The following is a 115,343-nucleotide window of genomic DNA, read 5'->3' on the forward strand; positions in this document are numbered from 1 at the left end:
GGTCCGGGAGCAGCGGTGACGCGGCGCGCTGGGCCGTCGTCATGAACGGGTTCTCGGCCGGATCACGCCAGACGACACACCGCAGCGCGCCCTCGTCCCTGACAGCGCGCCGGAGGTTGGCGAAGGCCCGGACGGGATCGAGGAAGAACATGACACCGAACCGCGAGATGACGGCGTCGAAGGCGCCGGATTCAAAGGCGTGGTCCTGTGCGTCGGCGCAGACGAACGATGCCGGTACGTCCTCCTGTTCGGCGTCCTCCCGGGCCGTGCTGATCATCGGTTCGGAGATGTCGACGCCGACACAGCGACCCCCCGGACCCAGCCGTCGCGCCACGGCCAGCGTGAGGCCGCCCGTACCGCAGCCGACGTCGAGCACATGCCGAGCCTTCGCGGCGGCGACGGCATCGACGAGAAGCTCCTCGATGGGCCTGAACATCTCCTCCAGTACTCCCTTCAGCTCGCCCCACGCCTGACCGACGGGGCCATTCCAACGGGCTGCCTGCTCGTCATCGGCCCCACGGGCAGAATCCATCGCATTCTCTCCTTCTGGTTGCATTCGCCATGCCGGGATGACAGGCGTTCTACTTCACGCCGACTTGAGGTCAAGCAAAATGGCAGAAGTCGACATCACCGATGTGCCGCACCCCACCGGGATCCCGGCATCGACCCTGCACTACGACGCGGTGCAGCAGTACTTCGCCACGCACCCCTCCAGCCCCATCCCGCAACAACAGATCGGCGGGACCATAACCCGCTTCCATGCGGTGCAGCGCCACGTCGGCCCAGCCGGCGCGGGCCGACTGCTCCAGCGGGACGAGCAAGCCAGGATCCACCGCATCAACCCAGCTCTAGTGGCCGGACTCCACGGCGTCTTCCTGCTCCGATCTGCTCCTCGCGCGGAGAGCACGGGTAGATGGGGACGGTCCGCTCCCCCACCGGCAGATCACCTCCGCTCGCGCGAAGAGCACGGGTGCGAGGAGCGCACTCGGCGACCTGCAGCGGATCACCTCCGCTCGCGCGGAGAGCACAGCGACGGGCCCAGCAGCGCGACGGTGAGCATCGGATCACCTCCGCTCGCTCGGAGAGCACGGCTTCCTCCCCGGCGCGGCGCTCCGATTCCGCGGACCACCTCCGCTCGCGCGGAGAGCACGCCTCACGAACTCCTCGGCCTTCGTAGTCTGATGGATCACCTCCGCTCGCGCGGAGAGCACACCCAGTGGCAGGCCGCCGAATCCGGGACGTTCGGATCACCTCCGCTCGCGCGGAGAGCAGGCGGCGTCGGTGAACGACGGTGGTGACGTGATCGGTTCACCTCCGCTCGCGCGGAGAGCAGCACTGGTGGGCGCGGCACAGCAGCGCGGCCGTCGGTTTACCTCCGCTCGCGCGGAGAGCAGTTGCCGACCAGGGTGGCGATGTCGGTGACGAACGGTTCACCTCCGCTCGCGCGGAGAGCAGCGGGCACCGAGCAGGGCCCGGATGCTGTCGGCCGGTTCACCTCCGCTCGCGCGGAGAGCAGGAGGTCTCGCCGGGCGCGTAGCGCAACCCGTTCGGTTCACCTCCGCTCGCGCGGAGAACAGTGGAGAACAAGAGGACCGACCCGCCCCCGGATCGGTTCACCTCCGCTCGCGCGGAGAGCAGAGCCGTACGAGCCACCGCATGAGGGCGAGCGGCGGTTCACCTCCGCTCGCGCGGAGAGCAGTCCCAGCTGTAATCCAGCAGCGCCGAAGGATCCGGTTCACCTCCGCTCGCGCGGAGAGCAGCACCCGCCCGACCGCACCGCCCCGTAGGAGTTCGGTTCACCTCCGCTCGCGCGGAGAGCAGCACCCGCCCGACCGCACCGCCCCGTAGGAGTTCGGTTCACCTCCGCTCGCGCGGAGAGCAGAAGCGTGGCCTCGTCCGAGCGCCGGATCGCGGCGGTTCACCTCCGCTCGCGCGGAGAGCAGTCGAACTGATCAAGACTCTCGGTGGGGATGGACGGTTCACCTCCGCTCGCGCGGAGAGCAGAGCAACACGGCCGTCACCGCGACCAGTGAGATCGGTTCACCTCCGCTCGCGCGGAGAGCAGCGCTGCTCTGCGGGTGGTCAGTGCCGACGAGTCGGTTCACCTCCGCTCGCGCGGAGAGCAGGAACAACCGGACCGACGTTGGTGTCAAAGCGAAGGTTCACCTCCGCTCGCGCGGAGAGCAGCGAGGGTGGCGACGTACGCGGCACCTGGGGTGGGGTTCACCTCCGCTCGCGCGGAGAGCAGGTCACGTCGTCCATGGCGGCGACCTGGCGGCGCGGTTCACCTCCGCTCGCGCGGAGAGCAGCCCCACCGTGCCTTCACGTAGTGCCCGAACTTCGGTTCACCTCCGCTCGCGCGGAGAGCAGGTCGGCGGCCGCCGCGGAGTCGGCGCCCCCCACGGTTCACCTCCGCTCGCGCGGAGAGCAGGGTGAGCGTCACCTTACCGGCCCCTGCAGCCCCGGTTCACCTCCGCTCGCGCGGAGAGCAGCCAAGGCGCAGGACAAGCTCGCCGCGTTCCGCCGGTTCACCTCCGCTCGCGCGGAGAGCAGGTCAGCGTGCCCGGCGCCTACCCGGCGCTGGCCGGTTCACCTCCGCTCGCGCGGAGAGCAGTTCGCCCAGCTCGGCGAGTTCACGGTGCAGGGCGGTTCACCTCCGCTCGCGCGGAGAGCAGGTCACCGGAGGTACCCACTACGGCGACATCACCGGTTCACCTCCGCTCGCGCGGAGAGCAGGCTTGCTGACCTGGGCTTCTTGAGGCACTTTGCAAGTTCTTTGCGGTGTGTGGATCGGTTCGCTCCGAATCGGCGAGATATCGCGTCAACTGTGGCCCCATGGTGTGGAGTTTACGGTCCCGTGCCGGTTGTGGTCTGGTCTTCGCGCAGGTGAGGGCGCATTGTCAGTGGGGCCTGCTATCCGTTGCCGTCATGATGAAGCGTGAGTCCGCCCCTCCCGGGGATCCCCCGATCGACATCCGGTTGTGGGGCAAGGAACATGGCCTTCCGCGTCCGTACCCAGTGGTCTGCCATCTGCTCGACGCCGCAGCGGTGTTCGGCGCACTGTGGGATGCGCTGCTGAGTGATCAGGTGCGCGAGAAGGTTACGCAGGCGCTGGGGCTGACGATGGCCGAGACCCGGCAGGTGCTGGCGTTCTGGGCGGGGCTGCATGATCTGGGGAAGATCACTCCTCCGTTCCAGGCTCAGGTTCCGGAGGCGTTCGCGGCGGTTCGGAGCGAGTCGGCGTTCGGGTATGCGCCCGGTGCGGAGCGGGAGCGGGCGTTTCGCCATCAGATGGCCACGCACTGGGCGTTGACGCTCCTGTTCGACGAGGCAGGCTATCCGGGCAACAGCCGGCTGATGCGGGCAGCGGTGAGCCATCAGGTCGCGCAACTGCTCGGTGGCCACCATGGATGCTTTGGCGCGGTCCTGCGAGCCAAAGAGGTGGCCCACGGGAGTGCCTACCAGGCGGGCCTGGGTGGCGAGGGCTGGGCAGTCCAACGGCGGGCGCATTTCGTGGAGTTGCGGCGGGTCACCGGTGGGTGGGCTGTGCCGGAGCGGGGGCTGCCGGCCGAGTTGGCAGTCATCGTCACCGGACTGGTCGTCGTGGCGGACTGGCTGGCCAGCCAGACGGAGGCGATCGTCCCACTGCTGCCGTCGGCCGGTTGGCGGGGGACGCCGGAGGAGATCGACGAGCACTGGGAGCGTACGCAGAAGGCGGCCCCGAGGCTGGTAGCGGGCGCGCAGCTGGGGCGGGCCCGGTTCACTGCCGAGCGGTTCGAGGACATGTTCCCCTTCCCGCCCAACCTCCTCCAGGCCGATCTTGTGTCACACCTGCCGGGGGTGGTACATGGGAAGGGTGCGGGGCTGCTGCTAGTCACGGCGCCGACGGGGGACGGGAAGACAGAGGCGGCCTTGTACGCGGCGTCGGTGCTGGGGCATGCGGCGGGGGCGCGGGGGCTGTTCTTCGCGCTGCCGACGATGGCCACCGCCGACGCCATGTACCCGCGGGTCAGTGCGTTTGCCGAGCACGCCTTGAGCGGTGAGCGGGCCTTGACGCTGCTGCACTCGATGGCCTGGCTCAGTCCCGCCTACGTGACGGCCGGGCAGCTAGGCGGGGTGGCAGCGGCAGCGGGCGAGGTGAGCGCCGATGCGGCCACCGCGACTGCGGCCGGGATGTGGTTGCGCGGGCGGTTGCGAGGGCTGCTGGCCCCGCTGGGTGCGGGCACCATCGATCAGGCGCTGAGCGCGGTGTTGCCGATCACCCACAATGCGCTGCGGCTGTTCGGGCTGTCCGACAAGGTGTTCGTGGTCGACGAGGCGCACGCCTATGGGCCGTGGATGCACCAGCTGCTGACCCGTCTGCTGGAGTGGCTGGGCGCCTTCGGTGCTCCGGTGGTCCTGCTGTCGGCGACGCTGTCGGGGCGTACGGCCTCGTCCCTGGTGGACGCTTACCGGCGCGGGGCCGGGTTTCTCGAACCGTCCGCCGTCCAGCCGTGCTACCCAGGATGGGTGTTCACCGACGCCGCCACCGGCGAGGTGAGCACGCCGCACGAGGTCGGCAGCGAACGCGAACGCACCCTGGACGTTCATTTGCAGCCCGTCATATGGGACACCGCGGACCCGGCCGGCAGCCCGCTGCAGGGCGGAGGGCGCCGCGAGGCCCTGCGTGAAGCGTTGGAGCCGGTCACTTCAGCCGGTGGAACCGCGCTGGTGTGCTGCACCACGGTGGCCGAGGCCCAGCAGACCGTCCGCGACCTGCGCGCCGCCTTTCCCCAACTCGTCCAAAGTGACGGAGGGTTGCGGCTGCTGCACTCGCGCTACCCGGCGAACACCCGCCAGCGCATCACCGGCGAGTGCGAGACGGCCTACGGCAAACCCCGCTCGGCCACGGACATCGCCCGCCCTCGCCCGGCCTCCATCCTTGTCGCCACCCAGGTGGTGGAGCAGTCACTGGACTTCGACTTCGACCTGATCGTCAGCGACCTCGCCCCGCTAGCCCAGCTCCTGCAGCGCGCCGGGCGCGGACGCCGCCACGCACGCGGCTCCAACGGGCGCCCGCATTGGGCACTGCCGGAGGACACGCCGCGCCTTGTCGTCCTGGAACCTGTCGACGCCAACGGCACCACCCTGGTGCCGCGTACCTGGGGATTGGTGTACGACGCCGGACTGCTCCAGCGCACGGCACACCTTCTCCGTGAGCGGGCAGAAGCTGGCATCGCGGTGCCGGGGCACGTGCAGGAGCTGGTGGACGCCGTGTACGCGGAGGACTTCGTCGACCACCTCGACGGCTCCGCCCAGCGCGAGTTGCGGCGTATGGACGCCGAACGGCAGGCCGACGAGGCAGCCCAGGCCCACCTGGCCGACATGGTCACCATCTGCGCCCCCGCCGACGTGGCCGGCGACCTCTACAAGCTCAGCCGCCGAGAAGCCGGCGTCACCGAGGAACTGCTGACCACCCGGCTCGGCGCCGACACCGGACGCGTGCTGTGCCTGTACGAGCAGCCCGACGGCAGCCTGGCCCTCGACGAGGCGGGAACGCTTCCTTTGCCCACCGGTGACCGGCAGGGACTCCCTCATGCTGGGTTGGTCCAGGTCATGGCCCGTGTGGCGCCGGTTCCGGGCCGTTGGCTGCGGGGAGCCGAGGGTCACCCGGCGCCCAAGAGCTGGGCCAAGCACCCGGTGCTTTGCGACCTGGTTCTGCTCGTGATGCGGCCTGTCAGCCCCGCAAGCAACGGGTCCGGCTCGGCGTGGAGCTGTCGGCACGGCACCCGGACGATCCAGATCTCCGACGTGGGCCTGGAAGCCGATTAATCCATTCGGGTGACACGCGGCCCTTATAGCCCCAAGGGGCGGCCCACTTACCTAGCGTCGCCAACAGCCGTCCCGGCAATGGCAGTTCTTCTCCTACGCCACTGTCGGTCGGCGTCCACCCGCTGGCGCGGGCAGGGGGTGAGAGATCCACATCGCCCCAGGGGCAGCCCATGGTTCACCTCCGCCCTTGCGGAGACCCCACCCCATTGTGACCGGCAACCCGGCGACAGGAGTCCGATGCCGACCAGCGTTTACAACTTGTTCGACGAACCCTGGATCCCAGTCCGATGGGCTCCCCACGTACTGGAGGACCGTGCCGAGCGCGTCGGCCTGCGCGACCTGCTCCTCCGCAGTGAAGACATCGCCACCCTCGCGATCGCCGATCCGCCCGCGCACTCCGCGCTGCTGCGCATCCTGTACGCCCTGACCTCGCGGGTGACCGAACTGGACGAGGCGGGGCCCGGTGACTGGGGGATGCGGCGTCTGAACATCGTGGAGGGCGGGCAACTGCCCCGCGAGGGGATCGACACCTACATCGCCAAGTACCGGCAGCGGTTCTTCGTGTACGACCCCGTGAGCGGGCGGCCGTGGATGCAGGATGCGCGGCTGGCTCAGCAGTGCGACGCGGACAGGACCGCGGGGGTGAACAAGCTGATCGTGACGCGCCCGGCGGGCAACACACACGCCTGGTTCCGGCACGGCAGTGACGCTCGGCCCGATCTGCCCACCGCACCAGAAGCGGTACTGAACCTGCTGGTGTGGCATTACTACGGGCCCTCGGGACGCTGTTCGGCCCGCGAGGTCAACGGGGTCAAGTCCGCAAGCGCAACCGCCGGCCCCCTGCGCACCGCGCTGTCTTACCACCCTGTAGGGGAGACCCTTTTCGAGACGCTGCTGGCGGGCCTGGTCCAGCCGGAGCGGACCGTGCGGCGCAACGAAGACCCGTGCCCGTGGGAGCGGGAGGAACTACCCGACCCCGATCAGGCACCGCTCGTTCCGAAGGGGCCGTGTGCGCGGCTGACCGCGTGCTCCCAGCACGCCCTGCTCCTGGTCCCCGATGAGAACAACCCGGAGCTGGTGCGGGACGCGTACATCACCTGGGCGTACCGCGCTGGCCGTATCCCGCGCGACGACAACTATCTGATCTGGCAGATCAGCCAGCAGAACAACCGCTACCCCCGCCCGGCCGATTCCCGGCGCGCACTGTGGCGGGACCTCGACGCTTTGCTGCTCAAGGAACCGCCCGGTACGGCCCAGCCGAAGCGTCCCAGGGTGTTCGAATATGCGAGCGAGGTCTCGGAGGAGTTGCGGGTGCGGGCGCTCGGCTTCGATCAGGAAGGGCAGGCCAAGGACACTCAGTTCGTGGACGCTGCCACGCCGCCCGTCCTCGGTTTCGCCGAGGAGGAGGCGCCGGCGACTGCGCCGGCGGTGGCACGGATGCGTCAGCTCGGGGAGATGTACGGGCGCCGCCTGGAGCGTGCGGTCAAGCGCGCCTGGGCCGAGTACACGAACGATTCGAAGGCGAACGGTGACACCTGGGCAGCGGAGGCCGCCGCCCGTTACTGGCCGCTCGCCGAAGCCGAGTTCTGGAGCCGCTTCCGTCTCCTCGACCGCACCGGCCAGGTGCCGAACGTCGGCTTCGACCAGGCTGCCGCCCGTATCGCGTTCCTGACTCTTGCCCGCGACGCCTACGAGACGGTGACCGCCTCCATCACCCGTACCCAGCGCGGCGCGAAAGCCGTCTCCAACGCCCGCACCGAACTGTTCGGGGGCATCCGCAAGAAGACGGCGACCCCCCAGGCCGGATGACCGAAATGCCCCGTCCATCGCCACAGCAGGGGAAGGCAACCCATGACCACCCAGACCGTCACAGACGACCGAACTAACACCCCGCGACAGCGGCTTGTCGCCTTCACCCGGTGGATCGAGGAATTGTGCCGGGACGATCCCGGCGCGCGGACCGCGCTGCGCAGCGGCCTGCGCCGGGGACTCGACGACGTGCCCCGCATGCACCGCTTCGTCTCCCCCTGGCTGCCCCGCAACGGTCAGGTGCCCCAGTCCGAGCAGCGGGCGTACTACGCGGTGGCCGCGATGATCGCCGCGCAGCCCCGCACAAGCTACGCCACCCCCGACACCGACACCGACACCGCCACCGCCACCGACTCCGCCCCCGTCTCGGACCCGGGATCGGGGTCGGAGGCGGCGGCCTCGGAGAGGGCGCCCGCCCCGCGATACGGGCAGAGCCTGGGCCACGCGTTCGCGCTCGCCGTGACCGAAAGCCCGGGCCGGGAGCGGGAGATGCGGGAATCCACCGCCGAGACACGGCTGAATCTACTGACCCGGCAGAGTCTCAACGGTCTGCACCGGCATCTGCCCGCCGCGGTCGGCTACCTGCGCGAGACCGGCGTGCACATCGACTGGGCGCAGATGCTGTCCGACCTCGCCGCCTGGCCCGCCCACTCCAAAACGATCTCCCGACGCTGGCTGCAGCACTACTACATGCAGCGCACCAAGGCCCTGCGCGAGCACGCAGACCGCGCCGACCAGACGGAAACCGAGGCGGACAACCCCACCGGGTGACCGGACAACCGGTCGACCCGTCCCTCACCTGCACATCCCCGAGAAACGAGAAACCCGCCATGAACGCACCGGCCCGCTTCATCGACATCCACGTCCTGCAGTCCGTCCCGTTCGCCAACCTCAACCGGGACGACACCAACTCCGTCAAGACCGTCCAGTACGGCAACACACTGCGGACCCGTGTCAGCAGCCAGTCCTGGAAGCGCGCCATCCGCAGCGTGTTCGAAGACCACATCGGCGACGCCGCGCTGCGCACCCGCCGCATCGGTGAACGCGTCAGCCGCGACCTGTCACTGCGTGGCTGGCCCACCGAGCTGGCCCAGCGGGCAGGCGGCCACGTCGCGGCGGCCAGCGGCATCAAGTTCGAACTCGCCAAGGCCCCAGGCGAAGGCAAGCAGGCCGTGCCCAACAAGGTGCTGACCAACGCCATGGTGTACGTGCCGGAGGCCGCCGTCGCCGAGCTGGCCGACCTCGCCGAACGCCACCGCGCGGCTCTGGAGCAGGCCAAGGACATCAAGAAGCCCGCAGACAAGAGCGTCCTGCCCACCGCGGAGGTGGAGAGCGTGCTGCGGTCCCGCAACGGGGTCATCAACCTTTTCGGACGGATGCTCGCCGAGATCGACGACGCCGGGGTGGACGGCGCCGTGCAGGTCGCCCACGCCCTGACCACTCACGAGACCGACGTCGAACTCGACTACTTCTCCGCCGTGGACGACATCACCGCCTTGTGGAACGACGCCAGCGGCAGCGGTCACATGGGACACGCCGAATTCAGCGCCGGCACCTTCTACCGCTATGCCACCCTCGATCTGCGCGACCTGACGGCCAACATCGGCGACGAGCCCGCAGCCGCCCGCGACCTGACCGCCGCTTTCCTGACGTCCTTCATCACGTCCTTGCCCCAGGCCAAGAAGAACTCCACCGCCCCCCACACCATCCCCGACCTCGTCCACGTCAGTGTCCGCGCCGACCGGCCCCTGTCCTACGCCGCCGCCTTCGAAAAGCCCGTCCAGGCAAGTCCCCAGGGCGGCTTCGCCGACCTCTCCCGCACCCGGCTCTCCCACTACGCCCAGGCCGCCAACACCCTGCTCGGCACACGCGCCCTCCTCGCCTCCGGCTGGGCCGGCCTCGACAGCGACGACCTGGCAGGACTCGGCGAGCGCCGCGACTCCTTCGACGACCTGATCACCACCGCCCTGGACGCTGCCCTCACCCCCGCGACGGCCGAGGCGACCGCGTGAGCGCCACCACCGAGACGGGGCTCCTGCTGCGCCTGGCGGGCCCGCTGCAGTCCTGGGGCGAGCGCAGTCACTTCAACGATCGCGACACCGCCCGCTTCCCCACCCGCTCCGGCGTCATCGGCCTGATCGCCGCCGCCCTCGGCCGCCATCGGGGCGCTGGAATCGACGACCTCACCGGCCTGTCGATCACCATCCGCACGGACCGGCCCGGAATCATCCTGCGGGATCTGCACACCGTCGGCGGCGGCCTGCCCGCGAAGGCCACGGTCACGACCGCTGAGGGCAAGAAGCGCCCCGGTGACACCGGAACGCTGCTGACCCACCGCAGCTACCTGGCCGACGCCGCCTTCACCCTCGCCCTCACCGCAGGCGGCGACACCGATCTCCTCCACCGAGTCGCGACGGCCCTCGCCGCCCCGCGCTGGCCTCCATACCTGGGCCGCCGCTCCTGTCCACCCGAAGGCCCTCTCCTCCTTGGCCAGTTCGACGACGTACTGCACCACCTCGTCCACCTGCCACTGGCCGCTCTTGCGCCCCGAGGCGACACGGGCGCGATCGAGTTCCTCTCCGACCACCCCCTCGACCACCTGCCCGCACCCCAAACGAGTACCCGGCCGTCCACCGACACCGGGACGCATCCGGCCGGTGAGATCAACGACCAGCCCCTCACCTTCCACACACGCCACCGCGCCTACCGCTCCCGGCCCCTGTACCGGCGCACCCTCCACCTGCCCGCCAACCGGCACACCGGCCTGGGCACCGACCATTTGCGCACCCTCACCGCCTACCTCAACCACCCCGAAGGGAGCCCACGTTGAGCATCTGGCTGACCCGCATCGTCCCTAACCCCCGCTCCGCAGAGGCCCGCCGCGACCTGGTCGGCAACACAGCAGCCATGAGCCTGCACCGACGCCTGATGTCCCTCTATCCGGACCAGGCCGGACCCGACCCCCGCGCCCGGTTCGGCGTCCTGTTCCGCATCGACGACACCCCCGCCGGACCGCACATCCTTCTGCAAAGCACCCACCAGCCCGACCTCACCCACCTCCCCGACGACTACGGCACCACCCAGAGCCGCCCCCTCGGCACCCTCCTCGACGCTCTCAAACCAGGCCTGACCATCCGCTACCGCTGCGCCGCCAGCCCCGTACGCAAACCCGGCGCCACCACCCGCGCCCTCTACAACCTCCCCGCCGTCGTCCCCCTCACCGGCGCCCACGCCGACGAATGGTGGACCCGCCAGGCCGACACCGCCGGCCTGAAACCCCTCACCCTCCACTCCCACCCCCTCGACACCGCCCACGCCACCCGCACCCCCAACTCAGGCCCCGCACAACGCATCCGGCACGCCCGCACCCGCTTCGACGGATCAGCCACCATCACCGACCCCGACCTCCTCCGCCAAAAGATCACCGAAGGCATCGGCCGCGGCAAGGCATACGGCTGCGGCCTTCTCAGCATCGCCCCCGCAAGGGACACCACCCCATGACCCACCCCACCGCCCCACCCGGCACCAAACACACCGCCAGCCAGGCACGACGCAGGCTCGCGGCCCCGACTGTCGCGATGCTCCCTCGCATCGCCGACTCCCTGTCCTTCCTGTACCTCGACATCGTGCGCATCCAGCAGGACGACACCGGCGTCCGCGCCGAAGTCACCAGCGAACAACGCGGCACCGAGACCGTCTACCTACCAACCGCCGCCCTCAGCTGCGTTCTCCTCGGCCCGGGCACGTCCATCACCGCTCGCGCACTGGCCACCTTTGCCCGCCACGGCACCACCGTCGTCATTGCCGGCTCCGGCGGAGTCCGGATGTACGCCGCAGCCCTCCCCGATTCACTCACTACCACCTGGCTCGAACGCCAGACCAAGGCCTGGGCCGACGACGCCCGGCGCCTGGCCGTAGCGACAGCGATGTACGAGAAGCGATTCGGAGCGGGCACCGTCACGTCGGGCACGAGCCTCGCCCGACTCCGCGGACTCGAAGGCCAGCGCGTCAAAGCCCATTACCGCCTCCTGGCCCAGCAGTACCGCATCGGCCGATTCCGCCGCGCCTACGATCCCGATTCCTGGGACACCCAGGATCCGGTCAACCTTGCCCTCTCCTCCGCCAACACCTGCCTCTACGGCATCGTCCACGCCGCGATCCTCGCCCTCGGCTGCTCACCAGCCCTCGGATACGTCCACAGCGGCAACCAACAGGCGTTCGTCTACGACATCGCCGACCTCTACAAAGCTGACCTGACGATCCCCCTGGCCTTCTCCCTCCACAACTCCACCAACCCCGAAGCCGAAGCCCGGCGCTCCTTCCGCAATGGCCTGCGCCTGTTCAAGCTCCTCCCCCGCATCGTCACCGACATCCAGGACCTCCTCGATCCCGGATCCAGCCGGGACGTCCCCGATCCCGAGGAGCAACTCGTCGACCTGTGGGACCCGGTCACCGGCCCCGTGCCCGGCGGCGCCAACCACGCCGCCGACACCTGACCACCCATACTCGTGCGAAGAGGAAGAGCACACCGCCATGGCCTCCATGATCGCCATCTCCGCCACCGCGGTCCCAGACCACCTCCGCGGCGCCCTCACCCGCTGGCTCCTCGAAGTAACACCCGAGCTGTACGTAGGCACTGTCTCGGCCCGCGTACGCGACGAACTCTGGACTTCCGTGACCGCATGCACAGGTGACGGAGTGTCCGTCCTGGTTTACCCCAGTGACAACGAGCAAGGCTTCGAACTCCGCACCGCAGGAACCCACCGACGCCACCCACTCGACTTCGATGGCATGACCCTGGTCGCATTCCTGGCGGAAGGTAAAGAAACCGCAAAGCCACTCTAGCGGTGCAGGTCAGTAAAGGTGCTCTCCGCGCGAGCGGAGGTGATCCGCCCGCCAGCAGTGGACCTGAGCCAGGGGAACAGTGCTCTCCGCGCGAGCGGAGGTGATCCGCCCCTCGTCTACGACGAGAACGTCGCCATGCAGTGCTCTCCGCGCGAGCGGAGGTGATCCGCGGTTCGGACAGGTTCTCTACGAGAAGCTGGGGTGCTCTCCGCGCGAGCGGAGGTGATCCGCTGACCGCCGGGCCGAGTACGAGAGCGAGATGGTGCTCTCCGCGCGAGCGGAGGTGATCCGCTCGCCCACCGCACCATCGGCGCTGTCATCGCGTGCTCTCCGCGCGAGCGGAGGTGATCCGTCCTTGCGGCCCTTGGTGTTCTCGTCGACCCGGTGCTCTCCGCGCGAGCGGAGGTGATCCGCTGTGTTCTTCCTCGGTGAGCCGCCGTGGCATGTGCTCTCCGCGCGAGCGGAGGTGATCCGCAGGCGCCATGCGGTGCCCACGATCAGCACGGGTGCTCTCCGCGCGAGCGGAGGTGATCCGAACTCGCCACCAAGCACAACCTGATCGGCCGCGTGCTCTCCGCGCGAGCGGAGGTGATCCGCGGCCGGCGGGAGCCTGAAGGAGAAGATCCTTGTGCTCTCCGCGCGAGCGGAGGTGATCCGCTCAAGCGGCTGATGACGGTCGGTCCGGCCATGTGCTCTCCGCGCGAGCGGAGGTGATCCGTCGTTGCACGAGAACTCGGGCTTGCGGAGGCCGTGCTCTCCGCGCGAGCGGAGGTGATCCGGCGTTCGCGTCGGCCATCCGGTCGCAGGGCACGTGCTCTCCGCGCGAGCGGAGGTGATCCGTTGAAGCGGGCCGGTGACGGGGGCCCACGGCCGCGTGCTCTCCGCGCGAGCGGAGGTATATCCGTACCTCCGGTTCCAGATCGGCGGCCGGGTGATGTGCTCTCCGCGCGAGCGGAGGTGATCCGTGGCAGCAGTGGCTCAAGGAGATGGGACGCCTGTGCTCTCCGCGCGAGCGGAGGTGATCCGCCATGACTTCCCCTTGGTCGCGTGCTCGTACTGTGCTCTCCGCGCGAGCGGAGGTGATCCGGCGCGAGGAGACAGCATCCGGCGCAGTCGCGAGGCAGTCGTGCTCTCCGCGCGAGCGGAGGTGATCCGCCCCAAGTGGGGCACCACGACCCTCCTCATCGGTGCTCTCCGCGCGAGCGGAGGTGATCCGCGGATCGCGCCGGCGGACTCGGAGCGGATACCGTGCTCTCCGCGCGAGCGGAGGTGATCCGCCGAGTGGGTCCGTCTCGCAAGGACGAAGGGCGTGCTCTCCGCGCTGGCTCGGCGGGGCCCAGGCCGGTCGGTGATCCTGGTGCGCCGATTCGGCGAGCGCGTCACGGCTGACCGGCGCCAGGTATGTTGGGGTGCCAGTAGGAATGCTGTCACCAGCCGCAGGTCGGGCGGATTTCGCCACCGGCGCTGGGAACGGACACCCGTATCGGGTTGTTCGCCCTCACCGCCGGGCCCTGTTGTGGAACGCTGATCACCCACCACCTGCGACTCAGGGGCGTGTCCTGTAGCCGCCTCAACCGCAATCGGTGCCCGTGCCGTCGGGACGCTGCGGAGTGGCCCGAGTTCGACGACATGCCAGCCCCTGTGGCCGCCTGCTGGTCGCACCTCACCGACTCTGAACGTGAGCAGTGCACGGCCGCTCGGAGCCGCCGGAACAAGGAACACCTCGATAGGTGCACCTGGTTGGAGCAGACGATCGCGGCGGCCCGCGGCGGCGCCGAGCCGCAGCAGGAATTCGAGGACGCGATGCTTTGCACCGGCCGGTGCATCACGAAGGCTGATCTGCGAGACCGTGAGAATCCCGGCGAGTACTACGACCATAGCGACAGCGAGATCACTGCCTGCGCGCACTGCGACGAGACCGTGTGCTTCCTCTGCCGGGACCGCAACCACGCCATGCACACTCCTTGCACGAGCCCGAGCGCCATCGCGGATGATGTGCTGGCGTGGGCCGACACCGGGGACATCGACCACGGCCCGGACCCTCGGGGGTACCTGAACGGCCTCGTCGTACGACTTGCCCGGGTGACTGGTGAGGGACACGCCACGATCAATTCCCGGATCAATCGGGCCATCGGGGTGGCCAGCCGGGTCGGTGCCGAGGAGTCCGTGATCCGCCGTGCGGCCGCCGTGGCCCGTGATTGGCTGGCGGCCGAGGAGAAGGGCGCCCCGTCGAGTAGGGCATAGCGGCCATCCGGAGCCCAGTAGGCTGCGCCGGGTGAAGAGTGAACCCTGTCACGTCAACAGTTTCCGCCTCATCGTCACGGGAGGAGGCACCGGCGGCCACACTTACCCGGCGCTCACTGCGATCCGCACGCTGCAGAATCGACTGGCGGCCGAGGGGAGGGCCCTGGAGGTGCTGTGGATCGGCACTGCCGATGGCCTGGAGGCGCGTGTCGCGCCCGCTGAAGGGATCGCGTTCGCCACCGTGGCCACGGGGAAGATTCGCCGCTCAAGCAACCCCCTCATGATGATGTCGGCGGCGAACATGCGGGACATGGCGCGGGTGCCGCTCGGCGTGGCCCAGGCAAGGAAGCTGGTCGCGGACTTCCGGCCGGACGTGGTACTCGCCACCGGCGGCTACGTCGCCGTCCCCGCTGGGCTGGCCGCGCGAATGTGCCGGCGTCCGCTGGTGCTGCACGAGCAGACGGTGCGCCTGGGTCTGGCCAACCGGAAGCTGGCCGGTTCGGCGACGCGGATTGCCGTGTCCTCCGAGTCGACGTTGCCCCTTCTGCCGGAGGCAGTACGGGGCGCTGCGGTCGTCACCGGCAACCCGATCCGGCCGGAGGTGCTGGCCGGGCACCCGGACAAGGCGGTGAGCGCCCTGGGCCTGCACGGTTTCGACCGGCGGCTGCCGACCGTGTACGTCACCGGCGGCGCGCAGGGTTCCCAGCAGATCAACGGTGTCGTGCGGGATGCTCTGCCCTGGCTGCTGGAACGGGCGAATGTGATCCACCAGTGCGGTCCGGACAACGTCGAGGAGCTGCGGCAGTACGCGGCAACCCTGCCGGCCCTGCTGGCTGGCCGGTACTACCTGGCTGGGTTCGTCGGCCCGGAGCTGCCCGACGTCCTCGCGCTCGCGGACGTCGTGGTGTCGAGGAGTGGGGCCGGGACCCTGGCCGAGCTCACCGCGCTCGGCAAGCCGGCCGTGTTCATCCCGCTTGCCTCCTCGGCGGGGAACGAGCAGGCGCACAACGCCCGCCACCTGGAGGAGGCCGGGGCCGCCGTCGCCCTGCTGGGTGACGTCACAGCCGACCGGCTCAAGGAGGCGGTCGGCCCGCTGCTCACCGACCCCGCGCGGCGGGTGTCGATGGCGGAGCGAGCCCGGGCACACGGGAGGCCGGATGCGGCGGACAGGCTCGTGGACGTGATCCTGTCCGCCGCATCCGGCTGACTGGCGCGGGGAGTTACGGGAGTCGCCGGCCGATGTGCAGGGCCGTGCCGAGAGCGGAGGCCACGTGCTCGACGTCCGTCTCGGTGAGGTGCTGGTGGAAGGGCAGGCTCAGGATTTCCACCCCGGTCTGCTCGGTGGCCGGCAGCGTGCGACGCCAGGCCGCAAAGGCGGGCTGGAGGTGGTTGGGCGGGTAGTGGACGCCCACACCGATGCCCCGGGCGCGCAGCTCGGCGAACACCTGGTCCCGGTGTGGCAGGCGGACTTGGCACAGGTGCGGCACCGTGTGGTCGACGTCGACGTCGACGAGCGTCACGCCGTCGAGCGGGGCGAGGGCCTCGCGGTAGGTGCGCCACAGGCTGCGGCGGGTGTCCTCTGTGGTGGCGAAGCGGTCGAGCTGGGCTAGGCCGATGGCCGCGTTGATACCCGAGAGCTGGTAGCGCAGGCCGAAGGAGTCCACGCGGTAGGTGGTGGTGTTGGCGCGCTCGCTCTGGGACTGGGCGACGCCCAGGAGCCGGAGCCGCCGGAGCGTGTCGGCTTCCGCAGGTGTGCGGGGGATGACCATGCCGCCCTGGCCGCAGGTGAGGTTCTTGATCGGACCGAACGAGAAGCAGGTCAGGGCCCCGGTCGCGCCCACGCGCCGTGCGCCGTTGCGGGAGCCGAAAGCGTGCGCGGCGTCCTCGATGACGACGACTCCCCGCTCGTCCAGCTCCCCCTGGACGGGGGTGAGGTCGACTGCCCGGCCCCCGAACAGGACCGGAACGACGGCGGCGGTGGTGTCACTGACCGCCTCCATGACGAGCTGGTCGTTCACGCACATCGTGGCGGGGTCGATGTCGACGAAGCGCACGGTGGCGCCGACGGCCAGGATCGCCTGGACGGTCGCGCAGAACGTCATGGACGGCACGATCACCTCGTTGCCGGGGCCGACGCCGGCGGCGAGCAGGGCGGCGTGGAGGGCCGCGGTACCTGAGGCTACGGCCACGGCGTCGGGAACGCCGAGGAAGTCGGCGATGCGGTGCTCGAACTCCTCAGTGACACTGCTGTGTCCGTACTGCCCGGCCTCCAGCACCCGGGCCACTGCCGCGGCCTCCTGCCCGTACAGGTACGGACTGGCGTTGCGCCGGGCATCCGGCTTCGGCGGGGTGGTCACGACTCCCCCTTCGTTGCGGGCCTGGGCGCGATCACTTCGCCCCCTTGATCGGCCGGATGATCGGCCCAATCAGCGCGCTGGCTTTCTCCAGGGATGCGGACGCGTCCTCGGCCGACGAGGCAGCGGCGACGAGAAGGCCGATCTTGTGGGCGGACTGGCTGTGCGGCCGTACGGAGTCGCCCGGCTGGGCCTGAAGGTCGAGATCGGTGATCCCGGGAACGGCACGGGCCTCGGCGACACCCTCCCACCTGATCAGCTCACCATCCACATTGAGTGGTGAGCTGATCACCTCCACTGCTGCATGCGCGGTGCGCGTCGGCTTCAGGTGGACATCGAACGGCTCGCCGAGCGCAAGCGAGATGAGCGCACGCACGTTGTCCACGCCGTAGGCGGCGGCAATCAGTTTCGTGATGCCGTCGCCTCCGACACGCGGGTTGGCCTCGATGACGCGTTCTCGGCCGTCTGTGCCAAGGATGACGTCGAAGTCTGCTGGGCCATCGGTGACGCCGAGCGCCAGACACAGGCGTTCGGCGGTTGCCTCCAGCCGGTCGCGCACGGCCAAGGGCAACTGTGCCGGAGAGCGCAGCCGTTTGATCGCAAAACTCGTGGCGGAGAACTCCACGTCGTGGATACAGGTGAGCTTCGATCGGCCCCCTTTCATGAAGATGTCGATGACCAGTGGACGACCCTGGCAGAACTCCTCGGCGATCACAGCCTGAGATGAACCGCCCCGGCTTTGATCGAGACTCTAGGTTGCGGCTGTGGGCTGGGACTTCGTGGTTTCGCGGTAGTGGTTGGTCTCGTATTCGGCGGGTGGGATGTGCCCGATCTCACCGTGGAGTCGGCGGTGGCAGTACCAGTCGATCCACTCGGCGGTGGCCAGCTCGACCTCGGAGAGTGCCTTCCAAGGCCTGCGGGGCTTGATCAACTCGGTCTTGAACAAGCCGATCGTAGACTCCATCAGGGCATTGTCGTAGGCGTCGCCGACCGATCCGATGGACGCGGCGATGCCTGCCCGGTCGAGGTGCTCGGCGAGTGCGAACGAGGTGTATTGCGACCCGGCGTCGCTGTGGTGGATCAACTCTCCTTTCATATAGGGGTGTTGGTCGCGGTCGCGTTGCCACAGGGCCATCTCGAGGGCGTCCAGGACGAGCCGGGTCTCCTTCGAAGTGGCTGCCGACCAGCCGACGATGCGGCGGGAAAAGGTGTCCACGACGAAGGCGACGTAGACGACACCGGCGAACGTGGTGACGTGGGTGAAGTCGGCGACCCAGCAGCGGTTCGGGCTCGGGGCGACGAAGTCACGGTCCACCAGGTCGGGGGCACGTTCCGCACGTGGATCGGGGATCGTGGTGATGACCTTCCTGCCGCGGACCGCGCCGCTGATGCCGAGGTCACGCATCAGGCGTTCGACGGTGCAGCGGGCCACCGCGACACCCTGCCGGTTCAGGTGCCTCCAGATCTTCCGGGCGCCGTAGACACGGTAGTTGGCCTCGTACGCCTGGATGATCAGAGCTTTCAGCTCGGCGTCGCGAAGCGTGCGGGCAGCCGGCCGGGCCTGCCGCTTGTGGTGGGCGTAGTAGGTGGAGGGGGCGATCCTGCAGTCGTGTGCGGTCAGCACGCGGCAGATCGGCTCGACACCGCCGAAGCGGTCCTTGTACTCGTCGATGAACGCTACGAGCGTGTGTGTGGCCGGTCGAGCTCGGCCGCGAAGAAAGACGCCGCGGCCTTCAGGATCTCGTTGGCCCGCTTGAGCTCGGCGTTCTCCTTCTTCAGCGCCTTCATCGCCGCGGATTCCTCCGTGGTCGTCCCCGGACGCTGTCCGGAGTCGATCTCGTCCCGCCTGATCCAGTTCCGCAGCGTCTCGGCGGAGCCGATGCCGAGTTTCTGCGCGACCGCCCGCAACGCGGCCGACTCGTTCGGATAGTCACCGCGGACTTCGGCGACCATACGGACCGCTCGTTTGCGCAGCTCAGCAGGGTAGGAGGAGGGACGTGCCATGACTCGATCCTTTCACGGAATCGAGTCTCCACCGAACCCGGAACGGTTCAAGAGGCGGAGAAGCTGCGGGCGTGGGCAACAGCGGCGGACAGGTCATCAGGCCGGGTGACGCGGACGACGCCCTTGCTGCCCGAACCGTCCACAGGCTTGACCGCGAGCGGGAAGCGCAGCTCCGCCGCCGCCTTCGCGACGATCTCGTCCGGGTCGTCCGACGCGACCCACCTGTATCCGGCGACGCCGCAGGACGCGGCGATCTCATGGAAGGCGGCCTTGTCACCAGCGGCGAGTGCGCTCTTGGGGTACACGTAAGGGAAGCCGTATCGGCGGCCCAGGGTGTGCCAACTGGGCAGTGCGGCGTCGCTCGCGCCGCATACGATCCCGGCGGGGCGTGTGTCACCAAGCGCGCTGGCGATGGCGTCGGCGTCCCGGGTGGAGACCTCCAGGGCCGCGTTGGCGAGCCGAAACGCGGGAGCATCCGGCCGCATGTCCACCCCGATGGTCGGAATTCCGCGACGCTGTGCCTCCCGGTAGAGCGGGATCTGTTCCTCTGACGCTCCCAGTACGACCAGCGCGTTCTGTGGCCATGGGATGCGGCACGGGGGCATCTGGTCAGTGGGCATGAGCTTCCTCCTTGGCGGGTGTGAGGGCGACCGTGGTGTGGGCCGCGTGAGGGTTGCGCATCAGCGGCGCCCAACGGTCGGGGTTGCGCCGGTACCAGTCGACGGTCTCGGCGAGACCTTCCTCGAAGTCGCGCACCGGCCGGTAGCCGAGGTCGGCGAGCTTGTCCCAGGTCACGGAGTAGCGGACGTCGTTCGAGCGCCGGTCGGGCACGTAGACGACCGAGTCCCAGTCGGCGCCGCACAGGCGCAGGAGGTGGCTGGTCAGCTCCTTGCTTGTGAAGTCGGTGCCGCCGCCGATGTTGTAGACCTCGCCCGGCGTGCCGCCGCGCAGGACAAGCTCGACGCCGGCGCAGTTGTCCTCGACGTGCAGCCAGTTCCGCAGGTGCTGGCCCCGGTCGTGGAGGGTGACCTGCTGGCCTCGCAGGAGCCGGGTCGCGAACAGGGGGATGATCTTCTCGGGGTGCTGGTAGGGGCCGTAGTTGTTCGAGCTGCGCGTCACACACACCGGGACGCCGTAAGTGTGGTGGTAGCTCAGCGCGACCAGGTCGCTGGCCGCCTTCGACGCGGCGTACGGGACCGTCGGGCGCAGCGGGTCTGCCTCGGTGGCGGAGCCCTGCGGCAGGGGCCCGTAGACCTCGTCCGTCGAGACGTGCACGAACTTGTCGATGCCGTGCCGCATCGCCGCATCTGCGAGGGTCTGAGTGCCGAGCAGGTTCGTCAACAGGAAGGGGCCGGCGTCGTCGAACGAACGGTCGACGTGGGACTCGGCGGCGAAGTGAACGATCGCCGTGTGCTGGCGTACGAGAGTGTCGACCAGGTCGGCATCGAGGATGTTGCCGTGGACGAACGTCAGCTTGGGGCTGAGGAACGCTTCGCCGAGGTTCTCGATGTGCCCCGCGTACGTGAGGGCGTCGAGGACCGTCACATGGCCAATGTCGTCGGCCCGCAGCATGCGCTTGACGAAGTGCGAGCCGATGAACCCGGCCCCACCCGTGACAAGCAGTTTGTCCATCGAAGCCTCCGGAGAGTGTGCGTCGCTTTGTGTGCGAGAGGTGCCCGGATGTGCGTCGAACGCTTCCGGGGATGAACGATTACAGCCCAACTGCCTTTCATCGAACAGGCGTTGGGCGTTGTCCCGGGGTTGTCCCGGGCGTCCACTCGCTACCCTCGGGGTAGCTGTCGATGATGGGGTGGATTCCGTGGACGAACCGATCCGGCATCCCCTCGCGTACGCGCGCTTCCTACGCGGCTGGTCTCAAAGCAATCTGGTGGCCCGGATGCACAGGGCCGCGCGGATGCGCCCGGAGGGACTGCGGTGCGGCGCGGATAAGGCCGCCGTCAGCCGGTGGGAGCACGGCCGGAAGAAACCCGATGCCGATTCGCAGCTCCTCATCGCTGACGCGTTCGACGTGCCGGTCTCCGACCTTGAGCGCTATCCGTGGCCTCACTGGTTACCCGGCCGCGAGGAGCCGGTGCCACTCGGGCCGGCGTACACCGTCCACGCCCTTCGAGATGCACAGAGAGCTGTGATGGACCGCGAACGCCGAACTTTCCTGACCTACAGTGCGCTCGCTCTGGCGGGGCTCGCCTCGCAGTGGGCCGAACTGGAACCCGACCGCCTCACAGCTGCCGCCGACGGCACTCACGTTGACGAGGAGCTGATGTGCTGGCTCGAGGAGACCGGCACGAAGCTGTCGGCACTGCCGACGGAGAAACGCCAGTACATGATCAAGATGGCCCAGGCGCACCTGGACACGGTCACGGACCTGTTGGAAGGCGGCCGTTTCAGCGAACCAACGGGGCACCGTCTGCATCTGCTGGCATCGTCGCTGGCGAGCACCTGCGGCTGGTACCGGTTCGACCAGGGCCAGCACTACGCGGCCGGGAAGCTGTGGAACGCGGCGCTGTCCAATGCGCACACCGCCCGGGACCGGGATCAAGGCGCGGGGGTCCTGTCGGACTTCGCGTACCAGGCGATCTGGCTTGGGAAGCCGGAGTCGGCCGTCGAGCCGCTGAGCCAGGCCCTCATCCACACCCGGCACCCCACGGCGCGGTCCGCGCTCCATCTGCGCCGGGCCCGCGCACACGCAGCGATGGGAAACGCCGGTGCATGCCACCAGGACTTGAGCGCGGCCGAGGCGGCGCTCCTGACGGATACCCCAGACCCGGCGCCGTCCTGGTGCCGGTGGATGAGCACCGCAGATCTGGCCGTGGACTCCGGTCAGTGCATGCTCGATCTCGGCCGGACGCAAGAGGCACGGGCTCGGATCGAAGAGGGGCTGTCGCTGCTCCCGCGCTCGCGGGACAAGACACGGGGAGTGTTCCGCACGTACGAGGCACGGTCCCTGCTTCAGGCCCGGGAGGTCGAACAGGCCCTCGTGGTCTCCAACGAGTCACTGGACGTGGCACAACGGATCGGTGCTGACCGATGCGTGAAGCTGGTGCTGGACCTGGGACCGGCGTTCCGGCCGTACAAGTCGGTCGACGGGGTGCCGGAGTTCCTGGAACGTCTGCGGTCCTGCTGAGCGCCGTCTCACCCGTCCGCCACTGTTCCGTTTACTGATCTCGGCTCGTTAGGGTGATGTTTGCTGAACCTGCTGATGTGGGTGTGGTGTTGTCGGTAGTCCGTGGGGTGTGAGATACGCGGATGGGGGCGGGCTGACGCCTGCGGCACGGCGGCGCCGGAAAGCGGTGCGGATGCAGGCGGCGGAGCTGTTCGCTCAGCAGGTCAAACCGCCCGAGGTGGCCCGGCAGCTGCGTGTGAGTCTGAAGTCGGCTTATCAGTGGCAGCAGTTGTGGCGGCGAGGCGGTGCCGAGGAGTTGCTTTCGCGAGGACCGGGTGGGGGCCGGTGTCGTCTGTCGCCGCGCTGTCTGGAAAAGCTCGCCAGGTATCTCGAGCAGGGTCCGGCCGCGCATGGCTGGGTGGAGGACCAGGTGTGGACCGCGGCGAGGGTGGCCACGCTGATCGGAAGGAAGTTCCACGTCTCCTACAGCGTCTCCGGGGCGACGAGGCTGATGCACCGGCTCGGCTTCAGCCCGCAGGTCCCTGCGCGGCGGGTCGCCGAGCGCGACGAGCAGGCCGTCACCGCGTGGAAGGAGGTGACCTGGGCGGAGGTAAAAGAGTCCGGGCGGCCTGTGGGGGCTACATCTGCTTCGAGGACGAGGCAGGCTTCACCCGCCGGCCGCCCAGGGGACGCACCTGGGGCCGGCGGGGCCACACCCCGCAGGTGACGGTGAGCGGGCGACGCTCGGGACGCCTGTCGGTGGCCGGGATGATCGCCATACGGCCCGGCTCCCGGACCCGGCTGTGCCATCGCCTGCGCACCCACCGAGCGGGCAAGGGCAAACGTCGCAGCATGGGCGAGCGGGACTTCATCGCGCTGATCGACGGTGTCCACCAGCTCGTCAAGGCGCCCATCGTGCTGGTGTGGGACCGTCTGAACACCCATGTCTCCCGTGCCATGGGCGAGCTGATCGCCGAGCGTGAGTGGCTGACGGTGTTCCTGCTGCCCGCCTACTCACCCGACCTCAACCCGGTCGAGTGGGTATGGGCGCACGTCAAGCGCAGCCTGGCCAACCTCGCCGTCGTCGCCCTTGACCGACTCGAGGCCCTCGTCCGCAATCGGCTCAAGCGCCTTCAGTACCGCTCCGGCATCCTCGACGGCTTCATAGCCGGCACCGGCCTGACCCTCGACGATCCACATTCACCCTGACGAGCCGAAGTCAGTAATGCCGATTGTCAAGCGGCCATGGCTGTGGGAGGCACGGCCTCGTAGGGCCGTCCGTCGCGTAGGAGGGCCCAGAGGACGTTACTGACAGTGAGAATGTGACTGGTGGTTCTGCTGGTGAGCCTGACTCACTTACTGACAGCGAGCAAGCGCAGGGCAGAGCTGGACACGTCTACGCCGGACGGGTAGGCAGGCATACGAAGCCTCTGGTGGAGACGGTTCTCCTGGTCGAATACCAGGGACTTCATCCGTCCGTCAGGCCAACTGCCCATCCAGCAGATGAGATTGGCAACGGCTCACTGTACGGCTGGCCGCTGTCCCGCCCCGGCAGTGAACCTACGTATTCGAATACGTAGTTCTACTGGCGCCTCGGGAAGGCGGCGTTGGGAGACTCGCCCCATGAGCTTCCTGACGGAGCCGTGGTGTCACGCCGGGGAGCTTGCTGTCTCCCTACTGGGCAACCGCCGTCACCTGTCCAACGGGTTGCGAACGCTGTCTGGTCGATAGAGCCCGGCTGAACATTGGAGAGTCCTCCGTTGGTTTCCAAGATTCGTGTCCTTCTGGGCATGCTCGTGCTCCTGGCGCTGGCCCTCGGCGCCATCGCCCTGCTCGCGGCCATGAAAGCCGATGCCACCTGGTTCACGATCGTTCCTCTCGGCATCCTCGTTATCGGCGCGTCCGTCGTCCAGTCGCTCGGATGGTTCAACAAAAAGGGCCGGTGAGCGGAAGTGGGAGACCAATGACGTGCTGGACCTGGCGTTCGAGCTGTAGCTGGGTCCCGAACAGCCCGCGAGCCCCGGACCGTGTGCCAGAGGTCGCGGGCCCAACGACACTCCTGACCAGCGTTTCGGCAGTTCAGCGGACGTGAAGGCGGCCTTCGTCTGATCCTGTGCTCCGTCACAGAGTTACCGGTAGTTCGTTAAATCCGGCCGGTGGTGGGGATTGACGACGGGTCGGGTTGGTCGTAGGCCGGTGGTAGGAGTCAACTGCCTTGGTGGGGGCTGAAGATGACTGCTCGCCGTCCGTGTCCGCCCGCGCCGGGACCGTTGGAGGAGTACGCGGCCCGGTTCGACGACCTCTTCTTCAGCCTGGCCCAGCGGCGGGGTTTTCGTGAGTATCTGACCGGGCTGCTGGCGCCGCGGGAGCGGAACAAGACGATCACCTGCCTGGCCGGGGCGGAGCCGGTGGCCGGTGCGGGGAAGCCGGGGGTGCAGCGGCTGCAGTTCTTCCTGTCCGAGTCGCCCTGGGAGGCCGAGCAGATCAACGACCGGCGGCTTGAACTGCTGCGCGAGGAGCCGGCGACCGCTCCGCACGACGGCGGGGTCATCGTGATCGACGACTCCGGGGACCGCAAGGACGGCACCGCGACCGCGCACGTGGGCCGGCAGTGGCTGGGCCGGTACGGCAAGACCGACAACGGCATCGTCACGGTGACCACGGCGTGGACCGACGGCCGCGTCTACTACCCGCTGCACACGCACCCCTACACCCCCGCCCACCACTTCCCCCTCGGCCGGGCCGATCCCGCCTTCCGCACGAAACCGCAACTGTCCGCTGCCCTCGCGACCCGCGGGAAGGAGGCGGGCTTCGCCTGCCGGGCCGTGGTCGCCGACTGCGCCTACTCCGTCAGCGACACCTGGTGTCTGGCACTGCGCGAGGCCGGCCTGGCCTACGTGGTCGCGCTCAAGCCGCACCGCGGCACCTCGGCCCCGGCCGACCAGCCGCACCCCCCACCGAAGCGGCCCATACCCTGACCTGGCGCGATGCCAAACGTCCCGGCGACTGGACGCCCGTGGAGCGTCACTTCCGCGATGGGCACACCGAGACCTGGTGGGCCGCCGATGCCCGACTGGGCGGCTACGGTCTCGACTCGCCCTGCCGTCTGGTCGTGGCCACCACCGACCCAGCCCGGCTGCCGGAGATGGCCGCCTGGTACCTGGCCACCAACCTGCCCCACCCCGACGCACCCCACGCCGCCACTGGCCCGCACCCGCCGGCCGACCTCGCCGAGATCGTCCGCCTCTACGGCCTCCGGCCCTGGATCGAGCAGAGCTACAAACAGATCAAGGACGAACTCGGCTGGGCCGACTTCCAGGTCCGCTCCGACCGCGCCATCCGCCGCCACCAGACCCTGGTCAACTGCGCCTTCTCCTTCTGCTGGGACCAGTGGTTCGCCCTAACCGGACCCCTGGATGCCACAGCGCCGGACCCCTGCCCCGACGAGGGGCCAGAGAAGGGGGACCGGTCCCGTCCCACCAGCACCAACAGCCCTGCTGGCCCAAGGCATTACGTTCTGTCCGCGCCTGGCTCACCCCTGCCACCACCCTGAACCGATGGTGGCGATCCTGGACGGACAGAGACCCAACCCCCGACCTCCAGGCCCTGATCGACGCGGTCACCACCGGACACGGCATTGACCTCTACCTCCGGATTTAGCGAACTACCGGTAACGATCAACGGCGGCCTCACCTGCCCGGAGCCCACCGGAACCAGTAGGCGACTCCCTCGGCCCGGTAGCGAGCGCGGGCGTCGAACCGCAACTCGCCTATAAACCGCCGCGCATCGTCCGGCGCCTCACGGTGCGGTGCGAGCAGCAAGTCCAGTTCGTCGTAGCGGGGGTTGACTCCACCCTGACCGGGCTGTGTGCCCAATGCGTCGGTTCCTGCTTCGTTTCGCGCGTACCACTTGGCGAAGATCGCCCATTGCTCCCGCTCCAGTGCGAGAACGGCCTCATCCGCAGGCCACACTCGGTACTCGTCACCCGCATCGGAGGGGGCAAAGTCGTGATTGAGAAAGTAGTGCGGGACCCCGCCTACGTCGGCGATCCCCTCCCGAGGGCCGTCATACCATGCCAATTCGACATGGACGCGCTCGAATCCGTCCGCTACCAGCTGCTGTTCATCCCAGATCTCAGCCACGCACGCAGGCTACTGGCAAGTGGCCTCCGCACACATGATCACGATCTACGGCTGTACTGCTACTGCAGTCGCAGTTCGCTCCGTGTCGTGTGGTCAGGGCGAGCACCCGGACTTCGGGGTGGGCGGCGCGGATGGCAGCGGTCGCCGTGGTGCCGTCCGTGCCGGGCATCTGCAGGTCCATCAGCACCACGTCGGGTGCCAGTGAGGCGGTCTGGCGCACTTGCTTCGGGCCCGGTCTCGCATACGACGACGTGGAGCCCGGCGCGCGCAGACCTCCGCGATGTCGCTGCCCATGAGTCCGGCTCCGACGACGCCCACGCAACGGATGTCCCCAGGAGTACTGCGCTTGGGGGTGGCGGGCGAACGGGACGGCGCTGACTCGGTCACGGACGGGAAGGGGTTCGGTTCCAGACGCAGGAAGGCCGCTCGCCGTGTCCGGAACCGGGCACGGGCCGGTCAGCGGTAGGCCGCCTGGCCGGTCAGGGCCTGTCCGATGACCAGGGTGTGGATCTCGCTGGTGCCCTCGTAGGTGAGCACCGATTCCAGGTTGTTGGCATGGCGCAGGGGCGAGTACTCCAGGGAAATGCCGTTGGCGCCCAGGACGGTACGGCATTCGCGGGCGATGGCGAGGGCTTCGCGGACGTTGTTGAGTTTGCCGACGCTGATCTGCTCAGGGCGGATGCGGCCCTGGTCCTTCAGGCGCCCCAAGTGCAGGGCGAGCAGTGCGGCGCCGCCCAGGGAGACGCTCATGTCGGCGAGCTTCTTCTGGGTGAGCTGGAAGCCGCTGATGGGCCTGTGGAACTGCACGCGCGCGTCGGCGTAGTCGAGCGCCGTCTGGAGGGAGTCACGGGCGGCACCCACAGCCCCGAAGAGGATGCCAAAGCGAGCCTCGTTCAAGCAGGACAGTGGTCCGCGCAGGCCCTCAGCGAGCGGCAGCCTGGCCGACTCGGGCAACCGTACGTTGTCGAAATACAGCTCCGAGGTGACCGACGCGCGCAGCGACATCTTGTGCTTGATGTTCTGGGTGGTGAAACCGGGCGTTCCGCGCGGCACGAGGAAGCCGCGGATGCCGTCCTCGGTCTGCGCCCAGACCGTGGCCACGTCCGCAATGCCGCCGTTGGTGATCCACATCTTCGAGCCGTTGAGGACCCAGTCGTCGCCGTCGCGGACGGCCTTGGTCCGCATGTCCGAGGGGTTGCTGCCGAAGTCGGGTTCGGTCAGTCCGAAGCAGCCGATCGCCTCACCGGCGGCGAGCCGGGGCAGCCATTCCTGCTTCTGCTCCTCCGAGCCCCACTTCCAGATGGAGAACATCGACAGCGAGCCCTGGACGGAGACGAAGCTGCGAAAGCCGGAGTCGGCCGCCTCCAGCTCCAGGCAGGCCAGACCGTACGAGACGGCGCTGGTGCCGGCGCAGCCATACCCTTCGAGGTGCATGCCGAGCACGCCCAACTTGCCTAGCTCTGGGGTGAGTTCGCGGGCGAAGTGGGCGTTCTCGAACCACTCCCCGATGTGCGGGCGCACCCGGTCGGCGAGGAACTTGGCGACGGTCGCCTGGATCTCACGCTCTTCGTCCGTGAGGACGGCGGAGAGGTCGATTAGGTCGAGGGGGTCCTTCATCGGCTTGGCGCCGCTCATCGTGTGCTCCTGGGGGGCGGTGGTGGTCGGTCGGGGATGACGGGGAGGCCGGGTCATGACTCCAGCCAGGCGGTGATGTCCTCGGTGTGCTCGCCGAGCCGGGGCGGGCGGCGTTCGTAGCGGGGCGGGGTGTTGGATAGACCAATCGGGTTGGCCACCAGGTCGATCGGCCCGCCGTCCGGTCCGGTCACGGTGGCGCGCGGGCCGAGCCCCAGGCGTTCGGCCAGGTCGAACGCCTGGGCTAGGTCGTTCACGGGGCCGCAGGGCACACCCAGCGGGCTGAGGCGGTCGAACCAGTCGGTCGCGGTCCGCGCCAACAGCGACTGCCCCAGTGCCCGGGCGAGTTCGTCCACGTGTGCCACCCGGTCGGTGTTGGTGGCGAAGCGGGGATCGTCGGCCAGGGCCGGTGTCTGAAGCCCCTGGCACAGCGCGCGGAACTGCCGGTCGTTGCCGACGGCCACGACCATCGGCCGGTCCTTGGTCGGGAAGACCTCGTACGGCGCGATCGAGGGATGGCGGTTGCCCAGGATGCCCGGCACCTGACCGGCCAGGATGTAGCCACCGGACTGGTTGACCAGGCTGGACAGCAGGCAAGACAGGAGATCGACCTCGACGTGCTGTCCTTCCCCGGTGGCCTCGCGGTGGCGTAGGGCCGCCAGGACGCCGATCGTCGCGTGCAGTCCGGTGAGGACGTCCACGAGAGCCACGCCCGTCTTCACCGGCTGCCCGGGGGCCGGCCCGGTGACGCTCATCAGGCCGCCGACCGCCTGGATCAGCAGGTCGTATCCGGGCAGGGCGGCCCCCGCGCCGGTGCCGAAGCCGGTGACCGAGCAGTACACGAGGCCGGGGTTGAGTTCGCGGGCCCGGTCGTGGCCGAGCCCGTACTTGTCCATGGTCCCGGGCCGGAAGTTCTCGAACAGGACGTCGGCACGGCGTATCAACTCGGTCGCCCTGCGCAGGTCCCGCTCGTCGCGCAGGTCGAGCGCGAGGGAGCGCTTGTTGCGGTTCACCGACAGGTAGTACGTGGCTTCGCCCTGGGCGTGGGGCGGACCCCAGCCCCGCGTGTCGTCCCCGGTGACCGGATGTTCGACCTTGATCACATCGGCGCCGAGGTCGGCCAGGAGCATCGTGGCATACGGGGCGGCCAGGACCCGCCCGAAGTCGGCGATCAGCACACCGGACAGAGGCCCGCCGCTTGCCGCGGTCACTGTTCCTTCCGCTCCGACGGGCGTACGTACACCGTCTTGGTCCGGGTGAAGAACTCGCGTGCCGCGCGCCCTTGTTCCTTGGGGCCGTACGCGCTCTGCTTCGCTCCGCCGAAGGGGACGTGTGGATCGGCCCCCGATGTCTCGGAGTTGATGTGGAGTACGCCGACGTCCACCTGTTCCGTGGCGTCGGCCACGGCCCGGAGGTCGTCGGTGAAGACGGCCGCGGACAACCCGAAGTCACTGTCGTTGGCTAGGGAGAATGCCTCTTGGATGTCGCGAGCCCGGCGCACGGAGAGCACGGGGCCGAACAGTTCCTCCCGCCACAACGGGTCCTCTCCCGCCAGTTCGACCACGGTGGGCTGCAGGAAGGCCCCCGCCATACGGTCGTCGTCGTACGGTCGGCCGCCGGTCAGGAGGTCGACTCCCGCGCGGGTGGTCCCGGCGTCCAGGGCCCGCTGAATCTCGTCCCGGGACTTGAGCGAGACCACGGGCCCCATGTCCGTACCCGCCTCCAGCGGATCGCCGACGCGCAGAGCTGAGGCGCGCTTGGTGATCAGGGCCAGGAACTCCTCGGCAACCGGCTCCTCCACGACGAGCCGGGAGGTGGCGGTGCACTTCTGGCCGGTGGAATGGAAGGCTCCGGCGAGTACTTCACCCGCCGCCAGTTCCAGGGCGGCGTCGGCCAGGACGATGGCCGCGTTCTTGCCGCCCATCTCCGTCTGGACGGGGCGGGCCAGTCGGCCGCAGGCCGCGATCAAACTCCGGCCGACGGAGGTCGACCCGGTGAACGTCACCGCGTCCACCCCCGGGTGCTCGACGAGCCGGCCGCCCAGGGCGCCGTCGCCGATCAGCAGCGACAGCACTCCCTCGGGAAGTCCCGCCTGTACCAGGGCTTCGGCCAGCCGTACCGCCAGCAGCGGCACCAGGCCGGCAGGCTTCCACACCACGACGTTGCCGTAGCTCAGGGCGGGGGCGATCTTCCAGGCCGGGATCGCGACGGGGAAGTTGAAGGGGGTGACGACGGCGATGACACCCACCGGGCGGTGGATCACGTAAATCTGCTCGGCCGACCGGGGCGAGGCGAACACCTCGCCGGCCGGGCGCGACGCCTCGCTCACGTAGTAGCGCAGGATCTCCGCGGCGCGCCGCACCTCACCGATGCCCTCGGCCCGGGTCTTGCCCTCCTCCCACGACAGTTCCTCGCCCCACGCCTCGGCGTGCGCGTCGAGGATGTCGGCCGCCCGGTCCAAGACCCGGGCGCGCACGTGGTGGGGGGTCGCCGCCCAGCGGGGGAAGGCGTCCTGTGCGGCATCGACCGCCTGGTCGAGGCCGCGGTCCTGGGCGAGTCGTCCGGCTGCCACCATCTCGTGGAGACGCGCCGGGTTGACGTCGACCAGTTCGTCGCCGTCGCCGGTTCGCCACTCCCCCGCGATCAGGTGGCGCAGGGACCGCGCGGACCGGGACAGCCCGCCCGTCGTCGCGCTGCTGCCCGCATTCTGTGGCATCGGCCTTCCCTTCTCCTACGTCCGTATCCGCCGCGTGGGCGGCTCGGGCCTGTGCGGTCGTCATTCTGGGGACCGGACGGCGGCACCGCACTCGACGAGATGTCCTGTGCCCTGCACCCAGAGCACTCCGTTCCGTCCATGGCTGTGCAACTGCGGCGGTGATTGGCTCGGCGTTCCCCATCCCTGCACATCCCGGAGGACGATTCATGTCCGGTGTTTCCCAGCCGGCCGGCGGTCCCGATCTACCGCAGGTGCGACGCGTCGTGAGCGAGATCCCCGGCCCGCGTTCCCGTGAGCTGCTGGCCCGTCAGCGCGCCCTGGTGCCGGCCGGGGTCGGCGCGACCCTTCCCGTCTTCGTCGAAGCGGCCGGAGGCGGCGTGATCGTCGACGTGGACGGCAACTCATTCATCGACTTCGGCAGCGGCATCGCGGTGACCACGGTCGGCAACTCCGCCCCGGCGGTGGCGGAGCGGGCGGCCGCGCAGCTGCGCCGGTTCACGCACACCTGCTTTCTGGTCAACCCGTACGAGTCGTATCTGGACGTGTGCGAGAAGCTGAACGAGCTGGCGCCCATCCCCGGTGAGAAGCGCACGATCCTGGTGAACTCCGGCGCCGAGGCCGTGGAGAACGCCGTCAAGATCGCCCGCGCCGCCACCGGCCGCCCCGGCATCGTCGTCTTCGACCATGCCTTCCACGGGCGCACGCTGCTCACCATGAGCCTGACCGCCAAGAACAAGCCCTACAAGCAGGGCTTCGGACCGTTCGCCCCCGAGGTCCACCGCGCGCCGATGGCGTACCCGTACCGCTGGCCCACCGGTCCCGTCCGGTGTGCCGAGGAGGCGGCGGATGCGCTCGCGGATCTGCTCGACCGTCAGGTGGGTGCGGAGAACGTGGCCGCCGTCCTGGTCGAGCCCATCCAGGGCGAAGGTGGCTTCGTCGTCCCGGCTCCCGGATTCTTGAGCAGCGTCGCCAATATCTGCCGGACTCGGGGCATCCTGCTGATCGCGGACGAGATCCAGGCCGGCATCGCCCGCACCGGCCGGATGTTCGCCTGCGAGCACGAGGGCATCCAGCCGGATCTGATCACGACCGCCAAGGGACTCGCCGGTGGACTGCCGCTGGGTGCGGTGACCGGCCGCGCCGAGCTGATGGACGTGGTTCCGGCGGGCGGTCTGGGCGGGACCTTCAGCGGCAACCCGGTGGCCTGTGAGGCGGCGCTCGGTGTCTTCGAGGAGATCGAGGCGCATGACCTCCTGGCACGGGCTCGGGAGATCGGCGACACCATGCTGCAACACCTGGGCGAGCTCGCCGACGCGTACCCGGCGATCGGTGACGTCCGGGGCCGGGGTGCCATGATCGCGATCGAGCTGGTGGAGCCGGAACGTGACAGGGTGCCCGCTCCCGACCTCGCCGCCCGTGTGGCCAGGCGCTGCCACGCGGACGGGCTGCTGGTCCTGACGGCGGGCAGCTACGGCAATGTGCTGCGGTTTTTGCCGCCCCTATCGATCTCGGACGCCTTGCTGGAAGAGGGGTTGACCGTCCTGGGAGAGGCCATCGCCAAGGAGCTGGCCTCGACCGCGTGATCCTCGGTCAACCGGTGCGGTCGCTGCCGCCGGGCTCCTGCCAGGCGGACAACGCCAACAGGAGTTCGGCGCGCACGTGCGCCGAGTCGAGGTCCGCGCCGAGCAGGCCGCGCACACGCTCGATGCGGCTGCGCATGGTGTGCCGGTGCACACCGAGAGCCGCCGAGGCGGCCTCCCACTGGCCGTTGTGCTCCAGGAAGGCGCGCAGTGAGTGGATCAGGTCGGTGCCGTGTGCGGTGTCGTGCGCGGCGAGCGGAGCCAGCTGGGTCTCGGCCAGCGTCGCGAGGACATTCCTGGTCTCGGGGGTAGCGGTGAGCATGCGGCCGGCCAGGGACTCGAACGGCACCACGGCCGGGCTGCCTCGGGCCTGGGCCACCGAAGCGGCGTTCAGCGCCTCGATCAGGGCCGCGGGCCCGTCGGTCAGATCGTGGACGGCGCTCAGGCCGGCCCACAGGGGCGACCGCAGCCGCGCACGCGTGCCGTCCATTGCCGTGTGTGCCGTGGCCGCGTGACCGGCAGGCAACAACACCGCCGCGTAGCCGGCGTGCACACGGCCGAACAGGGGCAGACCGCGCTCGGCCAGCTCCTCCCCCACGATCTGCAGGGACTGGCGTGGGCTGCCGCCGCGCAGGGCGAGGACACGGATGCCGTCACGGACGGGAAAGCCCGCCTCGGTCAGATGGTCGCGAGCGAGGGGTGCGGCGACGGTGCCGTCCAGCAGCAACCGCAGGAACAGACCGTTGACGCGGTTCTGCTCGTCGCGCAGCGACAGAGGCTTCTCCGCCTCCAGTGCGACCAACGATGCCGCGTGCCCGAGCAGGAGGTGGTCGACCGGAGTGAGAGCCCGCTCGGCCGCCACGACCAGGCGGCCGTGGACACGCGGTCCCACACGGACCTGCTGCACGGCCGTCACACCGTCCTCGCTACTGCTCACCGCTGCCGTCGTCTGCCCCGCGGTGCCGAGACCTGCGAGCACGGCGGCCTCGGGTGCTGCGACGCCGGGGGGATGGACCGCGCGCACCTTGCTCTCGTGGTCCAGGAAGACGACGGATGTGCGGGTGGAGACGGCCAGTTCGCGCACCACTGCCTGGGCCCCGCCGCGAAGCGCGGCCCGGGTCATCCGCGGCTGGATGCGTGACGCCCGGACGACACCCTCGTACTGCTGGTGAGCCAGGCGTTCCATGACCACCTTGGTGACGGCCACGAACGGCGTGGGCAGCGGGACCTCCAGCAACGGCAGCCCGGCCTCCTCGGCTGCGCCGACGAGTGCCTCGGGCACCTGCTCGTGCGACAGACCGACCCCGAAGCCCAGAGCGGCCACCCCGGCTTTCGTGAGCCGGGTGACGTAGTCCGCGCAGGCTTCCGTGTCCGCCGCCAGGTGGAGCCCGGTGGTGAGCACCAGCTCACCACCGGTCAACCACGGTGCCGGGTCGACGAGTTCGATGCTGTGCGCCCAGACCACGTCCCGGTCCAGGCTGTCGCGTCCCGCCAGCACCCGCAGCCGCAAGTCCTGGCGCCGCGTCAGCCAGGCAAGCGGTACGCCCACGTACCTCACCGTCCATGACATTCAGTAATAGAGGTAAAAAAAGATTGCCTGATTCGGCCGGGTCAGCGCTTCACCGCGAACGTGAAGTCGTAGGCGCTTCCCTTGGCGTCGCGGGCGTGCAGTTGCATCTGTCCGCGTGCCGTGCGCCACTTGCCCGTTCCGCCGGTGATGGCGAGCGTGGAGTCGGCCGTGTCGTAGAACGGGCCCTGAGCGACGATCGATCCGCCGTTCAGCGTCGTCGTCCAGCTGCACTCCCATGCCGTGCCGACCTTGGTCCGCACGCAGGAGCCCTGGGAGTCGCCGGCCCTGTTCCCTGCCGTGTCATAGATGGGGTTTCCGAAGGCCAGCGTGTCCCCGATGCTGTCGCCGCGCGGTCCGAGGTCGACGACCGTGTCGGTGTCGGCGTGCTCGATCACTGTGAAGGTGGTGGCCCTTCCGTGCCGGCTGGAGGACTGTGGTTCAGCCTGTGCCACGGAGAGTCCCAGGGCGGCAAGCACGCAGACAGTGGCGACGAGTACGGCGGCGAGACGGAACTTCTTCATGGTCACCAACCTCCTTCGGCACGGCGGTCGTAGCGCAGTTCGCTGTCGCCCAGGTCGAAGACGAGCAGCTTGGACTCGGTGAAGGTGTCGAGGAACCAGCCGGAGAGTTCGCGGCCGACGCCGCTCTTGCCGGTGCCGCCGAAGGGGGCGAGCTGGTCCCAGTAGTTGCTGGTCTCGTTGATGTTGACCGTGCCGTGCTGCAGGGCCTCCCCCACGCGCCAGGCGGTGGCCAGGTCCCTGGTCCACAGGGACGCGATCAGGCCGAGGTCGGTGGAGTTGGCGATCTCCACGGCCTCCTGTACCGAGGAGACCTTGATAACGGGAGCCACCGGGCCGAAGGTCTCCTCCTGGGCGATGCGCATCTCGGTCGTGACGCCGGTGAGGATCGTGGCCGGGAAGAAGAGCCCCTCCTCCTTGCCGAACTGGACGACATCCGCGCCCTTGCTCCGGGCGTCCTCAACGTGTTCCGCGATGCGCCGCAGCGTGGCCTCGTTGCGTACGGGGCCCATGTCGGTGTCCTCCAGGGCCGGGTCACCGACGCGGAGTTGCGCGGCGCGGGCGGTCAGCTTGGCTACGAACTCGTCGTGAACGTCCTCGTGGACCAGGAGCCGTTCGGCCGAGGTGCAGACCTGGCCCGCGAAGTAGAAGCAGCCATTGATCGCCGCCTCCACCGCGGCGTCGATGTCGGCGTCGGACAGGATGATGAAGGGGCCGTCGCCCCCGAGTTCGAGCAGGTGCGGGCGCAGGGCGGCGGCGCGGGCGATGCGTTCGCCGGTGGCGGTGGAGCCGGTGAAGAACAGGCCGTCGACGTCCGGGTGTTCGACGATGGCCGCCCCGACGTCGCCGAATCCGTGCACCACGTTGATCACGCCGTCGGGCAGGCCGGCCTCGGCGAAGATCTCCGCCACGAGGTTGCAGCTGATCGGGGCGTATTCCGAGGGCTTCCAGACGGCCGTGTTTCCGGCGGCGACGATGTGCGCCAGCGCGATCGAGGAGATGTCGGTGGGGAAGTTGTACGGGGTGATGACGCCGACGACGCCAAGCGGGCGGTAGTTCATGACCAGCCGCTTGTTGTTCGTCCGCTCCTGCGTGGAGGGGAACGACATGCCCCGGTGTCGCAGCACCTCCTCACCGGCCTTCTGCCAGGCGGGGGCCGAATACTCGATGACCTCCTCACGGGCCTCCGCGACGGTCTTGCCTATTTCCAGCGTCAGCACCCGGGCGATGTCCTCGGCGCGCTCGGCGAAGAGCGCGTGGACCTGGCGCAGGATCTTGACCCGTTCGATGAGGGGCGTCGCGGCCCAGTGCGGCTGCGCCCGCCGGGCGGCCTCCACGGCGCGCTCGGCGTCCTGGGCGTCGCAGCGGGCCACCTGCGCGATGAGCTCACCGGACTGCGGGGAGTGCACCGGGAAAGTGCCCGCGCCACCGTCCAGCCATGAACCGTCGACCAGGGCCTGCGTGGGCAGGGATGTGGACATGTTGGTCTCCACCTTCGGAGGTCACCGTCGCGCAGCGCGCGACGGACGGATGGGAAGCGGGGCGCCGACGCGCCTCAGACGGAGGCGGCCGGGGAGGGCGTCTCCTGCGGGGCCGGTACGGCTAGCGCGTCTCCCGCCGGGGCGTCCCCCCGCTCGTGCGGCTTGGCGATGGCCATGTACACGGCGCCCGCGCCCACCACGACCGCGCCGCTGACCAGCACGATGTAGTTGTCGTACCAGGGTGTTCCGGGCGTGCGCGGCCAGCTCATGTTGACGATCCCGACGGCGCCGTAGACCAGGGCACCGATCGTGACCGGAAGCCCCCACCGCTCCAGCCGGTACTCGCCGGACGGCCTCCAACCCCTCAGCCGCGCCCGCAGGGACGCGAGGACGACCATCTGGAAGGCCAGGTAGATGCCGAGCGTGGAGAAGGAGATGATCTTCACTAGTGCGTCGGCGGAGTACGTGGAGGCCACGATGATCAGAGCGGGGACGACCGCCGCGAGCAGCAGGGCGTACGGAGGCACCCGCAGCCGCTCAGAGAAGGCCGACAGCACGCGGCTGCCGACGATCATCCGGTCGCGGGCGAAGGAGTAGGTGAGCCGGCTGGCTGCGGCCTGCAGACTCATCGCACAGGAGATGAAGGACAGCAGGACGACGACCAGGACGGCGCGGGCGCCGCCGCTGCCGAAGGCGTCGGTGAGCACGGTGGTCACCGGGTCGGCGTCCTTGCCCGATATCACGGCGCCGAAGTCGCTGACGGCGAGGATGAGGGCGAGGCACACCGCGGTCGCGGCAGCCCCGCCGATGTAGATGGTGCGCCGCATCGAGACCGGGATGCGCCGTCCGGGGTTGGGCACCTCCTCGGCCACGTCTCCGCACGCCTCGAAGCCGTAATACTGGAAGACGCCGATGAGCGAGGCGACCGCGAAGGCGTAGAAGTACGAGTGGCTGCCCTGGGAGCCAAAGCCGTCGAACAGCACGCCGAGACCGTGGTGGCGGTTGGCGATCAGCAGCCAGGCGCCTACCACGACGGCTCCGAGAATCTCGGCCACGAACCCGAACACGGCGACAGTGGAGAGCACCTTCGTGCCGCCAAAGTTGATGATCGTCGCAAACAAGAGCAGTCCCAGCGCGCAGAGGATCGTCGTGGTGGTGCTGGAGGCGAAGCCGAACACCGCGGCCACGTACGGTCCGGCGCCGTAGGCGACCGCCGAGATGGTGGACAGCAGCGCGAGGAGGTAGATCCAGCCGGTCATCCACCCCCACTTGCGACCCCACAGGCGCCGGGCCCACGGGTACACCCCGCCGGCCACCGGGAACTGGGCGACGACCTCGCTGAAGACCAGGGCCACCAGCAACTGGCCGACACCCGCGATCACGAAGGCCCAGATCATCGGCGGACCGCCGGCCATCAGGGAGGCGGCGAACAGGGTGTATACGCCGACCACCGGCGAGAGGTAGGTGAACCCCAGCGAGAAGTTCGCCCACAGGCTCATGTCCCGCTTGAACTCGGACTCGTACCCGAGAGCGGCAAGTCGCCGGGCGTCGGCGTCACCTTCGGCCGGGGACGGCGGGGACTGCGTGACTTCGTTCATCGACGGGCTCCTTGAGAAAACACGCTGTGAGCGGGAGGGCGGCGGGGCCGGGGCCGTGGGGGAAGCCGACGAGGACCGGCCGGTGTCCGGCGGGCCGAGTGCGCAAAACCTACTACATTGAAGTTCATAGGACAACGGTTTGACTGATAGCGTGGGAACGATCTCTCATGACGATCTGCGACTGAGGAGGGGCCGTGGCTGCAGTGGACGGCCGCTCGCCGGTGATGAGCGCCGCCTTCGCGCCTCTGAGCGACTCGGGCCGGGCGGACATGGTGGTCCGCCGGATTGCCGAAGCGGTCACAATCGGGCTGATGGCGGATGGGGAGCAGCTCCCCAGCGAAAGCGACCTCGCCTGTCAGCTCGGTGTCGCCAACGGCACGGTCCGTGAGGCACTGGCCATCCTGCGCGAGCAGGGACTCGTGGAGACGCGGCGCGGACGCAACGGCGGAAGCTTCGTGCGGAACCCGGAGGAGGGCCTGACCAGGATCCATCAGGCACGTCTCAAGCAACTCGGCATCTCGGAGCTGCGCGATCTCGGCGACGAGCAGTTCGCCGTCTCGGGCACTGCGGCCCGCTTCGCCGCCGAACGAGCCCCCTCGGACCTGGCAAAGAGCCTGGACCGCCTGGTCACGGCGCTGCGCAAGGCCGAGTCCCCCGCCGAACGGCGCAAGGCCGACGCCCGCTTCCACATAGAGGTGGCCGTCGCAGCGCAGTCCGTCCGGCTGACACGCCTGGAGGTCCGGCTACAGGCGGAGCTCGGGCCGCTGTTGTGGCTGCCGGGAGGCGACGGGCCCGACGCGTCGGCCTTCGCCGACCAGCATCACGAGATCCTGGTGGCCGTCATGGCCGGAGACGCGGCCGAGGCACGTCGCCTCGCCGAGGCACACACGATTGCCGGCACTCGCCATCTCGTACGTACGCACCTACGGTTGACCGACGCCTGACCCGGTGGCGCACGCCACGCCACCCTCCTTGACGGAGCACAGTGATGACCAGCACCCCAGCCACCGGCATCGTCCAGTGCAGCGCATCCATCCGGGACGCGGTGGAATCCGTCTTCTCGGCGCTGGCCGTCCTCGAGGCCGCAGCGCGAGAGCGCTTGAGCGCTGCCGGCCGGAAGATCAGGCATCCCGGGACGAGCGACCTCGCCGCCCTGCGACCGACCATCCAGACCCTGCTCCGCGAGCAGGGCGAGCGGTTCAACGGCACGGGCGTGGTCATGGCACCCGACGCGCTCACCGACGCTACCTTCCACCTCGAGTGGTGGCAGCGAACCGGAGACCAGGACGCCCGGCCGCTGCGGCTGAACCTGGACCCGCGAAGCGAGAGTTTCTACGACTACACGCTCAAGCCGTGGTTCGTGATTCCCCGCAACGAGGGCCACGGCACGGTCATGGGGCCGTACGTCGACCTGCACTGCGCCGGCCTGTACATCCTCACCTTCACCCGGCCGTTGACGGTTCACGGGGAGTTCGTCGGCGTCGTCGGGGCCGACGTCCCGGTGGCGGCCTTCGAGCAGATCGTCATCCGCTCCCTCAAGCACCTGGGCGGCGAAGCCGTGGTGATCACCAGCGAGGGCCGGGTCCTGGCCGCGAACACACCCACCTGGGCCGTGGGAGAGATCGCTCGCGACCTGCTCGGTCATGAGGCCGCAGCGGAGCGCGCAGCGGTGCCGGCCCCGGAGGTCGACTGGAGCGTGGTCCGCGTGGAGTCCTCGGCCGTCGGCTGAGTGAGCACACCGGACACCGCAGGTAGTTGGCCCCTCCAACAAACACCGCCGGTAAGGTCGTCGATGTGACAGGGGAAGAGGCGACATCAGGAAAGTCGGAAGCAGCGTCCGGGATGCGGCAGCGCCGGAAGCACCCCGACGATCCCGGTCGTCAGCGGGATCCAGTGGGCACCCGGCGTGCCATTCTGGCCGCGGCCGGTGCGGAGTTCGGCGCCCACGGTTTCGACGGGGCCCGTCGTCCGTATCGCGGAGGCGGCCGGTGTCAGCCATCACCTGATCACCTACTACTTCGGGGGCAAACGCGGGCTGTGCGAGGCGCTGAGCGAGCAGTGGCTCGAGGAGTCCATCCGCATCAGCCAGACCCACACCTTCGCGGAGGCCACGCGGCGTGCTCCATGGGCTGGCCTGACGGGGCGGCAGCACAAAGGGGAACTGAAACCGTCCCATTCTTGCCCGCTCCGACCCGGCAGCCCTCTACGATCCGGTCCATGCTGGATCCCGAGCTGCTGGAACACATCACCGCGCGGCGCGCGGAACTGGATGAACGCGAAGAACAGCTGGCCAGGCAGCTGGCGGAGGTGCGGGCCGAGTGAGACGAACTTGCTGTCGCGAACGGGTCCTTGAGCGAGTAAGCGAAGAGATCGCTGATGAGCGCGTCTCAGCCTCGCCGGTGCCCGCGCAGGTGGATGGGCGGGCGGTCATGCTGATCCCACACCGCACCTCCGATGTGGAGGAGAACGTGCTTCCGCCGGCCAAAGGGATAGGGGCCCCAGAGAAGCTGCTCCCCGCATGCGCGGAGATGGCCTTGGGTACGCCAGGCGGATCGTCCTCGAGGAGACCTGCTCCCCGCACACGCGGGGATGGTCCCAAGCAGGTCCGCGACTGGGCTCATGCGGTGTCCGGGCCTCCTCTGGAGGCCAGCACCACACATTGCGCCGAAGGGACGTGACGTCAGGTGCAGGTCAGGTAGTCGTAGCCGGCAATCCGCGCGTTGCCGTCGCCGTCCTCGAAGTGATACCTGCCGTCACTGTCGCGGGTGAGGGCGAGGTTGTCCCAAATGCCTCTGTACGTGTCAACGGCAGTGTCGCCGGGGTCGTAGTGATCCTCTAGATTCGTGCCGGCTTCTGCCCAGGTGTCTTTGCCGACCGAGCCGTCAGCTTCGAGGTGGTACCTGGCCTGCCAGTCCTTGGTCGCGGCCTTGGTGTTCGCTCCGAAGTGGCCGTCGATGTCCGCAGCGTCGAACGGGGTACCGTTGGTTTCGGTGGCGAGGTCGGCCCAGAGGATTTTCTGCCACAGGCAGGTGGCATTGGATGACGCGTTTGTGCTGGTCGACAGGATGCCTTCGTCGTCCCAGTCGCCGACCCAGTTGCCGGCGCCGTAGATGTAGGCGCGACCACTGTAGGTACCGCTCGCGGAAGCCGGCGAGGTGCTCAGTGTGAGTGTGGCGACGGTCAGCACGCCGACTATGCCTGCGGCCAGCTGGTTTCGTTTCGTACGTGCACTCATGAGTGTCCCTTTTCGGTCGTTGCGGATGACCGTGCGGTCGCAGGGAGTCGCCGCAGGACGGGACGCCCCCGCTCCTGGTCTGCCAGCCTCGCTCCGGTGACGGGCTGGAGCGGCTGTGCCTTGACGGTAGGGGCGGTGCCACGGCCGACGCTTCCGGCGGTGGGTGTACACCCCGCTTCACCCACCGCGGCAGCCGCGATATCGCACAAGTCCCGTTGTAATGAAAGGGATTGACGCGCCATCTGGGGTGCGGGGTCAGTCTGTGGTGATGTGCCTGAGCAGTCAAGGCCTGCGGAGCCGGTCGATTGGCCAATGATTGGGCACCCCTTCCGTATATGCGGCCGTGTCAGCAGGCTCCCGACGTAGTAGGGGCGGACGAGCCCGCGTTCGACGGCCCTGACGAGGTGGTGGGTGTGGGCGTCGAGGACGTCGTGGCCAGGAGTTCCTTGATCTGGTCGGCTCCCTGCCCGGTGAGGAGATCGGCGACGGGGGTGTCGTCGCCGGTGGTGGCCGACGGAGATGGGGCGGGACGCTCAGTCCCCTCGAACTCTCCCTTTCCGAGCGTGTCTTCGTCGAAGGGCAAGGTGGATCCGGAACCGAGGCCGACCCAGCCGGCGGCGTCGGGCTCATCGCCCTCGGAGCACCTGGCGGGCTCCCAGCGCAGGGCGATCACATAGCTGTGGCCGGGTTCGATCCGGGGCCGCTCGTGCAGCGCGTACTCGGACGGTTGGCGACTTCGCCGTCGAAAACCCAGCCGGTGGACTGTCGCGTATAGGTCTGCGGTGCCGGATGCTCGGCACCTTCGCGTGACCACAGCACCTGGTCCACGCGCATCTCGACCGAGCGGCCGATAAGGCCCTCGCCTCGGTCGATCTCGCTCTGCGTGGGAGGAACCTCCTTCTCCGACACTGCGGTGGCCACGACGACATGGTCCGCGTTGGACACCCAGTCTGCCGCCGTGGAACTGCGATAGCGGTCCTTGGGTTGTCCCCGGATGCGCCGGTCACGAACCAGCCGCCGACACACAGTAGCGACGCCCCGACGGCGCCCGCCAGGATCATGGTTGGCTTCCGCATCATGTATCCCCCTCAGTGAACCTCTTTCATCCTGGGCTGTCGGGTGAACCAGGCTGGTCAGGGGCGGTGACGTGGCGAAGCCCCTCGTCGTTGGTGTGGTGATCTCACTCAACACGCCGACGGCCGGGGGGCTTCGTTGGTTCCGTATCCTTCCACGCTCGATGTCCGGCACGAGCTGGTCGAGCATGTCTCATGGCTCATCTACGCCCGAAGGTGTGAACGCCGCACTCGCTGGCGCAAGTTGAGCTGCTTCCGTCAGGCACAACTCGCCCTTGCCCACCTGCGCAAGAACGAGACGCTCGCCCAGCTCAGCGCCGGGTTCGGCGTCTCCGAAGCGACAGCCTGGCGGTACGTGGACGAGACGGTCGACGTCCTCGCCGCCTGGGCACCCGGCCTGCGCGAGGCCCTGACCGGCCGAGGCGAGGACGACTTCGTGACCCTGGACGGCACTCTGATCCCCACCGACCGGGTCGCGGCGGACGAGCCGTACTACTCCAAGAAGCACAAGAAGCACGGCATCAACGTGCAGGTCGTCGCCGCACCCAACGGCACACCCCTGTGGTTCTCGCGGGCCTCCAAGATCATGGAGTTTTCGACGCCCCATGACCTGCCTGGAAGACCGTGCCTGCCGACGCATCATCGCCGATCCAGCCTGCCCTTGACCAGCTCAGTGAGCATCCAAAGGTGGTGCCGGGGGAAGTCCCCGGCCTTCTGCAACGTCTTGCCGAGGGGCCCGACCCGCGCGATCCGCGAGGGGTGCGGCATGCTCTGACCGCGTGCGCGGTGCTGGCCGGGGCGAACTCCCTGCTGGCGGTCGGCGAATGGATCGTCGACACCCCTCCCCAGCTACTCGAACCCCTCGGCGTGCGGCCGGACCCACTGTGCCCGAAGCGGAACCTGCCGGCGGAAACGACCGTACGCAGACTGTTGTCCCGCATCGACGGTGACGCACTTGACCAGGCCATGGCCTGCTGGCTCGCCGACCGCCGCGCCCCTACCGCACTCCCATTGCGAGGACTTGCCGTCGACGGAAAGAGCCTGCGCGGCGCCGCGAGGGCCAAGGGCCGCAGGATCCACCTGCTGGCCGCGCTGGACCACACCGCCAGTCTCGTGCTGGCTCAGCTGGACGTAGGTGAGAAGACCGGCGAGATCACCCGCTTCCAGCCGCTGCTGGAGACGGTCGCCGACCTGGCCGGCGTGGTCGTCACCAGCGACGCGCTGCACACCCAGCGTGAGCATGCCGTCTACCTCCTCGGGCGCGAGCCCACTACATCGTGATCGTCAAGGGCAATCAGAAGACGCTCCGCAAGCAGCTCAAAGCCCTTCCCTGGAAGGACATCCCGCTCCAGGGCCGCACGCGCGGCGTCGGTCACGGACGGTCCGAGATCCGCCGGATCAAGGTCGCCACCGTGAACAACCTGCTGTTCCCCGGAGCCAGCCAGGCGCTCCAGATCATCAAGCGCCGCCGCACCGACCGCAAGACGGGCAGAACAACCGTCAAAACCGTCTACGCCGTCACCAGCCTGGCCACTGAGCAGTCCACCCCTGCCCAGCTGGCCAAGCTGGTCCGGGACCACTGGAAGGTGGAGGCCCTGCACCACGTCCGCGACACGACGTTCGCCGAGGACGCCTCCCAACTGCGGACCGGCAATGCACCACGCGCGATGGCGACCTGGCGCAACTTGGCCATCGGCGCCCTCAAGCTGTCCGACACCACCAACATCGCCGCCGCACTCCGCGCCAACGCCCGCGACCCCAACCGTCCGCTCGCCCTACTCGGCCTCACATGATCACGAACCGGACGTCATGTGACTATGCCGAAGCCCTGGGCATTCGGACAGTTCCAATACCCGACTCCACCATTAGCGATCTACCCTGCCGAGACGATCGAGGCCCACAAGGCGTTCATCGCCCGCCGACGGGCCTCCCGCCCCGGCGAGGAGTAAAAGGCCCAGATGCCACGGCTCCAGGAGATCCACGCCAACCTCGTCGACCACCTCCAGGAGGCGAAGGATCAGGGCTGGCTCGGCGAGGTCGCCGCCATCGAGACCACTCTGACCCGCCGCCGCGCAGAAGCTGGAGGCCATGCACGACCGTGCAGCCCAGCCGTCCACCGTCTATCTCGGCATGCCAGACTTCCGCCGCGACGCCGGACGAACCAGCGCCGAGCCAGAACGCTGAGCGCCGACACATTCCCGATCATCAGCCAGCGAAATGCCAGGCCGCTCATGGAGTGGGGCCTGGCAGGATGCCCGGATGGAGATCCTGGAGGAAATCGCGCCGTTGCTGAGCTCACTGGCCGCATCGAGTCATGTATATGCCAGTTGGGCGCGATAGCGGAGGCCACCGTCGCGGAGGAGGTGGTCGACCTCGTCATGGTCGCGCAGGACGACTGGGCGCATCAGGCGGCCGCAGACGCGGTCGGTCCCGCATCTGCCCGAGCCATCGAGGCGGCGCTTCGACCCGTCGACGCGAAGGGAGCGATCAAGCTGGTGACGAACCTGTCGGCCTTCGACCTCGTCTACTCGCGGAGCCTTCTCCGGGATCGCGATCACGCGGAGCGGGCGCCACACGGGTGGCGAAGCTACTTGGTCGGGGCACGAGCTGGGTCACGAACACGGAGAACATAGGCAACGGCCGCGCATGGACGCCCGTCACCCGGCACGGCCTCGATGTCGTCGTTGCCGGAACCACGGCCGAGATCTTCGTGATCCTGCTCGCCTTGGGCGACGATTACTGAGGTTGAACTCGTGATGTCGTGCTGTTGGTCAGGCGGGTCTGATGGCCAGGCCGGTCTCTGCGAGGCAGCCGTCTATGAGATGGGTGCGGTACTGGATGTGCCGTAGGCCGCGTCGGATGCGCCGGACGAGGTGTTCGGGAGTACTGAAGGCAACGTTGGAGAGCCAGCCGCGCCGCAGAAGTGACCAGATCCCTTCGACGGGGTTGAGGTCGGGTGCGTAGGGCGGCAGGTAGTAGATGGTCAGCCAGTCCCGGGTTTCCGCCCATTCCCGCAGATCAGCGGCTTTGTGGACGTTGAGGTTGTCCCAGATGAGCACGATGGGGCCGCCGAGCTGCTGATGTGCGGCGATCAGCAGGTCGCGGTAGTCGCGCCAGGAGAAGCTCTTGCGGCCGTCGCGCCGGCCGTCGTCCCGGCGCGGCCGGTAGATCAGCCGGGACCGATGGCCGGACTTGTAGCAGGTCAGCGCGGCGATCGACACTCGCCTGCGGGAACGGCCCCGGACCCGCACCACGGGGGTCCGGCCGCGCTGCGACCAGGTCTTCGCCTGCGGCGGCGTCATGGAGAATCCGGCTTCGTCCTCGAAGACGATCCAGGCTCCACGGGCCGCCGCGAGTCTTCCGCGCACGGCCACACCTCCTTGACCCACCCCGCGACCGCGTCGTCGTCCCGTTCCATGGCCCGTCGGGCCGGGACCTGGCAGGACCACCCATTACGCACCAGGAGCTTGCGCACACCCTGAAGCGTGTAGGACAGGTGGAAGCGCCGGCCGATCACCGTCTTGACCCGCGCCAGCGTCCAACGCTGGTCTTCCCAGCCATGCGCGGCCGGCCCCTTGGCCAGCTCCGCCTCCAACTGTGTGAACTGCTTCTGGCTCAGCCTCGGAAGCGACGCCGGCCCCTGCGACCGCAGAGCCCGCGGACCGCCCTCGTCCCACATCTGACGCCACCGCTGTACCGACCGGACACTGACCCGCAGGTCCTTCGCGATCACCGAGCTCGCCTCACCCTGGGCGAACCTCTCGGCCGCCTTCAGCCGTAACTCCTCGCGGAACTGCTGCCGTTCGGCGGTCAGCCCGCCCCCTTGTGGATACCGCATGCCTTCGGTGATACCGCACGGGCAACGAGTCGTCAGCCCCTACGACTCCACGAGTTCAACCTCAGTAGCTTCGTTCCAGCGGATCAAGGCGTCATAGGCTCTAGGACATGCACAGCACCTTGACGGAGCACGCCCGGTGTCTCTACGGAGACGAGTTCCGACCGACGCCTGCGTGCGACCTCGACCACCAGGAGCACTACTTCGTCGAGGAACTGACTTTTGCTGACGCGGATTCGATCCTCGCCATGCTCCGTGAGCTCAGTCCGCACCTGGTCGATGGTCGTCTGCCGGTCTGGGTTCGCAACCTGTCATATCGGTTGGTGCTCCTGCAGCGACCTGATGAGCCAGCGTTGATGCGCGAGGCTGCCGAGAACTTGTGGCTGCACGGACCGGACTGGGATCTCGTCGCAGCGGACCTGACGAGGCGGGCAGACGCCCTCGAGGCCGGCTGAGTTGGGACGTGGTATCCATGACGCGCCACAGCGCGGGTCGGCTGGCGCCCCGAGCCCGGGCGGCGACTGACGGCCGTCTGCCACTGGTGGCGCACCTGGGACGATGGCCTGGGTTCACGTGCGCGGCGGCAGGACCTCGATCACGGTGGCCGTTCCGGCAACAGGTCGGGCTTCATGCATGGTGATCACATCACCGCATTTCAGATGCCTCCACTGCTCGGGGCTCAAGGGAGCCAGCCGAACGTTGGCGGTCTCGCCCGGACCGAGTTTTTGCGCATACTCCACCCAGAGCCTGGCGATGTTCAGCGCTCGCTCACCGCCGGCGGTGCAGTTGCCGATGTTCCACATCGGCCGGAGCCGTCCGTCTCCGGAAATGGCAGTCCGGCGTTGGCCCTCCTCCGCACCCACCAGGCTCAGGGTCGCTCGCACAGTGCCGTGCCGGACTTCCCAGCCCCGCCAGTCGCACCAACGACGGCTGCGGTCGAGCATCATCTGCCGAGCGGCCTCGGCGAGGAGCTCCCAGAAGTCCACGGACACGGGGTGGACATCCCCGATCTCGATGAGAACGCCGAGCACCATCTCCCACTCCTGGCGCCGAATATCCTCGCGAACATCCCCGACCGTCTGGCCGTTCTCTGCCGCTGCTTCCTCAGGCAGCAGGTCGGCGGCCTGTCGGAGGTGTGTGAACGCGTCATCCATGTGCTGCATTCTCGCCCGTCCCCGCTCCTGGGCGGCCAGACAGGAGTTGGCGGTACGACACACCCGGATACTCCCCGACGCCGAGATTGTTGCCCACTACTTCTAGCAACTCAACTGCGATCGTCCCCATCGGTCCGTGAACTGGGTAGTTCGGATAAGCTTGCGTCAGATGCTCGCTCCTCCGGCCTGACCCGGCCCAACGGGCGCGGCTTGGCGAGATCCGCGACAACTTGATCGCGCGAATCGCCGAAGCCGAGACGGAAGGCTGGCTCGGCGAGGTCGAAGTTCTCCAGGTCAGCCTGGCTGGCGCTGAGGAGAAGCTCCGTCAGCGCGATCGAGGCCACGGGCAGCATACGGCCGTGGACCTTGGCATCCCTACTACGCGTGGTCGTCGATGAACCCACGAAGGTGGACTGCCGCACGGCCCTCAACCAAGATCGAGAACAAGTTCGAAGAAGCGCGCATCAAACGCCCTTCAGAACACGATCAAGTGCCGCCCGGCCTACTGGTCCCCAGTTCGGCTTGCCGCCGGGAAGACCCCGATCTCCGTTCTGCCCCATGAACATCAGGAAGAGGCTCTTCATCACGGCCAGCCCGCGGGCGCGCCGGATCGCCGCCTCGTCCGCATGCGCGTACATGTCGAAGAACCGTGAGGCCGTCCCTGCGGGTAGCAGCACCCATGCGGCGGCGAGGTCCCAGGCCGGGTCGCCGACGCACATGGCACCGAAGTCGACGATGCCCGAGAGCGTTCCGTCCGAGACGACGACGTTCGCGGGATGCAGGTCACCGTGCACCCATACCGGCGGGCCCTCCCATTGGGGGGGCCGCAACGGCATCGTCCCAGACGGCCCGGACCTCGTCGGCAATGTCGCCGGGGACAACGGCTTCAAAGAAGTAGTCGAAACCGTCCGTGCACTTCTTGGGATGAGCGCCGAAGTCCGAGCTGATCGGCGCCTCGGCGGGCGCCTCCACGTGGAGCGCCCGAAGGAAGCCCGCCAGCGTGTCGGCCGCGTGGGCGCCGCGGCTGATCGAGCCGTGGTCCAGCGGCTCGCCGGGAACCCACGTCATCACGGTCCAGTGCTTGGGGAAGCGCTCGGACGGTTCACCGAACCGCACCGGAGTCGGCACCGGGAGCGGCAGGCGCGGAGCCAGCACGGGTAGCCACCGCCGCTCCTTGAGTTGGAGCTCTGGGGTGGGGTCCATGCGCTGCATGCGCACGGCCAACTCGTCCCCGAGACGCCACATTTGATTGCCCCAGCCGCCCGCCACCTCGCGGATGGCCAGCCCCGCAAGGTCTGGATGTTGCTCCTGTAGCAGGTCGCGAACCAGGTCTGCGGTGATCTCGATCTCGGTGTCGGTCATGCGAAGTCACAGTACTGAGGCGGCAGGCGGAGCGGCTGAGCATGTTGCTGTGATTTCTCCGGCTTCCCCGATTCAGTTTCATAGAGCTGCAGATCAGAGGCTTCGGGACGGAACGGCCCCAAAGTTCAGAGAAGTCACCAGCCCGAAATTGATCGCACCTGACCACACGGTTCGGGGCACAGCACACCTCCGCGACAACCCCGAGACCTCCAGGCTACGAGCGGCCACGCCCGGCGGCACCGCGACGGCACCGCCGGGCCGCCGACCGCCTCACCCCCGGAGACGGGGGCCTGCCGCCGCCCCGCTCTGCCCGGTTTCCGCGCCGCCGTCGGCGACCTCTTGTTCCAGGTCGGCGTACAGGCGCAGCCGTACGCCGGGCTGCCCGGGATCCGGGTCGTACGCTTTGCGGTGGCGGTCGCCCAGCGGCCGGCGAGTACGGCCTGGACAGCGAGCGCGGTCGCGTCGTCGGCGGCCGCGATGTCCACGACCACCAGGCCCGGCCGCGCCACATGTACATCCTGAATCGGCTCCATACCCAGCACGACGACCAGCACCGGCAACGAGTTCACCCAGCGCCGTGCCTTCACCCGACCGGGTACGGCCCTCCTACCGGGTTGCCGCCGGTAGTGAACAGGCGTGCGACAGCTGTGGGAACTCCGTCACCACCTCGCCCAGAGCAGGGGCGGCTCCACCAGGCGCCGCTGCCGCGTCACCGGTCGGCACACAGCCGCGCGGGCGTGGCAGGAGTACGCGGTGGAGCAGCGCTCGGAGAACCAGCCGTGCCCCGCAGCCGACAGTGCGTTGGTGCTGTCCGTGTCGGCCAGTTCCGTGACGCTGCTGAACGCTATGCCGGTCAGCGGGTCCTTCGCGCGCGCGTCGTAGCGGTCCTGCGGCCAGATGTCGGAGCGTAGCGAGGATTTCAGTAGCGCGAGATCCGGGCACTGCGGCACGTGAAATACGCAGGCTAGAGGTCGAGGACGGCGCGCAGTGCCTGGTCGACGCGGGCCATCGCCTCGGGGGCGACCTCGCCGAGAAGCTTGGCGCCGTCGAATCGGGTGGCCCGCAGCTGCTGCATGTTGACCGCGACGGCGGTGCACGGGACCGGGTCGCCGATCACGACGGACATAGCGGTGTCGGGGAATCTCCCGGAGGGGTGCAGCACGATCACGACGACCGCGCCGTAGGCCTCTTCCAGGCCGGTCAGGGAGACGATCAGGACGTTGCGCTCGTCGGGGAGGACCCAGACCTCGCCACGCTTCACAGAGTGTCTCCCTCGCCCGCGAGATCGTCTCCGAGGCCGAGGCCGGCGAGCTGGTGCGCGGCATCGAGGGTCGCGGCGCGGCGGGCGGCACGGACTATCCACGCGTTCACACTCATGTTGGCGCCCGAAGCCGCCGCCTTGATCGAGGGGGCGAGTTCATCGGGGATGCGCAGCGTCATTGTGGTGACAGACATGAATGCAGAATAGCCACCATTTCACGGTGGCGTCATCCGGTGGCATGAAGATGTGCCCGCGCGACGGCCCTACGGCGGGCAGACCGCTCCCCCGCCGGGCGGGCTGACCGCAGATGAGCCTCCGTGTCTATCGATGGCTGCGGCACACGGACCAGACCTCTTCCAAAAGTGCCGGGTAGTCCTCGCCGTAGGTGACCACGCCCGCGTACACCGCGTCCAGGGCGGCCTGGAGCGGGTCGGAGTGGGCGGCATCGGCCAGTGCGGGCACGGCCATGTGCGGCTGCGGCATCCGCAGGGACGGGTCGGGTGCCCCGAACACGAAGGCCCACGCGGCGTTCACCGACTTCCCGATTCCGGGAAGCAGCAGGTCCTACGTTCCGCGTAATTCAGCGGCATAGAGTCACGAATCTGGGGTCTGAGCTGCGCGGACATGGGTGAGGGCGCCTGAGAGGCGTTTCTCTAGGCGCTGGTGTTCGTGCTGGTCAGCGAGGTGTGGGTTCGAGGGCGATGATCTGCTTCGGTGTGGGGATGGCGAGCTTGGCCAGGAGATCGGTCTGGGGCTTGGTGAGAGTGGTGACCTGCTGGAACAGGCCGGTGGGGCCGGTGAACGTGCCGAGGTGGAGCCGGTCGAGTTCGCGGCGGACGGTCGGCCAGGTCGCGCCGGTGGTGATCTCGGTGATGCGGATCAGCAGCAGGGCGAGCCAGCAGAGGATGACATGCACGCGTATGCGTTTCTCGAGTCGGTGATAGACGGGCCGCAGGTCGATGATCTGCTTCATGTCCCGCCAGCCCCGCTCGACTTCGAGGAGCTGCTTGTAGCCGAGGGCGATGTCCTCGGCGGACAGGTGCGGGTCGGAGCATCGCAGCAGGTACTTGCCGTCGAGGTTCTCCTCGGCCTTGATCTTCGCGGTGTCGATGCGGAGCTTGCCGGCCGGGGTCGTGCGGAGGTAGCGGTTGAGGCCGGGCTTGTCGGCGATCCTCCCGCGGAGTTCGCCGCGCTTGAACTCGCTGAGCTTGTCGGTGCCGTCGATGAGGGTGGTGAGCTGGGCGACGAGCTGTTCGCGTATGTGCTGGTCACGGGTGGCGGCTTCGGGGTTGTGGCAGATCACGAACCGTTCGGTGTCGGAGATCCGCACATCCTTGACCCGCATGTTCTGGGCGATCTCGCCGTAGCGGCCCTGCCGGGACAGGGCGGCCTTCACCTCCGGGCTGCCTGAGCGGAGTTTCTCGCCGACGATGTAGGCGTTGTCGCCCTGGCGGAGGTAGCGGCGGTTGCGTTCGCTGGAGAATCCCCGGTCGGTGACCCACACGATCTTGCTGAGGGTCCAGTCGCGCATGTCGTCCTTGACCTGCCGGATCAGCTTGCTGTCACCGGTGTTGCCGGGCCAGGACCAGACGCGGACCGGGATGCCGTCCCTGGTGACGGCCATCCCGATCACGATCTGCGGCAGGTCGTCGCGGGAGTCCTTGGACTTGCCGAAGGTCCTGAACCCGGCCTGGTCCGGGGCGTCACCGCTGTCGTCGGCGTCGGCGGGAGTGTCGTCTGCGGCGGGCAGGAGGCGGCCCTTGTCGTCGCGGGCGACGGGCTCGTCGGCCTCCTCCAGTTCGAAGTAGGTGCTGGTGGTGTCGAAGAACAGCAGGTCGACCTCGAGGTTGAGAAGGTTCGCGACCTCGTCGAACACCCGTTTCTCCAGGTCGTCCTGGACTTCGTGGAGCCAGTCCATCGCCCGGTAGCAGGCGTCGTCGTCGGTGGCCGGCAGGCCGTCGACATGCACGTCGTGCGTGACCCAGTCCGCGGCGGCCAGCTTCGACGACGGGGCCAGGGCCCGGTTCGCGACCATGGAGAACAGCACCCGCTCGGTCACCGACATGTCCCGGCGCCGGCCCCGCTTGGGCTGCCCGACCTGCCCGACGATCCTGTCGATCTTCAGTCGACGCCACAGATGATCGAGGACGTAGGTGCCGCCGAACGGGACCGAGGAGACGAACTCCAGGTCACCCGCCGCGGTCGACGCCAGTGCCTCGCCCGGTTCCAGCAGCCGCGACAGAGACGCGACCAGGCGCTTCACCGCGTCCCGGTCGAGGTCGTCCTCACGGCCGAACGTGAACAGCACCTTCGGGACCGCCCGGCCCTTCACCGGATCCCACTCGTTGTGAGCCAGGTGCAGGTACCGGACCGTGCCGGACTTGTTCTCCCGCTTCGTCGTCTTCACATACACGACTCCAGACCATATGGAGCAAGACCAGTTCAGCGCAGGTTAATCCGGAAAATCGCGTCTCTAGGCGAATCCGGCCGTGTCACCAGACTCCAGCCCGCTGACCTGCACCTTCACCTCGGCGGGGACTCCAGAACCCCTGAATTGCGCGGAACGCAGGCCAGGTGGCGACCAGGCTCGGGGTTTCACTGCGGGCAAGGGGCGGCGCGCCGAAGCGCGCCAGGCAGTGCCAGACCTTCTTGAGATCCTGCGGGTCGTAGTGGCCGGAGGAGGCCGCCTCGCCGATAATGCGGGGATCGACGCTGCCGTTGGCCGCGAGCTCGGCGCCCAGGTCGACGTACTCCTGTCCGCGGTAGTCCGGGTGGCGCCGCAGATGCTCCACGGTCAGGTGGTAGCCAGGGTGCCATTCGACAGGGCACGGAAGCCGGCGGGCATCGGCTTCTACGGCTGTTCCGCGATAGCTGGGATCCAGGACAAGTGCCTCCACATCACGGTCAAGCCTGACGGTCCCGTGGATCTGTGCCTCGATGTGACCGTCCAAGGCGTCCAGCGCGTCGGCCTCGGCCAAGTCGATCAGAGCAAAACGGCTCGCGACACCGAACGCCGAAGGGCCGGTCGAGCTGTCCGGGTAGCAGAACGTCGCGCGTGCGAGGGTGTGGGCGGCGAGCCTGAAGTACGAGGAGCCAAACCGAGGCGCCCCGCCGACGGATACGTGCCGGTAGTTCAGCGCGCCGTAGACCGGCCGCTCGTCAGGTGCGGCGCAGTCATAGGCACCACCGAAGATACGGCTCTCCCAGCGCCACCGGTCCCCACCCGGATACGCAGTCAGACCGCCGTTGCTGGTGCCGGTCACGAACTGCGAGCGGTAGACGCCGTCTTCCGCCATCCTGAGAAGGATCGGACGCTCGCCCACCAAGCGGTCGGGATGGAAGTTCATCGTCAACCGCAGCCGCGAAGGGCGAGGTGGCCGAATCCCGCCAGGCGCTGCCGGCGAGTTCACGGTGGAGCGGCGGCGCCGCGCCGTCGTGGGCCCTCCGGCGCACGACCGGCAGGGACAGTGCCAGCGGCAGCAGCACCGCCGGGCCCGGCCGGGTCAGGGCCGCGTCGAGAAGCGCGAGACCGGCCTCGGGGTCGAGCGGCAGCAGGCCCGAGCGACGCATCCGGCGCAGGTCTGTCTCCGTGAGGCCGCCGGTCATGCCGCCGCCGGGTGCCCAGGGCCCCCAGGCGAGCGAGACGGCGGGCAGCCCCCGGGCGCGGCGCGCCTGCGCCAGCGCGTCGAGGAAGGCGTTGCCGGCCGCGTAACTGCCCTGGCCCGCAGCCCCGTTGATGCCGGAGACGGAGGAGAACAGCACGAACGCGGCGAGGTCGGTCCCGGCGGTCAGCTCGTGCAGGTGCCACGCCGCGTCGACCTTGGGACGCAGCACCCGGGCGAGGTCGCCGGGGTCGATGGCCTCGACGACGGAGTCGTGCAGCACCCCGGCCGTGTGCACGACCGCGGTCAACGGGTGCGCGTCCGGTATCCGGGCGAGGACGGCGGCGAGCGCGTCCCGGTCCGCCACGTCGCAGGCGGCGACCGTGACCGTGACGTCCGCATCCGCCCCGAGCCCGGCCAGAACCTCGTCGGTGTCCGGGGCGTCGCCACCCCGGCGACTGACCAGCAGCAGGTTCCGGACACCGTGCCGTGCCACCAGGTGCCGGGCGACGAGACGCCCCAGGGCGCCGGTACCGCCGGTGACGAGGACGGTGCCAGCCGGATCGAATGTCTCCGACCCGGCGCGGGCGGACCCGGCGCGGGCGGACCCGGCTGCCGCCGGGGAGGGGGAGGAGGCGGCTTCGACGGGGAGCACCGCCGGTTCCCCACGGGTGGGGGGAGACGCCGATGAGGTGCGGGCCGTCGCGGGCGTGACGGGCGCCGGCCGGACGATGCGGGGGGCGTGCAGACGGCCGCCCCGTATCGCGATCTGGGGTTCGCCGCAGGCGACCGCCGCGGGGAGGGCCTCGGCGGACCTCGCGTCGTCGTCCAGGTCCACCAGCAGGAACCGGCCGGGATGCTCGGTCTGCGCCGTACGGAACAGTCCCCACGCGGGAGCCTGCCCGGGCTCGCACGGTTCGTCGTCGACCGGGACCGCCCGCCGGGTGACGACGACCAGCCGGGTGTCGACGAGCCGGTCGTCGGCGAGCCACGCACGCGCCAGCCGGACCGCTCGATGGGCGACGGACCGGGCGGCGGCCACGGTGTCGTCGGCGGCCGGCTCCGGGGCGCCCGGGGTCCCGTCCACCGCACCGCTGCCGCAGGGGGCAACGACGTGATCCGGGAACGGGCCCGCGGCCGTGAGGGAGGCGAGGTCCCGGTGGTGCTCGGCACCCGGCAGGGCGCCGGCCGGGAGGAGTGCGGGGTCGCCGAGCAGTGCCCAGCGGGCGGGCGGTGCGTCGAGCGGCCGCTCGACGGGGCGCCAGGCGAGTTCGTACGGCGTGGCGTCGGCGGAGAGGAGGCCGGAGGCTTCGGCGGGGCTGGGCAGCGGGCGCGAGGTGAGCCTGCCGACGCTCGCGACCGGGCGCCCGGCGAGGTCCGTGATCCGGACGGCGACGCCGTCGCCGTCACCGTCGCCGTCGCCCACCGGGCTGATCCGGGCCCGCAGACGTCCGGTCGCCCGGCCCGGCACGCGGACGTGCCGGTACGTCGCCGCGCACCAGGTCGTTCCGCCGTCCGTCCGGGACAGCCGCAGGGCGTGCAGCACTCCCTCCAGCAGCGCCGGGTGCAGTGCGAAGCCGTCGGCGGCGACCCCGTCGGTCTCCGGTGCCACCAGCTCCGCCCAGAGGTCGGCGCCGCGCCGCCACACCGCGCGCAGTGCGGCGAAGCCGGGTCCGTAACGGATCCCGGACCCCGCGTCGTCCACGTCGGCGGCCGCTCGCACGTCCACCGGCTCCGCACCGCTCGGCGGCCACTCCCCCGTGCCGGGCCCGTCGGCCATGGCGTCCATGGGAGTCACGGGGGCCGCGGGGGCCGCGGGTGGAGCGGGGGCCAGGACGCCCTCCGCGTGCCGGACCCATCCGGCGTCGACGCCTTCGGGGCGGGCGTGCACGGTCACGGGGCGGTGGCCGTGCACGCCGTTTCGGGGGCCGACCGTGACCTGCAGCTCCAGCGCCCCGTGCGGGGGCGGCACCAGCGGTGCCGTGGGCCGCAGTTCGACGACCTGACCGGCTCCGGTCTCGCGCGCGGCGGTGACCGCGAGGTCCAGCAGGACCGCGTCGGGGACGGCGAGCTTGTCGTGCACCGTGCGGTCGGCCGACCATGGATGAGCGGTGCGGCAGAGCCGGCCGGTCAGCGTGGTGTGCCCGGAGGCCACGAGGGTGAGGGCCGACGAGAGCAGCGGGTGGCCGAGCGGCGTCGTACCGGGCGGGGGGGGGGCGGGGGGGGGGGGGGGGGGGAGCCAGTAGCGGCGGCGCTGGAAGGCGTACGTCGGCAGGGCCCCGGGAGGGGCGGGCGGCTGCCCCTCGAAGACGGCCGCCCAGTCCGGCGGGTGACCGGTCACGTGCAACCGGGCGACGGCGGCCATGAGGCTCTGCGGCTCCGGCCGGCCGCGCCGCAGCAGCGGCACCACGAGCGCGTCGGCCCGTGCCACGGCACCGGCCCCCTCACCTCCCCGCGCCGCGCCGCGTCCCCCGCTCCCCTCCGTCGTGCTCTCCCGCACCATCGCGCCGAGCACACCGTCCGGCCCCAGTTCCACATAGCGCGTCGTGCCGAGGGCCCGCAGTCGGCCTACGCCGTCGTGGAAGCGGACGGTCTCGCGCGCGTGGCGGACCCAGTGGCCGGGCGAGCACAGCTCGTCGTCCGTGGCCGGTTCGCCCGTGACGTCGCTGATGACCGACAGCGTCGGCGGGTGGTACGTCACCGAGCGGGCGACTTCGCCGAAGTCGGCGAGCATCGCGTCCATGTGCGGCGAGTGGAAGGCGTGGGAGACGCGCAACGCCCGGGTACGGCGGCCACGGCGCTCCCAGTCCCGTGCCGTGCGGGCCACGGCCTCGGCGTCGCCGGAGATCACCACGGACATGGGGCCGTTGACGGCGGCGAGACCGATCTCGTCCTCGCGACCGGCGAGTTCGGGCAGGATCTCCGCCTCGGTCGCCTCGACGGCGGCCATGGCACCGGTCCCGGGCAGCGCCTGCATTAGCCGGCCTCGGGCCGCCACGAGCCGGCAGGCGTCCGGCAGCGACAGCACCCCGGCGACATGCGCCGCCGCGAGCGCGCCGACGGAGTGCCCGAGAAGGTGGTCGGGGGTGATCCCCCAGTGTTCCAGCTGCCGGAAGAGGGCCACTTCGAGGGCGAACAGGGCGGGCTGCGCGTACTCCGTGCGGTCGAGCAGGCCCGTCCCGTCGGCCAGGACCTTCGCGAGGGGCAGCGGCAGGTGTGTGTCGAGTCGCGCCGCCACGTCGTCGAAGGCACGCCGGAACACGGGTTGGGCAGCTGCCAACTCCGTTCCCATACCGGCCCGTTGGCTGCCCTGACCGGTGAAGAGGAAGGCGGTCCGTCCTTCGGCGGCCGTCGCCCCGAAGGCCAGGGGTGTCTCCGCCCCGGCCGCCAGGGCGTCCAGGCCGGCCAGGGCCTCCTCCCGGTCGGCGGCCACGACTGCGGCCCGGTGCGGCAGCGCGGACCGGGTCACGGCCAGCGCGTGGCCGAGCCCGCCGAGGGCGACCTCCGCGCTTTCCTCCTGGAGCCGGGCGCGCAACCGCCCGGCCTGTGCCCGTAGCGCGGCCTCGGTCGCGGCCGACAGCACCAGGGGTACCGGAGCCGGTCCCGGCGATGTGCCGGGCCGCCGGGGCGGGACACCTCGCCCGTCGGCATCGGCCGTGCCGGCCTCCTCATGGGCCTCGGCACCGGCCTCACCGCGCACACCGGCGCCGGCCGTGTTCTCGACCGGCGCCTGTTCGAGGACGACATGCGCGTTCGTCCCACTGATCCCGAACGACGACACGCCCGCCCGCCGCGGACGGCCCGTCTCCGGCCACGGCTGGGCCCGCGTCAGCAGTTCCATCGCCCCCGCCGACCAGTCGACGTGGGGCGAGGGTTCGGCCACGTGCAGGGTGCGCGGCAGCACCCCGTGCCGCAGCGCCATGACGGTCTTGATGACCCCCGCGACCCCGGCCGCGGCCTGGGCGTGGCCGATGTTCGACTTCAACGACCCGAGGAGCAGCGGCCGTTCACGGTCCTGGCCGTACGTGGCAAGCAGCGCGTGCGCCTCGACGGGGTCGCCGAGGCGGGTCCCGGTCCCGTGGGCCTCCACGGCGTCGACCTCGGCGGGTGACAGCCCGGCACTCGCCAGCGCGTCGCGGATCACCCCTTGCTGGGCGGGCCCGTTGGGGGCGGTGAGGCCGTTGGACGCCCCGTCCTGGTTGACGGCAGAACCACGCAGCACGGCGAGGACGGAGCGGCCCTCGCGGCGGGCGTCGCGGAGCCGTTGGACGACGAGTACGCCCACGCCCTCGGACCAGCCCGTGCCGTCGGCCCCGGCCCCGAACGCCTTGCAGCGGCCGTCCCCCGCCAGCCCTCCCTGGCGCGCGAACTCCGCGAACAGCCCCGGCGTCGCCATGACCGCCACACCTGCCGCGAGGGCCGTCGAGCACTCCCCTCGCCGGAGGGACTCGGCGGCGAGGTGGAGGGCGACGAGCGAGGACGAGCAGGCCGTGTCGACGGTGACGGCCGGGCCTTCGCAGCCGAGGACGTAGGACAGGCGGCCGGAGAGGACCCCGGCCGTGTTCCCGGTCAGCAGATGGCCGCGCAGGTCGTCGGGGGCGTCGTGGAGCGGGGGGCCGTACTCCTGGGACATGGCGCCGACGTAGACGCCGGTCCGGGTCGAGCGCAGGGACGAGGGGGCGATGCCGGCCCCTTCGAGGGCCTCCCACGCCGTCTCCAGGAGCAGTCGCTGCTGCGGGTCCATCGCCAGGGCCTCGCGCGGCGCGATACCGAAGAGGTCGGCGTCGAAGTCGGCGGCGTCGGCGAGGAAGCCGCCCCGGTGACCCGCGTCGTCCCAGCCGCGATCGGCCGGTGGTGCGGAGATCGCGTCGGCCTCGTCCAGGAGGGCCCGCCACAGGCCCTCGGGGTCGCGGATGCCACCGGGCAGACGGCAGGCCATGCCGACGATCGCGAGGGGCTCCGCGAACGCGACCGCGACGGCCGTGGCGGCGGGGGGCTCCTGCTCCGCCCCGGGGTCCTCCCCGAGGTGCCGGGCGAGCGCGGTGGGCGTGGGGTGGTCGAACAGCAGGGTGGTGGGCAGGGGGCGGCCGGTCGCGGCGCTCAGCCGGGTGCGCAGTTCGAGGGCCAGGTGGGAGTCCAGCCCGAGATCCTTGAACGTCAGCCCCGGGTCGACGTCCGCCGGCGCGTCATGGCCCAGGACGGCGGCGGCTTCGGCCCGCACGAGGTCGAGGTGATCACGCGGGGCGCGCGCGACCGGGTGCTCCGAGCCGCGCCCCGGATCCCCGGAACCGCCACCCGCACCCGCACCCGCACCCGCAGCCGCACTCGCACGCGCGTCAGCGCCCGCACCGGTCTCCCCGTTCCCGCCGTCGACAGGTGCGGGCCAGTGCCGACGGCGCTGGAAGGGATAGGTCGGCAGCTCGACGGCCGGGCCGGGCCGGTGTCCGGTGAGGGCGGGCGACCAGTCCACGTCCGTGCCCGTGACGAAGGCCTGGGCCAGACCGGCCGCGAACTGCTCGGGGCCGCCGTGGTTGCGGCGCAGCGTGGGGACGACCACCGGGGCGGCACCGACGTGTTCGACGGAGTCGGCCACCGAGGTGGTGAGCACCGGGTGGGGACTGATCTCGATGAAGGTGCGGTGTCCCGCCTCGGCGAGCGCGGTGACGGCGGCGGCGAAGGCGACCGGCTCGCGCAGGTTCCGGTACCAGTAGGCACCGTCCAGTCGTGGCCCGTCCTCCCCGAGCACCACCCGGCCCCGGTCGACCGTGGAGTGCAGGGGCACCCGGGCGGGCAGCGGGGTGACGTCCGCGAGGGCGCCGAGGAGATCGGCGCGCACGGCCTCGACGCGGGAGGAGTGGGAGGCGTAGTCCACGGCGATGCGGCGGGCGCGTACGCCGTCGGCGGCGCAGGAGGTCAGCAGGGCGTCCAGCGCGTCGGTGTCGCCGGCCACCACGACCGAGCCGGGGCCGTTGACGGCGGCGATCTCGACCCGTCCGCCGAGCGGTGCCAGCCGGGCGAGGGCGCTCTCCTCGGACTCGGGTACGGCCACCATGCCGCCCCGGCCCGAGAGCCGGCGGCCGATCAGTTCGGCGCGGCGGACGGCGATCCGCGCGCCGTCCGCCAGGGAGAGCACGCCGGCCACGCAGGCCGCGGCGACCTCCCCCTGCGAGTGCCCGACGACCGCGGCGGGCTCCACCCCGTACGCGCGCCACGTCTCGGCGAGGCTGACCATGACGGCCCACAGCACGGGTTGGAGCACCTCGACCCGGTCGAGGCCCGGTGCGCCGGGCGCGGCCCGCAGCACCTGGCTCGGCGACCAGTCGACACAGGCGGCGAGGGCCTGCTCGCAACGGTCCCAGGCGGCGGCGAACTCCGGGCGCGAGTCCAGGAGTTCCACGGCCATCCCGGCCCACTGGGAGCCCTGGCCCGGGAAGACGAAGACGGGGCCGGGGCCCGGCCGGGCGGGCGCCGGGCCCGGCGACGTGACCAGGGCGGGGGCCCGTTCGCCCGCCGCGAGCGCCGTGAGGCCGCGCAGCCGGGCGGCGCGGTCGGAGCCGAGCACCACGGCCCGGTGCGGGAAGAGCGTGCGGGTCGTCAGCAGGGCGTGGCCGACGTCGGCGGGCGCCGCCCCGGGGTCGGCCCGCAGGATCTCCCTGGCCTGATCGGCCAGTGCCTCGCGGGTGCGGGCGGACAGCACCCACGGCACCATGGCGGGGGCGGCACCGGGAGCAGGGGCGGGGGCGGGGCCTTCGGCGACCGAACGGTCGGCCCGCCCGTCCCCGAGGCTCTCCTCCTCGGAGCCCTCAACCTCACCCTCACCCCAACTGGACAGCACCACATGGCAGTTGGTGCCCCCCAGCCCGAACGCGCTGACCCCGGCGACCCGGGGCGATCCGGCGGTGTCCGGCCAGGGCTCGGCCGTGCGCTGGACGGCGATCCCGAGGTCGGGCAGCGGGATGCGGGGGTGCGGGATCTCGTGGTGGAGAGTCGGCACGAGGCGGGCGTCACGCAGGCACAGCACCGTCTTGAGGAGCCCCGCGATGCCGGCGGCGCCCTCCAGATGCCCGATGTTGGTCTTGACCGAGCCGACCCGCAGGGGCCGGCCGGCGGGGCGGGCGGCGCCGAGGGCACGGCCGAGCGCGGCGGCCTCGGCCGGGTCCCCCTCGGGGGTTCCGGTGCCGTGGAGTTCGACGTACTGGATGTCGGCGGGGTCGGTGTGCGCCCGCTCGCAGGCGAGGAGGAGCACCTCACGCTGGGCGTCGGGGTCGGGGACGGTCAGGGCGCTGCCGCCGCCGTCGTTGTTGACGGCGCTGCCGCGGATCAGGCAGTGGACGCGGTCGCCGTCGGCAAGGGCGTTGGAGAGGGGCTTGAGGACGACCAGGCCGCCGCCCTCGCCCCGGACGAATCCGTTGGCGCGGGCGTCGAAGGTGTGGCAGCGGCCGTCCGGGGAGAGGGCTCCGAGACGGGCGACGGCGTGGGTGCTGTCGGGAGACAGGATCAGGTTGACGCCGCCGGCGAGCGCGAGCGTGCACTCGCCGCGCCGCAGGCTCTCGGCGGCCAGGTGGACGGCGACGAGCGAGGAGGACTGACCGGTGTCGACCGTGAGACTGGGGCCGCGCAGGCCGAGGGTGTAAGAGAGCCGGTTGGCGAGGAGTGAGCGCTGCAGCCCCGTGAAGGTGTGGGGGGAGACGGCGTCGGGGCCGGACCGCTGGACGATCCGGGCGAAGTCGTCGGCGAGGGCGCCGACGAAGACGCCCGTGCGGGTGCCGTCGAGTCCGGCGGGCACGGTGCCGGCGTGTTCCAGGGCCTCCCAGCCGAGTTCCAGCAACAGGCGCTGCTGGGGGTCCATGGCGGCGGCCTCGCGCGGGGAGACACCGAAGAACGCGGCGTCGAACTCGTCCACGCGGTCCAGGAATCCGCCCCGGGCGGGGAGCCCGGGGAGGTCGGGAACGGCCGCGCGGCGGGCGGCGGGCACCTCGGCGACGGCGTCGCCGCCGCGGGCGAGCAGGGCCGCGAACTCGGCCGGGCTGCCGGCCCCGGGCAGTCGGCACGCCATGCCGACCACGGCGATCGCCTCGGGCGTACCCGTCATCCGTTTCCCCTCCCTGGGGTCCAGCACGTGACGACCCGCACGGGCCGCCGGCCCGGTCGGGGCCGGCCGCTGGGTCGCGGCGGCTCCGAGCGGCGTTCAGATGCGGTGGAAGTGGAGGATGTCGCCCGGCACCAGCTCGTCGCCGACGGCGACGAAGCCGTGCTTGACGATGTGGTCGTCGTCGATCACCTCGAAGTCCTCGACGAAACCGTGGCGGGCGCCGAAGACGGCGCTCTCGCCCGTGAGCCTGAAGTGGCCGTCGACCCAGCCGGGGCCGCCGAACACGCCGTGGTGGCCCCAGTCGTCGTAGTAGAAGCTGGTGAACGCCTTGTCGACGTCGCTCCAGCCGATGAGCCAGGTGGCGACGATGCCGGGCACCGGGATGCGCTGGGTCAGCTCGTGGAAGCGGCCGTCCGCGAGGGAGCGGGTGGAGCAGGTCGCCTCACCGGTGGTGACCATTTCCGTGGTCAGATTCGTGTATTCGATGCGGAAATCCCCCAGCAGGAAATCCAGCTGCCGCATTTCCGGCGCAGGTTCACCACGGCCGGGCATGACGACTTCACCGCTCGCGGCGGGAACGGAATCCCGCAGAGCGTCGTCCGAGGACTGAATGGGCTGCGCGCTCATGGCCAACTCCGGAGGCTCGGGGCACCGCGTACACCGTGGACACGTGTGGATACCGATATGGATACCGAGGGGAATTTATGGACTCGGCATTGCGCCGCACAAGCCCGTACGGACCGGTTAGGGGGTGCGCCGCGATTGATCGGGGGCCGCCCGGTCCGGCTAGGGGTGTTCGGCATTACCCGTGGTCATTAGGCTCCGGCGGGCGGGACCGGCGTACTGCCCGGTTCCTTCCCGAAGGAGCGAGACGATGACCACCGATCAGCAGTCTCCGATGCCCGAGACGCAGGACGATTTTCCGTCACTGCTCGCCTGGCTGACGAAGAACCGACGGGACAGTCCGGTTCTTCCCGATGCCTTCCCCGGCCTTTGGCACGTTTTCCGGTATGCCGATGTCTCCCGGGTGCTGTCCGACACCGAGACCTATTCCAGTGACATGTCCGCCGTGATTCCGACGCACCCGGACACGGGCTGGATCGCGAAAGGGAACGTCGTCGGAATGGACCCGCCGATGCACCGCAGGCTGCGTTCCCTGGTCAGCGGGGCGTTCACACCGCGCCTGGTGGCCGACCTGGAGCCGCGGATCACCGAACTGGCCACCGGTCTGCTGGACGCGGTCGCCGGCCGCGACCGGTTCGACCTGGTGGAGGCGGTCACCCATCCGCTGCCCGTGTTCGTGATCGCGGAGATGCTCGGTATCCCGCTGGCGGACCGGCCCCTCTTCGAGAAGTGGGGGCTCGCGTTCATCTCGGCCAACGGCGGTGGCGAGAGCGCGCTGCCCAGCGAGGAGAACGTCCTCTCCTTCGTGCAGACGGCCACGGAGATGCGGGCGTACATGCTGGAGCAGATCGCCCTGCGCCGCGCGAAGCCCGGGGACGATCTGATCAGCCGGCTGGTCACGGCCCGGACCGAGGACGGCCGGCTGGAGGACGACGAGATCGTCGGCTTCGTCGGCACGCTGCTGCTGGCCGGTCACATCACCACCACCGCGGTGCTCGGCAGCACGGTGCTGTGCCTGGACGAGAACCCCGGGGCGCTGGCCGAGGTGCGCCGCGACCGCTCGCTGGTGCCGGCGGCGGTCGAGGAGGCGGTGCGGCTGCGCCCGGCTTTCTCCCGGCTGGTGCGGATGACCACCCGGGAGTCGGACGTGGGCGGTGTGACGATCCCCGCCGGTCAGGTGCTGACCCTGTGGACGGTGGCCGCCAACCGCGACCCGGAGCGGTTCGACGACCCGGACGGCTTCGACCTCCACCGCGACCAGCAGGGCCGCCACCTCGGCTTCGGCCAGGGCGTCCACTTCTGCATGGGCGCGCCGCTGGCCCGCCTGGAGGGCCGGATCGTCCTGAACCTGCTGCTCGACCGGTTCCCGGAGCTGTCCGTGGTCGGCGAGGACGACGCGGTGGCCTATCACCACCCGAAGAACGTGGTCGGCCCACGCCGTCTGCTCGTCGACGTGACGCGCGGCGCCTGACCGTCTGGGCCCGGAAGTGGCCGCCGTCCCCGAGGGGGCGGCGGCCACTTGGTGTGCGGGGGGCGGGTCGCCGCTCAGTAGGAGACGGGCAGCCGGGGGATGTCGGGATGCCAGCTCGGCATCGTGTAGGCCTCCTGCAGCGGGGCGGTGAGCCGCAGTTCCGGCAGGCGCCGGAACAGGGTTCCGTAGGCGACCTCCAGGCCGACCCGGGTCAGGTTGGCGCCGAGGCAGTGGTGGATGCCGGAGCCGAACGCGAGGTGTCCCCGGGCCGAGCGGCGCACGTCGAACCGGTCGGGGACGGGGAACTCGGCCGGGTCACGGTTGGCGCCGCCGCCGGCGACGATGACGCCCTCGCCCGCGCGGATCAGCTGCCCGGCCACCTCGACGTCCTCCCGGGCGACCCGGGGCATCAGGTCCAGCGGGCTGACCATCCGGATCGTCTCGTCGACGGCGGCCGGCAGGGCCGCCGGGTCCTCCCGGACGAGGGCCAGTTGGTCGGGGTGCTCCAGCAGCATCCCCACCCCCACGGTCAGCATCGTCTGGACCGGCTTCTGGCCGGCCGTGAAGATCACGAAGCAGAGACCGGCGAGTTCGGCCTTGGTCAGCGACCCGCCCACGACGTGCTCCGCGATCACCCGGCTGATCGGATCGTCGCCCGGGGACTCGTACTTGGCGTCGACGAACCGGGTGAAGTACTCCTGCAGCGCGAGGATCGCCTTGGCCGCCGCGGCCGCCGCCTCCTCGGGGTCCTTGGGCGCGCCGTCACTCGCGTAGACGCTCGCCAGCCACGCCTGCATGTCCGCGTACTCCATGCCGAGCGCCCAGCAGGTGATGCTCGCCGCGAAGGGCTCGGCGAACTGCCCCACCAGGTCGGCGGATCCGCCCGCGGCGACCATGCCGTCGATCAGCTCGTCGGCCTTGCGTTCCATCCGGGGTCGCAGGTCCTCCGCCCGGCGCAGCGTGAACTCCCGTACGAGGGCCTTGCGGTGCGCGGTGTGCAGGGGCGGGTCGATGGTGTTGAGGAGGGGGAACGCCCGGAATCCCTCGAACGCGGCGGCGTAGAGGGGATATCCGGGGTTGGTGATGTCGGAGCTGAAGCGTTCGTCACCGAGCACGGCGCGGGCCTGGTCGTGCCGGGTGACGAGCCAGACGCGCCGGCCGTTGTGGATCCGCCCCGGGATGGGGGCTCCGGTCGCCCGGAAGGTGTCGTACCGCTCCGGCGGCGCGTAGGGACACTGTCGTAGCAGGGGCAGGTCGACGTCGTCGGAGGCGGGGGCTTCGGTCACGGCACGTGGTCCTTTTTGTGAGGGAGGCCGGGCATGACGGGCGTACGGAAGGGTGCGCGGCGGGGCGGGGCGACGGGCGCGTACGGGGTTCAGGCCGACCAGCGCAGCAGGCACAGCCCGGCCGCCATGCCCGCGCCGAATCCGGCGAGCAACAGCACTTCACCGTCGCCCAGCAGATGGGCGCGGGACGCCTCGTCGAGGGCGACGGGCACCGAGGCGGCGCCCATGTTCCCGTACTTGACGAGCGGGGTGTGGGTGCGGGCGCCGGTGAGACCGCAGCGTTCGACCAGTTCGGCGAGGAGGACTCCGTTGGCCTGGTGCGGCACGAAGTGCGCGATGTCGTCGAGGGTCGTGCCGGTGCGTTCCAGCAGCGGAGTGATCATCGGGGGCACGTTCGCCATGACGAAGTCGGCGACGCCGCGTCCGATCATCCGCAGGTGGTGCCCGCCGTTCGCGACGGTCTGCGCCGACGCCGGGACGCGGCTGCCGCCGCCCTCGATCCAGATCAGTTCGTGGGCGTCCCCCCGGCCGGCGAGTTCGACGTCGAGGATGCCGTACGGCTCGGGCACGGCGCCGACCACCGCGGCGCCGGCGGCGTCGCCGAGGAGGACGGCGGTGCCCCGGTCGGTGTAGTCGAGGAACCGTGAGTACAGGTCGGCGCCGATGACGAGGGCGAGGGTGCCGGGGCGCTGGGCGACGAGGGCGCGGGCGATGTCGAGGGCGTAGACGAAGCCGGCGCAGGCGATGTTGATGTCGAAGCAGGCCGCGCGGTGGGCGCCGAGCGCGCTCTGCACCAGTGAGGAGGTGGGCGGCAGGGGCGCGTCGCCGGTGGACGTGGCGACGATGAGGTGGTCGATGCGGTCGGCCGTGACCCCCGCGTCGTCGAGGGCGGCGGTGGCGGCGTGCCGGGCCAGGTCGGAGGTCGCCTCGTCCGGTGCGGCGTAGCGGCGCCCGGTGATCAGGGTGCGGCGGCCGATCCATTCCGCGGTGATGCCGGGGACGCGGCGGGCGATCTCCTCGTTGCCGATCTCCTCCTTGGGGAGGTAGGAGCCGGTGCCGAGGATGCCGATGGAGGTCGTCATCGGGGCACCGCCAGGGCGCCGGGGACGTCGGCGGCGTAGGGGCGGAGCGGGTTGAGCCGGTCCTCGCCGATACGGGCGCGCCGCTCGGGGTCGGTGACGCCCATCCCCGGTTCGGGGGCGAGGCACAGCACTCCGACCTTGCCGATGTGTTCGTTGCGCTGCACCAGCCGGGTGGCCTCGCCGACCTCGCTCAGCGGGAACAGCGAGGACATCACCGGCATGATGCGGCCCTGGCCGAACAGCCGGGCGCATTCCCACTGTTCGTGGAGGTTGGCCACATGGCTGCCGATCACCCGCTTCAGTTTCATCCACAGGTAGCGGTTGTCGTAGCGGTGGCGGTATCCGGTGCTGGAGCCGCAGGTCACGACCGTGCCGCCGCGCCGGACCACGAACAGGGACATCCCGAACGTGGCCTGCCCGACGTGTTCGAAGACGATGTGCGGGTCCTCGCCGGTCTCCCTGCGGATGGCGGCGCCGAGCCGTTTGCCGTCGGCGATGGCCTGCTCGAAGTCGTCGCCCTCGGACTCGCCGACACCGATCTCCGACCGGTCGATGACGATGTCGCAGCCGAGGGCGCGCAGTGCCTGCGCCTTCCGCGGCGAGCCGACGACGCCGACCGGGATGCCGCCGCCGTTCTTGACGAACTGCACGGCGTAGGCGCCGACTCCGCCGGTGGCACCCCAGATCAGGACGACGTCGCCCTGTTTCATCCGGGCGCCGCGGTCCGACACCAGCATCCGGTAGGAGGTGCCGGCGCAGGCGGGCACGCACGCGGCCTCCTCCCAGGTGAGGTGGGCCGGTTTGGGGATGAGCTGACCGGCGCGGGCGAGGCAGTAGTGGGCGAGGCCGCCGAAGTTGGTCTCGTAGCCCCAGGCGAGCTGGTGCTCGCCGAGCATGCCGTCGGCCTGGGTGACGGCCTCCTGTTCGTCCACGCAGGCGGCGTTGACGAGGACGTGGTCGCCCACGCGCCAGCGCCGGACCGCCGAGCCGACCCGCACGACGACACCGGCCGCGTCGGAGCCGAGGACGTGGTACGGCTGGTCGTGGCGGGCGGCCCAGCCGCCCTGCCTGCCGTAGGAGGCGAGGAACCGGAAGGTCGGCAGGGGTTCGAAGGTGGCGGACCAGACGGTGTTGTAGTTGATCGAGCTGGCCATGACGGCGATCAGCACCTCGTCGGGCGCCGGCTCCGGCATCGGCACCGGGCCGACGCGCAGGGTCTTGCGTACGTCCTTGTCGGCGACGTCCCGGAAGACGTCGACGTCTTCGATGCGGAGGTGGGCGGCGGTGAACTCCTCGGGCAGGGCCGCCCGTTCCAGCTCCTCGGGGCCCGCCCCGGCGAGCACCGCGTCTGTCACAGAACCCATGTCGGCCGCGCCCCCTACTCCGCGATCGCGGTCCGGGTCGTCCAGCGGAATACGGCGACCTCTTCGCCGTCGAGCGTGATGAATTCCCCTTCGTGGACAAAGTGCTCATATCCCGCGCCGAACCGGTGCTTGATCTTCTCCGTCAACGAGGTCGCGAACTGGACCCTTTCCTCCTCGGGAAGGGACGGCGGGCCGTCGGACAGCAGCACCTTGTAATTCACCATGCCGAAAACCTCTGTTCTCTGGCGGATTCATGAATACGCGGATGACGGATCGCGCATCACGGCGGGGAGCACGGAGCAGCGATTCACCGTCTCAGGAAATCTGGCAGCGCCCGGCCGGGGGAACAACCCCTACGGGCCCCGTAAGAACCGCCTCACGCGCTCTCGGGCAACCCCAGTTCCATGTGCAGGGGCAGTTCCTGGCGGGAGGTGATGTCGAGTTTCTTGTAGACACGGGTGAGGTGCTGCTCGACCGTGCTGACGGTGATGAAGAGTTCGGTCGAGATCTCGCGGTTGGTCATGCCCCGGGCCGCGAGCACCGCCACGCGCCTCTCGGAGTCGCTGAGCTTCGCCGCGGGGGCCTGCAGTCGCAGGGCTCCGCCCGGGGGCCGCAGGACGGAGCACCCCTCGACGAGCCCGAGCAGGGCGATCCGCTCGCGCAGCGGCCCCGCCCCGCACTCCTCGGTGAGCTGCTGCGCCTTGCGGAGCGTCAGGTCGGACCGCGCGGACTGGTCGAGGTCCCGGTAGGCCTCCGCGAGGTCGACGAGCACCCGGGCCAGCTCCACGGAGTCGCCCGATGCCTTTAACTGTTCCGCGGCGCGGGTGAGCAGGCCCGGCCGCTCGCACGCCTCGGCGAGCTGGGCGCTGACGCGCAGCCACAACCCGGTGACCAGGGCGTCCTCGATACCGGCGGCCTCGTGGGTGGCGAGCAGCAGCTCGGCCTCCCGGACGTTGCCGAGGGCGAGCCAGGCCTCGGCCGCGTCGATCCGCCAGGTCGGCCGGGGCCGCAGGGACAGCTCCCAGCGCTCGGTGTACCGTCCGACCGCCAGGAAGTCGGACAGCGCGAGATGCGGCCGGCCCACGGCCAGCAGGAACCGGCCGCGGGCCCTGAGGTAGTCCAGCCCGTAGACGCTGCGGAAGAACCCGTCGGGGACGGGCCGGTCGAGGAGCCGGACGGCCTCCTCGTACTGACCGGACGCGGTGCACACGGTGATCAGGACCGTCAGGACCCCGCCGCACAGCCAGTGGCTCGGCGCCTCCCCACCCAGGTCGACGACCTCGCGGGCGTAGGTCTCGGCCTCCGCGAGTCTGCCCTGGGCGAGAGCGCTCTCGGCGCGCAGGGCGATGAACATCTGTCGCCAGCCCTCGACCCCGCGCTCGGCGGCCTCGCGGCCGAAGTGTTCGCACCAGGCGTCCGCCAGGTCCGGCCGGCCGGCGGCGATGAGATGGCGCAGCTCGGGCACGATCAGCGCGAGGGTGGTGTCGCCGAGCGTCCAGGAGCCGAGGTGCTCCTCGATGGTGTGGACCGCTCGTGCCCGCAGGTGGTGGTGGTTGACGCAGACGTTGATCCTGACCCCGTCGGCCGAGACCCTGCCGCCGGTGTCGTGGTCCTCGCCGCAGGCGGTCCGCTCGGACGACATCCGCAGCGACCAGGCGTCCGGGACACCGGGGGTGAGACAGAAGAACCAGGGCCAGCCCTCGTTGAAGTGCTCCGGCTGGTGGCCCTCCTCCCCTCTGTCGAACGCGAGGGGCGCCACCCCCCGGAGCAGGGTCCGGCCCTCCTCCAGCCGGCCGCAGCCGATCAGCAGGAGCGCGGTCAGCACGGTCCGCGCGGGGCAGTCGCCCGGCCCGTGGGCGCACTGCGGCCACCCGGTCTTCTCCGGATACTGCTGCTCGACCCGCCACGGCTCGGTCCGCAGCAGCACAACGGAGCGTTTCAGCGCCAGTCGGGCCCGCTCCCAGCAGTCGGTGGTGAACTCCTGGGCGAGTTCCACGCACGCGTCGGCGAACCGGGCGTCGTCCACGGCCAGGGCCTCGTCGGCGGCCCGTTGCAGGGTGGCCGACTGCCACGGCTCGGTGACCCGGCCGACCTCCAGCAGATAGCGTGCCGTCACCCGGGCCCCGACGCCACGCTCACGCAGCCGCTCGGCGGCGCGCAGCAGGATCCCGGCCCGTCGTTCGCGGCCCGCCTGCTCCAGCACCACGGCATCCATCACCGGATGCCGCAGCCGCCATCCGTCGACCAGCCCGGCCGCGCGCAGCCGGTCCATGCCGCGCACGATCTCCGTGGCGTCCAGGGGCAGGACGGCGGCCAGCGCCGGGAGGTCGGAGAACTCGCGCAACGCGGCCATCCCCAGGGCGACCTCCTCGGCCAGCGGTCCGCTGTGGCGTACACAGTCCACGGCCACCTGGGCGTACAGACCACGGGGGCTGGGCCAGGGGGTACCGGGGCCGGCGGGCGTCCGCATGTCCAGTTCCTCGGCCAGGGCGCGGACGAGCAGCGGGCTGCCGCCGCTCACGGTGTGCAGCGCGTCGCGGACCGCGTCGTCCGGCCGGGCGCCGTGGAGGTGTGCGCAGAGTTCGGCGGTCTGTTCCCGGTCCAGCAGGCCCAGCCTGATCCGGTGGAGGTTGGGCTGGCGCAGGAGGTCGCAGTGCACCTCCCCCTCGCAGCCGCCGCCGAAGGGCAGCAGGGTGATCACCAGCATGACGGGGCTCTTGCGCAGTCGGCGCCGTGTGGCCTCCAGCAGTCGGCGCCAGTGCGGCGCCTCGCGGTCCCCGGGCCGGTCGAAGCAGACGACGACGGGCGAGGTCTCGGCCAGCTTCGCTATCAGGTCGTCCCACTGCGGGGGCTCGTCGTCCGACGGTGAGCCCGCCGGGGCCGTGTTCTCCGTCCACGTCACGGGGAGGCCGCCGATGTCACCGGCGGTGAGAACGGTGGCGCCGGTCTCCGCGGCGTAGTGCGCGAAGCCGTCCACCAGGTCGGTCTTCCCACAGCCGACGCCGCCCTCCAGCACCACGGTCGTGGCGGTGCCGCGTGCGCACTCTTCGAGGAGGGACTTCATGAGTTGCAGTTTGTCGTCTCGGGCAGAAAACAACATGTACCTAACCCCAATCACACCCCACCGTGTTCTGCGTGTTCTGCGGAATCAACCCAGAACGGTCGCAGAGCGCGCCGGACGGTCTGTAGAACTGTCCGATGCGGCCAGTGCCCCCGCAAACACCGCATCGGTAGGTCGAGCCGATACCACATAAGGCTGCTCCGCCGCCTCGACCTCACGGTCGGGACGGACTCGCCCCCAACATAGCCAAGGCACAGCACCCATGGAAGTGAGCATTCCGCAAACACTTCTCGTGCGAAGCATTGAGATTCTCCGAGTTCAGCCAGAGGGATGATTACGCGTCACTTCTCTGTCCACTTCGCCTTCCGCGGAAAGGGATCTGGCCATTTGCACCAGCGCCGCCGCGTCCATGGCCCGAATCCCCTCGCTCCGGTCGGGTTCGGTGTGCCCGGACACGCTCGACGGTGCCGAGCGGCCGGCGGCGAGGGCGAGCAACGGGTCGAGCAGACCGCTCTCGCGCAGTCGTGCCAAGGGCACGGACATGATGAGGCTGCGGATCTCCGCCTCCTTCGCGCCACCGTCCGGCGCGGTGTCCGCCCCGGTCCCGCCCGGCGCGAGCGCGGCCGACACATGGGCGGCGAGCACGTCGAGACGGGGATGGTCGAAGACCAAAGTGGCCGGAAGTCGCAAGCCGGTGACGGCATTGAGCCGATTTCGCAGTTCGACGGCCGTGAGAGAGTCGAAGCCCATCTCGCGGAACGACCGCCCTGTGTCCAGGAGTTGGGGCGTGCTGTGCCCGAGCACGGCGGCCACCTCGGCCCGCACCAGACCGAGCAGGGCACTGGTGCGCCGCTCCTGGGGCATGGCCGCGAGACGGGTGCGCAGCACCTCTCCGGGCTCGTGCGCCTCCCGGACGGCGGCCCGGCGTCGCGCACGGGCGGCGGACGGGCCGAGCAGGGGGTGGAACAGCGCGGGCAGGGGCTCACGCGCGTGCCGCGCCCGCAGGGCCGCGCCGTCCACCGGTGCCGCCACGACGGTGGGGTCCGCCGTCACGCCGAGCAGCACCTCGTCGAACAGGGCGAGCGCCTCGTCGGTGGCCAGGGACCGGAAGCCGCCGGCCCGCAGCCGCCGGTGGTCGGTGGCGTCCAGATGAGCGGTGAGGCCGCTGCTGCGCTCCCACAGCCCCCACCCGACGGACACGGCGGGCAGCCCCTGCTCCCGTCGGTGACCGGCGAGGGCGTCGAGGAAGGCGTTGGCGGCCGCGTAGTTCGCCTGCCCCGGCGTCCCCACGGTGGCGGCAGCGGAGGAGAAGAGGACGAACTTCCTCAGTTCGGGACGGAGTTGTGTGAGCCGGTGCAGGTTCCACGCCCCGTGCGTCTTCGGCCGGAGCACCGCCCTCAGCCGCTCTGTGGTCAGCGAGCCGATCGCACCGTCGTCGGTGGTGCCCGCGCAGTGCACGATGCCGCCCAGTCGTACGGCGAGGCGTGCGAGGACGGCGTGGAGCCGGTCGGCGGCGCCGGGGTCCGCGATGTCATCGGCGACGATCTCCACATCGGCGCCCGCGTCGGCGAGTTCGGCGCACAGCGCCCGGGCCTGCGCCGACTGCTGACCCGATCGGGACAGCAGGAGCAGGTGACGGGCCGCGTGGTGGGTGACGAGGCGCCGGGCCACCAGGGCGCCGAGGGTGCCGGTGCCGCCGGTGACGAGCACGGCCTCGTCGGGGGCGAACCCGGCGGACGGCACGGTCAGTACGGCCTTGCCCACGAGGGTGGCCTGGGCCAGGGCCCGGAAGGCGCTCGGGGCCCGGTGGACGTCCCAGACGGTGGCCGGGGGCGGGGTGAGGGTGCCGTCGGAGAACAGAGTTCCCAGCTCGCGCAGGATCTCCTCGATCCGCTCCGGCCCCGCGTCGGCGAGGTCGAACGGCCGGTACACGACTCCCGGACGGTCCGCGGCGATCCGGCGGGGGTCCCGGAGGTCGGTCTTGCCCATCTCGACGAACCGCCCGCCGTGCGGGAGCAGTTCGAGGGAGGCGTCGGTGAACTCCCCCGCCAGGCAGTTGAGGACGACGTCCATGCCCCGGCCGTCGGAGGCGGCGAGGAACGCGTCCCGGAACTCCAGGGTGCGCGAGTCCGCGATGTGCGCGTCGTCGAGCCCGGCCGCGCGCAGCGCGTCCCACTTGGGCCGGGAGGCCGTCGCGTACACCTCGGCGCCCAGACGGCGTGCGAGCTGCACGGCGGCGGAGCCCACCCCGCCCGCCCCGGCATGGATCAGCACGCGTCGGCCGGCGCACAGCCCGCCGAGGTCCACCAGGCCGTGGTACGCGGTCAGGAACGCGACCGTGGCCGACGCGCCCTGCACATCGGTCCACCCGGCGGGGACCGGCGCGAGCAGTCGGGCGTCCGCCACGGACAGCGGCGCGAAGGGGGTGTCCAGCGTGCCCATCACCCGGTCCCCGACCGCGGGCCGTACGACACCGGGGCCCACCTCGGTCACCACCCCGCACCCCTCGCTGCCGAGGCGGGCCCGGTCCGGGTACATGCCGAGCGCGATCAGGGTGTCCCGGAAGTTGACGCCGGCCGCCCGTACGGCCACCCGCACCTGGCCCTCGGCGAGTTCACCGGTCCCCTCCGTGTCGGGCACGAGGGCCAGGTTGCCGAACGACCCGGGCTCGGTGACGTCGAGCCGCCACTGCGCGACCCCGGCGGGCGCGCGCAGTCCGCCCGGCTCGTCGAGGACACGTGTCATGCGCCGCCCGTAGACCCTGCCGTCGCGCACGGCGACTTCGGGTTCGCCGGCGGCGAGGGCCAGGTCGAGCAGGGGCGGGAGGAGCGGGAGGAACGCAGGGAGCGGGAGGCCGGGTGGAGGGGCCTCGGCGGACGGGCCGCCGGCAGGGTCGTCCACGTCCACCAGGACGATGCGGCCCGGCTCCTCCGCCTGGGCCGAGCGGAGCAGTCCGACGAGGGCCGCGTGGGCGGTTCCCGTGGCCGTCGGCGCCGCGCCGGGCACCGGCGCGGCGCCTCGGGTGACCACGAGCAGCGGCACCTCCGCACTCCGGCCGTCGGCCGCCCGCTGCCGCACCAGTTCGAGCCCCCAGCCCGCCGCCCGCTCGGCCGCGTCGGCCGGCGTGTCCTCCTCGGCCGTGACGGGGCAGCACGCGACCACGGCCGAAGGCGCCGTCGCACCGGCGGCGAGCGCCGCGTCCAGCGCCGCCACGTCGCTGTACACCTGCCATCGGTCCCCGGCGCTCTCCGGCGCTGCCTCGTCGCCCCGGTCCGGCCGACCCTCCGGGGCGCCCGCGCCGAGCCAGGCGTACGTCCCGGCCGTGGCGGCACGTACCGGCAGTTCCCGCCACTCGACGCGGAGCAGTCCGTCCGGCGCGCCGGACGCCGCCGGTGTCAGCCGGTCGGGGGAGACCGGCCGGAAGGCGAGTTCGTCCACGGCGAGAACGGGCGCCCCGAGGGCGTCCACCGCGTGCACGGACAGTCCGTCGGAGCCCGTCGGGGCCAGCCGGACCCGCAGCGAGGTGGCACCGGTCGCGTACGCCGTGACACCCGACCACGAGAACGGCAGCCGCGCGCCCCCGTCCAGGGTGCCCGGGAGCAGACTGACGCCGTGCAGGGCCGCGTCCAGGAGCGCCGGGTGCGCCACGAAGCCGTCGCCCGAGGCGAGCGCGGGGTCCGTCTCGACCTCGGCGAACACCTCGTCGCCCCGCCGCCAGGCGGCGCGCAGCCCGCGGAAGGCCGGACCGTACCCGAACCCGGCGGTCGCCATCTTCTCGTAGAGGCCGTCCAGTTCGACGGGCTCGGCCCCGGTGGGCGGCCACGCGCCCAGATCGAAGTCCGGCTGCGGCTCCTCGCTCAGGACAGCGGTGCCGTGCCGGGTCCACTCCTCCTCGTCCGCCGACTCCGCGCGGGAGAAGAAGCGCGCCGCGCGCCGTCCCTCCTCGTCCGGTTCGTCCACCACGATCTGCAACCGCACCGGCTCCGACTCGCGCAGTGCCAGCGGAGCCGCCAGGACGAGTTCGTCGACCCGGGGTGTCCGGAGCCACTCCCCCGCCCACAGGGCCAGCTCCAGAAAGGCCGTACCGGGCAGCAGGACGGTCCCGTGCACCACGTGGTCGGCCGTCCACGGCTGGTCCCTCGGCGAGAGCCTCCCGGTGAACACCGTGCGATCCGCGTCGGCCGGTTCCACGACCGCACCGAGCAGGGGGTGTTCGACCCGGCCGAGCCCGGCGAGCGCCGCGTCACCGAACCGCGCGACCGGCATCTCGGTCCAGTAGCGCTGGTGCTGGAAGGCGTAGGTGGGCAGGTCCACGGTCCGGGCGCCGGTCCCGGCGAAGCACCGCCGCCACTCCACCGGGGCCCCGGCCACATATGCCTCGCCCAACGACAACAGCAGCCGCTGGAGGCCGCCCTCGCCGCGACGCAGCGTGCCGATCGCGGCGACCTCACGACCAGCCGCCTCCGCCGTGGCCTGCACCGCACCCGTCAGCACCGGATGCGGACTCACGTCGACAAAAAGGTCATGACCCGCCTCCACCAGCCCCGCCACCGTCTCCTCCAGACGGACGGTCGACCGCAGATTGCGATACCAGTACTCCCCGTCCAAACCCCTGGTGTCGAACCGCCCCGCCGTCACCGTCGAATGAAACGGCACCGAAGAAGCAACAGGAACAAGGCCCGCAAGCACCGCCGGAACCTCCGCACGCAGCACCTCGACCCCCACGGAATGCGAGGCATAATCCACCTCCACACGCCGCGCACGAACACCACGCGCCCCCACCTGCGCAATCACCTCATCCACCCCCCCGACACCCCCCGCCACCACCACCGACGACGGACCATTCACCGCCGCCACCTCCACCCGCCCCTCCACCACCGCAGGCAACGCACGCACCTCGGCAACCGGCAACTCCACCGACGCCATACCCCCACCACCCGACAGCGCGACAAGCGCCCTGGAACGCAGGGCCACCACCCGCGCCCCGTCCTCCAACGACAAAGCCCCCGCCACCACAGCCGCCGCGATCTCACCCTGCGAATGACCCACCACAGCCGCCGGCTCCACGCCGTAGGACCGCCACACCTCCGCCAGCGACACCATCACCGCCCACAGCACGGGCTGGACCACATCGACCCGTGTCAACTCGTCGCTGTCGCAGAGGACTTCACCGAGCGACCAGTCCACGAACGCCGACAGAGCCTCCTCGCACTCGGCCATACGCGCCGCGAAGACCGGCGAGGTCGCGAGCAACTCCACCGCCATACCCACCCACTGCGACCCCTGCCCCGGAAACACGAACACCGGACCCGGGCCCACACCACCCCCACCCACCACACGACCCCGCACCACCCCCGCATCCGGCCGCCCCTCCGCAACCGCCACCACCCCCCGCACCAACTCCCCACACCCCACACCCACCACCACCGCCCGATGCTCCAACGCGGAGCGCGAGACCGTCGCCGAGAGGCCGACATCCTGGGGGCGGGCGTCGGGGTGGTCCTCCAGACGGGCCAGGAGCCGGGCCGCCTGGGACCGCAGCGCGGCCTCGGTGCGCGCGGAGAGCAACCAGGGCAGGGCGGTGCCGTCCCCTCCCTCCTCCGAAGACCCGGCGGGAGCGTCGTCGCCCTGTTCGAGGACGACATGGGCGTTGGTGCCGCTGATCCCGAACGACGACACGCCCGCCCGGCGCGGACGGCCCGTCTCCGGCCACGGCCGGGCCTCCGTCAGCACCTCCATCGCGCCCGCCGACCAGTCGACCTGCCGGGTCGGTTCGTCCACGTGCAGGGTCCGCGGCAGCACTCCGTGCCGCAGCGCCATCACCGTCTTGATCACACCGCCCACGCCGGCGGCCGCCACCGTGTGCCCGATGTTGGACTTGACGGACCCGACCCACACCGGCCGGTCCTCCGGCCGCCCCTGCCCGTACACCGCGAGCAGCGCCTGCGCCTCGATCGGATCGCCCAGCCGCGTCCCGGTCCCGTGCGCCTCCACGGCGTCCACGTCCGCCGGTGACAGCCCCGCGTTCGTCAACGCGTCCCGGATCACGCGCTGTTGGGACGGGCCGTTGGGGGCGGTGAGACCGTTGGAGGCGCCGTCCTGGTTCACCGCCGACCCCCGAACCACCGCCAGTACCGGACGCCCGTGCCGACGGGCGTCCGACAGGCGCTCCACCATCAGCACGCCCACCCCCTCGCCCCAGCCGGTACCGTCGGCCGTGTCGGCGAACGCCTTGCAGCGGCCGTCCGCCGCCAGACCGCCCTGCCGGGCGAACTCGGGGAAGATGCCGGGCGTCGACATCACCGCCACACCGCCGGCGAGCGCGAGATCGCACTCCCCCATCCGCAGGGCCTGTACCGCGAGGTGCAGGGTGACCAGGGAGGAGGAGCAGGCCGTGTCCACGGTCAGCGCCGGGCCCTCCAGGCCGAGCGTGTACGCCACCCGGCCGGACAGGACACTGCTGGTCGTCCCGGTGAGCGAGGAGGTCTCCTCGGAGTCCCGGCACATCGACAGCAGTCCGACGAAGTCCTCCGTCCCGCCGCCGAGGAACACTCCGGTGCGGCTGCCGCGCAGCGACCACGGGTCGATGCCGGCACGCTCCACCGCCTCCCAGGACACCTCCAGCAGCAGCCGCTGCTGCGGGTCCATCGCCAGCGCCTCGCGCGGCGAGATACCGAAGAACTCCGCGTCGAAACCCGCGGGATCGTCGAGGAAGCCGCCTTCCAGGGTCATCGGGGAGGAGGCGCCGACGGCCGCTTCGTGGAGGTCCTCCAGCGGCCAGCCGCGGTCACGGGGGAAGGGGCCGATCGCGTCCGTGCCGCCGGCCACCATGTGCCACAGGTCGTCGGGGGAGGCGACCCCGCCGGGGAACCTGCAGGCCATGCCGGTGACGGCGATCGGTTCCCGTATCCGGTCCTCCGTCTGCCGGAGCCGGTCGCGCAGGTCGCGGGCGTCGGCGATGGCCCGCCTGAGGTACTCGCGGAGTTTGTGCTCGGTGGCGCTGCCGGGTTCGTCCGATGTGCTGGGCATGCGTGCGTCACTTTCCTCGCGGTGGGGGGTGTGATGCCTGCCCGGCGGGGCGGGGTGTGGCCTCGCCGGGCAGGCGGTGCCGCCCGGGGTCAGGGCAGCCGGACTCCGTCGTCGACCATGGCGAACAGGTCGTCGTCGGAGGCCGTGTCGAGGTCGTGGTCGGGGTCGGTGGAGGTGCCGTCGGGCTGCCGCCAGGTCTCCAGCACCTGGCGGAGCCGTTCGTCGAGCCGCCTGCGGTCGGGGTCGTCCTCGCAGACCGCGTCCAGGTGCCGGTACAGGCCGTCGAGCAGGGCGAGCGCCTCCTGTGCCGGTGACGCCTGTGGCGGGGCGAGTTCGGTGCGCAGCAGTTCCGCCAGCGCCTGGGGGGTGGGGTGGTCGAAGACGAGCGTCGCGGGCAGCCGCAGCCCGGTCGCGGCGCCGAGGCTGTTGCGCAGTTCGACGGCGGTCAGGGAGTCGAAGCCGAGTTCGCGGAAGGTCCGCTGGGAGCCGAGGGAGTTCGGTGAGCCGTGGCCGAGGACGGTGGCGGTGTGCCTGGTGATGAGGTCGAGCAGCAGGCGGTCCCGCTCGGGGTCGGAGAGCGCGGCCAGCCGTTCGGCCAGGGCGGGTTCCCGGGCGCCGGCGACGGCGGCGCGACGCAGGACGGGGGCCTGGACGAGGCCGCGGAAGACGGCGGGCAGGGTGCCCGCCTCGGCCTGGGCGCGCAGGCCCGCGGTGTCCAGCGCGAGGGGTGCCACCGCGTCGGCGTCCGCGCCGAGGGCGGCGTCGAGGAGGGCGAGTCCCCGGTCCGGGCCGAGGGCGCGCAGTCCGGACCTGGCCATGCGTCGCTGGTCGTTGTCGCCGAGCTGTGCGGTCATGCCGTCGCCCGCCTGTTCCCAGGCGCCCCAGAGCAGGGAGACGCCGGCGAGTCCTCGGGCCCTGCGCCGGGCGGCGAGGGCGTCCAGCCAGAGGTTCGCCGCCGCGTAGTTGGCCTGGCCGGGGTTGCCGGTGAAGCCGGAGGCGGAGGAGAACAGGACGAACAGGGCCGGGTCGTGGCCGAGTTCGCGGGTGACCGAGTCGAGGTGGGCGGCCGCGTCGACCTTCGGCCGCAGGACGCGGTGCAGTTGCTCGTCGGTGAGCCCGGCGGCGATACCGTCGTCGAGGACTCCGGCGGTGTGCACGATCGCCGTGGTCGGCCGGTCCGCGGGCAGGCCGGCCAGTGCGGTGCGCAGGGCGTCGCGGTCGGCGGTGTCGCAGCACAGGGTCGTGACGTCGGCGGCACCGGCCGCGCGCAGGTCGGCCTCCAGTGCGGCGGCTCCCGGGGCGTCGGGGCCCCGGCGGCTGAGCAGCAGCAGGTGCCGGGCTCCGTGGCGGGCGACGAGGTGCCGGGCGACGAGGCCGCCGAGGTGGCCGCTCGCGCCGGTGACGACGAAGGTGCCCGCCGGATCGGTGCCGCGGGGGACGGTGAGGACGGCCTTGCCGACCAGTTTGGCCTGACTGAGCGCGCGGAAGGCGTCACGGGCCCGGCGGATGTCCCAGACGGTGAGCGGCGGCGGGGTGAGGGCGCCTCGCGCGAAGAGGTCGAGGACCGCCCCGAGCATCTCGCGCATCCGGGCGGGGGCCGCCTCCTGGAGGTCGTACGCCTGGTAGACGACCCCGGCGTGGGTGGCGGCGACGGCCTCCGGGTCGCGGATGTCGGTCTTGCCCATCTCCAGGAAGTGACCGCCGCGCGGCAGCAGTGAGAGGCCGGCGTCGACGAACTCCCCGGCGAGACAGTCCAGGACGACGTCCATGCCCTGCCCGCCGGTGGTCTGCCGGAAGTGGTCGGCGAAGTCGAGGCTGCGGGAGTCAGCGGTGTGGGCGTCGTCGAGTCCGGCGGCGCGCAGCACCTGCCGCTTCCCGGCGCTGGAGGTGGCGTACACCTCGGCGCCCAGGTGCCGGGCGAGCTGGACGGCGGCGGTGCCGACGCCGCCGGCTCCGGCGTGGACGAGCACCTTCTGGCCGGGGCGGACGCCCGCGAGGTCCACCAGGCCGTAGTAGGCGGTGAGATAGGCGATGGGGACGGCGGCGGCCTGTTCGAAGCTCCAGCCCTCGGGCATCGGGGCCAGCCAGCGGTGGTCGGTGACCGCGACCGGGCCGAACGTGGCGGGGCCCAGCCCGAGGACACGGTCACCCGGCCCGACGCCGGTCACGTCGGGGCCGACGGCGGTGACCACACCGGCGAGTTCGCCGCCGAGGCCGCGCAGTCCGTCGACGAGGCCGAGGGCGACGACGACGTCCCGGAAGTTCACGCCGGCGGCGCGTACCTCGACGCGTACCTGGCCGGGTCCGAGCGGTGCCGCGAGGCTCTCGGGTGCCGGGACGAGTGCCAGGTCGTCGATGGTGGCGCCGTCCACCGCCCGGTCGAGGACCCAGGGGCCTGGCTCCGACGGCGGCAGCAGTGCCGAGTCGCGGGCTAGGGGGACGAGCCGGGGCACGTGGAGGGAGCCCGCGCGCAGGGCGAGCCGGGGCTCCGGGTACGCGACGGCCCGGGTGAGGACGGCGGCCGACTCCGGCGCCCCGTCCCAGTCGACGACGGTGATCCGGTCGGGATTCTCGTGCGCGGCGGAACTCAGCAGCCCCCACGCGGCGGCGGCCACCGGATCGGGGGCGTCCTCCCCGTCCCCGACGCGTACGGCGCCCCGCAGCAGTACGACGAGCCGGGCGGCGCCGGTGTCGGCGGAGTCGGCGAGCAGGTTCCGGATGGTGTCGAGGGCCCGCGCGGTCACGGTGTGCACGGCCGCCACGGCCTCGGGGTCACCGGGCCCGGTGGCCGGTGGCAGCGCCGCGTCGAGGGCGAGGGCGACCTGGTCGGCGTCGTGCGCGGCCGTGGCCGGATCGGGGTGGTGGGCGGCTTCCGGCAGGTCGGGCAGGAGGCCGGGGTCCCCGACGAGGGCCCAGCGCTCGGCCGCGGCGCCGGGCCCGGCCGGCAGCGGCACCTCTTCCCAGCCGGGCAGATGGAGATCGTCGGTCGGCGCGCCGGCGGGGGCGGGGGCGGCGAGGTCGGGGGCGGCCCGGACGGTCAGGGAGCGGATCGTCGCCACGGGGGTGCCCGTCGGATCCGCGAGCGCGAGGGCGAAGCCGTCCGGGCCGGTGGGGGTGATCCGCACGCGCAGGGCGGTGGCGCCGGTGGCGTGCAGGGTGACGCCGTCCCAGACGAACGGCAGCCGCGCCTGGCCGGCCGCATCGGCGAACGGTCCGCCCGCGAACACGGCCGCGTGCAGGGCCGCGTCGGCGAGCGCGGGGTGGAGCGCGAAGTCGGCGGCGCCCGCGACCGATTCGGGCAGGGCGACCTCCGCGTACACCTCGTCACCGTGCCGCCACGCACGCCGGACGCCCTGGAAGGCGGGGCCGTAGGCGAAGCCGCCGGCGGCGAAGTCGGCGTAGAGGGCGTCGGTGTCGACGGGGGTGGCGTCGGCCGGGGGCCAGGGCCCGGCCGGGGCCTCACCGTCCTCGGGCGCTTCGGCGCCGAGGACGCCGTCGGCGTGCGTGGTCCATGCGTCACCGTCGGCGGACTCCGGCTGGGAGACGACGCGGAAGGCGCACCGGCCGTCGTCGTCGGGTCCGTCGACGACGACCTGAATCCGTACGCCTCCGGTGACGGGCAGGATCAGAGGGGCCTGCAGGACGAGTTCGGTGACGGCCAGGGCCGTGCGGGTCGTCGCCTCCAGCCGGGAGGCGGCGTGCAGGGCCAGCTCCAGCAGGGCGGTGCCGGGGACGAGGACCGAGCCGCCCACGGCGTGGTCGGCCAGCCACGGGTGGGTGTCCAGGCCGAGGCGCCCGGTCAGCAGCAGGGTGCCGGTGCCCGCCACGGTGACGGCGGCACCCAGCAGGGGGTGTCCGGCCGTGGGCAGTCCGGCGGCGCCCGTGGTGGCCGCCGTGCCGGGCTTGGGCCGCAGCCAGTAGTGGCGCCGCTGGAAGGCGTACGTCGGCAGGGGCACCGGTCGGGCGCCCCGCCCGGCGAAGAAGGCCGCCCAGTCCACGGGGACGCCGCGGGTGTGCAGTCGCGCGAGGGCGGTGACGAGCGCGCGGGTCTCGGGCTGGTCGCGGCGCTGGGCCGCCACGGGCCGGAGGGCTTCGTCGTCGGTGTCCGCCATGGCGGTGAGCGCGGCGTCGGGGCCCAGTTCGACCAGTGCGGTGACGCCCGCCTTCCGCAGTGCGCGGGTCACCTCGTGGAAGCGGACCGTGTCCCGGACCTGCCGGGCCCAGTAGTCCGGTGAGCGCCACGCGTCGTCGCTCTGGAGGGCGCCGGTGACGCTGGAGACGACGGGGACGGCGGGCGGGTGGAACGTCAGTTTCCGTACGACGTCGCGGAAGTCGTCGAGCATCGGGTCCATGAGCGGCGAGTGGAAGGCGTGGGACACCCGCAGGTGCCGGGTGCGGCGGCCGAGGCCGCTGAAGTGCTCGGCGATCGCGGTGACGGCGGCGGCCGTGCCCGAGGCCACGACGGAACGCTCGCCGTTGACCGCGGCCAGCGCGACAACGCCCTCCTGACCCGCGAGCAGCGGCGCGATCTCGTCCTCGGTGGCCTCCAGGGCGACCATGGCGCCGCCCGCGGGCAGGGCCTGCATGAGCCGGCCGCGCGCGGCGACCAGGGCGCACGCGTCGGGCAGTGCCAGCATGCCGGACACATGGGCGGCGGCGAGTTCGCCGATGGAGTGCCCGGCCAGGAGGCGGGGTGTCACGCCCCAGCTCTCCACCAGCCGGAACAGCGCCACCTCCATGGCGAAGGTCGCCGCCTGGGTGTACTGGGTCTCGTCCAGCAGCGCGGCGCCGTCGGTGCCGGCCTCGGCGAACATCAGGTCGCGCAGGGGGCGTTCCAGGTGTCCGTCGAGCTGCGCGCACACGGAGTCGAGGGCCTGTGCGTAGACCGGGAAGACGGCGTACAACTCCCGTCCCATGCCGGGCCGCTGGGCGCCCTGCCCGGTGAACAGGAAGGCGCAGACCTGGTCGTCGGCCAGTCCCGTCACAAGGCCGGGAGCGGGTTCCGCGGCGGCCAGGGCCGTCAGGGCGTCGGCGAGGTCGTCGCCGTCCGTCGCCACGACCACGGCCCGGTGTTCGAGCGCGGCCCGGGTGGTGGCGGTGGCGAGGCCGAGGTCGAGCAGCCGGGGAGCGCCCGCGTCGGCGTTGTCCCGCGTCAACTGCGCGTGCAACCTGGCGGCCTGCGAGCCCAGCGCCTCGGCATCCCGGGCGGACACGAGGACGGGTACGACGGGCAGCGGCGCGAGGGCCGGCGCGTCGGCCCGCCGCCCCTCGGCGGCAGAAGCCCGCCCGGCATCCGGTGGGGCATCGGTCGAGGGCGGGCCGAACCCGCCCTGGCCGGGGAGGTCTTGGTCGCCGGTCCGCGCCGGTTCGTTCGCCGCGATCGGGGCCGGCTCCACGTCCGCCGGGGCCTGTTCGATGATCACGTGCGCGTTGGTGCCGCCCACGCCGAAGGAGGAGACGGCCGCCCGCCGGGGCCGGTCGAGGTCGGGCCAGTCGCGCGGCTCGGTGAGGAGTTCGACGGCGCCGGCGGTCCAGTCCACCTGAGGGGTGGGCCGGTCCACGTGGAGTGTGCGGGGCAGTCGCCCGTGCCGCATCGCCATCACCATCTTGATGACTCCGGCGGCGCCGGCGGCGGCCTGGGGGTGGGCCAGGTTGGACTTGACCGACCCGAGCCACAGCGGATGACCCTCGGGCCGCTCCGCGCCGTAGGTGGCCAGCAGCGCCTGCGCCTCCACGGGGTCGCCGAGCCGGGTGCCGGTGCCGTGCCCCTCGACGACGTCCACGTCGGCCGCCGTCAGCCGGGCGTTCGCCAGCGCCTGCCGGATGACGCGCTGTTGGGAGGGTCCGTTGGGCGCCGTCAGCCCGTTGGAGGCACCGTCCTGGTTGACGGCGGTGCCCCGGATCACGGCGAGGATCCGGTGCCCGTTGCGCCGGGCGTCCGAGAGGCGCTCCACCACCAGTACGGCCGCGCCCTCGCCCCACGCGGTGCCGTCGGCGGCGTCCGCGAAGGACCGGCAACGCCCGTAGGGGGCCACGTTCCCCTGCCGGGTGCTCTCGACGAAGGTGAACGGGCTGGACATCACGGTGACACCGCCGGCCAGCGCCAGCTCGCACTCGCCGGCCCGCAGTGCCTGGGCGGCCAGGTGCAGGGTGACCAGCGAGGAGGAGCAGGCCGTGTCGACGGTGAGGGCGGGGCCTTCGAGGCCGAGGGTGTAGGCGACCCGGCCCGAGACCACGCTGCCGGCGATTCCGGTGCTCAGCAGGCCCTGGGCCTCGTCGGGGAGGGTGGACAGTTCGCCGCCGTAGTCGTGGTACATGATCCCGGCGTAGACGCCGGTGCGGCTGCCGGCGAGGGTCGCCGGCACGATCTGGGCGTGCTCCAGCGCCTCCCAGGTCACCTCCAGCAGCAACCGCTGCTGCGGGTCCATGGCGAGGGCCTCGCGGGGCGAGATCCCGAAGAAGCCGGCGTCGAACTCGCCGGCGTCGTAGAGGAAGGCCCCTTCCCGGGCGCGACTGGTGCCGAGCCGGTCGTCACCGTCCGCGAACAGGGCCTCGAAGTCCCAGCCGCGGTCGTCGGGCATGGCCCCTACGGCGTCCCGGTCCTCGTCCACCAGTCGCCACAGATCGTCGGGGCCGTCGACGCCGCCGGGGAAGCGGCATCCGATCCCGACGACGGCTATGGGTTCGCTGTCGGCGTCCTCCAGCTGTTTGAGCCGTCGGTGCGCCTTGCGAAGGTCGCCCGTCATGGTGCGGATGTACTCGACGAGCCGTGCTTCGTCCGTCACTGGAACCCCCTGGGGTCGGAGCCGTGCGGATGTGTACCAGGGAGCGGGCAGCGGCTGCCGCAGGACGGCGGGCCGAGCGGTCCTGGATGCTTGGAGCTTCAAGTAGAACGATCACGGTCGTCTCGCAACACCCCTGACCTAGGCTTCGGAGGTTAGGGGTGGGGTCAGGGGGCCGACGGGAACCGGCCCGTCATCGACGGCTGTTAGCGTCCGAGGACCGCCAGCCCCGAGCCCCCGGAGCCATCAGGTGACCGTGCAGACCGAGGACAGGGATCTGTGGATCCGCCGCTACCACCCCGCCCCGGACAGTGCGGTGCGGCTGGTGTGCCTGCCGCACGCCGGAGGATCGGCGAGCTTCTACTTCCCCGTGTCCCAGGCCCTCGCGCCACGGATCGAGGTGCTCGCGGTCCAGTACCCCGGCCGCCAGGACCGCCGACTGGAGCCCTGCGTCGAGACGATCCCCGAACTCGCCGACCGGCTCCTGCCGTTGGTCCTCCAGGAGGCGGACCGCCCCCTCGCCCTCTTCGGGCACAGCATGGGCGCGTCCCTCGCCTTCGAACTCGCGGGCCTGCTGGAGCAACGGGCAGGCGTGGTACCGGCGATGCTGTTCGCCTCCGGCCGGCGCGCGCCCTCCCGCTTCCGTCCGGAGGACGACGTGCACCGCAGGGGCGACGAGGCCCTCCTCGCCGAGATCAGGCGACTGGCCGGCACCGACACCCGCATCCTCGGCGACGACGAGGTGCTCCGCATGATCCTCCCGGCCCTCCGCAACGACTACCGCGCCGCCGAGCTGTACCGCCCCACCCGCTTCCACCAGGTCACCTGCCCCGTCACGGCGTTGGTGGGCACCACCGACCCGAAGGCCCCCCTGGAGGACGTACGGGCGTGGCGGGAGCACACGAGCGGCCCCTTCACCCTGCGAACCTATCCCGGCGGCCACTTCTACCTGGTCGACCAGGCCCCCCAGGTCCTCGCCCTGCTCACCGAGACCCTGGCCGAGACCTCGACCGCAGCCCGTTCCACGCCACCGACAGCGCCGGTGGACCACCGCTGACGCCTCACCTACCCCGGGGGCTTGCGCCAGATCCTGATCTCGGTGGCCGGAAGGCGCTCCGCGAACGGGTGCTTACCCGGGACCTCCCGCTCCAGCAGCGCCCGCAGGTCCCGTTCGAAGTCGGCCAGCCCTTCGCCGAACAGGTGCGGCGTCGAGTCGGACCGGGAGAACGCCCAGGCGACGAGGTCGTCCGTGGTGCGGGTGACGACCTGCCCGCCGGGCACCACATGGCGCGTGAAGTCCCTGAACCCCGCGCGCGCGATGACGAGTTCCTCCCCGCCCGGCGTGCCGTCGACCAGTACGCCCTGCCCCGCCCGGCGCACCGGGCCCAGGTACCGGCGTACCAGCTCCCCGATGCGTGCGTAGGGCGGCGCGGTGGACGGCGGCGGCGGAGGTGCGGGGAGCGGGTCCTTCAATTCGCTCACGTGGACGAGCGCGCCGCCCGGTTCCAGCATGTCCCGCACGACGGCCGCGACACGGTCGCGATCCGTCCAGTGGAAGGACTGCGCGAACACCACGACCCGGAACTCCCCCAGTCCCGCGGGCAGGTCCTCGGCGCGGGCGGCCACCCAGCGCGCGTGGGTCACCCCTCGCCGTCCGGCCCGCCGTTGGGCCTCGGCCAGCATGTCCTCGTCCGGATCGACACCGACCGCCTCGGCGAAGAACCGTGCCATCGGCAGCAGTACGGTCCCCGGGCCACAGCCGACATCGAGCAGCCGGCCCCGGCCGTCCGGGCCGAGCGCCCCGGCGAGCGCCTCGGGGAGGCCCGGGGCGTACGGGAGCCGGCCTCGGGCGTAGTGGACCGCGCTGCCCCGGAAGAGCGTGGGGTCCCACTGCCACCCGTCAGGCATGCCGCCGGGCCAGTGCCGCGTCAGGCAACGTTCGCCCCGTCGCGACGCCCGGCACGCACTCTCGCCGCACCGGCCGAAAGCCCAAGTACGTCCAGTACGAGGCCTTCCGGCCGGCACATCGAGAGCACGCACCGGACGCCGCTCCTTGACGGGCGAACGTTGCCTGACGCGGCACTAGAACGCGAAGCCCAGCAGGGCCACTTCGAGGGGGAGCGCCGGGCGCTCGGGGAGGGCGGGAGGGTCCTGGCCGCGGCCGGTGTGCGTGGGCGGGACGGGGCGGAGGGTTTTGATGCCTTCGGCGGCCCATCCCGCGTCCGTCGCGGGCAGCGACAGGGTCATGCGGCGGCCGTCGGCCAGCGTGGTCTCGATCCTGGTCGGGTCGATCGTCGTCATGGCAACCCACTTCCGTCGCGCACCGTGTGCGGTCCAGCCTCACCAGTAGGGACGCCTGTTCGAGCCGAGAAGTTCCCGTCCGGCGTGAAGCGGCGCCCCGCCCACTCCCCGGACCCGGCGTCCTGCCGCCCCGGTCCATCAGAAACGTGAACTGACGTACGGAGAAAGGGTATCGGGACGTAAGTTGTGTCCGGAACTCCTCGCTTCGGCTGAAAGACGGACGGTAGACATGACCGACCACGCGACCTCCCCCGGACCTACGGCGCATCAGAAGATCGACACCTCGGTGCCGCACTCGGCCCGTATCTGGAACTACTGGCTGGGCGGGAAGGACAACTACCCCGTCGACGAACAGGCCGGCGACGCGTACACCGCCGTGTTCCCGGGCATCGTGACCATCGCCCGCAGCAGCCGCGCGTTCCTGCGCCGCAACATCACGTACCTGGTCGCCGAGGCGGGCATACGGCAGTTCCTGGACGTCGGGACGGGCCTGCCGACCGCGGACAACACCCATGAGGTCGCCCAGCGCATCGCCCCCGAGGCGCGCATCGTCTACGTGGACAACGATCCGCTGGTCCTGGCCCACGCCCGCGCCCTGCTCCAGTCCACGCCGGAGGGGGCGACCGACTACGTCGAATCGAACGTGCTCGACCCGGACCGCATCCTCGCGGCGGCCGCCGACACCCTCGACCTCGGTCGGCCGACCGCGCTGATCCTCAGCAACATCCTGGGCCACGTCGCCGACCACGACCAGGCACGTTCCATCATCGACCGGCTGCTGGGGGCACTGCCGTCCGGCAGCTACCTCTCCATCAACGACGGCTCCCGGGACATCGACCCGGTCTTCGAGCGCGCCCAGGACGGCTACAACGAGAGCGGCGCCGTGCCGTACAACCTGCGCACGGTCGACGAGATCACCTCGTTCTTCGACGGCCTGGAACTGCTGGACCCCGGTGTGGTCTCGGTCCCCCTGTGGCGCCCGGACCCCACCGGTCCCGCCCCGGAAGTCGTCGCGGAACACGGAGGTCTCGCCCGAAAGCCGTGAGGCCGCGCGTCGTGGGGCCGCGCGCCTGGCCCCCGCACACCTCACCCGGGCCGGGGGTCGGTCGGAGCCACGGCTCCGGCCGACCCCCGGCCTCGTGCGAACGGTGCCCCTGCCCGGGAGGCGCGGACGACACCCGGCAACTCCCTGACCTCCCACGGTCGTTGATCGATCACTTTCCGGCCAATCGCTTGGCGTGCTCCTGACACAACACCCTCACATCTGTCACTCTGTGGCCACTCCGTCTCACGACGGCGCACGCGCACCCGCATCGCAGTACTCCCTGCTCCACCCGGTGCCTCGACCCGTGCACCGGGTCCTTCGTACGGCCGCTCGTCCAACGTCGGCCGCAGCTAAGGAGTTCGCGTGAGATCCACCCCCCACAGACGCACCACGGCCACGGCCGCCCTCGTCGTCGCGGCGGCGATGCTCGCCGTCGCCGTCCCGGGCACCCCGGCGATCGCACGCGGTGACGGCGGAGAAGGCACCGTCCGTCCCGCGGCCGCGAAGCCGGACCGCGGGTCCCTGCCCGCGAAGCTGACCCCCAGCCAGCGCACGTCCCTCATCCGCAAGGCCGAGAAGGCCGTGGACACCACCGCCGACCGCCTGGACCTGGGCGGCAAGGAGGAGTTGAAGGTCCGCGACGTCGTCAAGGACGCCGACGGCACCGTGCACACCCGCTACGAGCGCACCTACGCCGGACTGCCCGTGCTCGGCGGGGATCTGGTCGTCCACGCCGCGAAGTCCGGTGCGGTCGAGAGCGTCACCCGGGCCTACAAGCCCGCGTTGAAGGTGTCCGACCTCAGCCCCGCGGTCAGCAGGGCCACCGCCGAGAAGCAGGCGCTCACGGCCGCGAAGAAGGAGGGGTCCACCAAGGCCGCTCCGGACAGCAGCCGCAAGGTCGTCTGGGCCGCGAAGGGCACCCCGACCCTCGCCTACGAGACGGTCGTCAGCGGCTTCCAGCACGACGACACGCCCAGCGAACTGCACGTCATCACCGACGCGCAGACCGGCAAGAAGCTGTTCGAGTACGAGGCAGTGCACACCGGCACGGGCAACACCCGCTACAGCGGGACGGTCGACCTCGGCTCCAGCCAGTCGGGCTCCTCGTACACGCTGACCGACGCGGACCGGGGCAACCACCGGACGTACAACCTGAACCGGGGCTCCTCCGGGACGGGCACGCTGTTCAGCGGGAGCGACGACGTCTGGGGCGACGGGACCACCGCCGACCTGGAGACCGCCGGTGCGGACGCGCACTACGGGGCCGCGCTGACCTGGGACTACTACAAGAACATCCACGGCCGCAACGGACTGCGCAACGACGGGGTCGCCCCGTACAGCCGGGTCCACTACGGCAACAACTACGTCAACGCGTTCTGGCAGGACACCTGCTTCTGCATGACGTACGGCGACGGGTCGGGCAACGCCAACCCGCTCACCTCGATCGACGTGGCCGCGCACGAGATGACGCACGGTCTGACGTCGGTCACCGCCAACCTCGTCTACAGCGGTGAGTCCGGCGGGCTGAACGAGGCGACCTCCGACATCTTCGCCGCCGCCGTGGAGTTCGCCGCCGGCAACTCCGAGGACGTCGGGGACTACATGGTCGGCGAGAAGATCGACATCAACGGCGACGGCACGCCGCTGCGTTACATGGACAAGCCCAGCAAGGACGGCTCCTCGCGCGACTACTGGTCCTCCACGCTCGGCAACATCGACGTGCACTACTCCTCGGGCCCGGCCAACCACTGGTTCTACCTGGCCTCCGAGGGCAGCGGCGCGAAGGTCGTCAACGGTGTCTCCTACGACTCACCGACCTCCGACGGACTTCCGGTGACCCCGATAGGCCGCGAGGCCGCCGAGAAGATCTGGTTCCGGGCGCTCACCACGTACATGACGTCCACGACCAACTACGCGGCCGCGCGCACCCAAACCCTGCGGGCCGCCGCCGACCTGTACGGGCTCGGCTCGGTGACCTACAACAACACCGCCAACGCCTGGGCCGCGATCAACGTCGGCTCCCGGATCCTCGACGGTGTGACGGTCGTACCGCCGGCCGCCCAGTACACCCTGACCGGGCAGGCGGTCACCCTCGACGTCCAGGCGTCGTCCACCAACGCCGGCGCCCTGTCGTACGCGGCCACCGGCCTGCCGGACGGGCTGTCCATCGACGCCGCCACGGGACGCATCTCGGGCACCCCGACCACGGCCGGGAACTGGACGCCGACCGTCACCGTGACGGACGCGGCCGGAAAGACCGGGACGGCGAGCTTCGCCTGGCGCGTGGACGAGGAGGGGAACCAGTCGGTGTTCGAGAACACCGCCGACTACCAGATCCCCGACAACTCCACCGTCGAGTCCCCGATCAACGTCAACCGGGCCGGAGCGGCGCCCGGCACGCTCACCGTGGACGTGAACATCGTCCACACCTGGCGCGGTGACCTGGTCGTCGACCTCGTGGCCCCGGACGGGACGGCCTACCGGCTGAAGAACTCCTCGTCGTCCGACTCGGCCGACAACGTCATCGCGACGTACACGGTGGACGCCTCCTCCGAGACCGCCGCGGGCACCTGGAAGCTGCGGGTGCAGGACGTGGCCAGCCTCGACACCGGTTACATCGACAGCTGGAAGCTGACGTTCTGACGAACCGTCGACTCCCGGTGCGCTGAAGCACCTCAGCTGCCGAGCGGTCGGTCCTGCGCCTGCGGGACCGGCCGCTTCGCCGTGTCGCCCTCCGCGTCGATGTGCGGCATCACCCGGTCCAGCCAGTGCGGGGTCCACCAGGCGTGGCGGCCCAGGAGCGTCATCACGGCGGGGACCATGAGCAGCCGTACGACCGTGGCGTCGATGAGGACGCTGACGGCGAGCCCCAGACCCAGCATCTTGACCACGATGTTGTCGCTGACGATGAACGCGGCGAAGACGCTGACCATGATCAGGGCGGCGCAGGTGATGACACGGGCGGTGATCTCCAGGGCGTGGGCCACGGAGGCGCGGGCGTCACCGGTGCGCAGCCAGGCCTCGTGGACGCGGGAGAGCAGGAAGATCTCGTAGTCCATGCTGAGGCCGAAGATGATGGCGAACATCATCATCGGGACGTAGCTCTCGATGGGCACCTTGCCGTGGACGCCCAGGGCGGGTCCGCCCCAGCCCCACTGGAAGACGGCGACGACGACGCCGTACGAGGCGGCGATGGACAGGACGTTCAGGACGGCCGCCTTCACCGCGACCAGGAGGCCGCGGAAGACGGCGAGGATGATCAGGAAGGCGAGGGCCACGACCACGGCGATGATGACGGGCAGCCGGCTCGCCACGAGGTCGCGGAAGTCGACCTGGGAGGCCGTGGTGCCGGTGACGTACCCCTCGGCCTTCGTGCCGGCGACCGAGGCGGGCAGGGTGTCGTCGACGAGGCGGTTGGTGAGGTCCGTGGTCTCGGCGCTCTGCGGGGACTGCGCGGAGTAGACCGTGCCCACCAGGACGTCCCCGTCCTGGGTGGGGGTCAGCGGGGTGACCGCGTGGGCGCCCTGGACCGCGTCGAGCTTCTTCTGCGCGGTGCTCTGCAGGCTCTGGCGGTCGGACGACGGCACCGAGGTCTGGTCGATGACGACCGTGAGCGGCCCGTTGGAACCCGGGCCGAAGGCGTCGGTCATCAGGTCGTAGGCACGGCGGTCGGTGAAGGAGGTGGGGTCGGCGCCGTCACCGATGTGGCCCAGCTGGATGGAGAAGAGAGGGATCGCGAGGATCGCCACGGTCGCCAGTCCGGCTGTCAGGAACCGCCACGGGTGGTGCTCGACGCGCTGGGCGTAGCGATGCCAGGTGCCGGTGATCTCCTCCCCCGCCTCGGCGCCGGTCTCGGCGATCGGCTTGCGGAGGTGGTAACGGTCGATGCGGGTGCCGATGAGGCCGAGCAGGGCCGGGACCAGCGTGAGGGCGCCGATGATCGCGGAGACGACGGTCACGGCGGCGGCGAGTCCGAGTTTGCCGATGAAGCTCACGCCGGACGCGTACAGACCCGCGAGGGCGACGATGACCGTGCAGCCGGAGACGAGGACGGCGTGGCCGCTGGTCGAGGCGGCGCGGCCGGCCGCCCGCACCGGATCGTCGCCGTCCATGAGGTTCTGCCGGTGACGGGTGGTCAGGAAGAGGGCGTAGTCGATGCCGACACCGATGCCGATCATCGTCGCCAGGGTCGGGGAGACGGTCGCGAAGGTGGACGCGGCGGCCAGCAGACCGAGGCACGCGAGGCCGCCGACCACGCTGAGCAGGGCGGTCACCAGTGGCAGCCCGGCGGCGATGACACTGCCGAAGCCGATCACCAGGACGACGATCGCGACCGCGAAGCCGATCAGCTCGCTGATCCGGTCGTCGGCGTCGGGCCGGGCCAGTTCACCGAGCGGACCGCCGTACTCGACCTCGGCGCCCGCCGACCGCAGCGGCTGGACGGAGTCGTCCACCCCGTCGAGGTAGCCGTCGCCGAGCGTGGAGGGCTGCACGTCGAAGCGGATCGTGATGTACGCCGTCCGCTGGTCGGAGGACAGGGGGCCGACGTTCGGCTGCTGCGACTGGGACGACGACTGCGAGGTCTGACCGGAGGGCGCGGTGAGCGGGTTCTGCACCGACAGCACGTGCGGCAGTTTCTGCAGGTCGTCGACCGTCTCGGACATCTGGGAGCCGAGCGAGGTGAGGGCCTTGTCCTTGTCGTGCAGGACGATCTGGCTGCCGTAGCCGCCGGCCGCCGGATCGTGCTCCTTCAGCACGTCCAGGCCCTTCTGGGACTGCACGCCGGGCAGGGAGAAGTTGTCCGAGTAGTCACCGCCGTAGGCCCGGTTCAGCACCTGCACGGCCGCGAGGGCGACCAGCCAGGCGACGATGACGACCACGAAGTGCCGGGCGCACCACTCGCCGAGCCGCCGCAGCCTGCCCGGCGCGGCGTCGGTCCCGCCCGTCCGCTCGCCCTCGCCCTCACCTTCACCCTCACCGGAACGACCTGAGCGCATCGTCTCTCCCTCGGGAGCGATCTCCCGCATGCCATTACACGACGCCGTCGGGGGCCCGGCACCTCCGGCGGGCGCCGGTCCCCCGGATGGCGGCCCCGGCTTGACAGGCGGACGATGGGGAGGTGGGACGGCCTAACGGAAGGGAGCCGTCATGCTGGAGATCAAGACGGTCGAGAAACCGGACGAGCGGCGCGATTTCCCCCGGGGCCACCTCGAAGCGGTGCACCTGACCGGGCTCGACTTCGCCGTGGCCACCTTCGAGCCGGGCTGGCGCTGGTCGGAGTCCGTCGGCCCCATCGCGGGCACGGACAGCTGCCAGGTCCACCACAACGGCTTCGTGGTCCGTGGCCGTATGCACATTCGTATGGACGACGGCGGTGAGGGCGAGGTCGGACCGGGCGACGCCTTCGTGTGCGCGCCGGGGCACGACGCGTGGGTCGTGGGCGACGAGCAGTGCCTGGTGTACGACTTCGCCGGTCAGATGGCCCAGGACTACGCGAAGGCGAAGGACGACTGAGCCGACCCGGGTGCGCAAGGGGACGGAGGCGGTGGCGCGAGCGCCCCGCCTCCGTCGGTGTGGCCGGGGCCCGCGCCCGCGCCCGCACCCGCACCCGCACCCGCACCCGCACCCGAGGGGACCTACACCCCGCCGGATTCCCGCAGGTTGTCCAGCGTCGCGTTGGTGTCGCTCTTGAGCCACTCCACCACGTCGCTCACCTCCGGCATCGTCGCGCCGTCGTCGTAGGTGGAGCCGTAGGCGCTCCACCGCATCTCGTACGTCATCCAGCCGTCGCGCACCGCGAGGGTCGCCGCCCGGCTGCCGCTGTTGTCGTCCCCGGACGTGGTGTCCTCGGTGACGAGATACGCCTCGTCACCGAAGCCGGAGACCTTGTCCACGTCGTAGTCCTCGTACCGCTGGTCGTACTCGGACCACTGGGCGGTGAACTCGGGGCCGGGGTCGGTCTTCTTGTGGAGGTCCACCTGGACCGAGAAGTAGGCGTCGGAGAGGGAGGAGGTCGAGGACTCCCTGAGGGAGATGCTGCAGTAGCTCTCGTCGAGGGCCTCGTGCTCCAGGGAGTTGTGCACCGGCTCGGTGTCCTCCTGCGGGTACTCGTTCTTGAACGACGAGTAGTCCACCGAGGAGCAGAGGTTGGACTCGGCCTTGTACCCACGCAGGTCCGCCTCCGTGTCGCCCTTGCCAAGGCCCAGCAGGAAGACACCGCCGGCCCATGCCGCCGACGCCACGACCGCGCCCACCAGCACCCACAGCACGGCGCGCCCGCCGGCCCCGGTCGCGGGCGGCGCCCCGAGGGGCGGGTAGCCGCCCGGCGGATAGCCACCTGCCGGCTGGCCGTACGCGGAGGCCTGGGCCGGCACCGGCGGGCCGTAGACGGACGGAGACTGGGGGTTCGGGTACGGATAGGCGCTCGGGGCCGCCGCCTGGCCGGGCGTCTGCGCCGGGACCGGTATCTCCGCCTGGGTCGGTGTCGGGGCCTGAGCCGGCCCCGGCGGCTGGGCCCGCGGGTCGGGCTGCCCCGGGGGCGGCCAGGCCGGGGACGCGGACGGCTGATCCTGCGGCTGGGGCTGTGCCGGCGCACCCTCGGGGCGGTCGGTCATCGGCTTCTCCTCGTGTCGTGGTGGATGGGGTGCGGCTGCGGAGCCCGCCCGGCGGCGCCGCCGGACAGGACGGCAGGGTGCCGTGCGCGAACGCGTGGAGGAGAAATACCCGCGGCCCGATCCCTTCCATGCGGCCTCCGGAGCCTCGGCCGCACCTGAAGATCCAAGCCTCGCAGAACGCCTCCCGCGCGGTCGTCCGTGAAACTACGCACCCCGCCTACGCAACCCGGCGGACCGGCCGGGACGGGCCCGTCGTGGGGCGGGGGTCGCCGCCCGGTGCTTTCATGGATCCCATGACCAGCAGAAGTGTGGTGGTCGAGCGACGGGTCACCGCTTCCCAGGGGCGGGTGTGGGAGGCCCTGACGGATCTCGGCCGGATGGACCGGATGCTCGGCGGCGTCACCAGGATCGAGGTCCTCACGGACGGGGTCTTCGGGGTGGGCACGCGCTGGCGGGAGACCCGGCGCATGTTCGGCAAGGACGCCACCGAGGAGATGTGGGTGACCGTCAGCGAGCCGCCGGAACGCTATGTGGTGGAGGCCGAGTCGCACGGCTCCCGCTATGTCTCCGCGTGGCAGCTGCGCGCCGACGGGCCGGAGTCGACGACGATCCTGATGACGTTCTCGGCCGAGCCGACCGGTGGCGTCGCGGGTCTGCTCGCCAAGGTCATGGGTGCCGTCGGCGCCCGCGCCGTGCGCAGGGCGGTCGCGAGGGATCTCGACGACGTCGCCCGGTGGGTCGAGGGCCGCAGGAGCTGAGTCGCTCCCGCGGCCCCGCACGATCACCGTGACCGGGCGCGCGTCAGGAGTCCAGACCGTAGCCGGAGGTCACGTAGGCGCATTCCGTGTAGATGTAGCCGGGCTCCAGCTTGGCGGTGTCGGAGGCGGCGCTGGAGGCGCTGCCGCCCTTCGGCTTGTGCAGGAAGTACGTGGTGCCCACGGGCAGGCTGATCGTGCGCTGCGGGTACTTGTCGTTGCCGCTGCACGGCTTGAAGCCGCTGACGAGGGTGCTGCTCCAGCTGTAGCTGGAGCAGGTGCCGCAGCCCTTGAGCGTGAAGGTGCCGGTCACCGGGCCGGTGTACATGACCTGGATCTCGTCGGGGCTGTCGTTCTTGACGGTGACGGAGATGCTGCCGCCGGAGCGCGTCGTGGGCAGCTTCTTGCCCGCCGCCGGGACCTCCTGCGCGATCTCGGCGGCGATCGCGATCTTCTTCGCGCGTGGCGCGTTCTTGTGCTTCTTGTGTGCGCCGACGAAGTCGTTCATCGAGGTCACCGCCTCGGCGAAGTCGCCGTCGCGGTACTGGTCGACGCCGCAGGTGTAGACACCCGTGGACGCGGAGTCCTCGGCCCGTCCGGCGGCGTCGGCGAGGGCGTCGGCCACCCCGGCCTTGTCCCCCGGCAGCGCCTTGACCTGGGAGCCGAGCGTCTCCAGCTGGTCGACGGCGGTGCACGGGTCGTCGCCGCCCACGGCCTTGACCGCCTTGTCGACGGCCGCCTTCACGTCGGGCTCGACCTTCGCCGCCTGGTCGGAGTCGGGGAACGTGGTGAGGAGGTCGCTGAACTGGTCCTGCCAGCCCGCCGTGTTGCCCTCCAGGCCGGCGGAGGCGCACTCGTACAGCGAGGTGGCGAGCCGGTCGTCGGGCCAGTCGGCCAGCGAGCCGAGGTCACTCTTGCTCACGGTCTGCGGGACCGTGCGCAGGTATTCGAGGGGAGCGACGGCGTCGCAGTACTCCTGCTTCTCGTACGGGGCGCCGACCGTCGTGTAGAAGGTCTTCAGCCGGTCCGGGACCTTCTCGGCCGCCCGGGAGTCGGGGTGGTCGGTGCTGAGGTCGTCGTAGGCGGTCAGCGCCCTGCGGAACTCGGACTGGGTCGTGGAGAAGGACTCGCCGGAGGCCTTGTCCACGAGGTCGTCGGCCTTCTCCAGCCGGTCCAGGAGCATCTCCTCGACGGCTTCCTTCCGCGCGGTCTCGTAGAGCAGACCGCCCGCGACCGGTACGGCGAGGAGGAGGACCCCGAGCACGATGGCGAGCGGCGACCGCGCGGGCCACACCAGGCGGGTGCGCAGGCCCAGGAAGGCGCCGTGGACGGCGGCGAGGAGGAGGAACAGGCCATAGACGGTGAGGGTGGTGCCCGAGACGCCGTCGGGGTCGGCCGGCAGCACCGTGAAGACCAGCAGGCCGGTGGCCACCCAGCACACCAGCGTCAGGAGGGGGCGGCGGATCAGGGCGTAGCCGAGTCCGAGTCCGCTGAGGTTCAGCAGGCCCACGCCGACGGCCCGCCAGGCGTCCGCCGGGCCGGGCGGCGGACCCGGCGGCATGGGCGGCACGGGCGGCACGACGTAGCTGTGGCTCCAGCCGTCCTGGTCTCTTACCCCGTACTGATCCCCGGACATCTCGGATCCCCCCGTCAACTCCACCCGCATGGTTACGAATTGTCAGTGTACGGCCGAAAGTCGATGCCGCGACAGGCGTTTCCCGGGCACCGGCAAAGATCGGTTTCCATTTGTGACCACCGCGTGCGTGATGATCCGGAAGGGCCGTGCGCCGCACCCGGCGAGGGGCGCAGGCGTGGACCCCACAGCCTGTTGACGCACGGAGGTCACCGGCCGGTTCGCTCGGGGAGCGGGGTTTTTTCCTCCTCCTCCGGCGCACGATCCGGAGTGCGGCGGGCGGGGAACGCCTGTGCGAGGACGACGGCCGCCGCCGTGCCCGTGGTCAGGACGCCGGCCGCAAGCAGGATCCCGAGCGGGACGGCCGGATCGTACGGGGCGCGGCCGGCGTAGGCGGTGGCGGTGATCGCCGCGAAGGCGGCGGTGTAGCCGAGGGCCGGCACGGCCAGGACGGTCGCCGCTCCCCGCGGCCGGAGGCGGCCGGTGTCGCTCAGGGGCGCGAGCACCGAGAGGAGTTGGATGCCGTGCAGTCCGGCGGCGTGGGCGAGCATGCGAACGGCACCCCGAACGCGACCGGTTTGCGCCAGGACACCGCTCCCCACCACGGCTCCCGGTCCACGACCGCCACCACGCCGTGCAGGGCCCCGGAGGCCATGAGAAGTTGGCCTCGATGCCGTCGATGCCCGGCATCCGTACGTCCATCAGCACGACGTCCGGGGTCAACGCGTGGCACAGCTCCACGGCCCGTATCCCGTCGGCCGTCTCCCCGACGACCTCGATGTCCGGCGCGGTGCCGAGCGTCACGGCCACGCCGGTACACAGCACGGCGTCGTCGTCGGCCAGGAGCACTCGCACGGCCGCCCCGGCGGCGGCACGGGCGGTGACGGCAGCGGCAGTTCGACGCTGAGGGCGAACCCGCCGCCGTCGCCGACCGGGCCGTGGGCCATCGATCCGCCGTGGGCGGCGGCCCGTTCGCCGATACCGCGCAGCCCTCGTCCGGGCCGGTACCGCGGCGTAAGTCCCCGGCCGTCCACCACACGGACGAGCACGGTGTTGCCCCACCTCTGTCGGCGGGCGGTCACCTCGGCGGACCGGGCATGGCCGTGGCGCAGGGCGTTCGTCAGCGCGGCACCGACATGGCCGCCATCGGGGAGGCGGCCTTCGACCACCGCGACCGGCACCACCGCCGGGTCCTCCTTCGGGGCGAAGTACGCCAGTACGCCGGGCGGGACGAGCAGCGCGCCGAGCGCGGCCCGGCGGGGCTCGCGTAGAGGCCCGGCGCGTGGACGCCGATGAGGTTCGCGACCGGGGTCAGCGGACCGGGACCCGCCCACAGCGCCTCGACGGCGAGCCCGGCGGTGCCCACCACGAACCCGGCCAGCTGGCACGGCGCCTGAACGCCAGGCTGCCGGAGATGACCGCGCCGAGCGCGACCGTCACGGCCGGGGAGGCGTCGGTGTCGCTTCCGGCGCCCAGCCCGACGGCCACCATCGCCACGAGCACGACGGCGGCCGACGCGACATCACCCGGCGGTGGCAGCCACCGGGCCCCGACCTCCGCCATGCTCCGCCCCGAGTCGTTCGGTACAGGATCGATTCCCGTCCAAATCAACAAGGTTGGCGGAGCGTGGGTGCCCCGTCCGGCGGGTTCTCCCGGATCAGTAGGTCCCGCGCCTGACCCGGCGCAGCAGGACGATACCGGCGAGCACCGCCACGCCGCCGATCATCGCCGGCCACAACTGCGCCCCGGTCTCGGCGAGGTCGCCCGCCGCCGACTGCGACCCCTGCGATCCGGACTGACCGGCGGGCGAGGGGATGTTGGCGGCGGGCGTCGTCTGCTCGGGAGCCACGACCGCGCCACCGTCGTCAGCGCCGTCGGCATCCTTGCCGGCGTCCTTGCCCTCGCCGGGGTTGCCGCGCTGGGTCGCCTTCACCGAACCGAGGACCTGGGGCTCCTTGTCGTCGCCCTGGTTCGCCTTGTCGTCCCCGTTCCCGGGGGCCTGGGCGGTCTCGGTGGGTTCGGCCGGGCTGTCGTTCTGGTCCTGGTCCTGGTCCTGGTCGTCGTTCTGGTCCTGGTCGTTGCCCGGCTGGTCCTGGTCGTTGCCCGGCTGGTCCTGACCCTGGTCGTTGCCCGGCTGGTCCTGACCCTGGTCTTCGCCCTGGCCGTTGTCACCGCCCTGGCCCTGGTCGCCACCGTCGCCCTGGTCGCCACCATCGCCCTGGCCACCGCCATCGCCACCCTGGCCGCCACCGTTGCCGCCCTGGTCGCCGCCATCGCCCTGGTCGCCGCCGATGTCGGCCGCGTCGCACTCGCGACCGTCGTTGATGCAGTCCACCATCTCCCGCATCAGGTCCTCGTCGAAGACGTTGATGAAGTCGCCGTGGTCGGTGACGGGCTTGTGGAGCTGCTCGGGGAAGGCGTCCACCGCGAACAGCGGGGCCGTACGCCCGCCGTCCTGAAGACTCGGGGCGTCGACGTCGTAGACGATGCGCTGGACGAGCTGCGGGATGGCCTTGAAGCCGGCGCCGCAGCTGCCGTCCGCCGCGGCGAAGGCCACGTGGGTGCGGTGGTTGGCGCTGTCGATGTTGCGACCGTCCCAGCAGCTCTGGAACTTGAACGTACGCACCACGTCGCTGCCGGCGGGGCAGAGCGGGTACTTGTCCTTCAACTGCCGGTCCTCGAAGCCGGTGCAGCTCCAGGACGCGTTGGCGTTGGCCGTGCCGTTGACGAAGGCCTTGGCGTCGCCGGTGATGATGCGCAGCAGGCGCGGCATCTCCGTGACGTCGCCGCGCGGGCTGCCCTCGAACGTCATGGTGACTTGCTTGGGCGTCACGATCTCACCGACGTTGCCCTCGATGCCGCCGCCGGGAGAGTTGGCGTCCTGCTCGGCGGCGCCGTTCTGCAGGCGGATCACCGGCCAGAAGTACGAGGACCGGTCGCCCTGGTTCTCGCAGCTGGTGTCGGCGGCCGCGAGGTCCTCGTCGCTGGCGAACGCGCTGTTGCCCTGGTTGCCCACGTAGTCGTGGAAGTGGTGGGCGCCGTTGGAGACGCCGGGGGCGACGATGACGTTGTCCGAGTTGAACAGGCCGCCCGCGTTCACGCCGCAGTCGGTGCTGAAGGAGCCGGTGGAGCCGTCCTGTCGGCGGCCCCCGTCGCCCGCGTTCGGCTGGACGGTCGTGATGTCGGCGTAGTCCGCGGCCACCGGACCGTTGCCGGCCTGACCGCCGTTGCCCTGGCCCTGATCGCCCTGCTGGCCGCCCTGGTCCTGACCGTCACCGCCGTCGTTCTCACCGCCGCCGTTCTGGTCGTCCCCGTTCTGGTCGCCGCCGTTCTGGTCGCCGCCGTTCTGGTTCTCGGCGGGGCGCAGTTCGCAGGCGGCCAGGGAGTCGAGACCGTCGGGGCGGTCGCCGACACGGTCGATGGCGATCGCGATCCGCTCGATCGTCGCCGCCCGCTTCTCCTTGAGCGGGTTCATGATCGCGTTGTCGGCGAAGCCGCCGTCCTGCTGCTGGGCCTGGGCGGAGTTCTGCAGCCGCTGGTAGGCCTCGGCTATCTGCTGGTCCAGGGCGGCGAGTTCCTTGTCGACCTCGGCCCGTGCCCCGTCGGGCACCTCCGTCAACGCGTCGCCGACGTCCGGACAGTCGATCGTGCCGGCGGCGGAGTTGACCTGCTGGACGGAGTCGTCTGCCGCGTCCTCCTCGGTGGCCGACGCGTAGACATTGACGGCCACGAGGCCGCCTCCGCCCAAGATCAGCGCGATCGCGGCTGAGGTCGCGCGCCGTGCTCCTGATGGGCGTCTGCGCCTGGTGGTGCGTCCCACGGATAGCTCCTACAACGTCGGATCGGGTCCGGGCATGAAAAACCCCAGCCCAATACGGAGCCGGACGCCGAAGTGTTCAAACGCCTCGTAAATTCACAGGAAGATGACAGGTAGCGGTAAGTCACACATGGTCAAAGCGGCAGCAAGCGCTCTCCCCGCCGTTTCGTCGGCGGCACCGGCCGTGACCGCGCGTGACCCCCTCTCGCCTCCGGGCGCGTGGCAGTGTAGACATGGGCACATGGTGCGTCTCCTGGGTCGATCTCGCTCTCAGTCGACCCGCCGCCCCCAGGGCCGGCCCGCGCAGGGCCCGGACGACCGCGCCCGACGGGTACGGCACGGATCCGACGGCGGCGCGGACCGGGATCCGGAACACCGCGGGGGCCCGCTCGCGAGGCTGCGGTCGGCGGTGGGCGGGCGCAGCGTCGCCGGGCAGGTCTTCCTGCTCCAGGTCGTGATCGTGCTGGTCCTGGTCGTGTCGGCCGTGGTGGCGCTGGTCCTTCAGGTGCGGCACGACAGCAGCGAGGAAGCGCACAACCGTTCGCTCGCCGTGGCGGAGACCTTCGCCAACGCGCCGGGCACCCGGGAGGCGCTGGCCGCCGACGATCCGACGGCGATCCTCCAGCCGAGGGCCGAGGCCGCCCGAGTGCAGTCCAAGGTCGACTTCATCGTCGTGATGAACACCGACGGGATCCGCTACACCCACCCGAAGCCGGACCGCATCGGCAAGCAGTTCGTCGGCACCCTCGGGCCGGCGCTGGAGGGCGAGTCCTTCACCGAGGAGGTCAACGGCACCCTCGGCCCCCTCGTCCAGGCCGTGGTGCCGGTCAAGGACCCCGACGGCAAGGTCGTGGGCCTGGTCTCGGCCGGGATCACCACCGAGAACGTGGGCGGGGCCGCGGAACAGCAGCTGCCCCTGGTGCTGATCGCCGCCGCCGCGGCCCTCGCGCTGGCCACGGCGGGCACGGCGCTCGTCAGCAAGCGGCTCCTGCGCCAGACCCACGGCCTCGGCCCGTCCGAGATGACCCGCATGTACGAGCACCACGACGCGGTGCTGCACGCCGTGCGGGAGGGTGTGATCATCGTCGGCGGCGGAGGCAGACTGCTGCTCGCCAACGACGAGGCGCACCGTCTGCTCGACCTCCCCTCGGATGCGGAGGGACAGGACGTCCACGCCCTGGGCCTGGAATCCCCCATGGCCGACCTGCTGGCCTCGGGGCGCGTCGCCAACGACGAGGTGCACCTGGTCGGCGACCGGCTGCTCGCCGTCAACCAGCGGGCCACCGATCTGCAGGGCGAACCCTCCGGCAGCGTCGCCACCCTCCGCGACTCCACCGAGCTGCGCGCCCTGTCCGGCCGCGCGGAGGCGGCCCGGGAGCGTCTGCGGCTGCTCTACGACGCCGGAGTGGGCGTCGGCACCGGCCTGGACGTGACCCGCACCGCCGAGGAACTGGCGGAGGTGGCCGTCCCCCGGTTCGCGGACTTCGTCACCGTGGACCTCGCCCCTGCGACGCTCAACGGCGACGAGCCCGACACGGTCACCACCCTGCGCCGTACGGCGTGCAGCGGCATCCGCAAGGACGCGCCGCTGTACAAGGTGGGCGAGCGGATCGACCTCGTCGCCTCCTCGCCGCAGGCCCGCAGCATCGACAGCGGCACGTCGACCCTGGTGACCGACCTCAGCCGGGCCACCGGCTGGCAGGCGCAGGATCTCGAACGGTCCGCGCAGGTCGTCCAGTACGGCATCCACTCCCTGATCACCGTGCCGTTGCGGGTGGGCCAGCTGGTGATGGGCGTCGCCAACTTCTGGCGCTCGGAGAAGCCCGAGCCCTTCGACCAGGAGGAACTGGCGCTCGCCGAGGAACTCGTCGCGCGGGCGGCGGTCTCCATCGACAACGCGCGCCGGTACACGCGCGAGCACACGATGGCCGAGACCCTGCAGCGCAGCCTGCTGCCGCGCAACCTCCCCGAACAGAGCGCCCTGGACGTCGCCTACCGCTACCTGCCGGCGCAGGCCGGGGTGGGCGGGGACTGGTTCGACGTCCTCCCGCTGTCCGGCACCCGGGTCGCGGTCGTCGTGGGCGATGTCGTGGGTCACGGGCTGCACGCCGCGGCCACGATGGGGCGGCTGCGCACCGCCGTGCACAACTTCACCGCGCTGGACCTGCCCCCGGACGAGATCCTCGGGCTGCTGGACGAGATGGTCAGCCGTATCGACCAGGACGAGGCGGTGCTGGACGGCACCGCCCCGATCACCGGGGCGACCTGTCTGTACGCGATCTACGATCCGGTCTCGCGGCGCTGCGACGTCGCCCGGGCCGGCCATCCGCCGCTCGCGGTGGCCCGCCCCGACGGCACCGTCGAGTTCCCCGACCTGCCCGCCGGTCCGCCGCTCGGCCTGGGTGGGCTGCCCTTCGAGACCGCCGGGCTGGAGCTGGAGGAGGGCAGTCGGCTGGTGCTCTACACCGACGGCCTCGTCGAGCACCGGGAGCGGGACATCGACGACGGCCTCGAACTGCTGCGCACCGCGCTGACCGGGGCCGACACCTCCCCGCAGGGCACCTGTGAGGCCGTGCTCGACGCGCTGCCGCCGAGCCGGGCGAGCGACGACATCGCGCTGATCGTCGCCCGCACCCGGGCGCTGGACGGCAGCCGCGTCGTGGAGTGGGAGGTGCCCGACGACCCGGCGGCCGTCCGCCGGGCCCGCTCCGACGCCACCCGGCAGCTGGCCGCGTGGGGCCTGGAGGAGCTGGAGTTCACCACCGAGCTGATCCTCAGCGAGCTGGTCACGAACGCCATCCGGTACGGCGGCGGACCCATCCGGGTCCGTCTCATCCACGACCGTCAGCTGATCTGCGAGGTCACCGACAGCAGCCACACCTCGCCCCATCTGCGGTACGCCGCCACGACCGACGAGGGCGGCCGGGGGCTGTACCTCATCGCCCAGCTCACCCAGCGCTGGGGCACCCGCTACTCCCCCACGGGCAAGACCATCTGGACCGAACAGGCGCTGCCCTGACGGTCCTCGACAGGCCCTGCCCGCAGGGGAGGGGTCCCCAAGCGCAAGGAGAGACCGGAGCATGCGTATCGGACTGCTCGGAACCGGCCCGTGGGCCGAGATGGCCTACGCCCCCGCGCTGAGCGCGCACCAGGAGCTGGACTTCGCGGGAGTGTGGGGCAGGCGCCCGGAGGCGGCCAAGGAACTGGCCGCACGGCACGGTGGAGTGCCGGTGTACGAGGACGTCGACGCCCTGTTCGCCGACGTGGACGCGGTCGCCGTGGCCCTGCCGCCCTCTGTCCAGGCACCGCTCGCGGCGCGGGCCGCCCGGGCCGGCTGCCATCTGCTGCTCGACAAACCCCTGGCGACGGATGTGGAGCAGGGGCGGGCCGTCGTCGAGGCGGTCGAGGATGCCGGGGTCGCCTCGGTCGTCTTCTTCACCGCCCGTTTCCAGAGCGCGATCGACGCGTGGATCACCGAACGGGCCGCCGACGGGGGCTGGTTCACCGCCCGCGCGGAGTGGTTCGGGTCGCTGTTCGACGAGGAGAGCGACAGCCCCTTCGCGCGTTCGCCGTGGCGGCGCGAGAAGGGCGGCCTGTGGGACGTGGGCCCGCACGCCCTGTCCGTGCTGCTGCCGGTCCTCGGGGACGTGGAACAGGTCGCCGCCGCCGTGCGCGGCCCCGGGGACACGGTGCATCTGATCCTTCTGCACACCGGAGGGGCGTCCAGCACGCTCACCCTCAGCCTCACGGCACCGCCCGCGGCCTCCGGCGCCACGGTCGAGCTGCGCGGCCGGACCGGGACGGCCGTCCTGCCCGAGTCCGACGAGGGTGCCGTACCGGCTCTCGTACGGGCGGGGGACGCGCTGCTGGCGGCCGCCCGTGGTGGACGCCCGCATCCGTGCGACGCGGCCTTCGCGCTGCGCGTGACGGAGCTGCTCGTCGCCGCGGAGGGGCGGTTGACCGGCTGATACGCGGGGCTCCCGAGCCACGTTCGAGTTGCCGTGTGACCGCGCCCCGCTCGGTGGGCGGGGTTCAGGGGCGGGCGCCGGTGAGGAAGCGGTCGAGGGTGGCCGTGAGCTCCGCCGGCTTCTCGACGGGGAGTTCGTGGCCGGCGTCCAGGATGCGCACCTCGGCGTCCTGGCATGCCTTGGCCATCCTCAGCATCTGGGAGACCGGGAGCTGGATGTCGTGATAGCCGTGGACGAGGAGGGTGGGCGTGCTGATCTCGCCGAGACGGTCGAGGACGTCGAAGGCCCGCATGGCGCCGTACAGGGTCATGACGACCTCGCGCGGGGTGGCCGCCGAGGCGCGGATGTACGAGCGGATCTCCTCGCGGGGGTGGCCGGGGGCGAAGGCCCGCTGGATGTTGGCGGCGACGAACAGCTTGAACGGAACGCGGGTGGAGACCGCCATCAGCAGGCCGCGGCCGCGGCTGTAGGTCATCCGGCCGATGGAGTTGACCAGGACCAGGCGCTCGACCCGCTCGGGGTGGGCGAGGGTGATCGTCTGGGAGATCATGCCGCCCATGGAGTGGCCGACGAGGACGAACCGCTCGACCTCCAGGTGATCGAGGAGAGCGAGCACGTCCCGGGCCAGCTCCTCGATCGTGCGCACCCCCGGGCCACGGCTCTCGCCGTGCCCGCGCAGGTCCAGCCGGATCACGCGCCGCTTCCCGGAGAAGTGCGCGACCTGGTGGTCCCAGCGGTGCCGGTTCGCGGTCCATCCGTGCACGAACACCAGGGGCACGCCGTCGCCGTCCCGGGGGCCCTCGTCGTCGTACGTCAGCACGGCGCCGTCGACTTCGAGCTGCGGCATGGGGGCCTCCTGCGGTGCGGTCCGGTTACTGACCGGTACGGTAGCCGCCTCCCCGGCCCCACGTCACCGGCGTCGGCCGAGGAATCTGCGCGGCGGCACGGACGACCGGGCTGGTGGCGGGGCGGCGGCGGACGGCGGACGGCCCGCGGGCCGCCGCTCCCGGCCAGCCGGCCGCGCGCCGCCGGACGGGCGCCCGCCCCGATCCCCCACCCCAGAGCGCCGCGGGAGGGAAACCACGCGCGCCCGCCGCGCCGCCCTGCTAACTTCCCCCGGTGTTCTCCCTCCAGCAACCCCCGTTCTTCACCCGGCTGCGCGACGCGCGGCGTGTGCTCGTCGCCGGTGCCGGCGGTGGGTTCGACGTGTACGCGGGGCTGCCGCTGGCCCTCGCCCTGCGCGCCGAGGGCAAGGAGGTCCATCTCGCGAACCTGTCGTTCGCCGATCTCTACGGCCTGAGCACCGACGTGTGGCTGGAGCCCGATGTCGCGGCCATCGGCCCGGAGACCGCCTTCCGGGGCGACTACTTCCCCGAGCGCGCCCTCGCCCGGTGGCTGTCCCTGCACCGGCTGCCCAGCACCGTGTACGCGCTGTCCCGTACGGGTGTGGCGCCCCTGCGGGCCGCCTACCGCGCGCTCGTCGACCATCTGGGCGGGGTGGACGCCGTCGTCCTCGTCGACGGCGGCACCGACATCCTGATGCGCGGCGACGAGCACGGGCTCGGCACACCGGAGGAGGACATGGCGAGCCTGGGCGCCGTCGCCGGGCTCGACGAGGTCCCCGAACGCCTGGTGGCATGCCTGGGCTTCGGCGTGGACGCCTACCACGGGGTCAACCACTCGCTGGTGCTGGAGAACCTGGCCGCGCTGGAGCGCGAGGGCGCCTACCTGGGCGCGTTCTCGCTGCCGCGCGACAGCCGGGAAGGCGCGCTGTACCTGGACGCGGTGGCCCACGCCCAGCGGTGCACGCCGACCCACCCGAGCATCGTCAACGGCTCGGTCGCGGCCGCCGTACGGGGCGAGTTCGGCGACGTCCGCTTCACCGACCGCACCCGCAACAGCGAACTGTTCATCAACCCGCTGATGGCGCTGTACTTCTGCGTGGACGCGGTGGGACTCGCCCGCCGCAACCTCTACCTCGACCGGCTGGAGAAGACCGAACTCACCCGGCAGATCAGCTCGGTCGTCGAGGAGTTCCGGGACGGGCTGCCCCGGCAGCGCCAGCCACGCGCCTTCCCGCACTGATCCCGCCACGCGCCCCGTCACCGGCCCTGCGGAGCGGAGTACGGGACGGATGACAGACTGGCGGCATGGAAGAACGCGCATTCGGTAGGTCGGGTCAGCACGCGTCCGTCGTCGGTCTCGGCACATGGCAGCTGGGCGCCGACTGGGGAGACGTCGACGACACGGAGGCCCTGGCGGTGCTGGAGGCGGCCGCCGAGTCGGGGGTCACCTTCTTCGACACGGCCGACGTCTACGGCGACGGCCGCAGCGAGCAGACCATCGCCACGTTCCTGCGCAGCAGGCCCGACCTCCATGTGTTCGTCGCGACGAAGATGGGCCGTCGCGTGGACCAGATCCCCGAGAACTACGTCCTCGACAACTTCCGGGCCTGGAACGACCGCTCCCGCCGCAACCTCGGCGTGGACCGCGTCGACCTGGTCCAGCTGCACTGCCCGCCCACACCCGTCTACTCCTCGGACGAGGTGTTCGACGCCCTGGACACCCTGGTCGCGGAGGAGCGCGTCGCCGCGTACGGCGTCAGCGTGGAGACCTGCGCGCAGGCGCTGACGGCGATCGCCCGCCCGAACGTGGCGAGCGTGCAGATCATCCTCAACCCGTTCCGGATGAAGCCGCTCCTCGACGTCCTCCCGGCGGCCGAGAAGGCGGGGGTCGCGATCATCGCGCGGGTTCCGCTGGCCTCGGGGCTGCTGTCCGGCAGGTACACGAAGGACACGGTCTTCGCGGAGAACGACCACCGCACGTACAACCGGCACGGCGAGGCCTTCGACCAGGGCGAGACCTTCTCCGGCGTCGACTACGCCACGGGCGTCGAGGCGGCGGTCGAGTTCGCCGGGCTGACCCCCGACGGCTACACCCCGGCCCAGCTGGCGCTGCGCTGGATCATCCAGCTGCCGGGCGTCACGACGGTGGTCCCGGGCGCCCGCACGCCGGACCAGGCCCGCGCCAACGCGGCGGCGGCCGCACTGCCGGAGCTGTCCGGGCAGACACTCACGGCGATCCGGGACCTGTACGACCGGCGCATCAAGGAGCAGGTCGAGGGCCGCTGGTAGCGCGCGGGGCGCGAGACGGCGCCGTGCGGGAGGCGGCCGGTCGGCCGCTTCCCGCACGTGGGCTCACGCCTCGCGGCCGGCGCGTCAGATACGGCCGCCCGTGAGCCGGGTGAGCGGGCCCTGCACCTGGCGTCCGGAGCGGCGTCCGACGGCGTAGGAGGCGGCGGTCAGGGCCGTCAGGCCCGCGCCCACACCGGCGGCGACGAGCTTGCGCTGGGCGATGACGGTCACGGCCGTCTTCGCGGTGGCCGCCACCTGGCCGGATGCCTGGACGACCGCCTGGCGGCCGGCCTCGACGCCCTTGGCCGCGCTGTGCACGGCCGCGCTCGTGCTGTCGGCGGCGCGCTTGGTCGCCTCGGCCGCGTGCCCGGCACCGGCCTTGACGGACGAGGCGGCGCCCTCGGTCTTGTCCGCGGCCGTCTTCGCGGACTCGGTGGCCGGAGCCGTCGCCTTGGTGGCGGTCCGGCGGGCCTTGGCGGCGGTCGTCCCGGCGGACGCGGAGTTCTCGTTCGGTTCCTTGTTCGACTGATTCATGGAGACCGCGTTGCCGTTCGACGCCGCGCCAAACACCCTGTCGAGGACCGTGTCCGCCGAGGGTCTCCGGGCCCCTCCCGCCGTCCGCCCATTCCCCCGCATGGCATAAGATCGCTTTATGAGGTCATAGACCCGACCCGTGTACCTGGTAAGGGTTGCCTTAGTTTAGGGTTGCCGTCGAGTCGCTTTTCTCCGCTCGAAGGGAACCTGAACATGCCCCGCCCTCTGCGGGTGGCCATCGTCGGAGCCGGACCCGCCGGGATCTACGCCGCCGACGCGCTGCTGAAGTCCGACGTGGCCACCGAGCCCGGTGTGTCCATCGACCTCTACGAGCGGATGCCCGCCCCGTTCGGACTGATCCGTTACGGCGTGGCCCCCGACCACCCCCGCATCAAGGGCATCATCACCGCCCTGCACCAGGTGCTCGACAAGCCGCAGATCCGTCTCTTCGGCAACGTCGACTACCCGGCGGACATCAACCTGGACGATCTGCGCGCGTTCTACGACGCCGTGATCTTCTCCACGGGCGCGACGGCCGACCGCGCGCTCGACATCCCCGGCATCGACCTCGACGGCTCCTACGGAGCGGCCGACTTCGTCTCCTGGTACGACGGCCACCCGGACGTCCCGCGCACCTGGCCCCTGGAGGCCGAGAAGGTCGCCGTCCTCGGTGTCGGCAACGTCGCGCTGGACGTGGCACGCGTCCTCGCCAAGACCGCCGACGAGCTGCTGCCGACCGAGATCCCGGCCAACGTCCACGAGGGTCTGAAGGCCAACAAGGCGCTGGAGGTCCACGTCTTCGGCCGCCGGGGCCCGGCGCAGGCGAAGTTCTCCCCGATGGAGCTGCGGGAGCTGGACCACTCCCCCAACATCGAGGTCATCGTCGACCCCGAGGACATCGACTACGACGAGGGTTCCATCGCGACCCGGCGCGGCAACAAGCAGGCCGACATGGTCGCCAAGACCCTGGAGAACTGGGCGATCCGCGACACCGGCGACCGCCCGCACAAGCTGTTCCTGCACTTCTTCGAGTCGCCCACCGAGATCCTCGGCGAGGACGGCAAGGTCGTCGGCCTGCGCACCGAACGCACCGCCCTGGACGGCACCGGCAACGTCAAGGGCACCGGCGAGTTCAAGGACTGGGACGTCACCGGCGTGTACCGCGCGGTCGGCTACCTCTCGGACAAGCTGCCCAAGCTGCCCTGGGACGTCGCGTCGGGCACCGTCCCGGACGCGGGCGGCCGGGTCATCGAGGAGACCGGCGCGCACCTGCAGTCGACGTACGTCACCGGCTGGATCCGGCGCGGTCCGGTGGGCCTCATCGGACACACCAAGGGCGACGCCAACGAGACGGTCGCCAACCTGCTGGACGACTTCGCGAACGGGCGGCTGCACGAGCCGTCCGCGCCCGCCCCGGAGGCCGTCGACGCCTTCCTCGCGGAGCGTGAGGTGCGCTTCACGACGTGGGAGGGCTGGTACAGGCTCGACGCCGCAGAGAAGGCGCTGGGCGAGCCGCAGGGCCGGGAGCGCGTGAAGATCGTCGAGCGTGAGGACATGCTGCGGGAGAGCGGCGCGTAGGCCCTCCACCGACGGGCGGGGGGAACTGCGGACCGTGGTCGAGCCTGTGGGTCGTCCGTGGCCGGGCGCGCGGTTCCCCGCGCCCCTTTCAGGGGCCCGCGGCCCCAGGGGCATAAGCTCGTCCAATGGCCAAGTACTACGACGTGCATCCCGACAACCCCCAGCCGCGTGCCATCTCCCAGGTCGCCGACAGCATTCGTCAGGGCGGGCTGATCGCCTATCCGACGGACTCCTGCTTCGCGCTGGGGTGCCAGCTGGGCAGTCGTGACGGCATCGAGCGGATCCGCACGATCCGGCAGCTCGACGACCGGCACCACTTCACCCTGGTGTGCGAGAACTTCGCGCAGCTGGGTCAGTTCGTCCACGTCGACAACGACGTGTTCCGCGCCGTGAAGGCGTCGACGCCCGGCAGTTACACCTTCATCCTCCCCGCGACGCGGGAGGTGCCCCGCAAGCTCCTCCACCCGAAGAAGAAGACCGTCGGGGTGCGCATCCCCGACCACCGCGTGGTCCAGGCCCTGCTCGCGGAGCTGGGCGAACCGCTCGTCTCCAGCACCCTGCTGCTGCCCGACGAGGAGGAGCCGCTGACGCAGGGCTGGGAGATCAAGGAGCGCCTGGACTACCTGGTCGACGCGGTGGTGGACTCGGGTGACTGCGGCACGGAGCCGACGACCGTCATCGACTTCTCCAGCGGCGAGGCGGAGATCATCCGCAAGGGCGCGGGCGACACGTCACGGTTCGAGTGATCCCGCGGGCGGCGGCCGGGATCAGGTCTGCCGCAGCGGCTCGTAGGCCTCGGCGCTCAGCCCGAACGTCCAGGCCACCCCTGCGCGGGCCGTGGTGGTCGCGGGCGGCACCCGCAGCCAGTAGGTACGGCTCGTGCCGTCCGGCTCCGGCGTGGAGTTGACGACCTCCACCATCACCACGTCCTCGTCACCGGGCAGGGCTATGCGCCACAGCACACCCGTCTCGTCGCGGTGCACCGGCTTCGCCCCGGACTCCTCCAGATAGCGGTCGTAGCCGTAGAACTCCAGCATCACGCGGCGCAGCTCCGCGTTCTCCTCCGCCCGGATCTCCGCCGGGGTCAACGAGCCCAGCCGGTCGAGGAACGCGCCGGGAACGGGCAGCCCGCGCCAGGCGTGCAGGGCGAATCCGTCGGCGTAGGCGAGCGCGGGCCCGTCGCCCCGGTCCAGCCGGCCCGCCTCGTCGCGGTGCAGCTCCACGGGCCGCTCGGCGACGACCGCGAGCTCCTCGTACGGCCACCACCAGCCAGCCGTGCGGGCCACCTCGGCCAGTCCGTCGAGGCCGGGGGCCGCGTCGAACGCGGACAGCCAGGCCGCGTCGTGCTGACCGAGGACGGCGTCCAGGAGGAGCAGCCGGATGCCGGTCTCCTCCTTGCGGTCGGCGGGTGCCAGCGCCTCGACGACTCCGGTGCGGACGCGGTCGATCAGCGGCCGGGTGGTCTCCCACAGGTCGGCGCCCGTCGCCCGCCAGTGCTCGCTCCAGCCGGTGGGGCCCAGCCGGGTGTGCAGCCGGGCCCGCTCGGCGGCGACGGTCCCGTTGCGGACCGCGTCACGGACGCTCGCCCCGGTCGCCGGCAGTACCTCACCGCCCGGTGCCGGTGCCCCCGACAGCAGCCGTACCGCCTCCAGGGGCGAGCGGACCCACACGATCCGCCCGGGCTCCCGCAGCCCCGCCCGTCGGTAGGCCAGGCGCACGCCCGCCTCCGCCCGTGCCCGGTCGCCCGCCCCCGTGGCCGCCGCCACCGCCCGCCAACTCGTCCGTTCCGTCACGCCGTTCCTCCAGGATTCTCAAGTCCGTCCCCGCGGGCCGCCGTGGGCCACGGCCGCCCTCCTGCCCACCGGCTCAGTCGGCGACGATCCGCACCGACCCCGGTACGTACTCGCGCTGCCGCACGACGCGGTACCAGCCCTTGGGCAGGGAGATGGCCGCGTGCTCCTCGTGGACGACGCGGGCGCCCTGCGGCACGTGCAGCAGCATCGGCCCGAACGCGCCCGCCTCGCGGACGAGACGGCCGGGGCCGACCACGGCGTGGGCGTGGCCGGTGACCTCGCCGAGGGCGAGGACGAGCCGCCCCCGGCCGTCGCGCGGCTCCGAGGCGGCGTCGAGCGCGCCGCCGGGCACGGCGCTCTCGGCCAACGGCGCGATCAGGACGTCTCCTTGCCGGTACATGGGTCTCCCTCCCGTCGGGCACTCGCTGTGCCACGACAGGACCGTAGGGGCAGCCACTGACAACCGGCCCGCGCCCGCCCGTTCGCCGGGGCGCGGACCGATGTTCGTCCACAGGACGGGGGTCCGCCGCACACGTTGTCAGTCGGACTTGGTAGAACTCCCCTACCCGGCGGCGCCACGCGCTCCGGGTGCGCGACGGGCGGACCGGACAGGGATTCGGCGCCGCCCACGGACATGGAACGAAGGGGCGGGCGCACATGACCATCGGGAGCCATCTGGAGGAGTTCCACGGCCTGCCGGTCCACCGCTTCCCGAAGTCGGTGGAGAGCCCGCAGGGCGCCGGGCACCTGCCCGCTCCCGAGTCGGTGGCCTGGAGCATCGCCGTGGAGTCCTACGACAGCGAGGAGTCGTGGGAGGAGGCGTTCGCCAGGTTCCTCGCCTGCGTCGACACCGAGAAGGTGCGGGCGCTGATCGTGGGGGCCTGGAGCGACGCCTACGACAACGGCCCCGAGGCGATCGTCGAGGCCCTGGTCGCGGCGAAGGACCGGCTGCCCGCGCTGCGCGCCCTCTTCCTCGGCGACATCGTGATGGAGGAGTGCGAGATCTCCTGGATCAACCAGGGGGACGTGAGCCCGCTGCTGGAGGCCTTCCCGGAGCTGGAGGAGTTCGGGGTGCGCGGCGGCCAGGGGCTCGGCTTCCCGGCGCTGCGGCACGAGCGGCTGCGGACCCTGACGGTCGAGACCGGCGGCATGCCCGTCGAGGCCGTCCGGGGGGTCGCGGGCAGCGACCTGCCGGCCCTCGTCGAGCTGGACCTGTGGCTCGGCACGTCCGAGTACGGGGGCGACTGCGAGGTGGCCGACCTGGCGCCGATCCTCGCGGGCACCCGCCTGCCGGCCCTCAAGCACCTGGCCCTGCGCAACAGCGAGATGCAGGACGACATCTGCGCCGCTCTGGCCTCGGCCCCCGTGGTGGCCCGCCTCGACGTCCTCGACGTGTCCATGGGCGTCCTCACCGACGACGGCGCGACCGCGCTGCTCACGGGCCAGCCGCTGACCCACCTCACCACGCTGGACCTGCACCACAACTACCTGAGCCCGGCGCTGCGCGACCGCCTCCGGGACTCCCTGGAGGCCGAGGGGGTCCAGGTCGACGCCGACGCCGACGACGCCGAGTCGGACGAGGAGGAGGACGGCACGGTCTGGCGGTTCGTCGCGGTGGGCGAGTGAGCGCGTAGGCGTTCGCGGGCGAGAGGGGGGCACATGTCCGGATGGAGCGGTGCGGCGGGGGCGGGTCCCGGCCCGTACCGGTGGGTGGTCGTCGGGAACGGGGAGAACCGGCGGGTCGGGCTGTTCGTCGCGGCGGCCGAGGCGGCCGGCGTCGGCACGCCGCGGGTGGTGCAGTGGCGGGACGTGCTGCGCGACGGCGGCCACACGTTCGCCGACGACGAGGTCGTACGGCTGGACTCACCCGGCGAGAACGCCGAGGTGGACCGGCTGCTGCGGGGCGTCGACGATCCCACGCGGGTGGAGGGCTCGGCCACCTGGTACGGCCGTTTCCTGACCGCGGTGGAGTCCTTGAGGGGCGGGCTGCGGCTGGACGATCCGGCGGATCTGCCGGTGCTGTTCGACAAGCGGCTGTGCCACGCCCGGCTCGATGCGGCGGGCGTCCCGGTGCCCCCGTCGCCCACCTCGGGCGGCGCGCGGCCGGTGCGCGGCTGGGACGACGTACGGGCGGCGATGCGGGAACACGGCATGCCGCGTGTCTTCGTGAAGCCGGCCCACGGGTCCTCCGCGTCCGGGGTGCTGGCCGTGGAGTCGTCGGCGAGCGGGCGGATCAGGGCCACCACCTCGGTGGAGGTCGCCGCCGACGGCCGGCTGCGCGCCCCGCTCCGGCTGCACAACTCGCTGCGTGTGCGGCGCTACGCGGACGAGCGGGAGATCGCCGGCATCGTCGACGCCCTCGCGGCCGACGGGCTGCACATCGAGCGGTGGCTGCCGAAGGCGTCCGCGCACGGGAGGTCCGCCGATCTGCGGGTGCTGGTCGTGGCGGGCCGGGCCACGCACGCCGTCGTGCGCACCAGCCGCTTCCCGATGACCAATCTCCATCTGGGCGGGGCCCGGGGCGATCTCACGTCGGTCGTGGACGCGGCGGGAGACCGTTGGCGGCAGGCGCTCGACATCTGTGAGCGGGCCGCCGCCTGCTTCCCCGGCACGCTGAGCGTCGGGGTGGACCTGCTGCCGGCGATCGGCTGGCGCCGGTTCGCCGTGGGCGAGGTCAACGCCTTCGGGGATCTGCTGCCCCGGCTGACCGGGCTGCCGGGCGGTCCGGCGGAGGGCCTGGACACCTACGCGGCACAGCTCGCGGCGGTGCGCGCCGCAATGTCCCCGGCCCCCTCGCCCCTCCCCCGCGCAAGGCCCCAGGCAAGGAAAGACCATGCACCCTTCTGACCCGGCCGACACCGGGGGTCCGGCAGGGACGGCCCACCGGCCGTCCGAGACGGCTCCGGCACCCGACATGAACGAGGTCGTGGGCCGCGACGACCTGCTGCTGCTCACCCTCGACACCCTGCGGTACGACGTGGCGGTGGAGCTGGCCGCGGCGGGCCGGCTGCCGAACCTGGCCGGGCATCTGCCGGGCGGCACCTGGGAGAAGCGGCACGCGCCCGGCAGCTTCACCTACGCCTCGCACCAGGCGATGTTCGCGGGGTTCCTGCCGACCCCGGCCGCACCGGGGCCGCATCCGCGGCTCTTCGCCGGCCGGTTCGCCGGCAGCGAGACGACCGCGGGGCGCACCTTCGTCTTCGACAGCCCCGACCTGGTGTCGGCGCTCGCCGAGCGCGGCTATCGCACGGTGTGCGTCGGCGGTGTCGGCTTCTTCAACAAGCAGGGGGCCCTCGGCAGCGTCCTGCCGGGCCTGTTCCAGGAGAGCCACTGGGAGCCGGAGTTCTCCGTGGCGTCCCCGACGTCCTTCGAGTCCCAGGTGGCCCGCGCCGAGCGGATCGTGGCCGAACTGCCCGCCGGGCAGCGGCTGTTCCTGTTCCTCAACGCCTCGGCGCTGCACCAGCCGAACTGGTTCCATCTGCCGGGCGCCACCCGCGAGGCGGGCGACAGCCGGGTCACGCACGCGGCGGCCCTGGAGTACATCGACCGGCACGTCGGACGCCTCTTCGCGGCGATGAGTTCGCGGCGCCGCTGCTTCGCCGTCGTCTGCTCCGACCACGGGACCGCCTACGGCGAGGACGGCTACACCGGACACCGGCTCGGCCACGAGGCCGTGTGGACCGTCCCCTACAGCCACTTCTTCCTGGAGCCGCCCGCATGACCGCCACCGACACCGCGACCGACCCCCACACCGACACCGACACCGACACCGACACATCGCGGCGTCCCTATCAGCACTACGTGTACGCCTACCCGCACAAGACGGCGTACCGGGAGCTGCCCGGCCGACCGCGGCTCGCGGAGCTGTGGGCCGGGGAGTCCCGGCAGGCGCTCTCGCTGTACGCGCACATCCCGTTCTGCGAGGTGCGCTGCGGCTTCTGCAACCTCTTCACGCGCATCGGCGCGCCGGACGGGCTGACCGGCCGCTATCTGGACGCCCTCGAACGGCAGGCGATCGCGGTGCGGGAGGCCCTCGGGGACGCGGAGCCGGTGCGGTTCGCGAACGCCGCGTTCGGCGGTGGCACGCCGACCTATCTGGAGGCCGCCGAGCTGGAGCGGCTGTGCGACATCGCCGAGCGGCATCTGGGTGCGGACCTGCGGGCGATCCCGCTGTCGGTGGAGGCCTCCCCCGCCACCGCGACGGCCGACCGGCTGGCGGTACTGGCCGAGCGGGGCACGACCCGGCTGAGCCTAGGTGTGCAGAGCTTCGTGGCGGAGGAGGCCCGCGCGGCCGTACGCCCGCAGCGGCGGTCCGACGTGGAGGCGGCGCTGGCCCGGATCCGCGACGCCGCCCTGCCGGTCCTCAACATCGACCTGATCTACGGCATCGACGGGCAGACGGCGGCCAGTTGGCGGCTGTCCCTGGACGC

The 115,343-nt window shown here is 71.2% G+C and carries 87 protein-coding genes, 7 pseudogenes and 2 CRISPR repeat arrays (2 of these 96 only partly in view); of the genes and pseudogenes, 41 read left to right on the forward strand and 53 right to left on the reverse strand.

All coding sequences use genetic code 11. The features are described 5' to 3' along the window. Both STRBO_RS0125360 and STRBO_RS43520 read right to left on the reverse strand, forming a co-directional pair. On the reverse strand, positions 1 to 532 hold the 5' portion of the coding sequence (locus tag STRBO_RS0125360) for a class I SAM-dependent methyltransferase (RefSeq protein ID WP_005477403.1). 320 nt of this gene lie to the left of the window's left edge; the window shows 532 of its 852 coding nt (coding positions 1-532); the start codon lies at positions 530 to 532; its stop codon lies off the left edge, out of view. Between the two features lie 70 nt (positions 533 to 602). Beyond that, entirely contained in the window at positions 603 to 821 is a 219-nt protein-coding gene (locus STRBO_RS43520; RefSeq protein WP_158690959.1) for a hypothetical protein, read from the reverse strand. A 118-nt stretch (positions 822 to 939) separates the two neighbouring features. Beyond that, positions 940 to 2,736: direct repeats of the CRISPR family, unit length 29 nt; unit sequence CGGTTCACCTCCGCTCGCGCGGAGAGCAG. Positions 2,737 to 2,835: 99 nt separating this feature from the next. On the opposite strand from STRBO_RS43520, the gene STRBO_RS0125365 reads away from it, so the two are divergent. The 10 genes from STRBO_RS0125365 to STRBO_RS0125410 all read left to right on the forward strand — a co-directional run bounded on the left by STRBO_RS0125365 (position 2,836) and on the right by STRBO_RS0125410 (position 15,916). After that, the gene (locus tag STRBO_RS0125365; RefSeq protein ID WP_237547394.1) at positions 2,836 to 5,811 is read left to right on the forward strand and encodes a CRISPR-associated endonuclease Cas3''; all 2,976 of its coding nucleotides are present in this window, start codon (positions 2,836 to 2,838) and stop codon (positions 5,809 to 5,811) included. Positions 5,812 to 6,048: 237 nt separating this feature from the next. Then, a complete protein-coding gene (casA, locus tag STRBO_RS0125370; protein WP_020115033.1) occupies positions 6,049 to 7,620 on the forward strand; it encodes a type I-E CRISPR-associated protein Cse1/CasA in 1,572 nt (523 codons plus the stop codon). 42 nt (positions 7,621 to 7,662) lie between these two features. Continuing rightward, positions 7,663 to 8,391, forward strand: coding sequence for a type I-E CRISPR-associated protein Cse2/CasB (gene casB, locus STRBO_RS0125375; RefSeq protein WP_005477411.1), 729 nt, complete (start codon positions 7,663 to 7,665; stop codon positions 8,389 to 8,391). A 59-nt stretch (positions 8,392 to 8,450) separates the two neighbouring features. Further along, the gene (cas7e, locus tag STRBO_RS0125380; RefSeq protein WP_005477412.1) at positions 8,451 to 9,632 is read left to right on the forward strand and encodes a type I-E CRISPR-associated protein Cas7/Cse4/CasC; all 1,182 of its coding nucleotides are present in this window, start codon (positions 8,451 to 8,453) and stop codon (positions 9,630 to 9,632) included. After that, positions 9,629 to 10,450 (forward strand): type I-E CRISPR-associated protein Cas5/CasD, encoded by an 822-nt coding sequence (cas5e, locus tag STRBO_RS0125385; RefSeq protein ID WP_020115034.1) that lies wholly within the window; start codon positions 9,629 to 9,631, stop codon positions 10,448 to 10,450. Before cas7e ends, cas5e begins: the two co-directional genes overlap by 4 nt. Next, positions 10,447 to 11,121: a type I-E CRISPR-associated protein Cas6/Cse3/CasE gene (gene cas6e, locus STRBO_RS0125390; RefSeq protein ID WP_020115035.1), complete on the forward strand. Its 675-nt coding sequence runs from the start codon at positions 10,447 to 10,449 to the stop codon at positions 11,119 to 11,121. The genes cas5e and cas6e overlap by 4 nt, the downstream gene beginning before the upstream one ends. Next, entirely contained in the window at positions 11,118 to 12,116 is a 999-nt protein-coding gene (gene cas1e, locus STRBO_RS0125395; protein ID WP_020115036.1) for a type I-E CRISPR-associated endonuclease Cas1e, read from the forward strand. Before cas6e ends, cas1e begins: the two co-directional genes overlap by 4 nt. Positions 12,117 to 12,153: 37 nt before the next feature. Continuing rightward, the gene (cas2e, locus tag STRBO_RS0125400; RefSeq protein ID WP_005477416.1) at positions 12,154 to 12,465 is read left to right on the forward strand and encodes a type I-E CRISPR-associated endoribonuclease Cas2e; all 312 of its coding nucleotides are present in this window, start codon (positions 12,154 to 12,156) and stop codon (positions 12,463 to 12,465) included. Positions 12,466 to 12,483: 18 nt separating this feature from the next. Further along, positions 12,484 to 13,742: direct repeats of the CRISPR family, unit length 29 nt; unit sequence GTGCTCTCCGCGCGAGCGGAGGTGATCCG. A 463-nt stretch (positions 13,743 to 14,205) separates the two neighbouring features. Continuing rightward, positions 14,206 to 14,709 carry a hypothetical protein gene (locus STRBO_RS0125405; protein ID WP_005477421.1) on the forward strand — a complete coding sequence of 168 codons (504 nt, stop codon included), beginning with the start codon at positions 14,206 to 14,208 and terminating at the stop codon, positions 14,707 to 14,709. Positions 14,710 to 14,740: 31 nt separating this feature from the next. After that, positions 14,741 to 15,916, forward strand: a complete 1,176-nt coding sequence (locus STRBO_RS0125410; protein WP_005477422.1) for a UDP-N-acetylglucosamine--N-acetylmuramyl-(pentapeptide) pyrophosphoryl-undecaprenol N-acetylglucosamine transferase — start codon at positions 14,741 to 14,743, stop codon at positions 15,914 to 15,916. A gap of 13 nt (positions 15,917 to 15,929) precedes the next feature. On the opposite strand, the gene STRBO_RS0125415 is transcribed toward STRBO_RS0125410, so the two are convergent. The 5 genes from STRBO_RS0125415 to rfbB form a co-directional block, all read right to left on the reverse strand. Beyond that, positions 15,930 to 17,066 (reverse strand): DegT/DnrJ/EryC1/StrS family aminotransferase, encoded by a 1,137-nt coding sequence (locus tag STRBO_RS0125415; protein ID WP_005477423.1) that lies wholly within the window; start codon positions 17,064 to 17,066, stop codon positions 15,930 to 15,932. A gap of 31 nt (positions 17,067 to 17,097) precedes the next feature. Beyond that, complete coding sequence (locus STRBO_RS0125420) at positions 17,098 to 17,778, reverse strand: ATP-grasp domain-containing protein (RefSeq protein WP_005477424.1); 681 nt, start codon at positions 17,776 to 17,778, stop codon at positions 17,098 to 17,100. Positions 17,779 to 17,814: 36 nt separating this feature from the next. Further along, positions 17,815 to 19,067 (reverse strand): IS3 family transposase gene (locus STRBO_RS0125425; protein ID WP_106438188.1). Its coding sequence is split into 2 segments (ribosomal slippage): positions 17,815 to 18,785 and positions 18,785 to 19,067, totalling 1,254 coding nucleotides; the frame shifts between segments, so codons are not numbered across the junction. Positions 19,068 to 19,114: 47 nt separating this feature from the next. Then, positions 19,115 to 19,687, reverse strand: a complete 573-nt coding sequence (locus STRBO_RS0125435; RefSeq protein ID WP_020115039.1) for an ATP-grasp domain-containing protein — start codon at positions 19,685 to 19,687, stop codon at positions 19,115 to 19,117. Then, the gene (rfbB, locus tag STRBO_RS0125440) at positions 19,677 to 20,699 is read right to left on the reverse strand and encodes a dTDP-glucose 4,6-dehydratase (protein WP_005477434.1); all 1,023 of its coding nucleotides are present in this window, start codon (positions 20,697 to 20,699) and stop codon (positions 19,677 to 19,679) included. Before rfbB ends, STRBO_RS0125435 begins: the two co-directional genes overlap by 11 nt. Positions 20,700 to 20,886: 187 nt before the next feature. On the opposite strand from rfbB, the gene STRBO_RS0125445 reads away from it, so the two are divergent. The 5 genes from STRBO_RS0125445 to STRBO_RS45045 all read left to right on the forward strand — a co-directional run bounded on the left by STRBO_RS0125445 (position 20,887) and on the right by STRBO_RS45045 (position 25,744). Beyond that, positions 20,887 to 22,212 carry a helix-turn-helix transcriptional regulator gene (locus STRBO_RS0125445; RefSeq protein WP_005477435.1) on the forward strand — a complete coding sequence of 442 codons (1,326 nt, stop codon included), beginning with the start codon at positions 20,887 to 20,889 and terminating at the stop codon, positions 22,210 to 22,212. Between the two features lie 109 nt (positions 22,213 to 22,321). Then, positions 22,322 to 23,400, forward strand: a protein-coding gene (locus STRBO_RS46045) for an IS630 family transposase (RefSeq protein WP_425336026.1) whose coding sequence is annotated in 2 segments (ribosomal slippage) — positions 22,322 to 22,823 and positions 22,823 to 23,400 — 1,080 coding nt in all. Because the reading frame shifts where the segments join, the coding sequence is not laid out codon by codon here. Positions 23,401 to 23,981: 581 nt separating this feature from the next. After that, complete coding sequence (locus STRBO_RS0125460) at positions 23,982 to 24,137, forward strand: hypothetical protein (RefSeq protein ID WP_005477440.1); 156 nt, start codon at positions 23,982 to 23,984, stop codon at positions 24,135 to 24,137. Between the two features lie 285 nt (positions 24,138 to 24,422). Beyond that, positions 24,423 to 25,169: an IS701 family transposase gene (locus STRBO_RS45040; protein WP_078595576.1), complete on the forward strand. Its 747-nt coding sequence runs from the start codon at positions 24,423 to 24,425 to the stop codon at positions 25,167 to 25,169. Positions 25,170 to 25,207: 38 nt separating this feature from the next. Beyond that, the gene (locus tag STRBO_RS45045) at positions 25,208 to 25,744 is read left to right on the forward strand and encodes a hypothetical protein (protein WP_028796844.1); all 537 of its coding nucleotides are present in this window, start codon (positions 25,208 to 25,210) and stop codon (positions 25,742 to 25,744) included. 136 nt (positions 25,745 to 25,880) lie between these two features. On the opposite strand, the gene STRBO_RS40975 is transcribed toward STRBO_RS45045, so the two are convergent. The 6 genes from STRBO_RS40975 to STRBO_RS0125490 all read right to left on the reverse strand — a co-directional run bounded on the left by STRBO_RS40975 (position 25,881) and on the right by STRBO_RS0125490 (position 30,681). After that, positions 25,881 to 26,333 (reverse strand): hypothetical protein, encoded by a 453-nt coding sequence (locus STRBO_RS40975; RefSeq protein WP_020115045.1) that lies wholly within the window; start codon positions 26,331 to 26,333, stop codon positions 25,881 to 25,883. Continuing rightward, the gene (locus STRBO_RS46050) at positions 26,326 to 26,514 is read right to left on the reverse strand and encodes a response regulator (protein ID WP_425336043.1); all 189 of its coding nucleotides are present in this window, start codon (positions 26,512 to 26,514) and stop codon (positions 26,326 to 26,328) included. Before STRBO_RS46050 ends, STRBO_RS40975 begins: the two co-directional genes overlap by 8 nt. After that, positions 26,514 to 26,627, reverse strand: a complete 114-nt coding sequence (locus STRBO_RS46055) for a hypothetical protein (RefSeq protein WP_425336044.1) — start codon at positions 26,625 to 26,627, stop codon at positions 26,514 to 26,516. The genes STRBO_RS46050 and STRBO_RS46055 overlap by 1 nt, the downstream gene beginning before the upstream one ends. 162 nt (positions 26,628 to 26,789) lie before the next feature. Continuing rightward, a complete protein-coding gene (locus tag STRBO_RS0125480; protein WP_020115046.1) occupies positions 26,790 to 27,968 on the reverse strand; it encodes an acyl-CoA dehydrogenase family protein in 1,179 nt (392 codons plus the stop codon). A gap of 53 nt (positions 27,969 to 28,021) precedes the next feature. Then, positions 28,022 to 29,176 carry a CaiB/BaiF CoA transferase family protein gene (locus STRBO_RS0125485; RefSeq protein ID WP_020115047.1) on the reverse strand — a complete coding sequence of 385 codons (1,155 nt, stop codon included), beginning with the start codon at positions 29,174 to 29,176 and terminating at the stop codon, positions 28,022 to 28,024. Then, positions 29,173 to 30,681 carry an aldehyde dehydrogenase family protein gene (locus STRBO_RS0125490; protein ID WP_005477448.1) on the reverse strand — a complete coding sequence of 503 codons (1,509 nt, stop codon included), beginning with the start codon at positions 30,679 to 30,681 and terminating at the stop codon, positions 29,173 to 29,175. The genes STRBO_RS0125485 and STRBO_RS0125490 overlap by 4 nt, the downstream gene beginning before the upstream one ends. Before the next feature lie 206 nt (positions 30,682 to 30,887). Here STRBO_RS0125490 and gabT point away from each other — a divergent pair, with 206 nt between their 5' ends. Continuing rightward, a complete protein-coding gene (gabT, locus tag STRBO_RS0125495; protein ID WP_028796846.1) occupies positions 30,888 to 32,264 on the forward strand; it encodes a 4-aminobutyrate--2-oxoglutarate transaminase in 1,377 nt (458 codons plus the stop codon). Positions 32,265 to 32,271: 7 nt separating this feature from the next. Here gabT and STRBO_RS0125500 read toward each other — a convergent pair whose 3' ends face one another. The 4 genes from STRBO_RS0125500 to STRBO_RS0125515 all read right to left on the reverse strand — a co-directional run bounded on the left by STRBO_RS0125500 (position 32,272) and on the right by STRBO_RS0125515 (position 37,428). Beyond that, positions 32,272 to 33,810 carry a PucR family transcriptional regulator gene (locus tag STRBO_RS0125500; protein WP_020115048.1) on the reverse strand — a complete coding sequence of 513 codons (1,539 nt, stop codon included), beginning with the start codon at positions 33,808 to 33,810 and terminating at the stop codon, positions 32,272 to 32,274. A gap of 62 nt (positions 33,811 to 33,872) precedes the next feature. After that, positions 33,873 to 34,352, reverse strand: a complete 480-nt coding sequence (locus STRBO_RS0125505) for a dirigent protein (RefSeq protein ID WP_202499063.1) — start codon at positions 34,350 to 34,352, stop codon at positions 33,873 to 33,875. Positions 34,353 to 34,354: 2 nt separating this feature from the next. Then, on the reverse strand, positions 34,355 to 35,830 hold the full coding sequence (locus tag STRBO_RS0125510; protein ID WP_020115049.1) for an aldehyde dehydrogenase family protein: 1,476 nt from the start codon (positions 35,828 to 35,830) through the stop codon (positions 34,355 to 34,357). A gap of 74 nt (positions 35,831 to 35,904) precedes the next feature. After that, positions 35,905 to 37,428 carry an APC family permease gene (locus tag STRBO_RS0125515; protein ID WP_005477457.1) on the reverse strand — a complete coding sequence of 508 codons (1,524 nt, stop codon included), beginning with the start codon at positions 37,426 to 37,428 and terminating at the stop codon, positions 35,905 to 35,907. Positions 37,429 to 37,622: 194 nt separating this feature from the next. On the opposite strand from STRBO_RS0125515, the gene STRBO_RS0125520 reads away from it, so the two are divergent. The 3 genes and pseudogenes from STRBO_RS0125520 to STRBO_RS45055 all read left to right on the forward strand — a co-directional run. Further along, positions 37,623 to 38,372: a FadR/GntR family transcriptional regulator gene (locus tag STRBO_RS0125520; RefSeq protein WP_245170621.1), complete on the forward strand. Its 750-nt coding sequence runs from the start codon at positions 37,623 to 37,625 to the stop codon at positions 38,370 to 38,372. A 44-nt stretch (positions 38,373 to 38,416) separates the two neighbouring features. Then, positions 38,417 to 39,157 carry a cache domain-containing protein gene (locus tag STRBO_RS0125525; RefSeq protein WP_020115050.1) on the forward strand — a complete coding sequence of 247 codons (741 nt, stop codon included), beginning with the start codon at positions 38,417 to 38,419 and terminating at the stop codon, positions 39,155 to 39,157. Between the two features lie 198 nt (positions 39,158 to 39,355). After that, a pseudogene (locus STRBO_RS45055) lies at positions 39,356 to 39,442 on the forward strand (hypothetical protein); the annotation flags it as partial. A gap of 666 nt (positions 39,443 to 40,108) precedes the next feature. Here STRBO_RS45055 and STRBO_RS0125535 read toward each other — a convergent pair. Together STRBO_RS0125535 and STRBO_RS44210 are read right to left on the reverse strand one after the other, a co-directional pair. Continuing rightward, positions 40,109 to 40,663 (reverse strand): peptidoglycan-binding domain-containing protein, encoded by a 555-nt coding sequence (locus tag STRBO_RS0125535; RefSeq protein WP_202499065.1) that lies wholly within the window; start codon positions 40,661 to 40,663, stop codon positions 40,109 to 40,111. A 669-nt stretch (positions 40,664 to 41,332) separates the two neighbouring features. After that, positions 41,333 to 41,584, reverse strand: a complete 252-nt coding sequence (locus STRBO_RS44210; protein ID WP_158690960.1) for a hypothetical protein — start codon at positions 41,582 to 41,584, stop codon at positions 41,333 to 41,335. A 250-nt stretch (positions 41,585 to 41,834) separates the two neighbouring features. Here STRBO_RS44210 and STRBO_RS42205 point away from each other — a divergent pair. The 3 genes and pseudogenes from STRBO_RS42205 to STRBO_RS45535 form a co-directional block, all read left to right on the forward strand. Next, positions 41,835 to 42,316, forward strand: a pseudogene (locus tag STRBO_RS42205) (helix-turn-helix domain-containing protein); the annotation flags it as partial. A gap of 179 nt (positions 42,317 to 42,495) precedes the next feature. Continuing rightward, positions 42,496 to 43,017: an ISAs1 family transposase gene (locus STRBO_RS45530; RefSeq protein WP_280634022.1), complete on the forward strand. Its 522-nt coding sequence runs from the start codon at positions 42,496 to 42,498 to the stop codon at positions 43,015 to 43,017. Then, a pseudogene (locus STRBO_RS45535) lies at positions 43,014 to 43,370 on the forward strand (ISAs1 family transposase); the annotation flags it as partial. The gene STRBO_RS45530 and the pseudogene STRBO_RS45535, both read left to right, overlap by 4 nt. 231 nt (positions 43,371 to 43,601) lie before the next feature. Here the strand turns inward: STRBO_RS45535 and STRBO_RS0125560 are convergent. Next, positions 43,602 to 43,826, reverse strand: a complete 225-nt coding sequence (locus tag STRBO_RS0125560) for a hypothetical protein (protein WP_005477475.1) — start codon at positions 43,824 to 43,826, stop codon at positions 43,602 to 43,604. Between the two features lie 488 nt (positions 43,827 to 44,314). Here STRBO_RS0125560 and STRBO_RS43885 point away from each other — a divergent pair, with 488 nt between their 5' ends. Further along, on the forward strand, positions 44,315 to 44,479 hold the full coding sequence (locus tag STRBO_RS43885) for a hypothetical protein (protein ID WP_005477476.1): 165 nt from the start codon (positions 44,315 to 44,317) through the stop codon (positions 44,477 to 44,479). Positions 44,480 to 44,507: 28 nt separating this feature from the next. On the opposite strand, the gene STRBO_RS46060 is transcribed toward STRBO_RS43885, so the two are convergent. Continuing rightward, a protein-coding gene (locus tag STRBO_RS46060) for an IS630 family transposase (protein ID WP_425336017.1) occupies positions 44,508 to 45,574 on the reverse strand; the annotation gives its coding sequence in 2 pieces (ribosomal slippage) (positions 44,508 to 45,125 and positions 45,128 to 45,574; 1,065 coding nt in all). A gap of 107 nt (positions 45,575 to 45,681) precedes the next feature. Here STRBO_RS46060 and STRBO_RS0125580 point away from each other — a divergent pair. After that, complete coding sequence (locus tag STRBO_RS0125580; RefSeq protein WP_005477584.1) at positions 45,682 to 46,026, forward strand: hypothetical protein; 345 nt, start codon at positions 45,682 to 45,684, stop codon at positions 46,024 to 46,026. 114 nt (positions 46,027 to 46,140) lie between these two features. Here the strand turns inward: STRBO_RS0125580 and STRBO_RS0125585 are convergent, their stop codons facing one another. From STRBO_RS0125585 to STRBO_RS40610, 12 genes and pseudogenes are all read right to left on the reverse strand, one after another. Next, positions 46,141 to 46,734 carry a hypothetical protein gene (locus STRBO_RS0125585; RefSeq protein WP_005477582.1) on the reverse strand — a complete coding sequence of 198 codons (594 nt, stop codon included), beginning with the start codon at positions 46,732 to 46,734 and terminating at the stop codon, positions 46,141 to 46,143. 101 nt (positions 46,735 to 46,835) lie between these two features. Then, the gene (locus STRBO_RS0125590; RefSeq protein WP_005477580.1) at positions 46,836 to 47,078 is read right to left on the reverse strand and encodes a hypothetical protein; all 243 of its coding nucleotides are present in this window, start codon (positions 47,076 to 47,078) and stop codon (positions 46,836 to 46,838) included. A 111-nt stretch (positions 47,079 to 47,189) separates the two neighbouring features. After that, positions 47,190 to 48,087, reverse strand: a pseudogene (locus tag STRBO_RS40595) (aminoglycoside phosphotransferase family protein). 134 nt (positions 48,088 to 48,221) lie between these two features. Further along, entirely contained in the window at positions 48,222 to 48,620 is a 399-nt protein-coding gene (locus tag STRBO_RS45060; protein ID WP_237547385.1) for a DUF6207 family protein, read from the reverse strand. Between the two features lie 126 nt (positions 48,621 to 48,746). Beyond that, positions 48,747 to 49,037, reverse strand: a complete 291-nt coding sequence (locus STRBO_RS43525) for a hypothetical protein (protein WP_020114927.1) — start codon at positions 49,035 to 49,037, stop codon at positions 48,747 to 48,749. A gap of 14 nt (positions 49,038 to 49,051) precedes the next feature. Further along, positions 49,052 to 49,348, reverse strand: a complete 297-nt coding sequence (locus STRBO_RS0125605) for a hypothetical protein (RefSeq protein ID WP_005477573.1) — start codon at positions 49,346 to 49,348, stop codon at positions 49,052 to 49,054. Further along, entirely contained in the window at positions 49,345 to 49,542 is a 198-nt protein-coding gene (locus STRBO_RS0125610; protein WP_234360654.1) for a toxin-antitoxin system HicB family antitoxin, read from the reverse strand. Before STRBO_RS0125610 ends, STRBO_RS0125605 begins: the two co-directional genes overlap by 4 nt. A gap of 127 nt (positions 49,543 to 49,669) precedes the next feature. Then, positions 49,670 to 49,882, reverse strand: a complete 213-nt coding sequence (locus STRBO_RS0125615; RefSeq protein ID WP_005477571.1) for a hypothetical protein — start codon at positions 49,880 to 49,882, stop codon at positions 49,670 to 49,672. A gap of 142 nt (positions 49,883 to 50,024) precedes the next feature. Then, entirely contained in the window at positions 50,025 to 51,761 is a 1,737-nt protein-coding gene (locus STRBO_RS0125620; RefSeq protein ID WP_005477570.1) for an IS1634 family transposase, read from the reverse strand. A gap of 79 nt (positions 51,762 to 51,840) precedes the next feature. Further along, positions 51,841 to 52,695 (reverse strand): DUF3626 domain-containing protein, encoded by an 855-nt coding sequence (locus STRBO_RS45065; protein ID WP_005477568.1) that lies wholly within the window; start codon positions 52,693 to 52,695, stop codon positions 51,841 to 51,843. A gap of 283 nt (positions 52,696 to 52,978) precedes the next feature. Further along, positions 52,979 to 61,042: pseudogene (locus STRBO_RS44215) on the reverse strand (type I polyketide synthase); the annotation flags it as partial. A gap of 96 nt (positions 61,043 to 61,138) precedes the next feature. Then, a complete protein-coding gene (locus tag STRBO_RS40610) occupies positions 61,139 to 61,564 on the reverse strand; it encodes a DUF1579 domain-containing protein (RefSeq protein WP_020115057.1) in 426 nt (141 codons plus the stop codon). Positions 61,565 to 61,916: 352 nt separating this feature from the next. On the opposite strand from STRBO_RS40610, the gene STRBO_RS0125640 reads away from it, so the two are divergent. Continuing rightward, complete coding sequence (locus STRBO_RS0125640) at positions 61,917 to 63,137, forward strand: cytochrome P450 (RefSeq protein WP_005483816.1); 1,221 nt, start codon at positions 61,917 to 61,919, stop codon at positions 63,135 to 63,137. A gap of 74 nt (positions 63,138 to 63,211) precedes the next feature. Here the strand turns inward: STRBO_RS0125640 and STRBO_RS0125645 are convergent, their stop codons facing one another. The 7 genes and pseudogenes from STRBO_RS0125645 to STRBO_RS0125675 form a co-directional block, all read right to left on the reverse strand. Further along, positions 63,212 to 64,423, reverse strand: coding sequence for a cytochrome P450 (locus STRBO_RS0125645; RefSeq protein ID WP_020115058.1), 1,212 nt, complete (start codon positions 64,421 to 64,423; stop codon positions 63,212 to 63,214). Positions 64,424 to 64,512: 89 nt separating this feature from the next. Continuing rightward, entirely contained in the window at positions 64,513 to 65,505 is a 993-nt protein-coding gene (locus STRBO_RS0125650; RefSeq protein WP_005483819.1) for a 3-oxoacyl-ACP synthase III family protein, read from the reverse strand. Then, complete coding sequence (gene ccrA, locus STRBO_RS0125655) at positions 65,502 to 66,869, reverse strand: crotonyl-CoA carboxylase/reductase (protein WP_005483820.1); 1,368 nt, start codon at positions 66,867 to 66,869, stop codon at positions 65,502 to 65,504. Before ccrA ends, STRBO_RS0125650 begins: the two co-directional genes overlap by 4 nt. 14 nt (positions 66,870 to 66,883) lie before the next feature. Next, positions 66,884 to 67,093 (reverse strand): DUF5988 family protein, encoded by a 210-nt coding sequence (locus STRBO_RS0125660; RefSeq protein ID WP_005483821.1) that lies wholly within the window; start codon positions 67,091 to 67,093, stop codon positions 66,884 to 66,886. A gap of 152 nt (positions 67,094 to 67,245) precedes the next feature. Beyond that, a complete protein-coding gene (locus STRBO_RS0125665) occupies positions 67,246 to 69,933 on the reverse strand; it encodes a LuxR family transcriptional regulator (RefSeq protein ID WP_020115060.1) in 2,688 nt (895 codons plus the stop codon). 315 nt (positions 69,934 to 70,248) lie between these two features. Beyond that, positions 70,249 to 76,887 (reverse strand): annotated as a pseudogene (locus STRBO_RS0125670) (type I polyketide synthase); the annotation flags it as partial. 161 nt (positions 76,888 to 77,048) lie between these two features. After that, entirely contained in the window at positions 77,049 to 83,744 is a 6,696-nt protein-coding gene (locus tag STRBO_RS0125675) for a type I polyketide synthase (protein WP_005483825.1), read from the reverse strand. A 247-nt stretch (positions 83,745 to 83,991) separates the two neighbouring features. Between STRBO_RS0125675 and STRBO_RS0125680 the strand changes: the two genes are divergently transcribed. After that, on the forward strand, positions 83,992 to 84,798 hold the full coding sequence (locus STRBO_RS0125680) for a thioesterase II family protein (protein ID WP_005483827.1): 807 nt from the start codon (positions 83,992 to 83,994) through the stop codon (positions 84,796 to 84,798). Positions 84,799 to 84,806: 8 nt separating this feature from the next. Here STRBO_RS0125680 and STRBO_RS0125685 read toward each other — a convergent pair whose 3' ends face one another. Then, positions 84,807 to 85,649, reverse strand: a complete 843-nt coding sequence (locus STRBO_RS0125685; RefSeq protein WP_005483828.1) for a class I SAM-dependent methyltransferase — start codon at positions 85,647 to 85,649, stop codon at positions 84,807 to 84,809. Between the two features lie 174 nt (positions 85,650 to 85,823). Beyond that, complete coding sequence (locus STRBO_RS0125690) at positions 85,824 to 86,042, reverse strand: hypothetical protein (protein WP_005483829.1); 219 nt, start codon at positions 86,040 to 86,042, stop codon at positions 85,824 to 85,826. 229 nt (positions 86,043 to 86,271) lie between these two features. On the opposite strand from STRBO_RS0125690, the gene STRBO_RS0125695 reads away from it, so the two are divergent. Together STRBO_RS0125695 and STRBO_RS0125700 are read left to right on the forward strand one after the other, a co-directional pair. Then, positions 86,272 to 87,087, forward strand: a complete 816-nt coding sequence (locus STRBO_RS0125695) for an SAM-dependent methyltransferase (protein WP_005483832.1) — start codon at positions 86,272 to 86,274, stop codon at positions 87,085 to 87,087. A gap of 363 nt (positions 87,088 to 87,450) precedes the next feature. After that, positions 87,451 to 89,730 (forward strand): M4 family metallopeptidase, encoded by a 2,280-nt coding sequence (locus STRBO_RS0125700; protein WP_005483834.1) that lies wholly within the window; start codon positions 87,451 to 87,453, stop codon positions 89,728 to 89,730. A 32-nt stretch (positions 89,731 to 89,762) separates the two neighbouring features. Here STRBO_RS0125700 and STRBO_RS0125705 read toward each other — a convergent pair whose 3' ends face one another. Next, positions 89,763 to 92,084 (reverse strand): MMPL family transporter, encoded by a 2,322-nt coding sequence (locus tag STRBO_RS0125705; protein WP_237547769.1) that lies wholly within the window; start codon positions 92,082 to 92,084, stop codon positions 89,763 to 89,765. 151 nt (positions 92,085 to 92,235) lie between these two features. On the opposite strand from STRBO_RS0125705, the gene STRBO_RS0125710 reads away from it, so the two are divergent. Further along, positions 92,236 to 92,601 (forward strand): cupin domain-containing protein, encoded by a 366-nt coding sequence (locus tag STRBO_RS0125710; protein WP_005483838.1) that lies wholly within the window; start codon positions 92,236 to 92,238, stop codon positions 92,599 to 92,601. A 122-nt stretch (positions 92,602 to 92,723) separates the two neighbouring features. Here STRBO_RS0125710 and STRBO_RS0125715 read toward each other — a convergent pair whose 3' ends face one another. Then, complete coding sequence (locus STRBO_RS0125715) at positions 92,724 to 93,701, reverse strand: hypothetical protein (protein WP_005483840.1); 978 nt, start codon at positions 93,699 to 93,701, stop codon at positions 92,724 to 92,726. A gap of 293 nt (positions 93,702 to 93,994) precedes the next feature. Here STRBO_RS0125715 and STRBO_RS0125720 point away from each other — a divergent pair, with 293 nt between their 5' ends. Further along, positions 93,995 to 94,459 carry an SRPBCC family protein gene (locus tag STRBO_RS0125720; protein WP_020115061.1) on the forward strand — a complete coding sequence of 155 codons (465 nt, stop codon included), beginning with the start codon at positions 93,995 to 93,997 and terminating at the stop codon, positions 94,457 to 94,459. A gap of 43 nt (positions 94,460 to 94,502) precedes the next feature. Here the strand turns inward: STRBO_RS0125720 and STRBO_RS0125725 are convergent, their stop codons facing one another. The 3 genes and pseudogenes from STRBO_RS0125725 to STRBO_RS45725 all read right to left on the reverse strand — a co-directional run. Continuing rightward, complete coding sequence (locus tag STRBO_RS0125725) at positions 94,503 to 96,092, reverse strand: DUF308 domain-containing protein (protein WP_167336830.1); 1,590 nt, start codon at positions 96,090 to 96,092, stop codon at positions 94,503 to 94,505. Between the two features lie 206 nt (positions 96,093 to 96,298). Beyond that, positions 96,299 to 96,640 carry a hypothetical protein gene (locus STRBO_RS0125730; RefSeq protein WP_005483849.1) on the reverse strand — a complete coding sequence of 114 codons (342 nt, stop codon included), beginning with the start codon at positions 96,638 to 96,640 and terminating at the stop codon, positions 96,299 to 96,301. A 172-nt stretch (positions 96,641 to 96,812) separates the two neighbouring features. After that, a pseudogene (locus STRBO_RS45725) lies at positions 96,813 to 97,151 on the reverse strand (response regulator); the annotation flags it as partial. A gap of 35 nt (positions 97,152 to 97,186) precedes the next feature. Between STRBO_RS45725 and STRBO_RS44225 the strand changes: the two are divergent. Further along, the gene (locus STRBO_RS44225) at positions 97,187 to 97,360 is read left to right on the forward strand and encodes a hypothetical protein (protein ID WP_202500359.1); all 174 of its coding nucleotides are present in this window, start codon (positions 97,187 to 97,189) and stop codon (positions 97,358 to 97,360) included. 40 nt (positions 97,361 to 97,400) lie between these two features. On the opposite strand, the gene STRBO_RS0125740 is transcribed toward STRBO_RS44225, so the two are convergent. Next, positions 97,401 to 97,652, reverse strand: coding sequence for a hypothetical protein (locus tag STRBO_RS0125740; protein WP_005483852.1), 252 nt, complete (start codon positions 97,650 to 97,652; stop codon positions 97,401 to 97,403). A gap of 94 nt (positions 97,653 to 97,746) precedes the next feature. Further along, the gene (locus STRBO_RS0125745; protein WP_005483854.1) at positions 97,747 to 99,819 is read right to left on the reverse strand and encodes a DUF1996 domain-containing protein; all 2,073 of its coding nucleotides are present in this window, start codon (positions 99,817 to 99,819) and stop codon (positions 97,747 to 97,749) included. 328 nt (positions 99,820 to 100,147) lie between these two features. Here STRBO_RS0125745 and STRBO_RS0125750 point away from each other — a divergent pair, with 328 nt between their 5' ends. Beyond that, positions 100,148 to 102,925 (forward strand): SpoIIE family protein phosphatase, encoded by a 2,778-nt coding sequence (locus tag STRBO_RS0125750; RefSeq protein ID WP_202500360.1) that lies wholly within the window; start codon positions 100,148 to 100,150, stop codon positions 102,923 to 102,925. Between the two features lie 61 nt (positions 102,926 to 102,986). Continuing rightward, positions 102,987 to 103,874, forward strand: a complete 888-nt coding sequence (locus STRBO_RS0125755; RefSeq protein WP_005483859.1) for a Gfo/Idh/MocA family protein — start codon at positions 102,987 to 102,989, stop codon at positions 103,872 to 103,874. 64 nt (positions 103,875 to 103,938) lie between these two features. On the opposite strand, the gene STRBO_RS0125760 is transcribed toward STRBO_RS0125755, so the two are convergent. Next, entirely contained in the window at positions 103,939 to 104,721 is a 783-nt protein-coding gene (locus STRBO_RS0125760; protein ID WP_005483860.1) for an alpha/beta fold hydrolase, read from the reverse strand. Positions 104,722 to 104,993: 272 nt separating this feature from the next. Here STRBO_RS0125760 and STRBO_RS0125765 point away from each other — a divergent pair, with 272 nt between their 5' ends. Together STRBO_RS0125765 and STRBO_RS0125770 are read left to right on the forward strand one after the other, a co-directional pair. Further along, the gene (locus STRBO_RS0125765; protein WP_005483861.1) at positions 104,994 to 105,959 is read left to right on the forward strand and encodes a DUF1152 domain-containing protein; all 966 of its coding nucleotides are present in this window, start codon (positions 104,994 to 104,996) and stop codon (positions 105,957 to 105,959) included. 65 nt (positions 105,960 to 106,024) lie between these two features. After that, the gene (locus STRBO_RS0125770) at positions 106,025 to 107,008 is read left to right on the forward strand and encodes an aldo/keto reductase (RefSeq protein WP_005483864.1); all 984 of its coding nucleotides are present in this window, start codon (positions 106,025 to 106,027) and stop codon (positions 107,006 to 107,008) included. Between the two features lie 84 nt (positions 107,009 to 107,092). Here the strand turns inward: STRBO_RS0125770 and STRBO_RS0125775 are convergent, their stop codons facing one another. Continuing rightward, a complete protein-coding gene (locus STRBO_RS0125775; protein ID WP_005483865.1) occupies positions 107,093 to 107,578 on the reverse strand; it encodes a hypothetical protein in 486 nt (161 codons plus the stop codon). A gap of 177 nt (positions 107,579 to 107,755) precedes the next feature. Here STRBO_RS0125775 and STRBO_RS0125780 point away from each other — a divergent pair, with 177 nt between their 5' ends. Then, on the forward strand, positions 107,756 to 109,120 hold the full coding sequence (locus STRBO_RS0125780) for an FAD-dependent oxidoreductase (RefSeq protein WP_020115064.1): 1,365 nt from the start codon (positions 107,756 to 107,758) through the stop codon (positions 109,118 to 109,120). Positions 109,121 to 109,245: 125 nt separating this feature from the next. Next, positions 109,246 to 109,866, forward strand: a complete 621-nt coding sequence (locus STRBO_RS0125785; protein ID WP_005483867.1) for an L-threonylcarbamoyladenylate synthase — start codon at positions 109,246 to 109,248, stop codon at positions 109,864 to 109,866. A 21-nt stretch (positions 109,867 to 109,887) separates the two neighbouring features. Here STRBO_RS0125785 and STRBO_RS0125790 read toward each other — a convergent pair whose 3' ends face one another. Then, on the reverse strand, positions 109,888 to 110,913 hold the full coding sequence (locus tag STRBO_RS0125790; protein WP_005483868.1) for a DUF6745 domain-containing protein: 1,026 nt from the start codon (positions 110,911 to 110,913) through the stop codon (positions 109,888 to 109,890). Positions 110,914 to 110,986: 73 nt separating this feature from the next. After that, a complete protein-coding gene (locus STRBO_RS0125795) occupies positions 110,987 to 111,313 on the reverse strand; it encodes a hypothetical protein (RefSeq protein ID WP_005483869.1) in 327 nt (108 codons plus the stop codon). Between the two features lie 257 nt (positions 111,314 to 111,570). On the opposite strand from STRBO_RS0125795, the gene STRBO_RS0125800 reads away from it, so the two are divergent. From STRBO_RS0125800 to STRBO_RS0125815, 4 genes are all read left to right on the forward strand, one after another. Then, positions 111,571 to 112,539: an STM4015 family protein gene (locus tag STRBO_RS0125800; protein ID WP_005483870.1), complete on the forward strand. Its 969-nt coding sequence runs from the start codon at positions 111,571 to 111,573 to the stop codon at positions 112,537 to 112,539. A gap of 33 nt (positions 112,540 to 112,572) precedes the next feature. Next, a complete protein-coding gene (locus STRBO_RS0125805) occupies positions 112,573 to 113,760 on the forward strand; it encodes an STM4014 family protein (RefSeq protein WP_020115066.1) in 1,188 nt (395 codons plus the stop codon). A 67-nt stretch (positions 113,761 to 113,827) separates the two neighbouring features. Then, positions 113,828 to 114,634, forward strand: a complete 807-nt coding sequence (locus STRBO_RS0125810) for an STM4013/SEN3800 family hydrolase (RefSeq protein WP_005483872.1) — start codon at positions 113,828 to 113,830, stop codon at positions 114,632 to 114,634. Further along, a protein-coding gene (locus STRBO_RS0125815) for an STM4012 family radical SAM protein (protein WP_005483873.1) crosses the window boundary here: on the forward strand, positions 114,631 to 115,343 show its 5' portion. It continues 670 nt past the right edge of the window; the window shows 713 of its 1,383 coding nt (coding positions 1-713); its start codon is at positions 114,631 to 114,633; its stop codon lies off the right edge, out of view. Before STRBO_RS0125810 ends, STRBO_RS0125815 begins: the two co-directional genes overlap by 4 nt.

The sequence above is a fragment of the Streptomyces bottropensis ATCC 25435 genome (assembly GCF_000383595.1).
GTDB lineage: Bacteria > Actinomycetota > Actinomycetes > Streptomycetales > Streptomycetaceae > Streptomyces > Streptomyces bottropensis.

Bases quoted from the DNA above. Each gene is read 5' to 3' on its own strand.
- STRBO_RS0125365 (WP_237547394.1), top strand. From the start codon at position 2,836: ATGGTGTGGAGTTTACGGTCCCGTGCCGGTTGTGGTCTGGTCTTCGCG.
- casA (WP_020115033.1), top strand. From the start codon at position 6,049: ATGCCGACCAGCGTTTACAACTTGTTCGACGAACCCTGGATCCCAGTC.
- casB (WP_005477411.1), top strand. From the start codon at position 7,663: ATGACCACCCAGACCGTCACAGACGACCGAACTAACACCCCGCGACAG.
- cas7e (WP_005477412.1), top strand. From the start codon at position 8,451: ATGAACGCACCGGCCCGCTTCATCGACATCCACGTCCTGCAGTCCGTC.
- cas1e (WP_020115036.1), top strand. From the start codon at position 11,118: ATGACCCACCCCACCGCCCCACCCGGCACCAAACACACCGCCAGCCAG.
- cas2e (WP_005477416.1), top strand. From the start codon at position 12,154: ATGGCCTCCATGATCGCCATCTCCGCCACCGCGGTCCCAGACCACCTC.
- STRBO_RS0125435 (WP_020115039.1), bottom strand. From the start codon at position 19,687: ATGCCCACTGACCAGATGCCCCCGTGCCGCATCCCATGGCCACAGAAC.
- rfbB (WP_005477434.1), bottom strand. From the start codon at position 20,699: ATGGACAAACTGCTTGTCACGGGTGGGGCCGGGTTCATCGGCTCGCAC.
- STRBO_RS0125460 (WP_005477440.1), top strand. From the start codon at position 23,982: ATGCTCGTGCTCCTGGCGCTGGCCCTCGGCGCCATCGCCCTGCTCGCG.
- STRBO_RS45040 (WP_078595576.1), top strand. From the start codon at position 24,423: ATGACTGCTCGCCGTCCGTGTCCGCCCGCGCCGGGACCGTTGGAGGAG.
- STRBO_RS46050 (WP_425336043.1), bottom strand. From the start codon at position 26,514: ATGGACCTGCAGATGCCCGGCACGGACGGCACCACGGCGACCGCTGCC.
- STRBO_RS46055 (WP_425336044.1), bottom strand. From the start codon at position 26,627: ATGGGCAGCGACATCGCGGAGGTCTGCGCGCGCCGGGCTCCACGTCGT.
- STRBO_RS0125480 (WP_020115046.1), bottom strand. From the start codon at position 27,968: ATGAGCGGCGCCAAGCCGATGAAGGACCCCCTCGACCTAATCGACCTC.
- STRBO_RS0125490 (WP_005477448.1), bottom strand. From the start codon at position 30,681: ATGCCACAGAATGCGGGCAGCAGCGCGACGACGGGCGGGCTGTCCCGG.
- gabT (WP_028796846.1), top strand. From the start codon at position 30,888: ATGTCCGGTGTTTCCCAGCCGGCCGGCGGTCCCGATCTACCGCAGGTG.
- STRBO_RS0125505 (WP_202499063.1), bottom strand. From the start codon at position 34,352: ATGAAGAAGTTCCGTCTCGCCGCCGTACTCGTCGCCACTGTCTGCGTG.
- STRBO_RS0125510 (WP_020115049.1), bottom strand. From the start codon at position 35,830: ATGTCCACATCCCTGCCCACGCAGGCCCTGGTCGACGGTTCATGGCTG.
- STRBO_RS0125515 (WP_005477457.1), bottom strand. From the start codon at position 37,428: ATGAACGAAGTCACGCAGTCCCCGCCGTCCCCGGCCGAAGGTGACGCC.
- STRBO_RS0125525 (WP_020115050.1), top strand. From the start codon at position 38,417: ATGACCAGCACCCCAGCCACCGGCATCGTCCAGTGCAGCGCATCCATC.
- STRBO_RS0125535 (WP_202499065.1), bottom strand. From the start codon at position 40,663: ATGAGTGCACGTACGAAACGAAACCAGCTGGCCGCAGGCATAGTCGGC.
- STRBO_RS0125560 (WP_005477475.1), bottom strand. From the start codon at position 43,826: ATGGCCTCCAGCTTCTGCGCGGCGGCGGGTCAGAGTGGTCTCGATGGC.
- STRBO_RS0125580 (WP_005477584.1), top strand. From the start codon at position 45,682: ATGCACAGCACCTTGACGGAGCACGCCCGGTGTCTCTACGGAGACGAG.
- STRBO_RS0125585 (WP_005477582.1), bottom strand. From the start codon at position 46,734: ATGCAGCACATGGATGACGCGTTCACACACCTCCGACAGGCCGCCGAC.
- STRBO_RS0125590 (WP_005477580.1), bottom strand. From the start codon at position 47,078: ATGCTGCCCGTGGCCTCGATCGCGCTGACGGAGCTTCTCCTCAGCGCC.
- STRBO_RS45060 (WP_237547385.1), bottom strand. From the start codon at position 48,620: ATGGAGCCGATTCAGGATGTACATGTGGCGCGGCCGGGCCTGGTGGTC.
- STRBO_RS0125610 (WP_234360654.1), bottom strand. From the start codon at position 49,542: ATGTCTGTCACCACAATGACGCTGCGCATCCCCGATGAACTCGCCCCC.
- STRBO_RS45065 (WP_005477568.1), bottom strand. From the start codon at position 52,695: ATGAACTTCCATCCCGACCGCTTGGTGGGCGAGCGTCCGATCCTTCTC.
- STRBO_RS40610 (WP_020115057.1), bottom strand. From the start codon at position 61,564: ATGCGGCAGCTGGATTTCCTGCTGGGGGATTTCCGCATCGAATACACG.
- STRBO_RS0125640 (WP_005483816.1), top strand. From the start codon at position 61,917: ATGACCACCGATCAGCAGTCTCCGATGCCCGAGACGCAGGACGATTTT.
- STRBO_RS0125650 (WP_005483819.1), bottom strand. From the start codon at position 65,505: ATGACGACCTCCATCGGCATCCTCGGCACCGGCTCCTACCTCCCCAAG.
- ccrA (WP_005483820.1), bottom strand. From the start codon at position 66,869: ATGGGTTCTGTGACAGACGCGGTGCTCGCCGGGGCGGGCCCCGAGGAG.
- STRBO_RS0125660 (WP_005483821.1), bottom strand. From the start codon at position 67,093: ATGGTGAATTACAAGGTGCTGCTGTCCGACGGCCCGCCGTCCCTTCCC.
- STRBO_RS0125665 (WP_020115060.1), bottom strand. From the start codon at position 69,933: ATGAAGTCCCTCCTCGAAGAGTGCGCACGCGGCACCGCCACGACCGTG.
- STRBO_RS0125685 (WP_005483828.1), bottom strand. From the start codon at position 85,649: ATGCCTGACGGGTGGCAGTGGGACCCCACGCTCTTCCGGGGCAGCGCG.
- STRBO_RS0125690 (WP_005483829.1), bottom strand. From the start codon at position 86,042: ATGACGACGATCGACCCGACCAGGATCGAGACCACGCTGGCCGACGGC.
- STRBO_RS0125695 (WP_005483832.1), top strand. From the start codon at position 86,272: ATGACCGACCACGCGACCTCCCCCGGACCTACGGCGCATCAGAAGATC.
- STRBO_RS0125705 (WP_237547769.1), bottom strand. From the start codon at position 92,084: ATGCGCTCAGGTCGTTCCGGTGAGGGTGAAGGTGAGGGCGAGGGCGAG.
- STRBO_RS0125710 (WP_005483838.1), top strand. From the start codon at position 92,236: ATGCTGGAGATCAAGACGGTCGAGAAACCGGACGAGCGGCGCGATTTC.
- STRBO_RS0125715 (WP_005483840.1), bottom strand. From the start codon at position 93,701: ATGACCGACCGCCCCGAGGGTGCGCCGGCACAGCCCCAGCCGCAGGAT.
- STRBO_RS0125720 (WP_020115061.1), top strand. From the start codon at position 93,995: ATGACCAGCAGAAGTGTGGTGGTCGAGCGACGGGTCACCGCTTCCCAG.
- STRBO_RS0125725 (WP_167336830.1), bottom strand. From the start codon at position 96,092: ATGTCCGGGGATCAGTACGGGGTAAGAGACCAGGACGGCTGGAGCCAC.
- STRBO_RS0125730 (WP_005483849.1), bottom strand. From the start codon at position 96,640: ATGCTCGCCCACGCCGCCGGACTGCACGGCATCCAACTCCTCTCGGTG.
- STRBO_RS44225 (WP_202500359.1), top strand. From the start codon at position 97,187: ATGGCCGTGGCGCAGGGCGTTCGTCAGCGCGGCACCGACATGGCCGCC.
- STRBO_RS0125740 (WP_005483852.1), bottom strand. From the start codon at position 97,652: ATGGCGGAGGTCGGGGCCCGGTGGCTGCCACCGCCGGGTGATGTCGCG.
- STRBO_RS0125750 (WP_202500360.1), top strand. From the start codon at position 100,148: ATGGTGCGTCTCCTGGGTCGATCTCGCTCTCAGTCGACCCGCCGCCCC.
- STRBO_RS0125755 (WP_005483859.1), top strand. From the start codon at position 102,987: ATGCGTATCGGACTGCTCGGAACCGGCCCGTGGGCCGAGATGGCCTAC.
- STRBO_RS0125760 (WP_005483860.1), bottom strand. From the start codon at position 104,721: ATGCCGCAGCTCGAAGTCGACGGCGCCGTGCTGACGTACGACGACGAG.
- STRBO_RS0125770 (WP_005483864.1), top strand. From the start codon at position 106,025: ATGGAAGAACGCGCATTCGGTAGGTCGGGTCAGCACGCGTCCGTCGTC.
- STRBO_RS0125780 (WP_020115064.1), top strand. From the start codon at position 107,756: ATGCCCCGCCCTCTGCGGGTGGCCATCGTCGGAGCCGGACCCGCCGGG.
- STRBO_RS0125785 (WP_005483867.1), top strand. From the start codon at position 109,246: ATGGCCAAGTACTACGACGTGCATCCCGACAACCCCCAGCCGCGTGCC.
- STRBO_RS0125795 (WP_005483869.1), bottom strand. From the start codon at position 111,313: ATGTACCGGCAAGGAGACGTCCTGATCGCGCCGTTGGCCGAGAGCGCC.
- STRBO_RS0125800 (WP_005483870.1), top strand. From the start codon at position 111,571: ATGACCATCGGGAGCCATCTGGAGGAGTTCCACGGCCTGCCGGTCCAC.
- STRBO_RS0125805 (WP_020115066.1), top strand. From the start codon at position 112,573: ATGTCCGGATGGAGCGGTGCGGCGGGGGCGGGTCCCGGCCCGTACCGG.
- STRBO_RS0125810 (WP_005483872.1), top strand. From the start codon at position 113,828: ATGAACGAGGTCGTGGGCCGCGACGACCTGCTGCTGCTCACCCTCGAC.